This is a genomic window from Rhodopirellula sp. J20-39 (assembly GCF_057365095.1).
This window is the reverse complement of record NZ_CP195123.1, coordinates 1142916-1258258: the sequence shown is the minus strand read 5'-3', so window position 1 is coordinate 1258258 and position 115343 is coordinate 1142916. Positions and strand designations below refer to the sequence as shown.

Below are 115343 nucleotides of genomic sequence, written 5' to 3'. Positions count from 1 at the left end.
GCCACTTCGTCGATACTCGCGCGAGTTTCTTCCTTGGAAGTCGCCAGTTCTTCGTTTGCCGATTGCAACTCTTCGTTCATCGACAAAAGTTCTTCGTTCGACGACTTGAGCTCTTCGTTGGTCGCCTCCATGTCCTGCATGGTTCGCTCGAGATCGTCTCGCGTGGTTTGCAACTCCATTTCCATTTGCGTAATGATCGAGTCGGCATCATCACGATCCGGAACTTCCGCTGCCCCCACTGCTGTTCGGTCAATGGGCAAACCAACATCGTGGAAGACGACCATGAACAACTGCTCGTCTTCGCCTAACATAGGCATCGGCTGAACGGTCACCATGACTTCTTGAGTCTTGTCGCCGTCGCGGATCGACATGTTCTCATGCTGAACCTTACGCAACGTCTTGCTGGCTTCGCTGATTGCCGCGCGCAAGCCGATCCGCAAACCCTTGGCGGCCATTTTGACCACGTTATTATGAAAATCGCCACCACCAACGGACAAGTACTTATTCATGTCGGCATCAGAATTCAGAACCTGTCCGTCTGCGTCGATGACACATGACTTAGGTGCAAATTCGTCCAACAAGATACGTTGACGCATCAACGTCAAATCAGTCTCGCTGTCTGGTTGCGACGAATCCACAGCGGCCGTTGGCAGCAGTGAATTTCGCAATGGCAATCGTGCCGACGAGCCCACCGCGGTGCCCTTACGCTGCGAGATACGGTGCTTCCCGTCATGTGGCCGAAATAGCTCGCCGTGGGTAGTGATCGTTTCACTGGGCCCCAAAAACAAATAGCCTGCTGGTCGCAAGGCATAGTGGAATAGCGGAATCAATTTGTTTTGCAGATGTGATCCGAGATAGATCAGCAAATTGCGACAACAGATCAAGTCCTGGCGAGAAAACGGAGGATCACTAATCAGGTTGTGTGAAGAGAAGAGCACCAATTCGCGAATTTCTTTCGTCACATGGTAGCGCTTCCCTCGTTTGAAAAAGAACCGTTTCAATCGTTCGGGCGAAACATGTTCTTCAATGCCGAGTGGATAGACCCCGGCGCGCCCCACTTCCAAGGCACGCTCATCAATATCGGTTGCAAAGATCTGCACCTCCGGCGAAACATTCAGTCGCTCCATCGTTTCACGACACAAAATCGCCAACGTGTAAGCTTCCGATCCGTTCGCACACCCAGCGACCCAAATCCGGACACTGTCCTCACTGGAACGATTCGCAAAAATCTTAGGAAGTACCGATTCGCTCAGCACTTTGAACGCTTCTGGATCACGAAAGAAGTGGGTCACTCCGATCAACAATTCTCGAAAGAGTGCCTGTGCTTCCTCTTCATGGTTTCCCAGATGCGAGACGTAAACGCTGGCATCGCTGATCTGCAGCACCTGCATGCGTCGCTGGATACGTCGACAGAGCGTCGTGATTTTGTAGTGCTGAAAGTTGTGCTCGGTAACCTTCAATAGCGTTTCGGTAATCGCAGGAATTGCCTCGATTACTTCGTGCCGGGTCCGCTTCAAAGTCTCGTCATCGCCCACCTCAGCTAGGTGTTTGGCGTAACGTAGCAACTCGGTGCCAATTTGTGCGGGAGAGAGCACATGGTCAGCGACCCCGGTCGTCGCCGCACTTCGCGGCATGCTGTCATGCGCTGCGGTGGCTGGATCCTGGGCAAAGGTCAACCCTCCACGATCGCTAATTGCCTTCAATCCCAGCGTGCCGTCACTGCCCCCACCGGACAAGATCACACCGATACCGCGATCCGCTTGGTCTTCAGCAATAGAATGAAAAAGATGATCGATGGCTAACCATTGGCGATTCGCTTCCGCTGCCAAACTTACGCCGGAGTCTTTCGCTGCCGAATCGGTTTTTGCAGTTCGGATGAATCCGTTTTTCAACTCCAACGTCGTCTGGGGTGGACACAGATAAACAACGTTTGGCTTGAGCTTTTTACGTCCGCCAATATCCACCACGTCCATCGACGTTTTGGATTCCAGCAAGCTTCGAAGCAAGGTCCGCGAACCTGGATCCATGTGCTGAACAAAGACGACGGCGAAACCTGGCGAATCCCCTATCGCAGCAAGCAGTTCCTGGAACGCTTCCAGGCCACCAGCCGAAGCTCCTACCCCGACAACCAGGGGGCTAAGAGTCTCTTTCGCTGAGGTTTCCGACACTTTGTTCAAACGACTGGTCTCCAAGTGATACTGCTTTTTGTGTCGCAATTTCTAGCGTGAATTCTAACTCTTGGTCGCACTGACTCGTAGTGGTGCCCATTGAAATCAATTGGATACATCGTGCGACTGTGGACAAAGAAAGTCTCGTCGGGATCAATCAGAACTAGCTCGCCTCCAACGATCGGCCACGCAATAAATGGATATAACCAAGCTTTTTCATCACCGCCGGGGGCAAACGTTCGGGAAGCAATGGCTGCAACCCAAGATCGCTATTGAACTCACTGACCGCCACCACAATTTCTAAAACACTCGCGACGAGTGCATCACAATCTGAACCGGGTGACAGATCGAGCTTGGCCATCGATTGATCGTTGGCAGTCTCGGCGATTGCCATAATGTCCAAATAGGCGTTGCAGGTTTCCGCAAAGTCCTCCCAAGGATGCATCGTCGCATAGCAACTGACGTGTTGATCCGCCCACTTTTGCGGTGCCCCTTGCGCATAGTAGCGTTTCAACGCCTCGTCGTAATTGATCGCATTCGGATCACCAAATAACTGATGATACTCCGGTGCAGCAATTTGGCTAGCCAACGCCCAGTCGATGTAGTGGCCCACTTCATGTCGCATATGCCCAATCAGGGTCCGATGTGGTTCCCCCAGTTGGACCCGCAACTGTTCACGGTGCACACTGTCAGCCTCTTTTGAGTTGATCGTGATTTGCCCGGACTCATGGCCTGTCACCGTCTTTTGAAACTCGCCTTGGTCGTCTGTCGTATCATCGAGGAACCGGAACGTCAGCGGATGCGATTGTTGCAGATTGCCTACAAACGGTGGCAATGCCAAACTTTCCAATTGCAACAACAACCTCCGTTTGGCCGATTCCAATGCAGACCATCTCGCTACGTTGGCTTGCACACTAAGGTCTGGGATCGTGGTGGTGAATCCGCACCAATGACAGAATTTGGCATTTTCGGCGATGTACGAGTTACATCCGAACCTATCGCGATTTCCACACGGTTTGCGTTTCACATTGCACGCATCGCATTGGTAAAGAGAGTCAACCGCAACGAAGCTCGTAAGCGATTTGCACGCATCGCAGCGACCGAGCGCGGCTTGGCAATTCAGACAAACCGAGTTACCAAAAAAAATCCGGTTCCCACATCGACATTTCCCCGTTCTCATCTTGGGCTCTTCTCACGCTTAAGAACCAACTCGCTCGAATACGCCAACACATCAACGGCAATATCAGCGATCACGGTACGGCCCTTTGCCAACCAAGCCGCCGCAAATGACCAGACGGCGATCCATTCCATCCAGAACAAGAAGTTGTAGTCGTTGAAGGTTTGCTTCCAAGCTGGTGTGAGCCAGAAGAGGTAGCCGCCCATCGCTAGCATCGAAGCCAGAATCACTAAACCGCTTGAACGATAGATCAGTGCTCGTTCAAAGAGATGTGGCTCTTGCTCCTTCCGAGAGTCGCGTGGGAAGTGATACAGGGAATAGAACGCAAGCGTGAGAAAGAAGACGCCACCACTGAATGTATGTAAGTAGCCCGTGATCGATTTTTGCAGTAGTGGGTCGCTATTGATATCCAACGGAAACAACGCTATCCCCAACGCGGACGCACAACCTAAGTTGGCCGTCCAATTTTCAACCAAATCATAACCGCGGTAGCAAAACAGAAAAATCCCGATTGCGCACAGAGTGCCGACAAAGATGTCTCGCAGCGGGGTGTGGTAGTAGCTGCTCATGTTGTCCTGAATTTCAATCCCGAAGAGCAAGCCAACAGGACCTAGCACGATAGGCAACAACAGACCACTCACGCCAATCGCACGCCGGATACCGAGATAGGATAGAACCAGCGTGTTGGGACGGTTTAACAATCGCGGATCGGCATCTAACACATCATTCAAGATTGAAGCCCGTTATACGTTTCCTGCACAACCGCTTCACCATGCGTGCGTTCCAGACGCCGAATTGTGAAATGCGCACGAGCTAAGTCTTGGTAGTGATCAATGAAATAGCTATTGATCAAAGCACCTCCAACGGCACCGATTACTGGAATCGCTTGCGCGGCCAATTTTTCACTGACCACCAAACCAAACCGTTCCCCAATCTTGGAAACAAGCTTGACCAGCGGCGGGGCGGCGGTGTTGGACATCCCATTCTTAAGTACATACTGCGAAGCGTCGCGGATCTGCTTTGCCATTGCTGCACGGACAGCGAAATACCCCATTTCGGTGTCATCGTCCAAACTGTTTTTCTTCCCTGGGTCCAATGCGAACACCTCCAGGCAAGCCAATCGCGTATCGACCTCGCTAAGGTCTTCACCTTCACTTCGAGCGATATCGGCAACGCTGCGCAGAATCAATACTGTCGACACAGGAAGCTCTGCAGCGATCGTCGCACCACCCAGGACGCCTCCCGCCGCTCCAGATAAACCCGCTAGCAACTTATGGGTCAACAAACGAGGCTTACCTGACTTTACCGAGTCATCACCAAGAGTCCGCAATGCGACGTCCAACGCGACCGTCAATGACTTGTCGATCGCCGCATACACCGCCTTTTCCGCTACATCAGGAAGCATCCTTAACGATGCGGTCACCGGCGCACCAACCAACTCAGTCAACCGATCGGCGATCCCATGATGCTCAAGAATTCGCTTCGCCTCACGCAGCTCCTCGACCGACTCCGCAGACATACTTTGGTTGGGCAAACTCGCGTCGATCAATTCCGTCATGTCACTTTTCCAACGAACACTGCAGAAACAGCGGGATTAAAGGGTGCAGAGAACAAGCAGAGAAACGCTGCGCTTTACTTACGGCAGAGAGCGACAACAGAAATCGACAACTCAATTTCAGTTCGCAGTTTTCTGCATAGTGAAAGAGCAAGCAAAGTTTCTAACTTGCTTACTCAAAACGAAAAAACCCGGTACCGCTAATTGTGTAATACACGTAACCGGGATGTTCACTCGCTTCTTAATGCCGCGATCTCTCGCAACAGTTCGTCGATTGGCGTGCGACATGCCTGAAACGATTCGTTCGCCTGCCGATCATTCCCGCCACGTGCGGCAAGAACCACTTCTTCCAATTCAGCTACTGGAGAATCCGTCTCGAAAGTGCTTAGCATTCCCTTCAACTTGTGCGCACTCGCTGCGGCCTCTTCCATCTCGGTCTGCTGCAGTTGTTTTTCGAGTCGCTGGATTACTTCAGGAGCATCGTCGGTTACCATCGTCGCCATCGCGATTAACAATTCTTCGTCGCCCGCCAGTCTCGCCAGCGCTACTGAGAATCGCTGGACCATTTCGTCTGTCACAATAATCTCCTGTTGATATGAATTGGCGGTCTAACTGCCATACGAAACAATCAATCTTTGATCGCAACGTCGCTTTCGAGAACAATGTTGTAAGTACTAATTCGGTCTCTCAACTTGCCTCGCGTGATCCCCAGCAGTTCCGCCGCTTGGCTTTGATTGCCACTGGTTTCTTGTAGCACACGCAGCAAGACCAGCCGCTCCATGTACTCGACTGACTCAGCGTAGATGTTCGTTGATCGTTCCTGTAACAATCGTTCAACAAGAATCGCCAGGCCATCGTTGCGTGGGCCCGACGCGTCTCGCGAAACCCCATCATCATGCGCCGACGCCGCAGCTTGGATGTTCCGCGGCAAGATATCGGGACCGACAACGGGAAGCGATGAGTCAAGCACACATCGGCGAATCACAGCCCGTAGCTGACGCACATTCCCCGGCCAATCGTAGGACGTCAACAACGCCACAGTTTGTGGCGCAAGGCCCTCGAGGTTGGGTTTGTTTAGCTCCCGTTTTGCCTGAGTCAAAAAGTGCTGGATCAACAGCTTCACGTCGCCGTCCCGATCACTTAACGGTGGCAACTCAATCGTCACGCCGTTGAGCCGGTACAGCAGGTCTTCGCGGTATTCGCCGTCTTCAACCATTTGCTCCAGCGGCTGGTTGGTCGCCGCTAAGATCCGCACGTCCGTCTTCAGTTCGTTGTTACCGCCGACCCGTTCGAAACGCTGTTCTTGCAAGACACGCAAGACCTTCGCCTGAACCGTGGGTGCCATGTCGCCAATCTCATCGAGAAACAACGTGCCACCGTTACATTGCTCGAACTTACCAATCCGCCTGGATTCAGCTCCGGTAAACGCACCTTTTTCATGCCCAAACAACTCACTTTCAAGCAGGTTATCCGGAAGAGCGGCGCAGTTCACCGCTAAGAACGGGCCATCAGCTCGACGGCTGTATTGGTAAAGAGCGCGGGCGACCAACTCTTTACCTGTGCCGCTCTCGCCGCGAATCAGGACCGGCATATCTTGTTTGCTGACACGTCCGATTGCTTTGAAAACTTCTAGCATCGATTTGCTACGCCCGATGAATAACTCACTGGAGTCATCAGGCGTTTCTTCATCCGCTGAAATTGCAACTGGAACGCTACTTAGCTGACGCTGCTCGATAGCCTTCTCGACAAGGTCTCGCAGCGGATCGACAGACAGTGGCTTCGCTAGATAATCGAAAGCCCCCAACTGCATCGCTTCGATCGCCGTGTGGCTGGCCGCTTCGACGGTCATGAAAATAACCGGCAAGCGATGATCGTACTCGCGTATCTCACAATAAACAGCCAACCCGCTTCGATCAGGTAGCTGGATGTCCAGCAACACGGTATCAAAAGAACCGGATCGAATCAGCTCAAGTCCCGCTTCGGCACTTTCAGCCGTGACCACATCTGCGACGGTTGAGAGAGCTTTCTCGGCAAGTAACAGGATTGTTCGATCGTCGTCTACGACAAGAACTTTCGGCATGAAGGACTTTCGACAGCAGGCTGAGTCCGGGCGGGAGATCGACTCCGGGCCCGCATCAGTTTGGAGGATTGGTTGTGTCACAGATTCACCAGTCTCGCGATTCTTGATTGACCGGTCGTTCGCTGCGTCAGCACGAGTGGGTACAGCGTTCACATTTGCGATAGGCATTGCGTTGGAAAGCAAAACGAACAACGGCGGTATCAATACGGTCGACGAATGGTCGTCGCCCCCAATCCTTGCAGCTTTCGTGCCATTCGGACGAATGCCTAGACGCCACGTCGATTCTGACACGTAGTCCAACCAACCGATCGAGAACAAAAAACCACACGATTCACGGTGATTTCGCCCAAGCGGCAACGACATGTTGGATCATCAATCGTCGATCCCATTCGAACGGCTGCCGATGGTTTGCCCGCGACTTTGTCAGGTATTGAAGGCTCCTAAATGGCGACGCTAGGCATTGAAACTACTCAAAACTGGCCAAATTGCCGCCTCAACGGCCAGACTCAGGCGATCGGTTTTCGCCCATCCTGGCCGATCACCGACCAGCAATTAACCTATGTCGAGTGAGTTGATTTCCAGGGAATTTCCGCTTCGGCTGGTGCTTTGCTGCCCAGTTGGTCTTAATGTCCTAGGTAACGAGCCACATAGTCTCGCCGAAGCGAATTAGCTCGTCACATTACTTTTTGACCATAAATTCAGCCCGGTATAGCACCACCCGTTTCCCGTGGTTGATCTTCAAAGCCCCACCCGCTTCCCTCACCGACACTTTTCAAACCTCGAAAAATACCTTTGCCACTGACTCCTCACTACCGTTCGCTCCGGTACCGCTTACTGGGCCCCATCGTTGCGACAGCATTGTTCGCGGCAGTGATTGTGGCTTTTGCTTCCTACACGTTGGGTGATCGCTGGGCAGCGGAAGAGCGTAACAATCGCGTGGCGGCGATGCAGCGGACACTGACCGAAGCCAACTTCCCGCTCAACGCGATCGTTCTGAAGTCACTCGCCGAGTTAACTCAAACTGACCTTGTCACGCTAAGCCGTGGTGGATCCGTTCTGCATCGCACACTGGCTGTCTCGGCCAACGATCTGCAATCGGACACCGTCACGGTCGATTCGGAACGCTACGACGTCGTGCGATTTCGAGTCGACGGTGGCCCTTTACGATCTGACCGCGTGGACCAAGTTGCCGTCCTGTTCGATCAACGTCAACTTGCCGCTGACCGGCGACGGGCGGCTTGGCTTCCGCTAGTGACTGGCTTCTCAACCATCTTCGCGTTGAGCTCGATGATCTTATGGCTGACATCATGGTTGGTCCGACGCATCAGCCGATTGCAAAAACGCGTCGAGGCCGTAGCGGCGGGCGATTTTCAATCGGGGCGATCGCTGGCCTCCAACTCACTGGTTACCAATTCAACGGGTACCAATTCAACGGGCCCAACCTCACTGGCCACAATTGCTGAAGAACCAGTCGATGAAATTGGTCGGCTTGGTGTTGCCGTGGACGAAATGTCAGGCCAACTCGACCAACTCTGGAAACAGGTGAACCGACAACAGAGCCAAAAACTGCTGCATCAGATCGCTGGCGGCATGGCTCATCAATTGCGAAACAGCTTGACTGGTGCCAGGATGGCCGTCGAACTGCACGCTCAAGTTTGCCCGTCACAGCAAAACGGCACGGCTGAATCACAATCCGCCCAGGCGGATTCCCAAGAAGCCGATTCTGACGATCGGGATGCGAGGCCCAAGGATGACACACTCGACGTCGCGATCAGCCAAATTGAACAGGCGGAAGACTATGTCCATCGTCTGCTGCTGGCCGCGTCCGGTCGGGAGGCCCGCCGACAACCTGCCGAGATCCAAGCTTGCTGGGACGAGGTGCGGACCAGCCTGGCACCGATCACCCAACACTGGAATGTGAAGCTGAATTGGGTTTGGGACGAAAACATCGGTACCCAAACGATTGCTGACGGCCCTACCTGGATCGCTGCGATCACGAATCTGGTGCATAACGCGATGCAGGCGGGGGGCAATGAAGTGCGAGTCAGCGCGAAACAGCACCCCGATGGCTCTATCCGCTTTGAGATTCGTGACAATGGCCCTGGGATGGACGAACAGGTTCAGTCCGACCTCTTCGAGCCTTTCGTGACTTCCAAACCCGAGGGTCTTGGTCTAGGCCTCTCGGTGGTCCAGCGAGCGGCCGAGGCTTTGGGGGGTGAGGTAACCTGGGATCGCTGCGATGGCTGGACAGTGTTCGAGTTTTCGATCCTCAATTGACGCCGATCGGCGAGTTTCACTACCGTCGCTCGCATGTTCTGTTCCTGGATAGCGAAACGAGCGATCTGCCCCCAATCGATCCAAGTGGACCGATGCGCCGATACCGCATTCGCAAGCCAAAACACCGGGGTAGAACGCAAATCTCGCGTCGGACCATGGATACAAAACTGGGCTTGGGCAATCCTGTTGCTGGGAATCCTAAGCACCACCAATGGCTGTGCGACGGCCCGATATCTGCAAAGTCGCCCGATTCGCGACAACGCCCTGGCAAGTTCCTTGCACTTAATGCAGTGGAAAGGCCCCGAAATCAGCGAGCGGACCCAGGGCACGCTCCGCCGGTACGGACTGAGTGAAACGTACGACGCGAACTGTGACGTATGCATCAATCAGTTGCGTTCACTCAATCACCAACACCTGGATTCTGAACTGACCTATGCCGTCAGTGAACTGGCATACGTCGAAGGCAAAAAAGCCGAACGCCACGGGCAAAGCAGCGACGCGATGAACCATTACGGGATCGCGTTAACGACGAGTTACCGATACCTGTTTGGCGATCAACTCGCCGATGTTCGCAACCAATACGACCCCCAATTCCGCGCCGTTTGCGACCTCTATAACGAATCTCTCGAAGACCTTTTGCGGGTCCTCTGCAGCGAAAACCGCTTGCGTCCCGGTCAAACCTATACCATCCAAACGGCCGACCGCAAGTTTGTGATCCGTACCGAAATGCGAGGTGCGTGGAAGCCGGATGAATTTGATCGCTACGAATTCGTCAGCGACTTTGATATCAAAACCCTGCGGAACCGACACACCACATTCGGACTCGGTGTGCCGTTGGTCGCCGTTCGAAAACCACGTGGCAAGGAAGACGGTCGCGAAAAGTACTACCCCGAAGGCCTGTCGTACGCAGTGACCGCACTGCTGCGATGCTCTACCGGGACCGGTCCGGGGAACCAGCAAGTCGCAAACCACGATCTACTATCGCCGCAATCGACCACTAAGCTCGCCGCATACAACGTGCCCGGTTTGCCAGCGGCGGGATCGGGCATGTCCAACGACTCTCCCGAAGAAACGCCCATTTGTGTGCTTGAGTTCTTCGATCCGCTGCGTGCCAACCAAATCAAATTGGCGGACGATTGGGTCCCTTTGGAAACGGACCTGACAACACCACTGGCGTACTTCCTGGATTCCGACGAGTATCGCAAACGCGACCGAGCGACCGAGGGTTTGCTTGATCCGGACGACGCCCAACGAAAGCGTGGCTTGTACATGCTTGAACCTTACGATCCCAACCGAATCCCGGTCTTGATGGTGCACGGGTTGTGGTCATCGCCGTTGACGTGGATGGACATGTTCAATGACCTGCGTAGCTTTCCTGAAATCCGCCAGCGGTATCAATTTTGGTTCTACTTGTATCCATCCGGGCAACCGTTCTGGATTAGCGCAACCCAACTTCGCAGCGACCTTTTTGCGATGCGTCAAACTTTCGACGCGACCGGGCAAGATCGCGCGATCGACAACATGGTTCTGGTCGGCCATAGCATGGGTGGTCTGATCTCGCGCATGCAGACGATCGACAGTGGCGATGACTTTTGGAATCTGATCACCGATCAACCTCGCGAAAAACTGCGTGGCCCACCTCAAGACGTCAACAAGCTTGTCAGCGCGCTCGACTTCCGACCTAACAAGTCGATCAGCCGAGTGATCACGATTGGGACACCCCATCGCGGCAGCAATCTAGCGAACACAACCGTGCGTTGGCTGGCCGGCAAGGTCATTAAGCTTCCTAAGATGGCGGTCTCAACCAGCACTCGGTTGACGCGCGCCAACCCTGGCTTCTTCCGCGACACTCGATTGCTGACGGAAGCCAATGCGGTCGATTCACTGGCCCCCGATTCGCCAATCTTCCCAGTCATGCTACGCGCCAAGAAGGCGTCGCAAGTTCGTTTCCACAATATCGTCGGCGTACTCGACGACCCACCTTTGCTGGCCGGGCGTAAGCATCGCGGTGATGGTGTGGTCGAATACGCTAGCGCCAAGATGGACGACGTACAAAGTGAACTGGTGATCGATGCCAGCCATACGAACATCCACATGACCGGCAAAGCAATCTTCGAGGTCCGGCGAATTCTGCTGGAACACATCGAAGAAGTGGATTCCGAGGACCGCTTGGCCTGGGACGCGCCTACACGAACCCCACTTACCGCCGACGGCGCTGGTGGATTGATCTCGGATCCGCGTTACCGCTACGAAGCCATCAACGCCGCTCAGTCCGTCTACCAGTTGAGTGATAGTCAAGACGGGCGACTGCTGAAGTAGCGACCAGCGAAATCATCGAGGCTAAGAAAAACGCTCCCGTGATCCAGCCCAGCTTCTGAAAACGATATCATTTGAAGTCAGCGAGACTCAGGCTAACTTGAATTTGGCAGGCACGGCCACCTGGTACCAGACACGGCCACCAGTTACCTCGCTTGTTCAATTGAAAATCGGTTCGAGAATGACGCCATGATTGTCCCCAACTACTGGGCCGAAGCGACAGCGAAGTACAAGTCTGAAAAAGGCTATCGAACGCTTCGTCGATTTGGATGGTCTAACGACAGCCAAGCCGATGCCCAAACTGCGGCAGAACAACGGGCTCGTCAAGCTGCGGAGGCTGCCCAAGCGGGTCAATCGGTTCTGCGGCGGGAACCGAAGGTTCCTTACAACGGAGCCGATGGACTGCCTATCCGAGAAGAAGTGATTGATCGACAAGGCGAATCAGTACTGACCCGCAACAGTTACGGTGCCTTGTGCTTGAACACCCCCGATGTCTTGTTTGCTGACATTGATGCCGCCGAAGCTGGCGGGTGCCGGTACTATGTCGCTGTGTTCATCGTATCGTTCGTTGCCTTACTGGCCATCGCATTGCGTGCCGGTGTAGAACATCCGGTGTGGATGGTTGCTGCGGCATCGTTCCTGCTAGCGGTGATCTTGGGCGGTGTGATCCATGCGTTGCTTTTAAAGATTCGCGGTTCGGCGAAAGCACACGCTCGAAAACGCCTGGACCAATTTGTTGCCCGGCATCCAAGTTGGCGGATGCGTCTTTATGAAACGCCCAACGGTTGGCGCATTTTAGTCATGCACCAAACATTCGACCCACGCAGTGATGAGGTGCGAGAGTTCTTCACCGCGATCGGCGCCGATCCGTTGTACGTCCGAATGTGTTTCAACCAAAATTGTTTTCGTGCACGCGTTTCACCCAAGCCTTGGCGGATCGGAATGGCGAAACACATTCGTCCCCGTCCAGGAGTGTGGCCCATCCCGGCTGAGCGAATGCAGCAACGAAGAGAGTGGGTGGCCGATTACGATCAGACGCGGGCAGGGTTCGCCGCGTGTCGGTTCATCGAAGATTTGGGGAACACCCACTTCGCGGGCGGGTGCACCCAAACCGAGCAAGTGCGGCGGTGGCACGATCGCTTGAGCCAGTCCGATCACGACCTAAAAATCGCCTGACTACCCAGACGATCCTTAACCAAACATTTACATCTTCACCTGTGGCCCTGTGGCCCTGTGGCCCTGTGGCCCTGTGGCCCTGTGGCCCTGTGGCCCTGTGGCCCTGTGGCCCTACGACTAGTCGCCAATCGCCAACGTCCAAACAAGCCCCAAACCAGCGGCCCCCCCAAAAAAAAGCCACGAGTCGCATGCTGATTGGATTCAGAAGAACGGCCCGGTGAGACATTTCGCCGCATCGGATACACTGCCCGCTTTTCGCCCCTTTCAAGATTCCAATCAGCCCGCAAAGCCAAGTTCATGACGCGTCCCCGACTCAACGAAGCCCGCACCAAAATCGTCGCAACTGTCGGCCCTGCCTGCGACAGCGTGGAACGTCTGAGTGAGTTGATCGAAGCCGGCGTCGACGTCTTCCGCATCAACAGCGCTCACGGCACCATCGAACAACACGCAAAAAAGCTGGCAAACATCCGAGCCGCATCGAAACAGACCGGCTTCCCGGCAGGCGTCCTGCTCGATTTGGCCGGTCCCAAAATTCGTTTGGGACAATTGGCTGCCGAGCCCATGCAATGTTCACTCGGCCAGAAATTCACCTTCGTCCGAGGCGAGACCTCCGCGGCCGCCGACGAACTGACCAGCTCTTACGCCCGGCTGATTGACGAGTTGGACCAGGGCGACCGAGTGATGCTGGCTGACGGAACGGTGGCGTTGGAAGTGGAAAGCGTGCGTGCCGACAAGGCGGTTTGCCGCGTCGTCGCTCCCGGCGAAATTCGGTCGCGGCAAGGCATCAACCTTCCCGGTGTGAAGTTGTCAGTGTCCGCCATGCTGCCTTCGGACATCGAAAACGCGATCTGGGCCGCACAGAACGAAATCGATTTCATCAGCCTCTCGTTTGTTCGTACCTCCGAAGACGTCCGCAGCCTGAAGGATTTGCTCGGTAGCTACGAATGCCCAGCTTTGGTGATCGCCAAGATCGAAAAGCCTGAAGCACTTGAAAATCTGGAACGCATCGTCGAAGAGGCCGATGGTGTGATGGTCGCTCGCGGCGATTTGGGCGTGGAAATCGATGTCGCCGAAACGCCAGTCGCTCAGAAACGAATCATTGCCACCTGCAAGCGACACATGAAGCCCGTCATCGTGGCGACGCAAATGTTGGAATCGATGCACCATAGCTCGCGTCCGACTCGAGCGGAGGCTTCGGACGTTGCCAATGCCGTCTTAGATGGAGCCGACGCTTGCATGTTGAGTGGCGAAACTGCGATTGGCGAATACCCACGCGAGTCCGTTGCGATCATGAACCGCATCATGCGCAAGACGGAAGAAAGTGCCTTGCCAACGACACCGGCGGCGGATGGAACCATCGATTCGGCCCATCGGATGGCATACGCGGTTGCTCAAGCAGGGATGAATGTTGCCGAGGCAATTGGCAGCAAGCTGATCGCGATCGCTACCCACTCCGGTGGCACCGCTTGGGTGAAAAGCAACACGCGATCGCTAATCCCCACCGTCGCCGTCAGCGATCAAGTCGCTTCGGTTCGACGCATGAACTTGTTCTGGGGAATCGAACCGATGCTATGCGAAAACTTGGAAGACACCCATCATTTAATCGAACACGTGACACGATGGGCCCAGGCCCAAACCGAAAACGGAATCACCCTGGTCAACAGTGGTGACACCATTGTGGTCGTCAGCGGCAGCGACGTGATCGAAAACGCAGACAGCGTCCTGTCGGTCCACTCGATCCCTTAGTCGCGTTACTGATGAGCGTTGTCTCATCAATCCACGAATCGCTGTTCCCATCCGTTGCAAATGACCGAGGCCTGCGTTTGATCCTGCATGTTGATATGGACGCGTTCTACGCCTCGGTTGAACAACGCGATCGCCCCGAGTTGCAAGGTAAAGCGGTCGTTGTCGGCGGCGGGTCCCAACGAGGCGTCGTAACCGCGGCTAGCTACGAAGCGAGAAAGTATGGTGTCCATAGCGCTATGCCAGGACGCAAGGCCGCGGAACTTTGTCCCCATGCGATCTTCGTTAAGTCGCGACACGAACACTACGCCAACGTCGGCCGGCAAGTCCGTGAGATCTTTCATCGGTATACACCGGTCGTCCAACCCTTGTCGCTGGACGAAGCGTTCTTGGACGTTTCGGGCGTCATGCGACTGCACGGCGACGCCGAGACGATCGGGCACGCGATCAAGACGGCGATCCAGGACGAACTGGAATTGACCGCCAGCGTCGGTATCGCACCGCTGAAGTTCCTTGCCAAGATCGCTTCCGACTTCGACAAACCGAATGGATTCGTCGTCATCAGAACCGACGAAGTGCAAGCGTTTCTCGATCCGCTCGAAGTGTCACGTTTGTGGGGCGTTGGCAAGGTCGGCCAAGCGAAGCTGACTCGACTGGGCTACCGCCATGTTCGCGACCTCCGCCGGCAATCATGCGAAAGCATGCGAGCGCAACTGGGAGCTTGGGGTGAACATCTTTGGCGACTTGCCAACGGCATCGATGCACGCGAAGTCGTTGTGGATCATCTGGCCAAAGGCATCGGCCACGAACGAACATTCGAAACCGATCTAACCGATGCCGAATCAATCACATCCGTGATTAGCCATCTGAGCGAACAGGTCGCACGTCGACTGCGCTCGGCCAAACGGACCACGTCTAAAGTCACACTAAAATACCGCCGGGACGATTTCAAAACGTTCACCCGAGCTAGAAAGCTGAGCCAACCCACCGATTCTACCAGCGAGATCTTTCAGGTCGCGGAAATGCTTCTGCTTGAAATGCGAGAGCGACAACCGCGTGGTGTTCGCTTGGTCGGCGTTTCGCTGGGCAGCCTTAGTGAGATTGACGCTCCCCAACAACTCTCGCTTTTCGCTGAAGAAAGTGGCCAAGCTAGCGAGTCCAAACTGGATCGGCTAAGCGACCAAATCAGCGGCATGGTTGGCAAAAAGGGACTCTACCGGGCGTCCAGCCATGGCTTCCTCAACGGCAAGCAAAAGCAAGACGACAAACCCTGAGCTGCTACGCTGGCACCAACAACTTACGGCCGAAACCGCCGGGTTGCTTACTTGCCTCTTCACACAACAAGCGAATCGTTCCGTGCTGAGTCGCGTTCGCCTGTAACGACCAGAGTGCCGCACCCTTGCTAGCCAAATGAAGTTTGACTGGCTCATCCATCGCTTGCAATATTCTTGAACAAGTTGCGTTTTGATCCTTGATCGCGAGCCACAAAAATAAATCCGTATCGCCCGGCGTCATCACCTCCCACCCGGAATCTTCGGGCAGCTTGCCAATTCCGATTCCAAACTGCTGCAACTCGTTGCGTTCGGCTTCCGACAATTCGAAACCGGACGCCGATTCCGACAACTGCTGATTCAAAAAAGTTCGGGTTTGATCATCACGGTCTAGCACCGAGACAATTTTTTCGACGACTTCGGTTTTCCCCGTTACGAGAAACTCCGCCCAACATAAATCCATTTCGCCAGGTGACTGGATCGAATCGGGTAGGTACTTTGCTTCGCTAATTTCTTGCGGCGGATTCAGAATCAAATCGATCGCTTGACGCATAGGTCCAACAGCTTCGTCTTGTTCCATTCGCAGTCGAGCGTGAGCCTCGGGATAGACTTCCGCGATCCGAACAAACATCAGCATAATCGTCGGATTTTTGGTGAACAGTTGCTGACCAACCGCATACCGCAGGGCCATCCAAACCGATTCAGGATCAAAACGGCGATAGATCCCCGATGTCACCTCTGCAAACTTGATCGCATCCGCATCCGCGTCCGGTTCCGTTGCTTCGGATGCGGTTGTTGAATTGTCAGTCATATTCGTTTGGATCAAGAAGTAACATTCGGCATTAAAACCGCCGTGATCGCTATCCTAAGGCGTGACGCGTCAATCTGATATCGTGGTCATCACAGACAGATGCGACAAGACAGAAGCCAGCCGCAAGATCCCAAGCAGTGGCACCAGGATTGCAGATCCTCGCAGACAGTGGAAGAACACGAACCGCGTCCACCAACGTACCGCCAGCACTTGCCTTAAAAACGCGGTTGCGAAAATCTGAAACCCGACCGACTACCAGCCAGCCCCATCTCGACCAAGAGCCCAAACCATGAACGAAATCGAAAGCTTCCTTGCCGCCCGAACCTATGCCGTTGCCGGCGCGTCGGCTCGCACACACAAATATGGCTACAAAGTTTTCAAAGCTCTGCTCGCATCGGGCCGCGAGACCTACCCGCTGAATCCGGTCACTGAAGAGATCGAAGGTCATAAGGCATATCCGAAGATTAGCGATCTTCCCGTCGTTCCCGAATCGCTGTCGATCATCACACCGCCGGAAGTCACACGCCAAGTGGTCGCCGATGCGATTGCCGCAGGCGTGACAAACATTTGGATGCAACCCGGCGCCGAAGACGCTCAAGCAAGTGAATCTGCTCGCCAAGCTGGAATCAACGTTATTGACGACGGAGCCTGTGTCTTAGTGTTGCTAGCTCGCGAGTGAACGTCAGTGTCACCAATCAAGCCAGTTTCGCACCATTAGGGACAGATTGATCAGGCACCGCCAGGATGACGGATCCGTCTTCGCGGTAAAAACCCACGATCAGAAATTCGGACATGAACGGCCCAATTTGTTTGGCAGGAAAGTTGACGACTCCTATGATCTGTCGACCAACAAGCTCGTCTTTAGAGTAGTTCACTGTGATCTGCGCACTGGTGCGTTTGGTTCCCAGCTTAGCCCCAAAGTCGACCGTGACCTGGTAAGCCGGCTTTCTCGCCTTGGGAAAATCTTTGACCAAAGTGATTGTCCCCGCCCGCAAATCAACTTTGTCAAAATCCTGCATCGTGATGATACCGGACTCGCTGGCTCGACTGCCTAAAAGCATGCCGATCACTTCTTCAACTCGCCGCTCCCGCGTCTCCGGTCGCTTTGCCACCGCGATGCCGTGGACCACGCTGCGGCGTTTACCGGGGGTCCATTGCTGCCAAACTTCCATCGCCTCATCGTTCGATTCCAATGCGAACTGCAACTCGGTGGGGACTTCGACAAGGTTCGGGTCGGCGATGTCAAACTCCACATTGACCTGATCACCGGAGGTCACGCCACAAAGCTTTTGCAGTTTTTTTGAAACCATGAAGAACCACTGCCCCTGCATCGGCATCAACGCGCACTCTATTCTGATCCCGTTGACCTCGCCATCGATCCGCAATCGTTTCGATTGACTGAAATCCAGCTTTGCGACAATGTCGTTGGGAAGACACACCAAGTTCCCGTCAATCTTGGCGTGGAATTGGAAGGGATAGTCACTCATGGTGTGATCGTTGGTGAGTTCTTAAAATGAAGACTTGTCGTCAGTGTAGACTCACGGCCCTATTATTTCAGCCCTCTTGCCGGACGCTCTCATGGCCACTGCAAACAAGCGAATGCTTGACTTCCATACCGCCGACCAAGTCATCGCTGAAATCGAGCGGCTACGAACCGGCGGTTATACAAAACTGAAAGAATGGAACCTGACTCAAATTTGCGAACATCTGACTTTAACGACATCCGGAGGCATGGATGGTTTCGGTTTTCGGCTGCCGTGGATTCTAAGAGCAACAATCATTAAATGGATTTTCAATCGGATGCTGCGGACTCGCAAAATGTCCAGCGGCCCCACCCTCGATCGACTCAAGCCGAAAGCAGCAGGGGGCTCTGATGATGACGCAACAATCGACGAATGCATCGCGGTGATCAAGCGAGCCGATTGCTTTACCGGGTCATTGGATGACTACCCGTTTTTGAACAATTTGAAAGTCGAAGATTGGAAACAATTCATGTGGATGCATGCCGGACATCACCTCGGATTTTTGCTGCCCAATGAACCCACGAAAGACACTGGACAATCGACAGTCTGATCCATGAATCCCATGTCCTTTTGCGTTCGCAAATACGCTGCCGCTGACGCCAAAGCATGTCTGCATCTATTTCGTGACACTGTCCACCGTGTCAACATCCGAGACTACACACCGGACCAACTCAACGCGTGGGCACCGCCAAGCCTTTCCCCAACAGCTTGGGCCGAACGGTTCGCCGATCGCATCGCATTTGTTGCGTGCCAGCAAGATCGCGTTGTCGGCTTCACGGACATGACTCGCCAAGGACACCTTGACCGTCTGTTCGTTTGCGCTGATCACCAACGACAAGGAATTGCTCGCCAATTAGCCCAACAGGTACTGCAACAGTCAGCCCTACTGGGGTGCAACTGCGTGACAACCGATGCGAGCATCACGGCGAAGTCATTTTTTGAAGCAATGGGTTTTGTCGTGATCCAGCAACAAGTGGTGCAATGCCGAGGATCACAATTGACCAATTTCAGAATGCAGCGGCAGGCCTTCTAGCACAGCATCGACGGTCGCGGCTGGTTCCGTGCCCCGACTTCGCAAAGCTGCCATTGACTCCCCGGCATGCCTTGCCTATCGTTTATCGCAGAAGGACGATAAAGCCGGTGAATCGGCTTCAGTTCGCACCTTGGATGAACCGAAACTATTTTTGTTGCGGGTGATACCGCCGAACGGATCGCAAGGGCTCGCTGCCACCGAAACATCGTCATTCGCCGATGAACGTTTAACCAAAATTTCATACTGAAGGGTATTTCCAGATGAGCAAGGTAGAAATCTACGACAAAGCCATGTGTTGCTCGACCGGCGTTTGTGGACCTCAGGTCGATCCTGTCCTGCCGAAGTTTTCCGCCGACCTGGATTGGCTGAAGTCGCAAGGTCACTCCGTCGTCCGGTTCAACTTGTCGCAAGATCCCGCGGAATACGCCAAACATGACCTGGTCAAACAAATGCTTGCCAACGAAGGCGTCGATTGCCTGCCGCTCGTCATCGTCGACGATCGCATCGTCAGCCGCAGCGAGTATCCGTCCCGCGAAAACTTGGCGATGTGGACTGGCACGGCAACAAAGCCGCAAGCCGCACTTCCGATGGCCGACGGTGGTGGATGCTGCGGCGGCTCAACTGGTTGCTGCTAACTGAAACCCCTTCCTATATTGAGAGCCTTCCGATGCAATTCCTTCAATCACCTACTCGCAATCTGTTCTTCACTGGCAAAGGAGGCGTTGGTAAGACATCAATGGCATGTGCCACCGCAGTTCAGCTCGCCGATCGAGGCTTGCGGGTGCTGCTGGTTTCGACGGACCCCGCATCGAACCTCGACGAGGTTCTAGGCACTCAACTGGCCAATCAAGCCACGGCTGTCGAGTCGGTCCCAAATTTGTTCGCCATGAACATCGACCCCGAGGAAGCCGCACGCGAGTATCGCGAACGAATGGTAGGCCCTTATCGCGGCGTGTTGCCCGATACGGCTGTCGCCAGTATGGAAGAACAGTTCTCCGGTTCATGCACTTTGGAGATCGCTGCGTTCGATGAATTCGCCAAGTTGTTAGGCGACCCCGATGCGACCAGCAACTACGACCATGTCATCTTCGACACGGCTCCGACCGGCCATACCTTACGGTTGCTAACCTTGCCATCGGCTTGGTCAGGCTTTATGGACGACAGCACATCTGGAACTTCATGCCTTGGCCCACTGGCCGGGCTTCAGGCCCAACAGAAGATCTATCAGCAAACAGTTGTCGCTCTCGGTGACGCTGCAACGACCACTTTGATCCTTGTATCTCGACCTGAACCTTCGGCGTTCCGAGAAGCCCAAAGTGCCAGCGAAGAACTGCAATCACTAGGTGTCTTGAACCAGCATCTGATTGTCAATGGCGTCTTCCAGAGCCGGACGCCGGCTGATCCGATTGCAGTAGCAATGCAGCGCCGTGGTGATGCAGCCTTGAAGGCTATTCCACCAACACTTGGCAAGTTACCGCGCACTACCGTTCCGCTCGCCAACGCGGGACTGATGGGCATCGAATCATTGCGGCACGTTGGTCAAGCAACCCACGACGATCCCCTATCCGATTCCACGATTGATGACCTTCCAACGCGACCGATTGAGACGACCGATGGTCTCGGCCCCTTAATTGACGAGTTGTCCGCCACAGGACACGGCGTGGTACTCGCAATGGGCAAGGGCGGCGTTGGTAAAACCACCGTCGCGGCTGCCGTCGCTGTTGCCCTGGCTGATCGTGGGCACGAAGTCCATTTATCAACGACCGACCCGGCGGCACATGTCGCCGCCACGATCGCTGCCGATGAAATTCCTGGGTTAACTGTCGGTCGCATCGATCCCGCGAAGGAAACCGCTGACTACCGCGATGAAGTGCTGCAAACGGCTGGCAAGGACCTCGACGACGAAGGGCGGGCGTTATTAGAAGAGGACTTGCGTTCACCGTGCACCGAAGAGATCGCAGTCTTTCGAGCCTTCGCCAAAGCCGTCGCCGCCGGCACCGATCGTTTCGTCGTTTTAGACACGGCACCGACCGGCCACACAATTTTGTTGCTCGATTCGGCACTGGCATACCACCGTGAGGTGTCTCGCCAAACCAATCACATTCCAGAGTCGGTTGAGAACTTGTTGCCACGTTTGCGTGATCCCGACTTCACTCGCGTGCTTGTCGTGACGCTTCCGGAAGCCACTCCGGTTCACGAGGCGGCCAAACTACAGCAAGATCTGCGTCGGGCCGAAATTGAACCATTCGCCTGGGTCATTAATCAAAGCTTGAATCCACTCGACGTGACCGATCCAACGCTGCGGCATCGTCAGCAACATGAATTGCCATTCATCGACGAGGTGAAATCGAAGCTGGCCAAACGCGTCGCCTTGATTCCGTGGCAGGTGGCCCCACCGACCGGCGTAGCCGGTTTACGAACGTTGACCGAACGCGAATTGAATGCCAGCTAGACGCTTTCGACAATCACGCGCAACCTCATTTCAAAATCACGATCAACGCCCCGCTAACTTCTTCCAACCACGAAAGCTTGACGCCGATGAGCAAAAAAAACGTTCTCTTTCTCTGCACTGGAAACTCTTGCCGCAGCCAAATGGCTGAAGGCTGGGCACGGCATTTCTTAGGCGACAAGATCGAAGCGCACTCCGCTGGAATCGAAGCCCACGGACTGAACCCAAACGCGTTGTTGGTGATGCAAGAAGCTGGGGTGGATATCTCCGGTCATACCTCCCAACTGGCCAGTACGTTGGCTGATGTTCCTCTGGATTTGGTCGTAACCGTATGCGGACATGCGGACGAAAACTGTCCAGCCTTCTTGACCGAAGCAAAAGTAGTCCATGTCGGCTTCGACGATCCACCTAAGCTCGCCAAAGAAGCCGCTAGCGAAGAAGAAGCATTGGATAGCTATCGCCGAGTCCGTGACGAGATCCGCGATTTCGTCCGCGACCAATTGGAAAGCCACCTATAGCCAATCGGCCACACCTCGCTTGCTCGAGTTGCTACTTGGGCAAGTTTCTATCGTGAGCGGCACTGCTCGACTCTCGCCTACCGCGAGAGTCAAGCAAGCATTCGCAAACCTACTTAATGAACAGCATCTCTTGATAGGTTGGCAGCGGCCACAAATCGTCGGCGACCACGGACTCTAATTGGTCAACGTAGTTTCGGACGGCCAGCATTGATGGCAATACCGCGTCGCATCGATGCCGAGCTTCTTCCAAGGAAGTCCCCGCCGCTTCGTCTGCGATTGCATGCTCCAGCCGAACGATGCTGTCCTGCAGACCCTTTACCAACGCGGTCACACACTCCAAGGTGTCGGTATCAAAATCGACGCCGACAAGGCTAAGATTAGCACACGTTGCCGCCAGCTCGTTTTGGTAGCGAATCGCCGCTGGAAAGATCAGCTTGCGAGCAATACTGACGGCTAGGTTTGCCTCAACGTCCACCGTCAAACAGTATTGTTCAAGATAAGTTTCCAGACGGCTTTCGAGTTCACGTTCCGAGAGCACGCCGTACTTCGTAAACATCGCCTGCACTTCCGGAGTGTGCAGGTAGGGCAGTGCATCAGCGGTCGTCTTCAAATTCAGCAACCCTCGCTCGGCGGCTTCTTCATGCCACTGATCGGAGTACCCGTCACCGTTGAAAATGATCGCGGAATGTTCGTTGACAATCTCGGTTAGCAACGACTGCACGGCACCGTTAAGAAGTTCGGGATCGCCCTTGGTGGCTTCCTCAAGTTTGGTTGCACAGTAATCAATCGATTCGGCGACAATGGTGTTCATTGCAACCAGCGGTCCCGCGATCGATTGGTTTGAACCCACCGCTCGAAATTCGAATCGGTTACCAGTGAAAGCGAACGGACTGGTGCGGTTACGATCGCCTGCGTCCTTGGGGAACAGTGGCAAAACATCCACACCAACGGTCAAAGTTCCTGAGTCAATCGACGAACTCGCGCCGCCGGATTTGATTTGCTCAAAAATGTCAGTTAGCTGATCACCCAAGAAGATCGAGATGATCGCTGGCGGAGCCTCGTTGGCGCCCAACCGGTGATCATTTCCGGCTGTCGCTACAACGGCTCGCATTAAACCTTGATGCAGATGGACCGCGCGAATCACGGCGGCACAGAAGACCAAAAATTGCGCGTTGTCGTGCGGTGTGTCGCCCGGATCGAGCATATTGCCTTGCGAACTACTGCCCATCGACCAGTTCACGTGCTTACCAGACCCATTCACGCCGGCGAACGGTTTTTCATGCATCAAACACGCCATGCCGTATTTCTTTGCGACACGGTTCAGCGTCAGCATCAACAATTGCTGGTGATCGGCGGCAAGGTTCGCTGATTCGAAAACAGGCGCTATTTCAAACTGCCCAGGAGCCACTTCGTTGTGACGAGTTTTGACGGGAATACCGAGCTTAAACAGTTCTCGCTCCGCATCTAACATGAACGCGAGGACGCGTTCGGGTATTGCCCCAAAGTAATGATCGTCGAACTCTTGTCCCTTGGGTGGCTTGCAACCAAACAAGGTCCGTCCGGCGTTCAGCAAGTCCGGACGAGCAAAGTAAAAGTGACGGTCCACCAGGAAGTACTCTTGCTCAGGCCCCGCCGTCGACGCCACAAAGGCACCATCTTGGTGACCGAACAGCTTCAGAACCCTTTGAGCTTGCTTGTTCAAAGCTTGCATCGACCGCAGCACTGGCGTCTTCTTGTCCAGTGCTTCCCCCGTCCAGGAAACAAATGCGGTCGGGATACAAAGCGTTGTACCGTTGGGATTTTCCAGAATATAAGCCGGACTGGTCACGTCCCAGATCGTGTAGCCACGAGCCTGGGACGTGACACGAATACCGCCGGTAGGAAAGCTGGATCCGTCCGGCTCCCCTTGGATCAATTGCTTTCCGCTGAATTCGGAAAGAGTGCTTCCATCCGATGTCGGCGACAAAAAACTATCGTGTTTCTCGGCTGTCGCGCCGGTTAGTGGATAGAAGATGTGCGCGTAGTGCGTCGCACCTTTTTCCATCGCCCAATCCTTCATCGCCGACGCCACAATGTCGGCGACCATGGGATCCAACTTTTCGCCTGACTCAATCGTCATCATCACCGATTTATAGATCGATTTGGGCAGCCGATCTTTCATCACCGCCTTACTGAACACGTTGGTCGAGTAATAGTCTTGTGCGATTGAGTCGGCGAATTCAATCGGTGGCGAATTGACCGCATAGTTGGTTACCGCCGAGATTGCGGCCTGGCGAGCAGATCCCACCGACTTGGAATAGCCGTTGCCCGAAGCAGCGCCGGAAGGTTGGGTAGCGGATTTCGCGGGTGCGAGCGTGGTGCTCATGTGATGTCCTGGTTGGGGAAAATGGTTAACTCAAGCCGCGTTCATATCAACATTGAAATGAACGGCATTCTTAAAGGGACCATCCTTGGTCATCCAACCACACCGATCCTGCAGGAGATGAAAAGCTCATTTCCTGGTGTGCTGCACCTTTGCTTCGACGTGCTCAATCACGCCACGACCGTGATTCATTCAGATCGCATAGTTATTGCGGATCGCAACACTTGTACCGAGCGTGCCAGTGGCGAACTGCGAAACCACGGTGGGGCTGGTAACGCACCGCCGTTGCCCCTGTACAGCGATCGAACGACCATTAACAAGTTGTTTCGCTCACTAAGAAGGCGGACTCAATAAATCAGACTCAATCGCACATCTCGCCTGCTTCGCCCCCTTTGTGCCCCTCGCTTGGGCACTACTGCACGTTCACAGGGCACTTCTTGCGGAACGATCGTGAATCTGCCCGCCAAAGGAGCTGATTTAATGGTGGCACGAATTGTGCTAGTTCACTGACGCCATCACCCCATACGGCGATTCCTTTTTTCGAAACCGCCCATGCCGTTCTCCGGCCTTCCCAAAGCAACGATGCCAATCCGTCCTAATCGCACCAGGCTAACGACGAATCTGCCAGCATCCGCTTGTTCTGAACAAGAGCGTCGCGATTGCAAGTTACAACCCAAGTGAAGTCGGCAACGTGACCCACCGTGGCATCGAACTCAACTACCAACAAAGCGGAGATCGGCGAGAACCTCAAAGTGGTGCCGTTCGATATTTCATCGCCGCTCCGCCGCATCGTTACCGGCGGTGTGCTGTTCCTGCTCATCTGCGTGTTTGCCGTAACGGGCTACATGGCTGCCGGCTGGAGACTCGACGACGCCCTATACATGGTCGTGATCACGATCTTCGGAGTTGGCTACGGCGAGGTGAAGCCGATCGAGTCCGCCGGCCTGCGTGCTTTGACGATCATGGTCATCGTCGCAGGGTACGGTGCGGTGATTTACACCGTTGGCGGCTTCATGCAGATGGTGGTCGATGGCGAACTGAATCGCGCAATGGGAGCCCGACGCATGACTAAAGGCATCGAAAGATTAAGCAAACATACAATCATTTGTGGGCTAGGACGTCTGGGCACGATCCTGGCTCGCGAGCTTCATGCGGCCAACCAACCGTTCGTCGCCATCGACGCCGATCTAGAACGCCTGCAAGATGCCGAAGAACGTGGCTACCTTGTCCTGCACGGCGATGCCACCGAGGAAGAAATCCTTGAGCAAGCCGGCATCCACCGCGCCTCGACCGTCGCTGCGGTCATGTCACTCGACACCACTAATGTGTTCGTCACAATCACCGCTCGGGACATGAACCCAGACATCACTATCATCGCTCGCGGCGAGAATCCACGCACAGAAAAGAAGCTGCTCGGATGCGGGGCTAATAGCGTTGTCCTGCCCACCGCTATCGGAGCCCACAAGATTGCCCAACTGATCACGCGGCCAACCGCTGAGAGCATTCTGCAGCAAATACAAGAACAGAGCACGTTGTTAGACGACCTCGGTCACATTGGCTTACAGTTCAACGAATTTGAAGTTCACGCGGATTCGGACCTTGCAAACCAGGCGATGAGCGAGATTGAGATTCGCGGTAACCATGCATTCCTAGTCGTTGGAATTCGCCACTTTGACGGTTCCATCGAACTGAATCCATCGCCCACCTTGGTCCTAGTCCCTGGCGACGTCGTGATCGTGCTAGGTCAGCAAGATGATCTTCCCGATATTGCGAGACGCTTTTTACGGAAGCAACCCAAAATGACCTATCGCGGTGCTTCCGTCTGATCAGCGGCATGCGTCACGCCAAACGGCCAATAATGGTTTCTATTGACTCAATAGTACTTTGACCTACCTTATTGGGCGATTGGCGCATAATCAGGCCGTGAGCGGACGCGGCCTAGCGTGATGCCAATCGATTTCAATGAAAACGATAGGTCTCCTGTGCAGGCTCTCAAGTGGCTTGGTATTGAACTTGTTGAAGTCAGCTTGACCGAGAAAATAGTCTCGGCGGTTGGATCAGCTTGTGCCATTCTCTGTGTATTTCTTGTTACCCGGCAGTGCTTGCCATCGGTTGCGGCAGCCGGAGTGATCGCGTCCATGGGTGCGACGGCGGTTCTGCTTTATGCGGTCCCCCACGGTCCGCTCTCTCAGCCCTGGCCGGTAATGGCAGGCCATACAGTGTCCGCGTTCATCGGCGTTTGTTGTGCTCAATACATAGCCGATCCAACCATCGCCACTTCACTCGCCGTCGGGCTGGCGATTGGGGCAATGATCCAATTTAAATGCATCCACCCACCGGGCGGTGCGACAGCATTCACTGCCGTGATGGGCGGCCAAGCTGTTCAAGAACTGGGATTCAGTTTTGTGCTATTTCCCGTCCTACTGAACACGTCCGCTATGATCGTGCTTGCCATCGCGATTAATTTCCCGTTTCGCTGGCGCCGCTATCCGGCTACTTTCGCTCGCCGATCTCAACAGCCCGAATCTTGCACAGATGCCGTACCAAAGGAGCTTCACCAAGACGTCCTCACGGCGATCCGCTCACTGGATTCTTTCGTTGATGTTAGCGAGGACGACCTGCTCTATCTCACGCGAACGCTAGCCTCTCGTGTCGGCAATGATTCCTTGATTGATCAGGAACTGCCGGACTACGAAACGGCGATTCGGCCACGCAGTTCCGACGACCGCTGGCTACAACCAGCCGACGACGAAACTTGTCGCAACACGCCAATTGAGTAGTCGCCCGACTGGAAACGAGCTCGATAACGTCGCGGAACGATGAAAAGACCTAGCCGGCGAAGCCCTCTACTTGGAGAACAATTGGCGAGGAACTTGCTTCTTCGGATTGGTGTTCGCTGCTATTCCTCTCTCCGCAACTTCGCGCAGCCATGATGAAATACTGGAATCGCGACAACGTTAAATGCCGTTATTCGCCGAGCCAACTCAACGCCCCCCGAGCAAGACCCGCCTCCATTTTCATCACATCAATTTGGAACAATCCCGGGATAACCGACCCTGCACCGTGACAACGCGCGGTGTTCAAGCGATGTGATTCATCGTGAATCTCTCTGTTGCAGCGTCGTTCCAGACAGCTAGAATGAGATAGACGCTTTCGAAAGCCGTCGAAAACTTCCCGCCTCAACTCCACCTTCCGTCTTTGTTCCAGATCATGCTTACTTGCCAATACAATTGCCACTTGTGGCTCTGCGAACGGCAACCAAAGTAACGTCTGTGGGACCGATTGGTCTTCGCTGACGAACTGAGACAAGACTGCCTACCGTTCGTTGAAAGATCGATCATGCTTAGCCGTCGAAGACTGCTGCAAGGAATCGCAGCCAGCACTGGTGCCGCGTTTGGTGCTCCACTTGTTTCCGAACGCGTACTCGCATCACCTCTCGGAAACACGACGCCCAAGCGGATTGTGTTCTTCATGCAAAACCAGGGGTTCGACCCAAAAACCTGCATCCCCCATGGAATGACTAGCAGCGGGTCACTGGCTAAGAAGAAACTTCCTGAACCCATCAGTGCGCTGGAACCTTACAAGGAACGCCTGCACATCATCAACGGGCTACACGGCACCCACACCAGCCCGTCGCACAGTGCGTTCTTCGGTGCACTGGGTGGCTATCGCGGCAGTGACGGTGTACCGCCTAGCGCGTCCACGATTGACTACGAACTGAGCAAGGCGTTGCCACAAACTTTGCTTCCGCATCTGTGCATCGGAATGGACTCGATCGAGAACATGCGAAGCAAGCCGACCATTGCAACGCTGTCTGCAAGTGGTGCTGGCCAACCGATCTTTATGCATTCCAATCCGAACCATCTCTATCAGATGTTGTTCGGCGGCATCTCTTCCGGCGACATTCGGCTGCAACACGAAGCGCGATCCAGTGTGATGAGCCAGATCGAAATGCTAGCCGCAGCGAAGGGACAATCACTTCCCGCATCGGACGAACAGCGTTATGGCCAATACGTCCAAGGCTTTAAAGATGTCAACGGGTTGCGAACGCGTCTCGATACGGTTGCCGACCACCTTCGTCAATTCGCTCCCGTGGTAGACGAGCGGTACACCACACCGGAATTCGAAACCGACTGGCACGATTGCTTGCTCGACCTGGGCATTGCCTCCCTTACCTCCGGTGTTACCAATACTCTCACCATTGGCTCGGGGCGTGGTGAGATCTTCGGTGCTTGGAAAGGACTCGGCATTGAGCAACAGGGTCATAATCTGGGCCACATGGACCAGCCCGACAATCCGATCTGGATCAAGATTCGCCAGTACAACAGTCGCATGCTAGTGCGGATCATGGAAAAGCTGGAAAGCGTGCCCGAAGGCAGTGGCACCATGATGGACAACACGCTGATCGTTTACACCAGCAATAACGCAGATAAGCAGCACACCAATGGTGCCAACTGGCCCGTCATGCTCCTAGGCAACCTCGACGGCGCGTTCAAGTCGGGTTGCTTCACACAAATCGACGGCAAGCGACCGATCAACGCCCTCTACACATCGCTACTAAGGGCTGCCGGCCAAAACGTCGACCGATTCAACATGGACGACAAGATGGCCAAGAAGTTCGATGACAGCACCGGTCCTCTGAAGGAAGTGTTGGCATGAATTGGGAACTACGTGGTATGAAACTTCCCAATGCACCATTTTCGGCAGAACACAAACCTTCTGATCCTTCGAGCGAAATATCAATGCGCAAGTCGTTCGGGGTTAGGCATGCAGCGGAACGGCGCAAGCCCTCCGGTCTTACCCCACCGACGAACGCTCACCGCTTAGCTTCCTCAGCGACACTTTTGCAAATGGCCGCGCAAACCGGTATCGCAATCGCGATTTCACTTCTATTCCTACTCCCATCGTTGGCAATCGCCGAAACCTACACACCCGGCGAGCCAATCAATCAAGACTATGCGACTTTCGCAGAATCCTTCCTCTCCGATTACTGCATCGACTGCCATGGCCAGACAGACCCCGAAGGTAATCTGACACTCGAAGAATTGGGGCCCGTTGATGCGATTAATGCCAGTGCCTGGACAAGCATTTGGGCACAGGTCGCTCTAAAAGAAATGCCTCCTGAAGATGCGGATCTTCCGGAGGTGATCGACCGGCTGAAGTTTTCGGACTGGGTTGTTGGTGAACTAACTCGTGTCATGAAAGACAAAGGTGGCTTCCACGATCACCTCGACCCCAACAAGGGCAACTTCGTTAACCACGAATTGCTCTTCGGTTCGTTACCCGATGGCATCAAGCTCAAACCGACCTCTTCGCCAGCGCGTTTGTGGCGGGTGAGCCCGCAAGAACACATCACCCGCTTGAATGAACTGATCAACACCGAACCGGATTTTGATCCTGAAAAACCGGGACTGCGTACCCACGGCGATGTCGTCCCGACCAACCATGGCGGGGAACTGAAACTCTACTTTGGCACCGACCGGATCATTAAGTGGCAAGGCGGGACCGTCGCCTATGCGACCTCCGTCAAAAGCATCCCAGCGGTGCTTTCATCAGCCCGAAATCATGGACTCGAAAACTTCCCCGATTTCTACACCGTCAACAGCGCCGAAGCGACACAAATCATGGGCATTGCTAGCGACATCATTCGCTATATGGCCGAAGGACCGCTCAGCATCGCAAACGCCTACCAAATCACGGACGACCCTGCATCGATCGCCGATAAAATGAAGGGCGACCTTCGTGGCTTACCCACCAGCCTAGTCTACAGCACTAAAGTCGTCCGGCCATTAACGCCGGTTTACGACTTGATGCACGAAGACGGCGTCACCGATCAACGTTTGCAGGATGCGGTGGACTACCTCTTTGAAGCATTGACGTTTCGGCCGCCCAACGAGGCTGAATCGAACGCTTACCTAACTATTGTCCAGCAATCGATTGAAAAGCTCGGCAAAAAAGACGGTGCCGTCCTCGGCTTGTCAGCAATCTTTCTTGACCGTGATGCACTCTTTCGACCCGAACTAGTCAAGGAAGGCGCAGCGGACCAACACGGCCGCGTCATGCTCCAGGATTGGGAACTGGGCCTGGCCGTCAACCATGCCCTGCGGTACATCCGACCGGATGAACAACTTCAAGACGCTATTACCGAAGGCCGAATGCGCACCCGCGCTGACGTCAAACGGGAAGTCGAAAGGATGCTAGCTGACGATGCCATCCGGAAACCACGTATCCTGCGGTTTTTCCGAGATTACTTTGACTACGACCTAGGCGGCTACATCTGCAAAGACACCAAGGCGTTGAACGAAACAGGTGTCAACGGAAGGGGACAAGCTCACTACAACATCATGTTCAATGCGACAGCCAGTACCGATCGCTTGATCGAACTGATTTTGCAGAACGACAAAGACGTACTCAAAGAGCTGCTGACCACTGACAAGGTCGTCGCCACCGCAGCAGACAACGTGTACTTCGGCAAGCGACGCTCTCGCGCAGAAACAAACGCTGCGGTTGTCGCTGAGAAAAAGGCAAAGGCAGAAGCGGCCAAGAAAGCGGCTGCAAAGCTCGCCGCCTGGAAGGAAGCCAACCCAGGAAAAGAGCCTCCGGAAACCAAACAGAACAAAAAGCGATCTACTGTCAATCATGCTGTCAGCGAAGCAAACTTATCCGGGCCTGACATCTACGCTCGAGTGAGTCGCCGAAGCTTCGGCCGAGGCTCAATGAAACCCGAACGCATCCTGGCGACTGCCCCGGAAGGTGAACGACTTGGGATATTAACTCATCCCAGTTGGCTCGTTTCCCATTCCGACGCGATGGATAACCACGCGATTCGCCGCGGCCGCTGGATCCAAGAACGCCTGATCGGTGGTGGGATCCCTGACGTGCCGATCACCGTAGACGCCATGCTTCCCGACGAACCTCGCAACACGCTACGTGAACGCATGCGAGTGACCCGAGAAGACTATTGTTGGACTTGTCATCAAAAGATGGACCCGCTGGGCCTTCCGTTCGAAATGTACAACCATGCTGGTCTGTACCGAGAAACCGAACAGGAAAAACCTGTCGACACTTCAGGCGAGATCATTGATTCTGGCGATCCCGCTCTCGACGGGAAGGTTGAAAACGCTATTGAGTTGATTCAACGACTCGCTGAAAGTGAACGGGCCGAACAAGTCTTCGTCCGCCACGCTTTTCGCTTCTGGATGGGCCGCAACGAAACCCTCAACGATGCTCCCGTCTTGCAGGCCGCACACCGGGCGTATCGAGAAAACAACGGCAGCATGAAAGCGTTGCTCGTCTCTTTACTCACCTCAGACGCGTTCCTCTACCGCACCCGAAGCGAAATCTAAATCCGCTCTTCTTGGCTGGGCAAGAGCTGTCCGATTCCAGACCGACAACCAACCGCTAACAACACCACGTGCACAACTAGACCGGGTCCGGCAACACCTTTCCGGTGCGGTCGTCCACTTTGTGCAAGCGTGGTTCTTGCCCAAAAACTCGATCAGCGGGCTTGAACGAGACCAGCCAATAGGGATCGTCTGGCACATTCGCCGACACCATCGCACGCAAGATCACCGGATCATGCACGCCGTTCTCGCTGTACAACTTTTCGTAAAACTCTTTCTCACGCCGGATTCGCGGCGGGTCGAAAAACACGGCCGAACACTTCGTACCCGGTTGAATATCACCGAAGTGCTCGATGGCAATCATGATCACCGCCTTCTCGTCTAGTTCTCGGTTTATCAACTTCCCCTCCTAACGCCTGACTTGCCTGAATCTGCGCCCCCAAAATGCAACCCATGCAGGTTACCAACGAAGCCAGATCGAGCAACACCTTCGAACGTCTAGCTCGCTAGATTCGAATCGTTGCATGGATTGCCCCGAACGTTGCTCGCAAAAGGCATAGCCCACTGATACCTACGCTTGCAACACGTCCTTGATATCCAATAGATAGACTTGGCGGCCGTTATCGTGCGAACTGTCGATAGCGACTTTCGTTCCATCGCTGCTACTTCGCGGGTGAGTATCGCATCGCCATTCACCGCGATAAGCCATCGGTGCGGGAAAATGCCCCAGGTCTACTCTTCGACCGCTCGGCACATGGTACAGATAGACCGTTTGACGCGAAGTCTTTCGATCAGGATAGGTGTCGTTCAAAATCCAATCGTCATACGGTGCCGGTAAATACGTGTTGTGTCCATTTCCTGGCATCTTGTCCGCACCAACGGAAACAACCCGTTCGGATTGGTCCGTAAAGGTATAGAAACCTTTTGGGCGTCCTTCCGGCTGAGTCCACATCGTCACCCGTCGATCATCCTTCCAGATAAAGTGCGATGTGTACCCGCTGGGATCCAACACATACCGATTGCCACCATCAACGTCAGCGGTGAACATTCGCGTGACGAAACCACCTCGGTACTGCAACGTCTTTGGATCAAACTCCGGTCTATAACGGTGCAAGACAGTAAACCGCGTTCCAGACGGATTGATTAGCAAATGATTGAAGTAGTGCCAACTGTCCGCGTGGTGGTCCCCATCGGACCAAGGGATTGCGGCAACGTCGGCCAGCGATAGGATCAGCTTCGATTGGCCAGTCTCCAGATCAACTCGCCACACACCAGAATCCTTTGGCGCTCGCTCTGCCACATACGGATCCGACAATCCATCGTAACCGTACCCAGGACGTAAGTTGTCAATCCTTCGAAAATCAACGGACAGACCGAACTTGCCATCCGCCGATATCGTGTAAATCGGACGCGGCAAAGTGGTCATCACACCAGTGGTTTTGCTGTACAGGCGGCATACGAACCGATCACCCTCTCGATCGTTCCACAAGATGCGGTCGCCACTTTGCCCCACCCACTGCAACATGCATCCCTGTTGCCACCCCCAAGCTTGACTGCGACCGAGTGATGTCCAGATATCATCGTTGTGGGTGTCCACGTACCCGACCCCAATCGAATCATCGCCTGTGGGCGAACGCCCTTCAAAATCAATCTCGTTCGCCAACACGTATCGCCCCGTAAGATCAAACTCCTGTTTGTCGTAATAGCCGAACCAGTGATTCAGTGGACCACGGGTGATCGCACGAGTAGGAACGAAAGTCTCCAGCGGTCCGGCATCAACCTGTTGCGTCTTATCCGCCCACACGTTGCTTTGCCGTAGGCCTTGAACTGCCCCTGAAGACCAAGCACCGCACATCGCACCGGTAGCAATTTGCTGAAACTTTCTACGTGAAATTTGCATCTTCAATCACTTTGCATACAGAAAGGAGGGACTCGATCAAATGCCCAAGGGGCAAAAGCGAGGGTGGGGGAGGGAGGGGCAGCGATCTATGCGGTCGCTGGCGGGAAATCGCAGCGAAAATTTTGTCGGGGATTCATTGTAACCCTTCAAAGATTGATGATGTGGACATCCACCACCCCCGTTGGAACCGACGAATGCTCCCTATCGCAAGCGACTAGCGTTTAAAACAACGGATTGATACGTTTGTGGGTTGCGAGGGAAAGAGTGGTAGATTGATCCTTGGTTCCGCCAACGCACTCTGTTTCCCGTCCCTAAGTGCTCGCACCATCACCGCAACAGACCCTCGAGTCGCAGCAATCCAGGCTATCCAAATCATGAAAAAACACGAATGGCGTGAGAACACAGAAGAAGGCGATACTCGATTGGTGACAGCGACCCGGCATGCGGGCAAGTGGAAACTTCGTTCCCGTCTCAAGCAGGAAACGGAATGGACCTTGCACCCCGTCATCTCCCTAGAGGACCTCGAAACGCTGCACGAACTGATCTCCAACAAGTACCGGCGCCAACGTGCTCCCTACGATCAAGTCCTCGAAATCGAAGCTCTTATCGCGGCGGCCCAACCACCAAGCAAATAGAGTCACTTAGGTGCAAGGCACGCTTGGACCGCGATAGCGAAGCTAAATACCAAACCAGCCGGAAGGCAAGACACGCACTTCCAAATGCGTCGTCCGCCGACGGAACAACGGGCAAGTGAAAAGCGATGTCTCTGATAGGCTTTAAGAACGACTGAATCGCTTGCCCATCTATCCTGGACGATTGGCTCTGGGCGCTGCCGCCAACAAGATGACTGCGAGACTCGCACACAACCACGTCGCAGGCCGATAGGTTCCGAATTGGTCGTGTGCCACACTGAACAGATATGGGCCGATGGCGGTGCCAGCGACCATGATCGATGTCGAGAATCCGGAGATCGCACCAAGATGAGTGCGGCCAAAGAAACGCGGCCAAGTCGCCGCTGAAATGATGCCGTACATTCCCTGCATCAGCCCCATCCCCAGCACCACAAACGGAACCGCTAACTTCGCGTCCAAGAACGATAGGCTCAGCGATAGCATCAAGACACCGGTGACTTGTACCATTGCCAAATACTTCAACTTGACGAAGTCACTGAGCCAACTGCCGATAAACTCGATCACGACACTGACGCATGCCGCTGGCACAAAAACGGCAACGGCTTGACTGCGACTCATTCCGGCATCGGCAAAAAGCGAGACGACGTGGAAAGAGAACGCAGTCAACACGAGACCGGTTAACACGGCACTGAACGTAAAAACCCAGAAGCTGTACGTTCGACGTGCCTCGGAAAGCGTGAACTGTCGGCCGCTAAGCGTTTCAGCGTGCGTCTTCCGATCCGGTTTGGCGAATGGGCCATCGGGTAACAAACCATGGTCTTCTGGCCTTGCTCGCCCAAAACAGATGGCGATTAATGCAAACACCGCGACCATCATCGCGATCGTTCGCCATGCCCATGACCAACCGCCTTTTTGAATCAACCATTCGAAGAAGGGCGGCGTCACTGAAAAACCAAACGCAATGGAGATTCCAATGAATGCCAACGCCATTCCGCGTCGCTGTTCAAACCACTCCAGCACCATGTTGCGCGAAGACAATGTCAACATACCTTGCCCAAAGAATCGCATCGCGAAAAACCCCAGCGACAAGACAATGAACGAGGCATGCATGCGGTAGTGGTTCGGCAACAATGACGCCAAGGCCCCTGCGATCGTGTCTGAATAACTCATACCCGTTAACACGATTGCCAACATGACGGCGGACCCTGCGGACACCCAACGCCCACCAATGCGGTCGTACAAGTAACCCGCCCGGGTGATCAGGAACGCACTGGTGATGGTGCCAGCAAGGTAAGCAAAGCTAATCCAGCTTCGTGACAAATCATGAGCTTCGATCAAGAAGTCGGTAAACACGGACACACCGACCGTTTGCCCTGGCGCACTTGCCAGCACACCCAGCGTGCCACACACCAACACCACGGTTCCGTAAAAAACAGGCAGTCGAGTGGGGTCGAAAGGAAAGTTGGCGAACCGCGGGCGGTGGTGGACCTCTTGAGTCTCGCTGTCAGGTTTCATGCACGATGGGATAGTAGTAGAGGACGAAGTGATCATTGGAGTTCACTTCGTCCGCTAGGTCAGCGGGGATTGACAGCACGTTGCAATCATCCACTATCCCTGAGGGCAACTGACCAGTTCCTCAGACGAGGTTCCGACCTTCAGTACCGATGCGAGCAATACGACAGCGAAAGTGGTAAAGGTCAAACATCCCAAAGCAACACGCAGGCTCAGCCATTCCGCAATAAAACCAATCATCGGCGGACCGAGCAGGAAGCCGAAGTAACCGATCGTGGATACCGATGCCAAGGCAACTCCCGCAGGAATTCCTTCCAATCGACCACATGCACTGAATACAGCGGGCACGATGGTTGCAAACCCGCCCCCGATCAATGCGAAACCGGCCAACGCCGTTCCGACATGGGTGGACGTAACAACCATCACGACGCCGATCGTTGCAATGATTCCACTAAGCCGAACCTGCTTGGTTGGGCCAAGGCGGGACGATAACCCATCGCCAGCAAACCGACCGCCAGCCATCATGATTGCGAACGTGGCATAGCCAAGCGCCGCAACACCTTCGTTAACGCCAAGAACCTTATTCAGTAAGACCGCGCTCCAGTCCGCCATTGCGCCTTCACCTGCCATAATGCAAAACGCAATCACACCCAGTAAGACAACCGACAAACGTTGGTATCGCGATGCCCTCTGAAACGCACTCCGGCTGCCATCATTCACTTCATCTCCAGCAAGTTCAACTGTTCCCGCTGGCGCAGGCTCCGCATCATCCCATCCCTCTTCCGATAACAACCGAGAGATGATGGGAAGTGTCGCCAACGACAAGACCGCCGCCACAAACGTGAAATGCCAATGAACGTCCAACCCGCCGAGACTGATTAAACTGCCAACAACTGCCCCTGCTAAACCACCGACACTCCATAACGCATGGATCGATGAATTCACGGGCTTTCGCCATCGTTTTTCAACCTCAACCGCCTGAACATTCATGGAAACGTCCAACGTTCCATGGCCGGCACCAAAGACGAACAGAGCGACCAGGAGTGACGCCACACTGGGCATCAACGAAATCAGCGGTAGCCCCAACAGGTAGACGAATAAACTGATCGCCGCGACACGGCGACTGCCGTAGCGTGCACAAAGCCAGCCAGCGGTCGGCATCGCGATCAAGGCACCCAACGCCATCAACATTAATGCCGCCCCAAGGGTGGCATGCGACAACTGAAAGTGAGCCTGGATGGCCGGAATTCGAGTTGCCCAAGTTGCATACAGAAATCCGTTCAGACAGAACAAGCCACGAACAGCCCACAAAGCAACCTGCAAGGGCGAGACCGATTCATGCAACAATTTGGATCGAAAGATCAGTGTATTTTCCATAAAATATCTTCATAGCTTAGAACGTCTCTCTTCGCGTCTTGCCTCTCGACTGGAGGACATCCAAATTAGCGAAGCTCAAGAGCGATCAGAGACACAGCCCAGAGTCTGGTATCGGGACTGATTTCAGAAATAATTCCGCAACAAAGGCGTCACGAGCCCAATAGACTCGCAACGCGAAAGAACCTGCATCAGGAAAAAGCCGCCTCATGCAAGCACGGGGCGGTTTACGTCAATGACGCAACTTCCAGCGATAGACCGCTGTTTTCTGGCAAGGAAGGCAAGATCGTTAACCGATCGACCTGAGTCTTGTCCCAGCCACGCACATCCAAGTCGTGCGACTCAAAGAGCTCACGAATTTGGGATCGGTCGGTCCAACCGATTACGTCCTCTAGAATCGGAATCAACACACTGAAGGCATTGTCACTCAACACGGTACGCCGCGCAATCGGTGCGAGATGCTGATTTTCGGACACGGCGATCGTGTAACCATCACAACGATTAACGTGCAGCATTACGTGCACATCCGAACTGCCGTCGCCGACATAGACGATTCGATCCCAACTGACACCAAGCTGTTTGTGCAATTTATCTAGAGCGGTGACCTTTCCATACCCAGCCGTCAACTGACTGACCGAACTGATCTCGCCCGAGTCCGGATCAAAGTTCAAGCGAGTGCCGATGATTCGCTCTGGCGGAACGATACCGTCCAGTGCGGCACGTACGACGTCTTCCGGTGAGGCCGACACGACGTAAAAGGTAAAGCGGTGCCCGTCGATACCGCGTTGCAATAGCCCCATCAGTGGTGCGAGGTTCTTTTTCAGTCGGATACGTCGCCCGGCTTCCACAAGATGCTCTCGGCGTACCTGACGGTAATCGGGATCATGCAACAACAGATACGTCAGCTCGCCGCCTTGCTGAACGAGGTGTGAATTGGCAAGCCCATTCACCTTACGTTCAAAGTCAGGCAACCCAAGCATCTCGCTTAGCACTTCGCCCGAATCATTAAAGCTAAGCGTTTGGTCAAAATCGCTAGCTAGCAAGATATGTTTCACTCGCGTGGGTGCCATGCTCGCCAGTACGTCGTCTTGGTCGTCAAAAAGGATTGGATCTGATTTGGGGAACTTGGTTTTCATGTTCACCTCCGATAGTCGATTGTTTTCGATTTGAAAGGACCGCGACACCTTTCACCGACAAGGTGTTCGGCGCGATCAAATAGGCTTCGTGAATTCGACCACCCTTTCAATCTGCTGCGTCCTTACGTCGTCAATCCTAAGACCGACAATCGATTTGGCTATAGACAGGTTGGTGCAATTCACCACAATAGCTGTAAGCACATGCAAGCAGCCTGTAAGTGACAAGCCGTACGCTGTCTCGAACGTCATCGATGACGCCCATGCGCCAATTGGTGGCATAAGCTGTTAGTCTTTCAGCAGGGCAAACAATCGAGCGCAGTCGATTGTCATGTTCACTGTCGTTTCGATTGCAAACGTAAAAATGGCCGATCCAAGGTACCGTCAGATTGCCAACGAACTCCTCGCGGAGATTACCAGCGGGGTGTATCAGCCGACGGGGAAGTTGCCCAGTGAAACACAACTTGTAAATCGGTTTGATGTATCACGTCCGACCGCGGCACGCGCCCTTCGTGAACTGCAAGATCAAGGCCTGATCGAACGACGAGCAGGATCAGGAACCTTTGTGCGTCACAAACCGGGACGCAGTCACGAAGATCAACAAGTCATTGGAATGTTAGTTCCGGAACTTGGCTCAACGGAAGTTCTAGACGTCATTTGCGGCGATTTAGCGCGTCTTGCCCGCCTTTATGACTATGCAATGCTATGGGGAAACCAGCGGGAACATGCCGGTGATAACCCATCGACACATGAATTCGCGGACCGTGTGACCAACACAGTGGTTGGCAACTCAACTGTGAACACCAAAGACACTATTGAGATTTCGCGACGATTGTGTGAACCCTTTATTAACCGAAACGTGCATGGTGTCTTCTTTGCACCTTTCGAAAATCATATAGATAGCCATCGACTGAACCTTCAAATAACTGATCGATTACGACAGGCGGGCATCGCTGTAATCTTGATCGATCGCGATGTGCATCCTTTCCCGATGCGAAGCGAGTTCGACTTGGTTGGGATCGACAACTATGCCGCCGGATTTATGGCCGCATCACATCTATTAAAGCTTAATGCCACAAGCTTGTTATTTGTCGCTCCACCTCACTCGGCACCCACCGTCTCACAACGAATTGCGGGGGCACGAGAAGCAGTGCTATCTCGTGGTGATTCCAATCGTGCGCTACAGGTCGCTCATATCGCCCCAGATGACATAAACGAAGTCTCCAAATTCATTCGTTGCTTTGCTAGTCAGTCAAAAACCAATAACAGTGCTCGCAAGAAACTGTCCGGTCCGAAAAAGGCAAACGAGAACTCAACGGTTGCCGACAACATCGACGCTATCATTTGCTCAAATGACTTAGTGGCCGCCACGTTGATGCAAACGCTAGCCAAGGCCGGGATTGAAGTGCCAAGGGACGTACGCCTGGTCGGATTCGATGACGTGAAGCACGCACGCCTGCAGACCGTTCCGCTTACGACCATCCGTCAACCATGTCGTGACATTGCGGCCGTCGCATTTCGAGCAATGTTAGACAGCATTGAAAAAATTGCAGTGCCACCGCGTCAGTACTCTCTGCCTGCGCAACTGGTCGTTCGCGAATCATGTGGTGCTTATCTTTAGCAAACGGGTTTGAAGCTTTAGAACGCGACCTAAGTGTCAACCATTCCTCCACTTCGCAAAGCCGCGTCATGTTTCTATGGCTCCTAGTAGCCGCTCAATTCATTCTGGCGGCGACACTTGTCCTATCAACTCGTTGGAACCCAATTCCCTGGACCGCGATAACGATTGCAGTTCCTGGGATCACGCTGGCAATGAGTGCGTGGTTCACGATGGGCCTGCGCCGAGTCCGCATCCACCCCACTGCGACTTCGCGAACCAAGCTGCTAACCGGCGGTCCTTACTCCCTTGTTCGTCATCCTATGTACTCCGGCGTGCTGTGGTTCACCGCGGCATTGCTCTTCAGCGATATGGCGTGGTGGCGGTTGGCTTGCTGGCTGGTCCTGGTGATGGTGCTGCGGCTCAAAGCGAATTACGAAGAGCAGTCGATGATAGAACGCTTTGCCGATTACGCGGCGTATCAATCGCGGGTTGGGCAGCTGCTACCACGCATCAAGTGCATTTGTCGCTGATATTGCTGCATGCATGGGCAGACGCTGCCGCTGCGGCCACCGAGGGCATCGCTATGCTTTCCCAGCACGGGCCCCGCTTCCCTAGCGGCTATGACAGACGGCGAATCTAAGAATCCGTCCAGAACAACTCATTGACACCTCGCGCTATTCCGATATATTAAATAGCGATCCAAAGAGAAGACAGTGATCACAAATTGACAAATTCGAAAGTCCCACAGTCAACCAAATCCTCATTCGAAAGACTGCCCGGAACAGCTGTCATTTTTAGTGATGCAGCAGAACGCGGAAGGATACTTGTTGATCCGACGGGGCTTCCGATTGTGCGGCTCCTATTGAGTTGTCGCTACACCATCAACGAGCCGGTAGGCACCTGTGTCCCCCGGAACAGTGCCGGATCGGCTGGTTTTCGACTTATTAAGACGAAAAGGAAGGGACGACAGGTGCACGACCGCATTGATGAACTGCATTTAAGAGTAAAAGCGACAAGCCTTTTTTTGCCACAATACATCGCCCACTAGCGATATTACGAGTTTTAAGCACTTCTGCTTTCAGCACTAATCAAACTGACGGAGCAATACGATGCGAACAATTACTGTTGATCAACTGGCACACCAACAGGCGACAAGCGAACTGGACCTTATCGACGTTCGGATGCCGACCGAATACCGAGAAGTGCATGCTAATGGGGCACAAAACTTTCCTCTCGACTCATTGGATCCCCATGCGATTGAAGGCACCCGGAATGGACGGGCCGGTCAACCGCTCTACGTGATTTGCAAGAGCGGGAACCGCTCCAGTAAGGCAGTCCAGAAGTTTGTTGACGCGGGTATCGATCATGTTGTGAACGTCGAAGGTGGAACGACCGCATGGGTTCAAGCCGGATTGCCCGTCATTCGCGGCAAGAAGGCGATCTCACTGGAACGGCAAGTCCGAATCGCTGCTGGCTTTTTAACACTACTGGGAGCGATCCTCGGCTACTTCGTACACCCGTATTTCATCGCGTTGTCCGGATTCATCGGTGCGGGATTGATGTTTGCCGGCATTACCGACACCTGTGGGATGGGCATGATGCTGTCCAAGATGCCTTGGAATCAGTGCCAGGACGGAACCTCATGTTCGGTCTAGCGATTCTCTTTGGCAGCGTTGTCGGTTTTGCACTGGGTTTGACCGGTGGCGGTGGCGGAGTCTTCGCTGTGCCGCTGTTGGTTTACGGGATGGCGATTGCTCCCCGTGAAGCTGTCGGAATTTCGTTGGCTGCGGTGGGTGGCACCGCTTTGTTTGGCGTAGTCCCGCGGCTAGCCCGGAAGGAAGTGGAATTGAAGACAGGGCTGTTTTTCGCTATCGCCGGAATGCTCGGTGCTCCGATCGGATCCTATCTGTCCACATTGATTGCGGAACAGTTACTACTCGCATTGTTTGCTTTCTTGATGCTAGTTGTGGCGCAACGAATGTGGGCCAAAACGCAGAACCCCAATCTTCCAAGCGGAGTTTGCAACACCGAATCAAGGCCTGCACTGGACCGCCGAGCTTGCCAACGGGACCAAGATGGACAACTGCGTCTGACGTCCAAGTGCGCTCGCTTACTGATTCTGGTTGGCTTGATGACCGGTGTGCTATCAGGAATGTTTGGTGTGGGCGGTGGCTTTGTTATTGTGCCGGCCTTGGTACTGTTCAGTGGGATGGCGATCCATCAAGCGGTAGCGACTTCCTTGTTTGTGATCGTGCTGGTCAGCATCAGTGGCGTGGCATCACATCTTGCCAACGGAAACGAATTGTCGATCCAAACAACACTGCAATTTCTTGCCGGTGGATTCGCAGGCATGTGGTTCGGTGGCATCGTTGCGAAGCGATTGAACGGTCCCACGCTGCAAAAAACTTTTGCGATCGCCGTCGTCTTGGTTGCAGGATTTGTGATCGTCAGGTCAACGCTTTCATGACGACTAGGGGAAATGCAACAAGTACCCGCTATCCACTACATCAACCGACGTAGAAGGTCGCGACGTCCGGCAGGACCCCCGACCGCATGCCAAGCTCGAGTGTGTCCGTCTTCAACTTGTGTCAATCGCGGATCAACGACATTCAACAACATCCGATCCGTTCACTTTCCAACCCACCAAAACTTCGTTCTTAAAATTAGGGAAGCTCTCATGTTGCTCAAATACTTCTACGACGACAAACTGGCTCACGCGTCCTATATGGTCGGCTGTCAACGAGCCCGCGAGGCGATCATCGTCGATCCAGGACGTGATATTGATCAATACATCGAAATGGCCGAACGTGAAGGGGTGAAGATCACCGCTGTCGCCGAAACCCACATACATGCGGACTACGTTTCCGGCGCTCGAGAACTTGCCGATCGCGTTGGTGCTAAGCTGTTCGTGTCCGACGAGGGCCCCACCGATTGGAAGTATCAATTTCTCGATCCGTACGATCATCAACTCGTCCACGATGGTGATTACTTCATGATCGGCAAAATCAAGTTTGACGTGTTGCATACGCCGGGCCACACTCCCGAGAGCATCTCAATTGTCTTAACCGATCAAGGTGGCGGCGCAGACCAACCAATGGGGATCTTCACCGGTGACTTCATATTCGTCGGTTCAATTGGTCGCCCCGACTTGCTCGAGGAAGCCGCCGGTCTGGCCGACACTGCCGAACCAGGTGCGAGAGACTTATTTCGGTCCGCTGAGCGATTCAAGACGATGCCCGACTATTTGCAAGTCTGGCCTGCCCACGGTGCCGGAAGCGCATGCGGCAAAGGACTCGGAGCGATTCCGTCGTCGACGGTGGGGTACGAAAAACGATTCAATCCGGCACTGCAGTTCAACGACGAAGAACGATTTGTTCAATACATCTTGGCCGATCAGCCGGAAGCACCGAAATACTTCGCGGTAATGAAACGGGTGAATAAGGAAGGACCAAAGGTGTTAGGCGCCGGGCATCATCATTCGTTGCTGGATACTGCTGAGCTGCAGAACGCTTTGCAGTCCGGGACAGTCGTCGACCTGACACCATCGGGCGAGTTCGCAAACGGCCACGTTCCTGGTTCGATCAACATCCCGATTGGGATGCTAGCTACTTGGGCGGGGTGGTTAGTTGACTACGACCGGCCGACCTACATGATCTGCCAACCGAATCAGTTGGAAGAAGCTGCTCGTGTGTTACACAAGATTGGCATCGACCAAATCGCTGGCGGATTTGACTCAAATGAAGTGCACGCCGCAGGCTTGGCAACCGAAACCTACGATGCCAGCACACCGGAAGATTTGGCGACCGCCATCGATGCGGGCGAGTTCCAGCTTCTTGACGTGCGATCTAACGACGAATGGAAAGCGGGCCACATCGAACAGGCTCAGCACTGTTTCCTAGGCCGCTTGCCTTCGAACCTGGATGACCTATCCGGCAATAAGAAGATTGTCGTCCAGTGCCAGGGCGGTGCCCGCTCATCTATCGCCGCAAGCATGCTGCAAGCTGCAGGATTGAAAGACGTGGTCAACATGACTGGCGGCTACGCGGCATGGCAGTCGCAAGGGCTTCCCAATGCCTAACCGCTTCTCGATAAATACGAAATGCAGCTGCGCCGGTAGACGCTTCGTACAAAAGGCGAAGTTGGAAATACCGAGAACCATTTGCTGTCGCAGGCTAATTGGAGCACTATCCTAAGTGCAACGCATCACCGACCTTCGTGTTTTGATATCAGTTTGCTTCGGGGGTAGACCAATGACGTCTCTATTTCACAATCAATTTCTTCCCACCACCCGATCCTTCATTGCCCTCGCAATGGGATCCTCGTTGCTGCTTGCCACCGGATGCAGCCAACCTTCGCAGCTCGACGCGGAAGTCAAAAACTCAAAAGCGACTGACCAAGTGTCCGCATCAATTTTGCCAGACGAGTCGCCTTCCGAAGCTGAAAAACAAACGATGCTGGAGGCCAAGGATGCGCTGTTCCAGCGTTTGTCAGGTCGTTTGATGGAAGTCATGGGCCAGCACGGACCAGCGGCCGCAATTGCAGTGTGCCAGCAGGAAGCAACGCAAATTGCATCCGAAGTAGGGCAAGCAGCCGGGCTGAAAATTGCTCGTACTGGCGTTCGCTTGCGAAACCAGGACAACCAGCCACCTCGATGGGCAAAGCAGCTTGTCGAAGCACGTGTTGCCACCCCCACCTTTGTTAAACTGACCAATGGAAATGCCGCCGCGCTGCTACCGATCAAGCTGCAAAGCCAATGTTTAATGTGCCACGGTCCCCATGATCAAATCGCACCCGCTATCCAAGATCAACTTGCAAAGCTCTATCCAAACGACCAGGCGACTGGATTTACCGAAGGTGAACTGCGAGGATGGTTCTATGTTGAAAAACCTTCCGGTTAACTTCTCCCTATCACCAATCGAACTTTAAGCAACTCCATTGAACATCATTTGGCTGGCCGCTGGCATCTTGCTGTTGGTCGTCGGGGCAGAGTTGCTAGTCCGTGGAGCTTCGCGACTGGCGGTTTCGTTTGGAATTTCACCCTTGGTTGTCGGATTGACGGTCGTCGCCTTTGGCACAAGCGCTCCCGAATTCGCGGTTTCAGTCGCCGCCGCGTTCAATGGCGATCCTTCGATTGCCGTTGGCAATGTCTTGGGCAGCAACATCTTCAACGTGCTTGTCATTCTAGGTGCCTCGTCGCTGATTTGTCCTCTGCGAGTCAGTTCCCAATTGATTCGCTCGGAGATGCCGCTGCTCGTTCTGGCCAGCGTTGCAACTTGGTTCATGGCGTCTAACGGCATAGTGGGTCGTGGCGAAGGAAGCTTGCTCTTTCTAACACTGGTCGGCTACACCGCATGGGTAATCCGGCAAAGCCGACGTCAAACCCTTCACAACTCGGTGCCAAATACAGAGGTATCCTCCTCGTCCGAAGACCACGTAACAACGCATGCGATCTCTACGAATTGGCGAGCGTTGATAGCCCAAGTTCTGATGATCGGCGTTGGACTGTCTCTACTGATTTATGGCTCTCAATTGCTTGTCCAATCGGCGGTCGGGATTGCCACAGGTCTTGGCGTTTCGTCTGCCATGATTGGCTTGACGATTGTCGCCGCGGGCACCTCGCTTCCCGAAGTGGCGACCAGCTTGATGGCAGCCTATCGTGGTGAAAAGGATATTGCCATCGGCAACGTGATTGGTAGCAATTTGTTCAATCTGCTAGGCGTCCTGGGTGCAACGGCCATCGTTTCTCCCGTTGGCGTTCGCGTCGCGTCTGCCTTTTTGCATTTCGATTTTCCTGTGGTGGTGTTGATCGCTGTAGCTGTCCTACCAATCGCTTGGACCGGAAGGCGAGTCAGCCGAATGGAGGGCGCAGGCCTGTTGTCAGCCTATGCGATCTACTTGGGGCTGCTTATCAAGTGGACTGCCCAAGGTTGATGCAGCACGAATTCGCGACGCTTATCGGTCTAGCACGAGATCGTCGTCGCTTAGATGGACGATTGCCCCTACACTATTCGAACGATCCACAGCTGAGCTCAGCCACACTGAGCACAACCGCAACGCTCTTACCTATCCGCCTTCGCTCGAATCTCCCATGCGCAGCTTCCTTCTCACTCTTTGGCAACGAGGTTTTATCGGTACGTTCTTAACTGGGCTGTTCGCATTGCTGCCATTGGTCGTCACCTTATGGATCATGAACTGGGTAGCTGGAACGTTGCGCAGTGTGATCGGTCCGGAAAGTCTGCTAGGTCAAGGGTTACGTTCGATCGGTTTGCAGTTTGCCGCCAACCAATATGTCGCCACTGCAATCGGTTGGGTATTTGTAGCCGCAGCGATTTGGTTGGTTGGGTTACTGGTTTCGGGCACCGCCCGCTACCGATGGCAGGAATGGTTTGATGGGACGTTCCGAAAAATCCCGGTGGTGAAAAGTGTTTATGGACCGGTAAAGCAAGTCGTAGAAATGTTTTCGAAACAAGACGAGACGGCAATGTCAGGCATGAAGGTCGTGCATTGCTATCTAGGCGATAACGAATCCGCCGGTTTCCTAGGGTTGTTACCCAGTAATGACGTGTACCAATTCCAAACCAAAGCTTGCCACGTTGTTTACCTACCTTCGGCACCGATGCCAATGACCGGTTTCAACATGTTCATTCCGGTCGAGCAAGTAAAGATTGTAGAAATGGGAGTGGAAGACTTGATGCAAATCTACTTCTCACTGGGCGTTATGACCTCCACTGCCGTGCCTGCGAATGCCGTTCTCACAAAACCACCACAAGGTCAACCTCAGTAAGAGGCTGCCCTCTGTGCTACGTCGTCGCGATTGACATCTGTCATTGAGCTCACAATCGAAATTGCGTTGAACTAATTCGGGTGAGCATCAAATACCAGGAACGAAATTTGCCTTCGTGGTGCTAGCGGATCGTCCCACTCTATTTTTCATCATTCTGGCAACCTAATTTAGACGAGCTTCAGCATGACCTGGCGTGACTGGTACGACGCACTCGAGAAGCCCACTTGGACACCTGAACCATCAACCATTGGTCTGATCTGGCAACTTCTCTACCCAGTCATCTTTATTACGTTTGGCTACGTCTTCTATCAAGTAGCCCGAAGACGCATCCCATGGTCTGTAGCAATTCCGTTTGCTCTAAATTTAGCTGCCAACCTCGCCTTTACCCCGATTCAATTTGGCCTGCGTAATCTGCCACTGGCGGCATTAGACATAGCCATCGTTTGGCTCACGATCGTGTGGTCGATAAAAGCAATCTGGCCACATTACCGCTGGATTGCACTGGCACAAGTTCCTTATTGGGTGTGGGTGACCATCGCGACCGTGTTGCAATTCTCGATAACTTGGAGCAATTAGCGTCCTATCGGAAAATCTGTAATTTGACGTAGCGGACCCTGCAAGATAACACCGAATAGCATGCTCATGCTTTCAACACGTCGCCGGAAAGCCTGCCTGGCTTTTACGATATCCACTAGCCGAACAGCTACTGTTATCTAATAGATGGTTTTGGTCATTGGAATCATCGCTAACGAACCCCAAAGGTAAATCGGCCATGCGCAAACGAATGGTATTTCTTGCTATTGCGATTCCAGTCGTACTAATCAGCGCGTTTACTTGGAACCTCACCGCTCGCGCCGGATACGAATCGGCTGAGTACAAGGTCATCGAGTCAGATGGCCAATTTGAGGTTCGCGAGTACCCTGACTTGATGCTAGTTGCGACTACAACCCAAATCGAAGCTGAAGGACGCGACGGCAGCTTCATGAAGTTATTCCGCTATATCAGCGGGGCAAATGAGTCGGAACAAAAGATTTCCATGACGACTCCCGTATTTATGGAAAACGACAAGGCCGATACCCAAGTTCAAATGGGCTTTGTAATGCCGAAGGAAGTTGCTGTTGAAGGCGTTCCGCAACCCACCGGACCCGACGTGAACGTGCGTAAACGAGCGGGCGGTCGATTCGCAGTGCTGCGATTCCCTGGCCGCCTGAATGCTAAGCTAGCCAAGGCCTCAGAAACGAAACTTCGAGAATGGATGGATTCGAAGGGGTTAATTGCGGAGGACTCCGCTGGCTCAAGCGGTGTCGAGGCGGCTTCATACGATCCACCGTTCACTCCCGGCCCTCTACGTCGCAACGAAGTGTTGATCCGCTTGAAAATTCAAGAGAACACAATCAGCGAGACTCGTTGAACCGTGCTTGTTTTTAACGCCTAATTCGACACACCAACACAACGGTTAGCTGGAGGGCACGACTGGACGATCGACATCCACAAGGTCAATTTCCGCACGCGTCGGTCGGAGAGAATAACTGGCCGCAATCCTTTCCTCGCTACTTTTGGACCGCACCGATATTAGGTGCGAAAGTTCAACTCTTAAGGAAAGTCAGCAGATCGCCAAGAAGCTGTTCCCGGTGAGTGGCAAACAGCCCGTGCGGTGCTCCTTCGTATTCTTTGAGCGTTGCGTCATTGATCGCTTCCGCAGCAGGCCGACCACTAGCGTCTATCGGAACGGTCTCGTCGTCCGTACCGTGAATGACTAAGGTCGGAACAGTGATCGCTGGTAGATCCGGGCGGAAGTCGGTCGTTGCGAATGCTTTTGCACACTCAAGCGTTGCCTTCAAACTGCCTTGCATTGCGATGCGACTCATCCAACTTAAGTACTCATCACTTACCGGTTGTGAAAGAATGCCGACGCCGAAGAAACTCTGAAAGAAGGCCGCAAAAAACTGAGGACGATCAGCAAGCAAGTCTGCTGTCATTTGATCAAAAACTGACTGCTTAACGCCTTTCGGATTATCGTCTGTTTTGAGCATGTACGGGACAACCGAGGAGATGAGACCGCATTGTTTCACACCGCGGCCCGCGTGGCGTGACATGTACCGCGCTACCTCACCGCCACCCATCGAAAACCCAATAAGCGTAGCATCCTCCATCGCCTCGGTAGCTTTCATCACATCACTTAGGTCATCCGACAACGTATCGTAGTCATAGCCTGCGTAAGGTTGGTCCGACCGACCAAAGCCTCTTCGGTCGTAGGCGACTACCTTATAGCCAGCATCCGCAATCTGCATGGCGTGGTAGTCCCAGCTATCTGCCGACAAAGGCCAACCGTGGATGAGCACCACTGGTCGTCCGCTACCCCATATCTTGACGTACAAACCGTTGCCGTCGCGTGTTGGAACCATCGTCATAATCGAAGCCTAAGAAAGAGAGGGTGAGCAAGTCTCTACGAAATCCGCACGAGCGCCTTGCCGATATTGTCGCCATCAAACAAACCGATGAAGGCCTGTGGAGCATTCTCCAACCCATCCGTTATTGACTCTTCCCATTCGATCTTTCCATCACGGATCAATTGCGACATTTCAGTCACAAAGTCTTGATGGTCGTCGGAATGGTCGCGAACGATAAAGCCTTCCATGCGTAGGCGTTTGGCGATCACTTTAAACAGGTTGCGAGGAGCAGGTGTTGGTTCCGTCGCGTTGTACGTTGAAATCATTCCGCAGCACACAATTCGACCGAACTGATTCATTTGGTCAATCGCCGCCTCGAGGTGTTCGCCGCCGACATTGTCGAAATAAACGTCTATGCCATCCGGAGCTAATTTCCCGAGTTCGTCGACAAGGTTGTCGGTCGTGTGATAGTTGATCACCGCATCCACACCTGCCTTCTTCTTAAGCCATTCGATTTTCTCCGGCTTTCCCGCACTGCCAATCACCAAGCAGTCTTTTGCCTTCGCAATTTGGCATACGATTGAGCCGACGGCACCGGACGCGGCAGATACAAATACAGTGCTTCCAGATTTGAGCTCCGCGATTCGCTTGAGGCCTACCCAAGCCGTCATGCCGGTCATTCCCAACACACTGAGGTAAGATTGCAGCGGTGCCAGTTCCGGATCCAGTTTTTGCACGCCGGCACCATCTGACTTCCAAAACTCCCGCCACCCATTGTTGCCGAGTACCGAGTCACCGACCGAAAAGTCATCGTTGTTACTTTCAACAACCTCTCCAATGCAACCGCCTTCCAATGCCTTACCGATTTCGAAAGGTGGCACGTAGCTATCGCCTTCCTTCATGCGGCCTCGCATGTAAGGGTCGACCGACATCCACTGATTACGAACGAGAAACTCCCCTGTCTTCAGTGGAGCAATCTCGACAGTATTGGACGTAAAATTTTCTTGCGTTGGCTTCCCATCTGGACGTGACGCAAGTTCGATTTGTCGACTTTCGACTGCTTGTGAAGTGTTCGTGCTCATTTGTTTTCCTTTGTTCCGAGGTGAATCAATTTCTTGTTAACAAATTCGAGGATCCCCAAGTGAGAAAGTTCTCGTCCGTATCCCGAATTCTTAATTCCGCCGAAAGGTAGTTCAGCCTGCGAATTGGTGGGCTGGTTCAAAAAGACCATTCCCGTCTCGATGCGTTCAGCGACCCTGCGACCTCGCTCAACATCTTTCGTATAAACACTCCCACCGAGACCATACGACGAGTCATTTGCCAGTTCGATTGCCGCATCTTCGTCTTCGACAACGTAGACCGTCGCAACCGGACCAAAAAGTTCTTGGTCGTAGGTAGGCATATCCGAGGTCACACCGGTCAAGATCGTCGGATTGAAATAGGCACCATCACGGTCAGGCCGATCCCCGCCAAGCAAGACCGTTGCACCGGCATCGATCGATTCCTGCACCTGTTTCTGCAACTTCACCGCGGCATCTTCGGTCGACAACGGCGCCAACGTCGTACTCTCGTCCATTGGGTCGCCTAAAGTCATGCTGCCCATAGCCTCTTTGAACTGCTCTAGGAACTCATCTGCGACCGACTCGACGACGATAAAACGCTTCGAAGCAACGCAGGATTGACCCGCGTTCGCCATCCGGCCCTTCACCGCTAGCTGCACGGTTTCTTCGATATCTGCATCCTCAAGAACAATGAACGGATCGTTGCCGCCAAGTTCCAGCACGGAACGCTTCAGGTTTTTGCCGGCCAAAGCTGCAACTGCAGCCCCCGCCTTCTCGCTTCCAGTTAGCGAAACTCCTTGCACGCGAGAATCGGAAACGATCGCCTCGACGAATTCACTGGGAATGAACAGATTCGTATAAACACCATTCGGTAGACCGCAATCTTCAAAAAGCTCGCCAATTGCTTCGGCGCAACGCGGCACGTTACTGGCGTGTTTCACCATGATCGTATTGCCAGCCATGATGTTCGGTGCGGCGAACCGGGTCACCTGATAAAAGGGAAAGTTCCACGGCATTACACCCATCAACACACCAATTGGTTCGTGGTGAATGTAAGCATTCGCGTCGACCTCCGTCATGGGCTGATCCACCAGAAATTCTTCAGCGCCGTTGGCATAGAACTCGGCTATTTCAGCACAAAATTCAATCTCATCGTGACTTTCTGAAATCCGCTTCCCCATCTCCAGCGTGATCATCTCGGCGAATTCGTCTGCCCGCTCGCGCAACTGAGATGCGAACTTGAGGAGGACCTTTTTCCGATCACTGAAACTTGTCTGACGCCACGACCGGTAAGCCTTGTCCGCATTTGCAAGTCTCTCAAGCGTTTCATCCTTCGTCAGCGGCGTGAAAGTTTCGTTCGTCTGACTGGTAGCTGGATTAATACTCGTAATGGTCATATCTAGTTTCTCCATAAATGAATTTTGCGAAGCCAGCCTGAGATCCCAACGCGACGATCAATAAAACTCGCCATTAGCTCTCCGCTGGTGAAATCAGCGTGCACACTCAAGCGTGCTACGCTCTAATCAGACACCCTGCATCTTTCCGACCATCTTGCGAGTTGCAAACCGTGGCAAGAAGGACGTCCCGGTTACCATTAAGCGGTTCTTCCACCCCGGGATGACAATGTCCTCGTTGTTTCGATAGCCGTCGTAACCCGACTTTGCGACGACCTTAGCCGTCATGGTTTGCGACGAGAACATATCGAGGCTACTCATACCGGAGTCGTCCCCGAATCCGGATTCCGTCGCACCGGGCTCCAAGCATGTGATGTGCAAGCCAGTCCCAGCGACTTCTTCACGCAGTGCCTCGGTAAATGACAATACAAAAGCCTTTGACGCGTAGTACACCGCCATGTTTGGTCCCGCCTGGTAAGCGGCGATCGATCCGACGTTGAGAACTCCGCCAGTTTTCCGCTGCAGCATTCCAGGCAACAATTTGCGAGTTAGTCGAGTAAGCGATACGACGTTCACCATCAACATGCTCGTTTGGCGATCCACCGATAATTCCGCAAACTTGCCCAACATCCCGAATCCCGCATTGTTCACCAACGTGTCGACCTGAACCGATCGCTCGTGAAGGTCGCCACATAATCGGTCAACAGCATCGGGCAACGACAGGTCAGCCGGAATGACTGTGGCAGCAACACCATGCTCGCTTCTCACACTGTTCGCGAGTTCGTTCAGCTTGTCTTCGCTGCGCGCAACCAGGACGACGTCATCGCCCCCTTGGGCGAACTGCTTCGTTAACTCGAGCCCAATGCCAGATGATGCACCGGTGATTAATGTGGTAGGCATAGTATTTTCCAGTAATTCTATCGCCCTGGAAATATAAACTGCAGCAAAACAGCCAGGACAACTGCTCTGCTTCGCCCGCCAAACTTTGTCTTCGAAAACACGGTGTTTACACGAAGCCACAAGCCATATCAGCAACTTTATGTGCAACTCGATGCACCGCACCACGCTCAAACAGTTTTGAAGTCATTAAGCGACAGGCCCGCGGCGTCCCATGATCAGCCCGATCACAAACAGCACCAAAAAAACGACGAAAAGAATCTTGGCGATACTCGCGGCCGTACCCGCCACGACACCGAATCCAAGTACGCCAGCGATTAACGCGATAATCAAAAAAGTGATTGCCCAGCCCAACATAGTGATCTCCTAAGTTTGAAATGTTTATTGCGTGGAAGTGAACGTTCTCTTCAACGCGGTTCGTACAAAGGGCAGAAGCGATTGCTGTGCCAAACACCCGTCATTGATGAAGGATTGAGCCTCTTTAAGGGGACAGATTTCGCGCTGAGTCTTAAGAAGGCTCGTTAAGCACCGAGCGAAACTTAAGTGTCGGACTGAAATGGTGGCATGCGTTGTTAGACCAATTTCTAACGAAGTTCTTAAAGCGAACCGGAGATAGGTTGAGTACTGGAAGCCCACCCTCACCCGCGTGGACTGCCCATCCGGCTACGATTGGTCGATTCGCTGGCATCATGGTGTGAAATGGGCCGCGCCCTTCGGGTCAATTCAATACACCAACCCAATTTGATAGAGAGCACTCACGGATCTTAAACTCAACAACAAACTCGCAGTCATCGCGGGGTCGACATGCGGGATTGGGCGGGCAATTGCCAAAACGCTGCACGCCGAGGGTGTCCGCGTCGTCTATGGACGTAGTCAAAAGCCAGTCGACGACGCGATCGGAGTTATGGGCAACGGCAACCACCGGGGCCGCACTACGCTGTGACGGTGGACTGGTTGATGCGTACGTCTAGGCGAACAATTCTAAGAGCTCGCTGGGACTGGCTCGTGATACGCAGGCCAGTCCGTGTACCCCTCTTCGTCGAAAGAATACCAGACGTCGCGTGATGCCTCTTCCGCCATTGGCCAGTTATTAGCAAAACGCTCGACGAGGTCGGGGTTACTAATATAGGGGCGGCCGTACGAGACTAAATCGGTGCCGCCGTCGGCGATCGCTTTCGAACCAGATTCACGATCAAACCCAGCGTTCGCCATCAGCGTGCCCGAATAAACGCCACGGAAGTCTTGCATCGTCAGCGGTTCACCGAGCTCATGAAAACCAAAAGCGGTTCCGATCAGAATATGTAAGTAGGCCAAATCGAAGGAATCCAATTGCTGGGCAACGTACAAAAACTGCTCACGGAAATCCTCAGAGCCCATGTCATTAAAATCACCGTGGGGCGATATACGAACTCCGACTCGTTCGCTCGCAAACACGCTGGTCACCGCTTCGGTTATCTCACGCAAAAACTGAAATCGTTTCTCTTTGCTTCCGCCGTACCGGTCATCGCGGTGATTAGTCTTAGATTGCAAAAAAGTATCGATCAGATATCCGTTCGCAGCGTGAATCTCCACGCCATCGAATCCCGCCAACTGTGCCCGGCGGGCTGCATCTTTGTATTGGGCAACGACTCCTGGAATCTCATCTGTCTCGAGCGCTCGCGGCGTTTCATGCGGGATCTCTTCGTCGCCCGATTCGGGTGTCCGTAGAGGCCGCCCTTCGTGCTTAATCGCTGAAGGTGCAAGCGGCAGACGCCCGCCGTGGAAATCACTATGGGAAGCGCGACCGGTATGCCATAACTGACAAAACACCCGTCCGCCAGCATCATGAATCGCCTCAACAACCGGCTTCCAAGCCTCTTGCATCTCCTCTGTGTAGATCCCCGGAGCATGCAACCACCCAACTCCCATTTGCGAGGGAAACGTTCCCTCAGTGATGATCAACCCTGCAGATGACCGTTGGCTGTAATACTTCGCCATCAACTCGTTCGCCAACATCTCCTCACCTGCGCGAGCACGTGTCATGGGAGCCATGACGACACGATTAGGTAACTCTAGTTCGCCAAGGGAATACGGTTTCAATAAAGGAGTTGGAGCAGTCATTTAGATTATCATCAAAAAGCGGGCAGACCCGCATCACAATTGCAACGCAAGCCAGCCCTAAAATGAAAGGGAAACGGGTTTAAGTAATCGTCTTTTAGTAAGGCAGCTCAAACGGTTTGTTCGGCATGCTTGCCTTCTGCGATTTCTTCTATGACCTTACTGTTGAATGCGGGCAAGTCATCCGGACAGCGACTGGTGACTAAGCCATTGTCACAAACACACTCTTCATCGACCCAGTTTGCACCCGCGTTGATGAGATCCGTTTTAAGGCTTGGCCATGAAGTCATTCGCCGACCTTCGACGACACCGGCTTCGATCAGAGTCCAAGGCCCGTGACAAATAGCGGCAACCGGCTTGTGTTGCTTGAAGAAGTCACGAACGAAATCAACCGCTTCGTCGTTGACCCGTAGAGCATCCGGATTGAAAACACCACCGGGTAGCACCAATGCGTCGTAGTCAGAAGCACTGACGTCACCAACGACTTGATCGACATCAAACTTATCGCCCTTTTTTTCGTGATGCACACCCTGCACCTGCCCCGATGCAATGGAAACCAAGTGCACATCGGCGCCTGCTTCTTGGATTGCCTCCCACGGTTGAGTGAGCTCAACTTGCTCGAACCCGTCGGTAACTAAAAATGCAACTTTCTTGTTCTTTAAATTGTGTTGACCCATGATGCTTCCTAATTTTATGGAGGGAACTGAACCGACAAGATCCATCGGCATTCAGATGATTGCGATATCCAACATGACATCGCGGAAGTTTGTTTTGTCCAAACGGTACATGCGATTCGCGTGCCACTATTTCCTGGCTAACAAGAATCCCAAGCGAGACAGATACCCTGATCAGTTGGCACGTTCATCTTTTCGATGATTCAGCAGCAACTTGACGCACTCGTTTCCGAGAATCGATCCACGAACGGTCATGTCATACGAGATTTGGTTCGCGAGCTCTGTGCCGGTGACTCCCAATGATCCGTACCCGGCCTCTGCAACAGCGGCCTGCACAGCACCAAAGGCAACGTGCCGAATTCCAGCGGTCGCGATCGCCGACATACACATCAAACAGGGCTCTGCAGTCGACAGGATCCAGAACCCGTCTAGCTTGGTTTTTCCAATATTGCCGCACGCTGCAGCAATCGCATTGATCTCGGCGTGCAAGCACGGATTGCAGGTTGAAACAACTCGGTTATGCGTCAGTGAAATGCAGCCCCCACCAGCATCGAATATCCCGGCCCCAAACGGATACTCTCCATTTCGGACTCCTTGATGTGCCGTATCGAGAACTAGCTTCATCCAACGACATAGCTCACTGTCGCGAACAACCATTTTGTTAGTCATTGTGATGAATCATCCGTGAAGAATTCTGGCAAAATCAATTTTTCATCAGAGTGCTGATCTACGAAATCGTGGATTGAAGCAGCTTGGTCATCGGCCGCGTCACTCGCGGCCTTCTGCACACGACTGTCTGCTTGCCGAGTAAGAAATCGAGGCATACGTACTTGCAAATCTAACTCAACAAAAACGGAAACATCGGTCCCGCTGACACCCGGGTATGCTTCTAGAACCGAAGCATAGTACTGCAACTTACCGGAAGGGTGCTTCGACTCAGTGACAACCTTTATCCGATCATTTGCTACGTCGGCATATTGACTGAGAACTAAATCAGTCGCATCCAGTTCGGATGAATTAATACGAACGGTGATCTGTTTAGTCGCTGCGAGCGTGCTTTGGGACCGGCCAAGAATAGCATTCAATAACGGCCGACGATCTCGACTGGAATCGATATCGATGTTTTCGATACGCTCATCCAAAAGCGTCATGCCTGAACGACCTACGATCGAAGCCGTCGCGTTTTTCCGCACCAAAATTTGTCGAAACTTGACGAATTCACAGTCAATCGTGAAGGTTCGTGACTGCGATGCAGATGCAAGATGCTCAACAGAGAAAACCGACCAAGCGATTGCCCCGACGGTGACGATACAGATAAAGGCACTCGTCGTGGCAAGCAACTTGGTTTTGGTTTTCATCATGATCTTGATCGCCTTTGAGCGAGAGCATCCAATCGGACGCTTGGCCCTGGAAAGTCACTGGCGAAGAAGGTCTTATTCCAATTCGTCCGAACGTTCTTCCAAAGCATCGGCTTTGTTTTCGCCCATCTCTTCCTTGCGATCGGCTTTCGCTTCGCCTTGATCTTCAATTGCATCAGCCTTACGTTCGGCAGCATCCTGGACGTATTCCGAGGCGCCGTCGGTGCGTTCACGCAGATTCTCGGCTGCATTTTGCGAAGAGTCACGGATGCTTTCAGCTTGCTGTTGGGTCGTGTCACGGACCACGTCAGCTTCTTGTTCGAGTGCCGTTTCGTCGCATCCAACGGCTGCGAACGTACAAAGTGCCAGTGCAAGAGCGGCTAGAGTCTTCATCGGATTGTTCCTTAATAGAGTGTAGTGACCAGCGAAAGTTCGCCGGTTCGAACCTGAGGAGAAAGCAATCGCTGTGCCAAGCGTTGCGGGTCACGTATAAGCCATCTATTTCAGATACCTTCGATTGGCTCCAAAGCAGCCTGCAATCAATTCACCCTGATCGATCCGGCCTAGAAAATGACGGCTTTACCGACTCGTGATCAGTGTCTCGCGACTCCAGAGAACAAATCGAAACGTGCGATAGACCGCAAACGCCTGGCCTAACGCCGACCACTGTGGTCGATGTTGGTACCAGCGGTGGACTCTCAAGAGCATGTTGTCACGCGGGATGCGTGGCACCGAACGCGCGTGTCACCGAACGCGGGCCGGCTTTTTCAACATCGATTCTTCCAACCGGCAAGTTTGGCGTGCAACCGTTACTAAGAAACCTATGATTCCCACGTGCCCTGTCCATCACCGTGACTGTTTTGCGAGCACATCCAACTTCCTTGCTGATTAACAAACCCTAATCGCCAAATCGGGGGGATCAGCATTCGCACCTGGAGGTTACATCGGTGTCTGGGGAATATTCGGGTTATGGACTAGAATGCGGATTCTCAATTCCACCTCGAACCAATTAGTAAAATCGCTTGCTTGTTGATCGATTCGGCCGCAAACACACCAGCCTTCGCGTTAGCGTGACGGATCGATGCAATTTGCGGTGCACGTATTGCATGCCGGCGGAGACGCCGGATTATTGCGAGCGGGATTCGATCCTGACTTTTGAAGAGATCACTCGCGTTGTCAGCGTCGCCGCTGGGCTAGGCGTCGATGACGTCCGTCTGACCGGTGGTGAGCCATTGGTGAGATCGCAGCTATACAAACTTGTCGCGACGCTAAACGCAATCGACGGAGTGAACAAGGTCTCGCTGACAACCAATGGAATTCTGCTGGTTGATCAGTTGCCGCAACTTCACGCGGCAGGATTGCGAAGTGTGAACATCAGTTTGGACGCGTTGGACGAACAATCGTTTACGGATGTCACTCGACGTCCAGGACTGCAACGCGTTTTAGACGCAATCGAAGCTTGCCGATCACTCAAGCTAAAGGTGAAGGTCAACGCGATCGCAATGCGGGACTTCACCGAGCATCAAATTGCGGCATTTGGTGAGTTCGCCCGGACGACCGATATCCCTGTCCGCTTTATCGAATTCATGCCGCTGGATGCGGATGGGAACTGGGACACGTCCAGTGCATTGCCTGGGCATCGCATTTTGGAATTGTTTGCTGAACGGGTTCGGCCGCTGGTTTCCTATGGCGGTCCATCGGCTTCGCCAGCCAATGACTACCGGTTTGATGATGGCGTAGGGACGATCGGAATCATCGCGTCGGTCACCCAACCGTTTTGCAACACGTGCAATCGGTTCCGCTTAACGGCCGATGGCCAATTGCGAAGCTGTTTATTTGGTGGCGATTCAGGCGACATGCGGCAATTATTGCGTGATGGTTGCGACGATGACGCGATCGCGGCGCAAATGATCGCGGCGGTGCATGCGAAAAAACGAGGCCATGGTACAGATGACCTATCCTTTGACCGTCCTTCGCGACCGATGTATTCCATTGGTGGCTGAAGGACGCCGGGTTAGAAGCTACGCCCTGCTAATGGCTTCGCTGATACACCGCGGCCCCTGAAATGCAAATTGGACGCGACTTCAAGGCGACTTCGATTGAACCGGCATCGTAATGACCAGAGCGGCAGTTCTTTCATCGTTGCTGGTTCGTCGTTTCACATGGCATTTAAGACACTGCGAACTTAATCGAATTGCCCCCGCAAAATGGTATCGATCGGTAGCAATCTGCTCTGCGAATGGCTTCCCCGCCGCAAGTGATTTCACCGCCGCTTTCTCGAACGAAGTTTCAGCCTCGTGATCAACGTTTAAAACATCGGCATCGACGATCAACCACTTCATCTTGACGCCAAAGCTCGCCTCCATTTCGTGGAACACATCTTCTAAAGATGCGGACGGAATCGTGTGTGCGTTGTCTTCGTCAAAGAAGTCACGATGCATGACCTGAAGCGTGCCGTGTACCAACTCGTGCAACATCTTCGCTCGTAAGTGAGCTTCCGTTGCATTCGGCATGGTTGTGATCGGCACAGCTATAATTGCGGATGGGGGCTGCGAAGGTGGAGCGTTTACAACTTGCTGGTCATGTGCGACCAGCCAAGCGGAAGAAACGATCAGTGCGACGACAATGCAAACAAGTCGCTGGATCATGAACCTGTCTCCGGTCGCTCATCAACAGGTGAGTGCTCGGCACACTTTTGACAACTCAGCTTGAAACCGATCATTGAAGCTCGACCTGGTACGGTTTGCACCCAGTCACGTCTCACCAGTGGCGGATCATGACGGACGTGTTGGTTGTGTCCGCATGCAAGTTGTGCCACCCAGTGCCCGTCACCATCACAGTGATAGCCGACAATCGGCTGTTGCGGGGGATGGTCAGTAGTACTCATCAAGACATAGCCTCGCAAAGTGGAACAATGGGATTGGCCGAATTGACGAGTTCTTCAATGGTGACACCCGCAAATGCCTTCTCGGTCGCGGCATACGCTCGGTCAAGCTCCGCATGCAGAGGGCAAAGAGCGGTGTGACTTTTCAGACCGAGTGGGCACTTTGAAATTCGTTGGATGGGTTCGACGGTATTGATGACATCCAGGATGGTCAGCTTCTTAGTGGAAAGGATCAATTCGTATCCCCCGCCTGGTCCGGGGCGCGATTGCGCTATCCCAGCCGCACATAGTTCCTGCAGGACCCGAGTCAGGTAGCGACGAGGAACCTTGGTTTGCTCTGCCAACATGTCGGCCGAAACCGGATGATCCGATTGGCTCCCCATGCAGGCAACGGCGCGAAGTGCGTATTCAGCGGTCTTAGATATCATCAACGCCAGCAAACAATCGGGAACGTGGCCCTAATCTCACACCATCAACAACAAACTGCACCCGCAGGTACACGAAAACAGTCTAGCTTGAGTCCGGAGGTCAAGCAATTCGAATTCGTCTCCAGAAAGACCGGAGGTCGTGTATCTGGCAGTCCGATTCCGTCGCTCGCTCGGCTACTGGTCATTCAGAACTGGATGACGACACGACCTCTCGACTCGGCTTTCACTGGGACCGTGACTAACCTGCTCTATTAAGTAGCAGTGTGACCAACACCGAAGAGTCTTCGATCGCCTTCAGACCGTGCGGCGCAGCAGCTTCGAGGTACAACATATGACCAGCCGCCAATTCGTGCGTCGCTGCACCGACTGAGAAATGGACGAGCCCCTCGATACATTGGACGGTGATTTCGCCAGGAGCTTTGTGCTCGGCAATCACTTTGCCTGCTGGAAGCACTAATCGGATTACCTCCATGGCGTCCGTCTTCAACAATGAGCGTGTTTTAACATCACCGATCTGCGAACCAAGTGGTAGCAAACTGATGACTTCAGCGGGTTGAGCGTGATCGATGGCCATGGTCTATCTTTCGACTTTCAGTTTATTGGAAATGTGGAAACGTTTTTCGCCGCTTACGGAAACGGACTATCTGAGCTTTCAATAACAACCTAAGGGCAGCGACTTTAGCTCCTACTGTGACGGACCGACACAAAAGAGATTTTGCCCGGTGCGAATGATCAGCCGATTGCTGGCAACCGCAACGCCGTAAACCATCGGATCGCCGTAGGAAAACATTTGATGCAAACGGCTTTCTGGCATGCCAGCAAAGACCTTCTCTGGACCGGTTTTAGGTGCAGCTTGATCCGCCGGCACCGCGTTAGCTCGGCGTTGCTGTTCCGCAGCTTCGCGTGCATCGATCATGGAGTTAGCGTCATAAAGCTGGTTGCGTGCCACCTGATCGTATTCGTCACCCGGCCGGATCACGATCGTGTAACCGTTCTTTAACACGAAGTAGATTAGTCGCTCGCCGTTCGAGCAGTTCACCCCAACGGCAGATGCCCAACAGGGGTTGCCGATGCGTTTAGCAAAAACTTGTTCGCCTGTATCCTGGTTGATGCAGTACAACACGCCGACTTTATTGACGTAATAAACGTAGCCTGCGAATGCAAGCGGTGTTGAGTAATAGGAGTTAGCACGCTCGGCTCCCCAGAGAACTTCGTAGCCCGATTTGCCAGCGTCGTCAGTCAGCTTGATGCAGCAGTTGGAACCCGCTGTGGCGTCTTCATCGGTCGCGCCGCCGTACATTGTCGTAGAACCGACAAAGACTCGATCGCCTAAGATCGAAGCGGATGGAATGTGGTTCCCCTGCAATCCGTTTAGTTGCCATAGTGATCGCCCGGAGGCTGCGTCGTAAGCGTCAACCGTATCGGCTGAACTGGTGATGACTATTTCGCGGTTGTTCTGCTCGGCGATTACTGGCGAGGACCAAGACGGCACTCGATGGCCGCGATCGGTTTTCCAAGCGATTTCGCCGTCGCTTTTGTTGATCGCCACGAGATAAGACGGCCCGTGATGATCAACCAAGACGAACACTCGACTTTCCGTTTGAGCGAGTGAACTGGCGACACCGCGTTCGTTGTCAACTTCGCCATACATCCTGAAGATTGGCGTGGTCCAACGAATTTCGCCCGTATGCGACATCAAGGATACATCGCCACTGGCAAAGAATGAAAACACGCCGGTTTCGTCGACGCAGCAGGTTGGTGCGGCGCGGCTGTTGCGAAAGTAGTTTTCGACTTTGGCGGTAGCGGCCACGTGAGTCGTCCACCGTTTCTCGCCGGTTTGTAGATCGAACGCGTGCACTTGGCAATCCTGTTGAACGGGACCTTCGCTGCTGGTCACGTACACATGATCGTTCCAAACGACAGGCGACGATTGCCCGTAACCGGGAATACTCGATTGCCATGTCACACCCTCCTGAGCAGACCAATGTATTGGCAGATCCGCGGTGACCGTACTGCTGCCTGATCCTCGAAACCCGGTCCAGTTTTCCTGTCCCGCAGCGGAGATGCACGCTGCGATGGCAATCACGAAAACTCTTACAAGGCATCTCATTGGAAGCTCTCGTCCACAAATCGAGGTGAGTTCAGAATCTCCGCATCCCAAGTTCTTCAGCTCGGTGGGAGGCAATATCATTTGGACGCAACAACAGTCCGTCGCAACTATTCAATACGTGCATGAACAGGGCCGCTCACGAACGAACCTGCCCACTACGGCAGTGCAGGGGACCACGAGCATGCAAAAAGCTCGTGCACAAGAGACGATGAAAGGAACAAGGGATTGAACCGTCAAACACTTCCATCACAGTACGCCACACAAACCTACATGTCAAGGTACACTTTCCAGCCGAGGCGGATTAGCCGACACAGTTTTATAGGCTCTCGCCCTTAGGGCAGTGGTTCCGGATCATCCTAGCTTTAGAAAGCTCTCGGATTCTTCGCTGGATTCCTACTGCCCTACGCACGCTTTGCTTCAGTCATGCTGCATTAGCAAGTCGAGCGTGTACACGATCAACGAAAAAGAAGGTCACCGTCGCCCAAGAGATCCTGGGCTAGAAGGTGTTCACCGCTGCACTTACAACGGCGGTTCCAATAACCCAGCGCGGTGAAGAGACGCAGGACCTCTCCACCGCCGCTGGATGATCTAATTGCCGAATCAAAAAACCGGCAAACTTACGAGACGTGCAGACTAACCGCCGATCGCCAGTAATCGCGTGGGCGTTCCGCTGAGCGGCAATTTGGCTTGAACGGAAAAGTCGGTTGCTGACAAAATCCAGATGCTTTGATCACCAGGATTCGTAATCGCAATACGACGACCACCCGACAATAAAACAGCTTCGTGATGACCGGAATGGCCATTGATCTGGTTGCGGCCCACCGACACGGTCGTTTGGACAATCGCGTCGGTCAAATCACCGTCTCGGTTCGGGTCCAGAGCAACAACCACCAGGGTATCGGTTTCCGGTTCTTCTTCCGATTCGACAAACACGCAAGCCAGCGAATCTCCCGTTGCCGTTTTAATAGAAAACGGCGTCATTGCTGAACTACCACTAGCCACATTCAAATCAAGCTCATCAATGGTCGGCATCTTTTGGGACGCGTTGATGATGCAAAGTTTGGACTGTTCGCCTTTCCCTGCAGTGAACAACACATGATTGCCAAGATTCGAAAACGCACCTGTGCGGAGTGGCTTGTCGTCGGCATCCTGTCCCAGTGAAAGATAGTTGACCTGGATCGTTTCAGGATCAGCGATCATTTTCATGTCGGCATCGACCCAACAAACACCGTCCGACGGTGCGAGAAAGACCTTACCGCTATTAACAGTGGCTCCGTGCAACAAGCCAGTCGGGCATTGGATGGAATACTGGCGTCCCACATTGGTCCCCAATCCAACGACATCGACTCGTCCGGCGTCCTCGCCAGCAGGCGTGATCCAAGTCGAGTACGCAACTCGATCTTCTACCAACGCCAGCGTGATATGGCCATTGCCTCCGTCGAAGAATATGGCCGCTTCATCCGGAGACTTTGCTTTGCGAATGGAATTCGCCGACGTGACGGTGAAACCGTTCTTCTTGTCGTTTGCCATAACAAACGACTTACCGTACTGATAAACGTGGGCTGGATTCCCTTCCGTCTGGTCAATTTTGGAAAACGTGACCGAGGGTGGTGACTTGAACTTCCAATGCGAATGATCGCCATGCGGTTCTTCTATGACACCACTTTCGATCGCAACCCAACCGCTGCCGATCGTCCCGTCGGCATGGTCATGCACGCCAACGATGACTAATCCGTCGTCATGTTGCATTTGCACCAGAGATTGCTCGTCGGCGTCCACCTTAGGAAACCCTTCGATGGAATTGGCAACTAAATGATACCCCTCGGAATTTTTCTTCAGGTCGCCCCAATGCATAGTTGCATTGGAGTCATCTTGCCAAAACAGACGGACCAGCGTTCGCCCCTGTGCTTGAGCGGACGTTGCAACCCAAAGGGATGCGATACAGGTTACGAATGTAAATATGCTTTTCATCATGATAGTAAAGTTAGTCTTATAGTAGAAAGTTAAAGTGGTTTCACCGATCGCGGCGGCAACTCGATTTGTTGGTCAGACTGCTGCGAAAATGGCAGTAGCTCGAAGGTTGTTCCGCCACGCTTGAGGATTTGCGAATCGAGTATCCAACCGCCATCGCTAACCGATTCCAGAGAAACGAGATAACGGGACGGTTCGGGCGAAGGAAGGTTGGCCAGACGAGCTCGACCGTCGTCTTGTGTGATTGCTTGCACCAGGGTCTGGCCACCACGCTGATCGAGCAAACGAACGCTCACGTCGGCCAGCGGCTTGCCCTCATACAAGATTGAAACCGTCGCGAGTTCGCTATCGTCAAGGCTCACGTTCGAATCGCAACCTACGAAGGTCGCAATCAGTGAAACGTTCAAGCAAGCACACAGACCTAGCTTTCTTGAGCTCGATAAAATGGATTTCCAAATCATGGCAGCGATACCACCTCACGACCGTCTCTTGAAAACAACGCGTGATACAAATCGCGATCGATGGAATCAGTCAAGAAATGAATACTGCCATCGAGCATCGCATGCTGACTGCCACCGGTATGATACGACCGCGATGAGTAAAATCCGCGACCGTGAATACCGATGTCGGGGATCCTTGAGTTCGGTGTCATGTATCCATTGATGACGGTGGCGTGTGGAACGCCCCGAATCCATGACTCACCGCGGTTACCGGCATACGACGTAATCTTGGCCGGAAAAACGGTATCGAGGTCCGGGTTCTCAATAAGTGTCCCGCCATCCAAAAAACCGGGGTTCGGGGCGACGTTGCCCGATGTACCGCCCCAGTTCGCAACACGGCGATGGGGGCCGGACGGTGTCGGTTCGGTCAAACCACTTGATTGATCCCCCATGACGGTTTCAGCAAGCAAGACCGTGTTGCTCGTTCCATCCAAACAGTCACGGAATCCTGCCCAGGAATCGGTCCATACCATTCCATCGGTACGATAACGATCGTCGTAGTGCGTGTCGGTTCCACTGCCATAACTAAACATGTAGCTAAGACCGCCTGACGTACCGGACAACCCATCATTGTAGGTCGTCGCAAAATTTGGATCACCGACATCGCTGGGGCACAAAAAGGTAGGAACGACCGTTTCAATCGCTTCGCGAAGATCGGGATTGAAACGAGCCATCCAGGCCGGACCGAGCAAAAGCGGTTCGTCAAAGTCAATCAGTTCGCTCAAGCCAGCCTGTTCGATCTGAGGCAAAATTCGAGCTTGCACCGAGTAGCTGCTCGATCCCGTCATAGCAGGAATCTTCTTAAACGTATTTTCGTAGTTGTGAGTTGCCAGCGCTAGCTGTTTTAGATTGTTACTGCACGACATTCGTCGGGCAGCTTCGCGTGCGGACTGGACTGCGGGCAGCAGCAGACCGACGAGGACGCCAATGATGGCGATCACGACAAGCAGTTCGATCAGGGTGAAACCCGATGCTTGTCGTTTCTGATTAGTATTGAAATTCATGGTTCTATATAGATTGGGTAGGGCTTACTCGCAGAGGCAACTGCGTGCGGAGATAGAAGAGCCCCACGCATAACACACAAGTCCACCGACACGGTTTGGTCGGACCGAGTGTGGCTCAGACACGTGCGCATACGTGGGGCAAAATGGCCAGACGCTGATAGTCGTTGCGTAGCGGTTCCGACATGAATGGCAACATCACGCATCCCACTGAAAGTCTGGATGACCTTCTATGCGAGCGCACGACGAGGCAATTCGAACCTACCTACAGAAAACTACAGCGATTCAAGCAACGATCGCAGGAGGACCGCGTGAAGGTGGCAACAAGAGAAGGCCAGGGATTTCCTCGTGCACCGTCGGCACGTCAAGGATCTCGCCAGCGGGCTCCGAGAATGCTAGAGTCGCAAACGAGTCCACGAAGCCACAGGGTGTGGCCAGAGACTGACAAATCGAGCAAGAACCGGAATCATGCGACGTTCTTGCTCGCTGGGTTAAATCGCTTTCTGCGGAAGCTTCATCCGGATGTTCGTGATGATGTGAATGGCAACAACACGTTTGCTCGGTTGCCGAATCAGACAGCAACGATCGATCAACGACTGAAACGGAGCAGGCCGCATCATGGCACGAAGCATCACTGCATGAAGGATCTTCGCAAGTGGCAACATGCAGCCAAGCAGGCGCGTGCCCAAGTGCCAAGATGGCACAAAGCAGCGAAGTCAGTAGATGTCGGAACAATGATTCCACGAATCACCCAAACGGGAGACAGCATTCAGTTAGGAAAACGGGTCCGACCAAAGACTCAACGCCCGATACGATCGCCGTTTTCATTCGGTTCGTCAAGCGTCAAAATCGCCTCAAAAATCGAATGCGTACTCAGCCAAATTACGTCGAGCTAATGGCGTCATCTTCGACCATTCAACTTTTGTTAAGATAACCACTAAACGCACTGAACGATCCCTAATGCAGCACCAAAATCACTAACGCTCTCGACACCCCAATTCGTGGTGATTTACGACAGATGAGTTTTTTATGAAGTCCATTTTATTTGCAATCATTACGCTTATATCAGCGTGCCCGACGATTGCCGACCATATTTCGCCGTCGCACAAGCCTGAAGCCTCTAATCCGAAGAAGGCGTTTCAGCACCCAGGACTGCTTCACTCTCGTAGCGAATTGCAATTCATTGGAGAGAAGATCAGCAAAGGGCAACAGCCATGGGCGTCGGCTTGGGAACAATTGCAAACGGCTGAACAAGCTTCACTTCAATACACGCCCGTACCGTTCGCCAATGTTGTCCGTGGCGTTCGGAACAATCCGGACATCGGAAGTTCGGAGATGTCTAGCGATGCAGCGGCAGCTTACGCCCATGCCCTGCAGTGGAGCCTGACCGACAAGAAAGCACACGCGATTAAAGCGATCGAAATCCTCAACGGATGGGCCCGTACACTGCAGTCCGTCTCCGGCCACGATGCAAAACTGTTAATCGGGATGGATGGAGTCGCATTTTGCAATGCGGCTGAGCTCATTCGCCATTCCGACGCTGCATGGCAGATCGATGATCAAAAGCGATTTGAGGAAATGCTTCGTCACGTTTTCTATCCCGTCATCAAAGATTTCAACCCTACCGCGAACGGCAACTGGGATGCCTCGATGATCCAGACCATGATCGCGATGGGCGTGTATCTGGATGACCAAAGAATGTTCGATCGTGCAGTCGATTATTTCCTGCATGGGAATGGAAATGGTGCCATCGCGAACTACATCAATGCGGTGGGTCAGTGCCAGGAAAGCGGTCGAGATCAATCCCATGTACAGATGGGCCTCGGCTTTCTCGGGTGCGCGTGCGAGATGGCGTGGAAACAAGGAGTGGACCTATACAGCGCCGCCGACAATCGGCTTGCAGTTGGATTCGAGTACACAGCCAAATACAACTCGGGTGAACCGGTTCCTTATCAGCGATATCGCAGTGTTGAGGACCGATATGATTACCCCGAGATTTCTTCGAAAGGCCGAGGCCACTTCCGTCCCATCTACGAACGAATCGTCCACCACTACCGTGACCGAGCAAAATTGGAGATGCCGTTTTCGAAAACAGTGGCTGAGCAACTTCGCCCCGAGGGTTCGCATCGCCAACATATGTCGTGGGGGACGCTGACTTCGTACGGATTACCCGTGACCGAAGAATCAAATTCACACAAATCAGCATTCGGCCCACATCCACCCGCTATTCTTGGCCAAGGCGTCGCGAGCTTTACAGTTGGCTCATTACTGACGAAAGATGATTTTGACAGTTTAGAAAACTGGGATGTGCAAATCCAACAGCGATCTGGATTTCCCTCGGCAAAGGTGGTTGCCCTTGACCAATCGCTTGATTGCTTCGTACCGGGACGCGGGTGCACCGTGTGGTTTAAGCAGAAACTACCTACCCGCACAGCGATTACATACGACGTGCTCTGCCCGACGCCCGATTCAGATACCAAAGGACTACAAGCCCGCGATATCAATCAATTTTGGATGGCGACTGATCCACTTGACCGCGACCGGGGTTTATTCGACAAGAATCGATATACCGGCAAATTTTCATCCTACGACAAAATCCGAGGCTATTATGCGAGCACGGGAGGCGGCGGCCCTATAGCGAATTTAACCACTCGAATGCGGCGATACCCACGGGAGATAGCTGGTCAGCCAGCAGACCATCTGGCACTTAACGACAAAGACGGAAAACCAGACTATTTGATCACACCGGACAAAACAATGGCGGTGCAACTCGTCGCATTCGATGATCTCATCCAGTACATCGTCGACGGAAAATTGGTTTACGAAATGAAAGGCGGTGACTCCGTTCGTATCGAAAGCCACGATGCTCAAGGCACTATGACCGAGCAAGAAACAACTTACGATCTCGATCGTTTCCCCGCCTATCAGGAAGGCTATTTCGCATTCCGAATGGTCGGAACCCATCACATCTACAAAAACTTCCGGGTTTTCAACCTGGATCCAATAGACTGAGCAACTTCTATGAAACAGATCAATCACCACAGCCTGAAACATTCAATCCTGTGATGCAAGCTCCGCACACTCCTCAACGACACATTCCACCGACAGCGTCGTCGCGGCGATGGATCGGCCCTTTCTGCATTGCTGTCTTGTCTTGGTCAACAGTTGCGATCTGTCAAACGCTTACCGCACAAACAACGATCGAGGTATCGACGCTAGCGGAATTGCGAGCGGTTGTCCAAGAGAGCGATCAATCGGTCGTAATGAAACCGGGCCACTACAAGGTTACTGATCTAGACGATCGATCCAGAAACCTTCGCTGCTCGGGGTCGAATAACATCATCGACTTGTCAGATGTGCATATCACAATCCCGGTTGGAACAACCTCCCGTAGTCTTGTCACGATTTCGGGGGACAATAACGTTTTCAAAGGTGGCAGCTTCGAAGATGTCTACTCGAACGGCTTGGACGAGGTCATCGACTTCAGTGAGTACAATCGAAACCGGTCAACGTTGGCCAAAGGACTTGAGGGTAACGCTGTCCTCACGGTAACAGGGGACGACAATACGGTTGCTGACGTTGGGATGGTCATCAAAGGATCATTCCCTTATGGCTACGGAAGTCTGTACGGAATTGGTGCCGACAACGCATATGGCCTGGACAAGCGATGCGGAATTTTGTTGAAGGGCAAACGCAACGTTGTTCAAGGCTGCACTCTGCATCAGCGAGCGTTTGGCCATGGGATTTATATTCAGAGTCCAGCCGACAATACCGTCGTCAGGGATTGCTTTGTCGAAGGGGTCATGCGACCAAGCAATGATCTGTACCTAGAAACCCATCCGAAAGATCTTCCTGTTCGATCAAACTACAAAATCCCTAGTTTCCGAGCGAGCAGCGGGCAAGACCGAAGCAGATCGCGAGGTCGGCGAAGAAGTGGATACCGGGGCAACCGTATAAGCGATGGCCCACCGATTCCCAAAGACATCATGATCCCACTGTCAGAGGACGGAATCCGAGTCTATTCCGGCGGCGGAAGTGTCACCGTCGAAAACTGTACTGTCAAAAGGATGCGAGGCGGAATCCGGCTGTATCTCGCCAGCGATGCGATCGTGAAGAACAGCACGGTCATCGATTGCGGACATACTAACTTCAACATGCCGAAAAACGGCAGGGTGATCGGATCCATCGGGAATTTTGCCTACGCTCCACTGAGTGATTTTAGGTTATCCAAAGCAGCTCAAAACATTGAACTGACGATTCTGCCCTCTCCCCATGCCATTGGCACCCACAACGTAGCGGACATCCTGGGCGACGATCACACCATCGTCTTCCACCGCACTGAAGGACCTCTCGCTACTGACCTTCGTCCGATTGTGGTCACAGGTGATCACTCGACGATCCGGAACGAAACCGAATACCCGATCATTCTGCAGTCAACGACGGAAGGAAATACCGTGACGAGCTTGGGTCCTGTCACAGACCACGGCAGTGGCAACCAAGTATCCCGGATAGCGCATCCCGGTATTCAATTGTCTCCACCTGAAACCCCATCCGACTAACGCATGAGAGCTTGAGTCTTCTGCTATCGGCGAAAAAGGGGCTAGCACGCCGGACGGTGCCTTGTGTGATCCAACGCACCAAACTCATGACGATCACCGGAAAGATGACGTATCGTTTTAGCACCTGGGTCGTGAGCAACATATGAACCAGTTAGGCAAAGCCACTGAACGAGCGATGGGGATGAGCGATGCCGTTTGGGAGCGTCACACCAATCCCTGGAGCGGTTGGACTCGTGTTGCGACTTTGCCCATGATTGCCATCGCCATTTGGAGTCGCGTTTGGATCGGTTGGTGGTTGTTGCTCCCGATCGGTTTATCTGCCGCCTGGATCTGGATCAATCCGAGAATTTTCCCGCGTCCCCAGTCCGTTGACAATTGGATGTCCCAGGGCGTGCTTGGCGAACGCATCTGGCTGGCAAACGAACCCGGCATAGTAGACGCACATCACCACCGGGTCATACGAGTCCTTACCACAATTTCGGGGCTGGGAGCACTGCTGCTGATCGGCGGACTGATCTACTTGAACCTCACCGCTACACTGCTCGGGCTATCCACATCGATGCTCGGCAAACTCTGGTTCATCGACCGAATGGTATGGATCTACCGGGAGAATGCCGACGTGGCGTGACCATGGCATCGACACGAATCTATACTAAATCGTACTAAACTTGCCGCCTGCCGATATCTGAGTTGCCGTGACTGAAACAAACGATTTAGACCGAGGTCAAATCGACCGCGTCATTATGATGGCTTGGGAAGACCGCACCAGCTTCGACGCAATTCGTGACCAGTTCGGATTATCGCCTGGAGAGGTCATTAAGTTAATGCGGCGAGAGATGACGGTGAACTCCTTCAAGATGTGGCGAAAGCGAACCGATGGACGCACCACTAAGCATGAAGCCAAATTCGCCGTGACCGATGCCGGAAAACAACCACGACGTTTCCGTGCGAAATCTCAACACGGTTGAAAAAACGCCTGAACTCCTCTTAGGGCGTATTGGGTGAACCGTACTCGCTCCACCATTGTTTCGCTTCGCTACGCGTCCACGGTATCTGTTCAGCAATAACTTGCAGAGAAGCGATCAACTCGCCAATGTCGGACGCTCGTTGATTCTTGTCTTTTGCCATGCATTCGCGTACCCACTGGTCCAAACGTGGATCAATCATCTCGTCGCGGTGGGTCATGATTTCGATAGGTAGCTGAGTCATGATCAACCCGAACATGGATTGTGGGCTGCACTCAACAAACGGTGGATTGCCCGCCAGCAAATAGTAAGCGATGCAACCGATCGAATAGATATCGCTGCGTGGATCCATTAATGACGGTTCACGGAAACGCTCGGGAGCCATGTACATAGGGGTCCCGGCCCAGATCGATTCCGCCGTTTGAAACATCTCTTGATCGGGCTCGATGGGTTTCGCCAAACCGAAATCGAAAACCACGACCCAGTCGCCTACAACGGCATCAAACCGCAGCATCACGTTTTGCGGCTTCAGGTCGCGGTGCATCAACCCTTTCGAATGTGCCTCAAGGATCGACTGGCAAATTTGCTGCAAGATCCAAACCACACGCCCAGCCGGCTGAGGCCCGCTTCGTGCGACCACTTCCGCCAAAGTGATTCCTTCCAACAACTCCATCACACAAAACGCATCACCGTGCTCAGTATGCCCAAAATCATAAACCGACACGCTATGTGGACATGAAAGCGTCGCAGCTAAAAGTGCTTCCCGATCAAAACGCTGACGGTCGTCATCATCTTGGCAATCGCTTCGCAACACCTTCAATGCGATATCACGCCCCAGATCAAGATGCTCAGCCCGATAGACCACCCCCATCCCTCCGGCACCCAATTCGTCTTTGATTCGGTAGCGACCTAAAGGTGTGTTCAATGATTCCAAATGACGCATTCGAACCTGTTGCCACACCGTTATCAACGACGCCATGGCAATCCCCCACAACGACAGTTGGCTTGCCCAGGGCCACGAGTAGGTAAACGGTACCGCCAGGAAAGGCATACTCGACTTGGATGCTGCTTCGACTTTCGGATCCACCATCTGCTCAGCAATCAAGCCAACATCGAACGGGTCCAGCCACTTCCACGCACCTTGTCGGTCGTGACCGGCATACCCGGAGTACGGCTCCATGCGAAGTACGCGTTTTGTGGCGTGTCTTGCGTTTGCCGCAGCAATGGTTAGCGGAAGAACATTGTCGAGCACGCGGGATGAGCCCATGCTTTGCCGAGAAACATTAGTGGCATATTCGGCGACACGAAATTCGCCCGTCACTCTTTCGTCACTCAAGGAGTTCGGCTCCATCGGTAACCCGATGAAACGACGGGCCTCAGGACTTTCCGATTGCATGACTCCGTTACGGTTAACGAGATACAAATCTATCCCGTTTTCGCGTCCTATGCGATTGAGTGTTTTCGATACTCTGCTCCAAGATCCCGCCTTTAGCAGCATGACTGCACCGATTGGCTCGTCTTCGATGCCTTCGGATATTCCGGTCCTCGCGAGCCCGCCATGGTACACCGGCACGAGCCAACCGGTCCGTGCACGTTGGGATGGAGACCGTAAGCCAGATGTCAGCTCACGCGTGATGTAGACCGAATTTCCATCCAGACATGTTCGCAGTCGAGTGACGAAATACTGAGCCCTACTCGCTGAAAGCTGTCCTGCCTCTCGTTGGCCCCGCAATCCTTTGGAAGCAATAATCGAATTTAGTTCGCTATCCCAAATCGCTAGTTCCACCTCATCATCCTGCAACCAGGGCAAGGCAGTGATTCGTGCTGCAGTCGCGGCATCGTAGTCAATTGACTTTGATCCAGATGCCGATCCAGAGTCATCCGTCTGGATACCCTCTAGAATTTCTCGTGCAGCCGGAACGAATGCTTCTTGAATCTCGAGCTTCTCTGAATCGAGTAGCAAACGGATCTGCGACTCAGCGTGCGTGAGAGACGTCGACAAAACATGCTTTGTATAACGCTGCTGGCTTTTGTCAGCCTTTTGTCCGGCCCACCATGCTGCACACCAAATTGGCGCTATCATCGTGGTGGCCAAGGTCAGCCATAACGGCAACCAGTTCCAACGAAATCGACTCGAGCGTCTTGCGGTTATCAGCGATGGGCTGCCGTCAGCATCAACAAAACGCTCCGCAGCTTTTGCTCGCTCGGACTTACGCTTAATGGGAGTAACGTCGCTACGCGGTGCAGCGTACGTCCGTTGGGCGCCGGCAACCGTTGCAGAAGAACCGTGATTGCGACGGGCTATGGGCTTACTGGCATCACGGCTTTCGGATTTCGGATTGGGTCCTTTTGACGTCGACGCTTCTTTCGGCGTTTCCGTGCCGATCACGTCGCCTCGTGTCGTCAGGGTTTCATCGTCTGCGTTTGGGCCGCGTTCTCTTAGATGAGGCGGCAACTCCACCGGAACGGTTTCGTTGCCTTCCCTGGACGCTGCAGCGGAATCATGTTCCCGCAATAGCGAAATCACTTCCTGGACAAGCGAGGCATCTCCATCAGTTTGTTCGCGAAGAAAGGATTCCCATTGCGACGGCTGAAGCTCTTCGGCTTCCCAGAATAAATCTTGGATTCTTTGATAACGCTCGGCGTCCACGCTGACTATGTCTCTTGATTCGAAACGTCGTTTTGACCAGCTACGGGAACATCCTCGCTATCGGATTCTTCGGGATCTCGCAATTCCCGTCGCAGCCAGGCTCGAGCCATCGCCCACTCTTTTTCGACCGTTCGAAGTCCGATGTTCAATTCAGCAGCAATTTCCTTCATTGCCAGACCGCCAAAAAAACGAAGCTCCACGACCTTGGCTTGCCGCGGGCTAAGTTCAGCTAGCGTCAACAAGAGTTCGTCCAAAGCAACCACGTCATCGTCACGATCGAGCACGAAGGTGACTTCATCGTCAAGCTGCCGGCGCAACCAGCTTCCGCCTCGCTTCTGTGCTCGGGTACGGCGGGCATGATCAACCAGAACCCGCCGCATCACCGTCGCACCGATGGCAAAGAAATGCGTCTTACCCTGCCAATTAACCTCATTCTGGTCCACCATCCGCACGTACGCTTGATGGACCAACGACGCACTGCTGAGTTTTTCCTGGGCTGGCTCAGACTGCAAGAATCGGCCGGCCATCCTGCGCAAGTCCTCGTAGAGGACGGTGAAGAGCTGATCGGTCTTCTTTCCGTCGCCCTGATGGCTTGATTGCAGGATTTTGGTGACCGAATTCATTTCAATTGACTTAAACGCGAGGCGGTTTTCAGTGTCGTGGCATGGATTTGCACGATATCACCAATTCTATCAGCGTATCCCCCCGCCATGGAGATCGCCACTGGGATTCCGTGGGTTTGACACCACCGCAAGACGGTCTCGTCGCGTCTTCGCAGCCCCTCGAAGGTCAAGGCGAGCCGGCCCAAGCGGTCATGTTCGAATGGATCCGCCCCAGCCAAATAGATTGCCAAATCGTAGGGACCTCTTTTCAATATCTGGCCCAGAGCATCTTCGAGGGCCGTCAAATAGGTCTGGTCGCCCGTCCCATCGGGTAATGCAATATCAAGATTACTAGCAACTTTTCGCAGCGGAAAGTTCTTGACGCCGTGAATGGATAACGTCATGGCGGAATCATCATCGGCAAGAATCGACGCGGTACCGTTGCCTTGATGAACATCTAAATCAATCACCACCGCTCGATCGATCAGTTTGCGATCTTGCAGTACGCGAATCGCTACGGCCGCATCATTAAAAACACAATACCCTTCGCCCGCGTCGGCAAATGCATGGTGCGTGCCACCGGCCAGATTGGCAGAAACGCCGTCAGCTAAAGCAGCCTGGGATGCAGCGATCGTCGCACCGGTGCTACGTCGTGATCGCTCGACCATTTTAGGTGACCATGGGAAACCGATCCGCCGAATTTCCGCAATCAACAAGGTGCCCTGCGCTACCCGGTCAACGTAGGCCGCATCGTGGCAGAGGAATAATTGTTGGTCAGTTGCAGCGGTGGGAACCAACAATGTATCGTCGCGATGATCTGGCGATGCGACGACATGACGGCGCAGACACCGGTACTTGTCCATCGGAAAACGATGCGTTGCGGGTAAAGGCAACTCGAAATGGTCGGTATAGTAGAGTCGCAACGTCGCTGATCTCCTTAGTCGATCGGTATCCATCCACCTTAACTAGGTAGTCGCAAATGCAGGACCGTCTCAACGGCATGAACCCCTCGAAGATCGCTGAAAGCTCATTTGGCCAGGACTCGCAAGGATCGATGCCAAGCGGGTACGCCCAAAACGATTTATCTCACCTGACTTCGTTTGCGCGACCGGGCCAAGTCATCACGTTCGCGTTGGCTAACGGAATCCTTGTCATGGCTGCCATCTTCGGCTTCATGATGATGAATAACGAGCCGACTGCCAACGCCCTTATTCTACTTTCGATCGGCGGTGGCGTATCCGCGGTATCACTCGTTGTGGCGTTTTTACTGCCGAAGATGATCCGATCGCAGGCGGCTAGCCAACTACAAGCATCACCCGATGGAATCGAGCTGCGAAACGGACTTGGGCTGAACGCGCCCTCCGCTCAACAACTCCAACAATGGTCGCTATGGGAAAAGCAATTGCCCACCCCGACTGCTCTACGCAACTTCTTGAGCCAAGACCAAACCGCTACGCTCATCGGGCAAGCGATCTTAGAAGGATCCGCCGTTTTGAACTTAGTAATGGCGTTTCTGGACGGATCCTGGCTGCATTTTGCCTTTGTGCTGATCGCATTCATCGCCATCATCTCGATGCTGCCGACCGCAGGAAAATTGCATCACCGCATTCAATCCGCACTCGGTGCAGGATAAGGCATACGGCGATGCAATCACCTAAAAAGGCCAATTGGGCTCGCTACTTAACGAAAACGCGAAGCCGCTTACTCGAGTAGCTCGATGCGTTGTGCGTGAACGTCCAGTCAGCCGTTTCACCCTGGGAGTTACCGATTCCGATATCTGCGTTTGCACCGGATTTCCAGCTATTAATCGCAAACAGGGTCTTCTTCCCTTCAGTGTCATGGATCTGCATACTGCCATAGCCGTTCACCGGTGCACTGGGTGAGTCACCAAAGTCGTACTTGTTCGAAGACGCACCTTTCACCTTACCGCTGTTCGCCGGGCCGTAGTTATTTGGCCAAAACTCCAGGTTCGCGGTTTTCAATTCACTGGACACGACCTCGCCATTGGAACTGGCCTGGACGTCCACGGATTGAACATTGGTCTGAAACATGGCTTTGGATGCGAGCGTGGGAACGCCGAGCTTGCTGGCATCGTTAGTGAATGCGTCCATGGAAACGAAAATGCTTTTCGATTCCCCGTTGACAGTAACCAATTCAAGCAAGTAAGCGACGCGATTGAACTGGTCGATGGCGCTACTTTGATCAACCGAATACAAAATATTTGATCCGAGCTTTCCCAAATCCAAATCATAAACGAGCTTGTAGTCGTCCAAAGGCAATCGGTTGGCAAAGCTGGGAACTTCGCCACCGCGTACTGCCCCGACGGGAAGACCGGTGCCGCCAACCAGATTGGGTTCAGCAACTTTGTCCCAAGCGAAACGAAACGCCACCGGCTCAGCCACTTTTTCGCTGGTCAGGATGACGGTGTCGCCCTGGATGCTCGCTTCAGCGACCTGGAAACCGCCACTGGCAGGACCAATAATCTCGAAATGACTCGGTGAGTTGGCGTCTCTCGTTTCCAGACCGCCACCCGTGTTGGAAAACTTGACTACCAATCGCTTACCGTCGGTTTGAAGCGATTCAAATTGTGGACTGACAGCCACGATGTCGTCGAAACCGTAATCGTTCTTGAGTGCCAATTGCGCCAACCGCTGGCCCACGACCTGCTTATTGGTGGGGTGAATGTTTTTTACATTGCCCACATCGTTGATGACCACCATGTCGGCATTGGTGATTTCTTTTGCGGCCGCCGCTTGTGCCTCCCAAAAACGTGCCAAGATCGTGGGGTCTTCGGTGCCGTATTGATACGGAGCGATCTGTACGAAGTAGAACGGAAAATCACCTTGTCCCCACCGTTCACGCCAACCATGAACGAGCGCTCGTTTCTTGTCGCGATACAGCATTCCTTCGCCATGGTTGGATTCTCCTTGGTACCAAATGGCGCCGCGGATCGGGTAACGTTCGATCGGGTGGATCATCGCGTTGTAAAGCACCGATGGATCTTGGTGACTTTTATAGGGTGCCATTTCCGTTGGGAACGCAGGCTGCTTAGGAACGGCGGTCTGATCGGCGAGACTCTGTTTCGCTGCGTCAAGCCAAGCCTGAGTGCCGTCGACGTGCTTGGCAATTCCCGCCCGATGCTCTGGTGTATTTGGCGTTCGCAACAGAGTCGATTCATAAATCGACTTAAGCGATTCTTCTTTGGCTAAGCCTTCCAACGGGGTCCAGGGTTCGATTCGTGTTCCGCCCCAACTAGTGTTCACAAGCCCGATCGGCACATCGAGCTTTTCAAGCAGGGTTCGCCCCATGTAGTATCCGGCGGCGGTGAAACTGCCGACGGTGCTAGGCGAGCAAACCTGCCAAGATCCCTTGAAATCATCTTCAGGCAAAACGGCAAATTTCCGCGGCACAGCGATATGACGGATCAGTGGGTGATCCGCATTGGCAATCTCTTCCGTAGCGTTGTCCGACGACTGAACCGTCCAAGCCATGTTGGATTGGCCCGAACAAACCCACACTTCGCCAATTAAAACGTCTTTCAAGACAATCTGGTTGCTACCGCTGACGGTAATTTGGTGCGGCTGTTTCGAAGCCTCCAATGCGGGTAATTTTGCTTCCCATTGCCCACCTTGATCTGTGGTGGCCGAAGCACTGGATTCACCAAGGGAAACGGTGATCGCTTCCCCTGGCTCCGCCCATCCCCACACGCGGATGGGGCGTTGTTGCTGGACGACCATGTGATCCGAAAACACGCTCGGCAATCGCACTTCCGCGGCAACGTGTTGAGAGGAAAATCCGGTCACATAGAGAAAACACGATATCAACAGGGCACATAGCGTGCGACTTTGAAGCATTCTGGGAATCCTGATCATGGTGGGAACTGAAAGGGGAGGGCCGCCCAATATAACCAAAGACAAAACGCTCTGCGCGGATGCGATTTCCACAAACCTCCGTCGGATCAACGCGACGAACAATCAGGCCAGTTCCCCATCCAATTGCCCGAATACTTCCCGCGAGCACCTCGTTGATAACGAAACTTGGCTAGGGCGTTGCGTTGATTTTGGCACCCGTCAAAGGCTGAGCCTGGGCGGTGTGGATCAGATACCGTGCTTCCACGGCCGTCGCCAGACGAGGCATCCCGTCGCAAACCGCCTCAACCAAATCGGCCAATTGCTCGCGACGACCGGCGTCGGTGCAGTCCGACAGTCGGTACGGATCCGCTTCGGAAAGCCGTTTCAACAAATCGCTGACAATACGCTCGTCGGCACCCAATCCAGACTGGGTTTCAAGCGTCGGCAGGTCCACCAGCAGTTTATCGATATCTTGCAACTGGAATAGCAACGATCGAGGGTTCGATTCATCGGTGACCAGCAAGTCGATCGTCGGTGCGGGCTGCACAATGGCAAGGTACCGTGAACGATACGTCATCAGACTGTCGGTCGCATCCAAGATGGCTTCGCAAAGTTCACTCTCGTTAATGACAGGATCTGAAAGTGTGGCCAACAGCAGTTCCGCCGTTTGATGCGCCCGTTCGATACGCCGCCCCAATAAAACGAAACGCCAACCGTGCGTGCGAGTCAAACTTTCAGCGGCCAATCCGCTGAATCCGAGAAGCAACGTGATGCTTAAGTTCAATCGTTCGATCGCGGCGATCACGTTCGCACCACGCGGTCTTGCGCACAACCACTTCGGTGTGCAAACTTCGGAAAATACGATACGCGTCCAACGAAATCCGGTCACGAACGGCAGTCGCGTTTCGCAAGGCTCCTAAGGCCGCCGATTGCAAGCCACGAGTGGTGGTCGTGTCGAACACACTTGCGGGCAACATTGCGTCGAGATGAGGCAACCCGCCTTCGAGTTCAGCGATTGCGTAATCCGGCTCTAACTGTCCCATTGCGGCAAGCGCTTTGACCAACCTTGGCATCTCGGACATTTCGTCTAACTCCACTTCGCCGGCCAGTCGAGTCAGCGTGGTCCGCAACAAACGTGCGATCGATTCACAACGTTCAACGTAGCGGCCCAACCAAAACAAATGCTCTGCCACTCGACTGGGCAACTCCGCTCCGCTGCGCCGAATCTTGATGGTTTCCGAGTCTAACGAAAGCAGCGTGACCTCATGGTCAACCGGAGCTTCGCTAATCACCCAGCAATCTTGAGTTAGCTGTCCGCTGGTGGGCGACCGGCCGAGCAAATCCGACTTTGGACTGACCCGGGCGAGACCTCCCGGCAGAACCTCCACTCCGCTTGCCGACTGGAGCTGAAAAGAACGGAGCGTCAGATGCCACGGCTTCAATTTGCCATCGACCCAAACCGGCGTTTGGCTATGCGAGAGCTTCTCCTGCGCAACGAATCGATACGGTTGGCTTTTGATTTGCTGAATTAGCTTATCTCGCTGTTCGCGAGTGCGGTTGTCCGGTACCGACGGGTTCGCATCATTGATCGCATAGGCGCTTCGGATAATCAGCCGATCGATGTTGTCGAGCACTTGTTGCCGCGGACCATCGTGACCACACCAGTAAGTCGCCACACTCGGTAAAGCCAATTCTTCGCCTAGAAGTCGCTTCGCGGACGCCTGCAGGAAAGGCAGCAGAGCTGGCATTTCAGCAAGTGCGGCACCCATGGAGTTAACCACGGCAACCTGCCTTTCGCGAATCATCTGCAGCAGCCCCGTGCATCCTTCATGGGACATCGGATCCAGCTCTAGCGGATCACACTTGCGATCCGAGACATGCCGCCAGAGCACCTCGATGGGCAACAGACCGCCCAGGGTTTTCAGGTTCAGCCGCTCACCACGCACCGCCAAGTCACGACCTTGAACCAAGGTGTAGCCAAGGTATCGAGCCAAATAGGCATCTTCGAATTCGCGATAACTTCCCGGCCCTGGAGTCAACAACGCAACGCGTGGGTTGTCTCGGGATCGCGGCGCGAGCGAACGGAAGTGCCAACGCAACGATTCAAAGAAGGGAGCCAAACGCCGAACATTTGCACGGCGATGCAGATGAGGTAAAGCCCGACTTAGGACGATTCGGTTTTCCAGCAAATACCCCAGACCGCTCGGGGCACGCGTCCGATCGCCCGTCACCCACCAACGCCCCGCGTCGCCTCGTACAATGTCAAACGCAGTCACATGCAATCTTGGGTTTGCTTGATCGATAACGGCATCAACATGCATCGGCCCATCTGGCCCCGATCGAGACACGGGAGCGTGTGCACGCGTTGGCTGACCAAGTTGGTGATAGGCACGATAGAACCTTGGATTCCCCCACAACAATTCTGGGGGAATGATCCGTTCATGAACCAGATTTTGCGGCCCCAACAAATCGGCCAAGATCGTCTCGAGGATACGCACACGTTGCGCAAGACCACTGGCCAGAACCTGCCAATCTTTTTCTGAAAAAGCGATCGGTACCGTCGCCAGTTGCCACGGCCGGGACGGCTCGATCTGCAGTTTCCCACCGGTTTGATTGGCAGAAAGCCCACCTGCCGATAGCTGGTCTTCCACACCTTCACGATACGGCTGACGAGCGTCGACTTGGAACGTCAGACCGTTTTCGCGTATCAGTTGCTCGATCTGGGTAGACCGATCATCCAATCCCTGTGGACCGATTTCATTGAAAGTCTTTTCAATCGCGGACCAGTGTGGACGAATACTTCCATCGTCCGCGCGAGCCTCGTCATAGCTGCCGCTCTGCTTCTCATACTGTAGTAGTGATAGTGGCAAGGTCGGATCAGCAGCGGTCGACAAAGTAGATCTGGCTCTATGAATGCGTGGGGACCGTAAACGGCGTTACCCCCTCATCATAGCCGACGCAGGTCCATTGTGATCGGGTAGGGTTCCGATCCGGTTCGTGGAGGCAATTTCGGGACGACAATCTCACCTCCGGTCATCGTGAAGGCGTCAAATCTCGCGGCTCGACGTGACTCCGCCTCTTTGGCGTTAATCGGGAAATTGTCCGAGCAAACGCCACCCGGATGGACCGCGTGATAAGTACAGCCACCGACGCTGCGATTCGCCTTCAAATCAATCAAGTCAAACTGCAGAGGGGTGTGGATGCCGATTGTGGGATGCAAGCAGCGTGGCGGTTGCCATGCCCGGTATCGCAAACCAGCGACCGCTTGCCCCGAAACGCCGGTCTTATGTAGCGGAACACGGGTTCCGAAACAGGTAATCGCGTATCGATCGGGATCCATTCCCTCGACCAAAACTTGCAATCGTTCCAAGGAAGAGTCAACGAAACGCGACGTTCCACTTGCCCCCGGCTCCTCGCCCATCACGTACCAAGGTTCAATCGCACTTCGAATCTCGATACGCACACCGTCGACAACCAATTCGCCCATCATGGGGAAGCGGAACTCGTGGTGCGGGGCAAACCAATCTCCATCGATCTCAACACCCATCCGAGAAAGCTCGGCGGTCAAGTTCTGCATATCCTGCCAAACGAAGTAGGGAAGCAGGTATCGGTCATACAACATCGGCCCCCAATTTTTCAGCGGCTCGGTATAAGGAGTTTTCCAGAACGCAGCCACGCAAGCCCGGATCAAAACCTGTTGTGCCAAGCTCATCTGCCAGTGCGGCGGCATCTCCAACCCACGCAGCTCGACCAATCCCAACCGGCCAGTAGAACTGTCCGGCGAGTACAACTTGTCGACACAAATTTCGGCGCGGTGCGTGTTACCGGTCAAATCGACCAAGAGGTCGCGGAACAATCGGTCCACCAACCATGGCGGCACCTCTGTCCCGACCTCGGGTAATTGGGCCAATGCAATTTCCATCTCATAGACGGAGTCAGGTCGTGCTTCATCCATACGCGGCGCCTGGCTAGTAGGGCCGATGAACTTGCCACTAAAAAGGTAAGCCAAAGACGGATGGTTGTGCCAGAACCGGATCATGCTTCCCAGCACATCTGGCCGACGCAAAAACGGGCTATCGGCAGGCTTCGCACCACCTAAAACGACGTGGTTACCACCACCGGTTCCGGTGTGGTGTCCATCTAGATCAAACTTTTCGGTCCCCAGACGCGCCAATCGGGCTTCTTCATAGAGCGTCTTTGTTAGCTCGACCAATGAGCGCCAATTCGATGATGGTTGTGTGTTAACCTCGATTACACCGGGGTCGGGTGTAACCTTAAAGAACTCAACACGCTCATCAGGCGGCGGCAGATAGCCTTCGACCACGACAGGCAATTGCGTCGCTTGACAGGTCTGCTCAACGGCGGACACCAAGTCAAGGTAATCTTCCAGTCGTTGCGCCGGTGGCATAAAGACATGCAGTCGGCCAAAACGAGCCTCTACGCATAGCGCGGTGTGGACGATGTCCTCGCTGGTTGGCAACTCATCGTCGATTTCATCGTCCAACGTTTGCTGGTTGACCGGAGTGGTTGGGATATCAGTAGGCCGATCGAATCGCCCCGCCGCTCCACCGCTGGTACCACCCTGGCTGGCCGCACTGTATGCCTCATTCCCGCGAGGCATCGCTCCGTGCGAGTTCAGATAGCTGGACTGCAAAGGACCATGCGGCATCGTGGGGTCAGCCGGTGCAGTGTAGAAGGCTGCGGTGCTAAACGAGTCGGCAGGCAACCGATCCAACGGGAGTCGCAAGCCAATGGGCGATTCACCGGGAATCAGGTACAGCTTGCCACCACGGACCGGCCATGTTCCGCCAATCCAGCCCGGTTGTGCTTGCCACCAAGCGCGACGCAGCGGCAACACATATCCAACCGGAGTGCCCAACCCATTGCCAAACGTACGCATCAACATGGCGCGTTCGTTAGGATCCTTCAGCCGTGGGTCGGACGGATCAATATCCACGGGCAATCGATCTTCCTTCCACAAGTAATGGAAGATGTCCTCATGAACAGGGAAGGTCATCTTCGCGCTGATACCCAGCTCGCGCGACAACGAACGAATGAATTTCTGCGCATCCTCGTGCGTGTGACCGTAGTCCTTGCCCTCGTCGGCCAACCACTTGTCATCGTGCCAAATGGGTTCGCCATCACGACGCCATACGCAAGTCAGTGCCCAACGCGGAAGCTGTTCACCGGGGTACCACTTGCCTTGACCGTAGTGCAGCAAACTGCCCTTGGAAATCAAATCTGTCTCGGCGAGTTTTTTGCGAAAACGCTTCAACAAGACATTACTAAGAACTCGCTTTTCTTCGCCGACCGCGTCGGTATTCCATTGGGCATGATCCATGTCGTCGATTGAAACAAACGTGGGCTCGCCGCCCATTGTCAATCGCACGTCGTTTTCTTCCAAAATTTCATCGACGCGGTCCCCCGCCTCCATGATTTTTTCCCAGGTCGAGTCCACGTAAGGCTTCGTGACACGCGGGTCTTCATGAACCCGTGTGACCGTCATCTCGTGATCGAACTCAACCTCGCAAGCTTCGTGACCACCACTGATTGGAGCGGCACCGGAATAGGACGGCGTGCAAGCCAGTGGAATATGCCCTTCACCGGCAAGCAATCCACTGGTTGGGTCCAATCCAACCCAACCGGCACCCGGCAAGAACACTTCCGTCCAAGCATGCAAGTCACAGAAATCTTCCGTCGGGCCGGAAGGTCCATCCAGCGATTCTTGGTCCGCAGCTAGCTGAATCAAATACCCCGAAACGAATCGTGAAGCCAATCCCATGTGCCGAAACGCATCGACCAACATCCATGCCGAATCTCGACACGACCCGCTCGACAGAGTTAGCGTTTCCTCGGGAGTTTGCACGCCGGGCTCGAGACGGATCTTGTAGCCGATACGATTCTGAGCGGCTCGGTTGACGTCGACGCAAAAGTCGATTGTGCGATCACTCTTTTTAGGAAGCGTGCTGATCCACTCTTCCAAAGCAGGCGTCATTTCGCCGGGCTCGAGATAGGCTGCCAATTGTTTCTTGGTGTCTTCGTCATACTCGAACGGCCAGCTCTCGGCTGCTTCGTCGACGAAGAATTCGAACGGGTTGATCACCGTCATATCGGCAACCAAGTCGACCGTGACACACAAATGGTCAACCGGCTTTTCAAAGATCAAGCGAGCGATTGGATTGGCGAACGGATCTTGCTGCCAATTAACGAAGTGATCCTTTGGCGAAACCGTCAACTGGTACGACGGGATAGGCGTCCGACCGTGGTAAGCCGGACGCAGCCGAACCATCTGCGGTCCTACTGTAATGAATCGGTCGTACTTGTAAGAAGTCTTGTGATGCAGAGCAACGCGAATCGTCATGGAGAGTTTCTTTCAGGGATTAGGTTGTTTGCTGGAGGTTTCCAATTTGAGTCCGTAACGAATCACGAACTAAGTGGAGCACAGGTGTTTGGCCTGACGTCGGATCGAGGATGGGACAGTAAGGCTGGCCCAAACAAGGTGTCGTTTTCCAGCTAGGCACCGACGGAGATTTGGAAATAGTCTTCACTCATCGAACTTCCGATCTCGTTTAGTTCTTCTTGCAGTCCGTCAACGAACTCATGCATGCCGATCGCAAGGACTTCCTTGACCTCAGTTTCGGCCAATCGTTTCTGTAGCGATTCCAGCACCTTGCTTGAGTTTCGCTGCGTACCTTGGGGTGACGCCTCGTCAATTTGCTCAAGCGACCAACCGGCTGATGCGACACAGTGATGAACCGACCGAGGAAACGTTTTATTGAACAGGAAGAATCCAACCACGTTGTCCAGATCGATGGTGTGGTAATCACGGCGATAAGCTTCGAAACCGCTAATGGCCAGCAACAGCGACGACCACTGAAGATCGTCAATCGCGGTACCGACATGATCCACGCTGTAGAACAAGTTGAAATACTTCACATCCAAGATGCGAGATGTCTTGTCGGCTCGTTCCAGCATCCGGCCCACGTTAGCGAAGTGCCAAGCCGTGTCCTGCGCCATGGTGCTGGTAAGGATCCCGCTCCACTGGATCGTTTGCTCACGCACTTCATCGAAGAACTGGCTATTGCGGTCAAGCAATTCGTTCTTGGATGCTTCGTTGACAAAGTGATAAAACTCGTTGATTTGCTCGAATGCTTCGGACGATAGTTTTTCACGAACGCCGCGAGCGTTTTCACGTGCCGCTCGCAAACAAGTCAGCATCGAGTGAGGATACTCGTTATCGAAAGCCAAGAAGTTAACGACATTTTCCTGATTAGCGACGCCGTACTTTTTCTTGAACCACTCTTCATCGCCGGTGATGCGAACCAACGGGTCCCAAGGGTCCACAAGGTTTTCAGGTTGATCGAGAATCAAGTGGAGGGTCACCTCGAGAAAGCGAGCATGGTTCTCGGCTCGCTCGATCTGACGACTCATCCAGTAAACGGATTCTGCAACGCGGGAAAGCATGGAAGTTGGTTGGGTTTAAAAGGTGTAGTCTGAAAGGAAACGGACACCACAAAGCCGGGGTGCCCCAAAGACCACGATGGCACGAAACGCCATCGCGTCGCCAACAAAAAGCACTACGGCTTCGCAACGTCCTGGCCGGGACTGGCCACAACCCAGGTATCCTTGCTGCCACCACCTTGCGATGAATTGACGACCAACGACCCTTTCTTAAGAGCCACACGCGTCAATCCGCCGGGCAACACATAGACGTCGTCCATGTTGTCAGCACTGGCACAAAGAATGTACGGACGCAAGTCGACGTGACGCCCCTCGAGGGTCTCGCCAACCATCGTGGGCACGCGAGAAAGCTGCAGCGTTGGCTGGGCGACATAGTTGCGGGGATTTTCGCAGATCTTTTCAGCGAACTCTTTCCGTTCCGCTTCCGATGCATGCGGCCCAATCAAGATCCCGTAGCCGCCCGATTCACCCGCCGCTTTGACCACCAGTTCATCCAGGTGTTCAAGGACGTACTTGCGATCTTCGTCACGTTGACACAGGTAAGTCGGTACATTGTTCAAGATCGGCTCTTCACCCAGATAGAACCGAATCATTTCCGGAACGAAGGCATAGACCACCTTATCATCGGCGACCCCGGTTCCAGGTGCATTGGCCAACGCGACGTTGCCGGCGCGATAAGCACGCATCAATCCTGGGACTCCCAGCACCGAATCTTTACGAAAGACTTCCGGATCTAGGAAGATATCATCCACGCGACGATAGATCACATCAACGGGCTGCAAACCATCGGTTGTTCGCATGTAGACGCGATCGTCTTGAACGATCAGGTCGCGTCCTTCGACTAACTCGACGCCCATTTGGTGGGCGAGGAAAGAATGCTCGTAATAGGCACTGTTGTAGACCCCGGGCGTCAGCACCACGACGGTCGGGTTGGGCATGTCAGCGGGCGCCATTTGGCGAAGCATCTGATACAGACGTGCCGGATAATCACTGACCGGACGTACGCTCGAATCCGAGAACGCCACGGGAAAGTTCTTCTTCATCATCGAGCGATTCTGAAGCACGTACGACACGCCTGACGGGCAACGCAGGTTGTCTTCCAGAACGAAGACATCCCCATTGTTGTCACGCACCAAATCGGTACCGGTGATGTGACACCAGACATCTTGAGGCGGACGCAGCCCCATGCATTGCGGCAAATACTGTGGGCAAGAATCCACCACTTCGGCGGGGATCAGCCCCTCTTTGATGATCTTTCGCTCGTTATAAACGTCCGACAAGAATCGGTTCAACGCCCGGATCCGCTGCTTCAGTCCGAGTTCGACATCGGTCCAGACGGATGCCGAAAGGATTCGCGGGACGATGTCGAAAGGCATGATCTTTTCAGTGCCCTGTTCGTCACTGTAGACCGTGAACGTGATCCCCATTTGATACAGCGAACGTTCGATCGCGTTTTGGCGACGAATCAATTCGCCCACAGGCAAACGATTGATCAGGTCGACCAACGCGATCGCGTCAGGACGAGCGACTCCGTTGGCATCCACGACTTCGTCATAGAAACCTTCGGTCTGATAACCGGGCAATTTGGAAACACATTCGTTCCCAGATGGAGCTCCCGGTTCTGTATGGGCGGATTGCGACTGCGACTGCATGGTGTAGAGCCCTTGCGTATTACCGGTCCGCCTACCGGCAATGAGATAGTTGTATATTCGACGCCAGTGTATATGAATCGAATGTCTCGAACAGCGTTTAATTCATCGCATTGGCTAAGGTTTCAACCGAATCCGCAAAAGAGACCCGGTGAATAAGATATTCACAATGCGAAGCATCCACTGCTTATCAATTCGATGCGCGGAACAGGCTGACTGGTGAGCCGAGGCGGCTTCGTCCCCAAATTGGTCAGCGTTCATTGTCCTCGGTTGAATCAACGGCAAGCGATCCCCCCGCATGATATCAGTCACGCTGCAGCCTTGTGCAGCGTTTTCAGTATTGCGCGGCAATGTGCTGCAGCCCGCCATTGGATTGGCACAATGGCGTCAGACTCGCGGTGAACATAAAATACATAACAAGCCGATTGGATTTGCTGTAATTTACGTGACCAAAGTTATCCCTACGGCAGTCTAAGCCGCCCCCGTTTACGCCCAAACAAGGATCCGGAATCATGTCGATCAAGCGAGTTGGAATTCTCACCGCGGGAGGCCTAGCGCCTTGTCTTTCGTCCGCCATCGGTGCGTTGATTCAGTCCTATTCCGAGAAAGCTCCTGAGGTCGAGATCCTTTGCTACCGCTCGGGATACAAAGGCCTCTTGCTAGGCGATAGCTTCCTGGTCACTCCCGAAATGCGAAAGCAAGCCGGCGTGCTTCACGAACACGGCGGCAGCCCGATCGGCAACAGCCGCGTCAAATTGACGAACGTCGAAGATTGCGTCAAACGTCAACTTGTCCAGCCCGGACAAGATCCTCTGCAAGTGGCTGCGGAACGCCTGCAAGCGGATCAAGTGGATGTACTGCACACAATTGGTGGCGATGACACCAACACGACCGCCGCTGACCTGGCTGCGTTCTTGGCAAAGAACAACTACGAGCTAACCGTTGTCGGGCTGCCTAAGACGATTGATAATGACGTCATTCCGATTCGACAAAGCCTGGGTGCTTGGACCGCCGCGGAAGAAGGCGCGAAATTCTTCGAGAACATTGTCGGCGAGCACAACGCCAACCCTCGCATGTTGATCGTTCATGAAGTCATGGGCCGTAATTGTGGCTGGCTGACCGCCGCGACCGCCAACGCCTACCGCAAGCGACTCGATCGCCTGAACTTCGTTCCTGAAATGGGTCTCAGCCGTGAACGTAAAGAAGTCCATGCCGTCTTCGTTCCGGAAATGCACTTCGACCTGACCGAAGAAGCGGACCGATTGCGTGCGATCATGGACAAGCACGATTGCGTCAATATCTTTATCTCCGAAGGTGCGGGAGTGGACACGATCGTCCAAGAAATGGAAGCCCGCGGCGAAATCGTTCCTCGCGACGCATTCGGACACTACAAGCTCGACGCGGTTAACCCCGGGAAATGGTTCGGCAAGCAATTCGGCGAAATGCTCGGTGCCGAAAAGACGCTGGTTCAAAAGAGCGGCTACTTCAGCCGAGCGGCTCCCGCCAATTCCGACGACGTCAAACTGATTGCGAAATGTGCTGAAAAAGCCGTTGAATGTGCGATCGCTGGCGTGGGCGGAGTCATTGGCGAAGACGAGGATCAAGGTGACGAGCTACGAGCGATTGAATTTGATCGTATTCGCGGCGGGAAACCGTTCGACATCAACCTGACTTGGTTTGAAGAATTGCTTGGCGAAATCAACCAAACCAAGGGGTACGTTGTCGAAACCGAGCATGCGTGAAACTGAATCGGTATGGAACTGAACGAGGGTTTCACGTATTGATGGCGTCACCCTGTCGTCCATTCAGCTCGATTTCGGGTTGGCACGCTGTGGATTTTGCGAAAATCCCACGTGCTAACCGGGCCCACGCAAGACCCGCGATCCGTAATCAAGCTGTGCTGGAGGGCTGGCTTCCCAATTGCTGAAGAACGAGCTTCCGCAATTGCTTTCCGACGTTGCTCAACCCCGTAGTGGTCACGATGACCGATTCGCTCCATCGGCAAGATGCCCACGGTTGCACCCCAATTGAACCATCCCACAAACTGCTCAGTCAGCTTTCGTGGTGCTCGCTTGCCGGTCTGATGACTGCCGCAGCGTGCCTGGTCATTGCTCCGGCCGAGTCCGTGGCACAAAGCACCGCTTCATCCCACGTGATCTACTCGGGAAACTCTTATCCCAGTGTCGGCAGCACGGTCTATCCGAACCAAGGGATCCCACAACCGGTCGCAAGCTATCCCGCAGGCAGTCATGTCATTGGCTCAAACGGGACATTTTCCTCCAGTGGAAACCAAGCCCACAATCAAACCATGGGCTCACGAGTCTCGGGCTCGTCCGTTCACACCATTGGCACGCCCGTCGTGATCAACGGCTCGACGGTCGTCCGCGGCTCGATCGTCAACTCGGCACCGATTTCTTCGGCACCGGTTACCTCAGCATCAGCCAACTCGACATCGACGGGGATCCAAACTTCGACCAGCTTCCCCAACAGAACCTCCCAAAACCAATCGTTGGGCTGGGGATCTCCGAGCAGCCAAAGCACCACTCGCCTGATCGCGCCCCCCAAACTCTCCACCGAACGCTCCAACGCATACAGTTCGCTGTCCGGCGACACCCCGTCCAACCAAAGCTCGACTCCCCGCAACTCGTCCGGCAGCGTACCCGCTCGTTTGGTATCGCAATCATTCAATCGAGGGAACGGCCTCCACCCACAACTGCCCGACGCTCGATGGGATGACACGAGGTCGACTGACTCTAGGTCCGCTGACGGCAGGACGTTCGATTCCAGATCGGCAAATTACTCACGCTATAACGACGACCGATTTGCTGACACACGCTTCGTCGACGCTCGCTCGGACACCAACAACGTCCTCGATACCCGCTACGACAACCGCCGCCTTCGACAAACCCAAGCATACGAGTACCAAGCCATCGAACAGGCCCGCGACACCGCTGAGCGGTTTCGTGCGATTGCCCGCTCGAAAGGTTCTTCGATCCCCGATTCCATTATCTCGGACCTGGCTCTGGAAAACGCTGGCTTCGTCGACCGCTGGGTCAACCTCGCCGAATCGATCGGAACCATTGCTCGCCAAGTCGACGAAGCCAACGACAAACTGGCGTCAACTCGATACGACTACGACGACGTTAACACCAAGCTGAACCATTACGGGCTGACTCCGACGATCGGTCTTCTGTTGCGCAACAAACAAGAGCAACTGGGACGTTGGCAGGCGGAAGACTCCCAGACGCTCTTCGCCGGTCAAGAACTGGGACGCTCGCGACAAGAACAACTTGAACTTGAGATGGTTCAGCACGATGGGTCCCGGCCTCGCGAACAAAGTCAGTCGATCTTAAATGAAGTGAGCATGGACGCCACCAGCTCACAAAACCTGGCGTTCGCATCGCAGGTTCAAGATCTACTGCAACAACGACACCAATGGCTAACGGCACTTCGAGAAGGATACCGGTACTACCAACAAAAGCTGGGCGAATTGGATTCGTCGGTTAATGCACTGTCCTTGCTTAGCAGCGAGTATCACGCGTTGATCGATCGGCACGTGACCTGGATCCGCAGTGGCGATCCAGTCGACACCGATGACGTCCGACAATTGAAAAGCGGTGTGCCAGCTCTATTCAGTTCCCGGCGCAGCGGCGAATTTGGCCAATCGATCGAAGACAAATGGCGAACCAGTCCTGGTGCCGGAATCGGATTCCTGGTCTCGGCTCTCCTGATCATGCTCGCTCGCTGGTATGCAAAATCATGGCTGCTTGGCATTGGCGAAAAGAATCGCATGCGAAACGCAACCGCCGACACGCGAAAGGTGATCGCTGGGGCTCTCACGGTACTGGTCGCTTCGGCGATCCCAGCGGTTCTGTACTTACTCGCCCGTTGGCTTGGCAATGGGCTGGTTACCGAATCGACACTGCATGCTTCGAGTGGTTTCTACGCGGCTAGCTTAGTGGCCTGGATGGTCGAAGTCCCCCGCCAATTGCTTCGCAAATCAGGCTACGTCGACAAGCACGTTGACGTCGATTTACCACGTCGAGATCGAGCAACGACCTACCTAACGCTGATTGGCATGGGACTCGTACTGGCGGCTTACCTAACCACGTTGGCGGGCCTCATCGACGCGGGCATGTGGCGGGATTCAGTTGCCCGGTTTGGCTTCATGACGGCAATGTCATTAGTGGCCTGGACAGCACATCTGTCACTGCGTCCCAACGGCGGATTCTTGGAACCGTTGGTGGCCAAGTTTGGCGGTCGCGTGATCCATCGTATCCGGTTCCTGCTGTATTTTGCTGGCGTCGGGTTCCCGATCGGAATGCTAGGCTTATCCGCCCTCGGCTATGGGCTGACGGCGAACGAATTGATCCAACGGGTCATCTTCACGCTGGTCGGGCTGTGCATCGCCGCGACCTTATGGGGCGGAATCAAGATCCTGTCCGCTCGAGCTTGGTACATGTTGACCGGCTCGGCAGTGGACAACGAGAAATCGCAAACAGAGTCAGGCCGTTACGCGCGTGAATCCAGCTTTGGCTACTCCGACGATGACACAGTGCCCGTCGGACAGGTAACCGGAGTGCTGGGCGAACATTTCCTGGAACTGAAACATCACTTGGCGTTCTTGTGCCAGTGCGGATTAGTTCTCGCTGGCATCGTGGCCATCGGCTGGCTATGGATCGATGTGTTTCCCAATGCAAAGATGGGCAACCCGGTGGTCTGGACCATTCAAGATACCATCACGGAATCGTCTTTTGACACGGCTGGAAACCCCGTCACTCGGTCGGTAGCCGCCGCGACCCCGGTCACGGTGATGCACCTTGTGTTGGCCGCCACGACCTTGTTCGTCGCTTTCCAACTCGCCAAGTTGCTGCCCGCTTTGTTTGACGCTTTAGTTTTGCAGCGTGTTTCGTTCGACGAGGGGATGGAACACTTTTCGCTGGTGCTAGGGCGTTGCCTTTTGTTTGGCGTGGGGTGCTTCATCGCCTGCAAATGGATTGGCATTCGCTGGCAAGCAATCCAGTGGCTCGCAGTGGGCCTGATGATCGGCGTCGGCTTTGGATTGCAGGACATGGTCCGCAACCTGTACGGCGGCATGATTGTGTTGTTTGAAAAGCCAGCTCGCTTGGGCGACTTCATCAGTGTCGGCAAAGTGACCGGCCGAGTCGCCGCACAAAGACTTCGAACCACCGTGCTATCGGATGACGATGGCCGCGAAGTGATAGTACCGAACAAAAACTTCGTCAATGAAGACGTGACGAACTGGATGGGTGCCGGCCGACTGAATGTGATCGCGATCGAAGTCGCGGTGACACGCGACGAACGTCCGGCCGACATTTGCCGCACACTGCAAGAACTGACGATCGAGCAAGATGAGGTGCTACTGACCCCGGCTCCGCAAGCGACACTGGTTTGTGTTGGCAAACGATCGCAGCGAATCGAGCTAAGAGCCTGGATCGAAGACGATCGCGAAGTATCTCGATTCCGAGACTCACTTTTAAAGACGGTTCGTCGCTATCTCGACGACAAACATCTGTTGGCCGCCAACCAACCGACTCAGCCATCGGTGCGAGATATTATGGACGATGAACCGCTACTTTCGCGGTCTCGCCCCCGTCGCAAACGGCCCGCTTAAAATTGCGGGCTCAAGCAGTTCTGGGCCCGAAAGCTTTAAACGCTACGACGTGCAACGACGGCTGCACTTAGGTCGTCTAGCATCTGAACCGTGTCTTCCCAACCGATACAGGCATCCGTAACGCTGACGCCTTTGGTAAGCGGAGTCGCGTTCAGTTTTTGATTGCCTTCGACCAAGTTGCTTTCAATCATCACACCCATGATGCGTCGATCGCCTTCGCTGACCTGACTGCAAACGTCACGACAAACGTATCGCTGACGCTTATGTAGTTTGCGACTGTTTGCGTGCGAGCAATCGATCATCAGGTGAGGTGTGAGCTTGGCCTTTTCAAGCAACTCGGAAGCCATATCGATACTGGCCGCGTCGTAATTGGTGTACTTGCCACCCCGCATGATGACATGGCAATCGGGATTTCCGATCGTCGCAATGATTGCGGAGTTGCCATCCTTGGTCACCGACAAGAAATGGTGAGGACGTCGTGCTGAACAGATCGCATCGACCGCAATCTGGACATTGCCGCTGGTTCCGTTCTTGAAGCCAACGGGGCACGACAGCCCCGATGCCAGTTCACGGTGGGCCTGGCTTTCGGTTGTTCGGGCGCCAATGGCTCCCCAACCGACCAAGTCAGCGACATATTGCGGGCTGATCAGGTCGAGAAATTCGGTGCCGGTGGGAAGTCCCATGGCGTTGATATCACGCAACAAGCCGCGGGCAGTTCGTAAGCCACGGTTGATTTCGAAACTGTCGTCCAGACCGGGATCGTTGATAAGTCCTTTCCAGCCAACGGTGGTGCGTGGCTTCTCGAAATAGACCCGCATCACGATTTGCAGCTCGCCAGCGTGCTTGGCTTGCTCGACGACCAGCTTTTCGGCGTACTCGCGAGCCGCGTCTGGATCGTGAATCGAGCAGGGACCGACGACGACGACGAGGCGGTCATCTTTGCCGCTCAGCACATCTTGGATGCCTTTTCGACCGGCCAATACCGTTTCGGCGACAGCGGGTTCGACTGGGATTTCATCGATCAACTCACGCGGCGGCATCAGGTTTTTGATCGATCCAATCCGTAAATCGTCGGTAGCAGAGGCGTTCGTTGCGTTCGTCATGAAATCAGAAATTCGAGGTTTGGCGAGTAAGTTAGGTGCACATGTTATCCAAGGCGAGCGTTTTCTTCGATCACCAAGTCAGACAAAATTGGCCAGCGGTGGTTCGGCGTTCGCAAAACGGCCCGAATCCAGCAGGCGATTTACTAGCCAATCCGACCCAAAAACCTGGCTAGTCGCCGTCGCGGTTTCGGATTATCCCGGACCAATCTTGCCGTTCGCCGTCGCCATTTGCTACGCCGAGTGATGATGGAGTCCAATCTGCCTTGCTCTGCTTGTCAGCTTTCGCTCCCTCGTGATCCGTCCAGACGAAAGATTGAGGTCAGCGTCCGCCGACTCGGTCGTTAAGCAAGCGTTTTAGCGGCACCACGCAAGCTTTCCGGTTTTGACACATAAGATCAGTTTTTCAGTAGCAGACGAAGCTACGAGTCCGTTTGATTTCAGTGCGGAAAGAATCCTCACTTCGTCCACTACGGCCAAACCTAAAGCGACATCCAACGGCGACATCGCGAAACATTCCCTGGGACACGAAAAGGATTTCGGATGATTCATTTACGCTGGGGCGCGGCTGCGACAGCAGTGATATTCGCATACGGTCCCGTGCAAGCAGAGCAGGACTGGTCGCACCGGATGCCCCCACCCGTCATTGTGGCACCGTTGGACGATGTATCTGGGATTGGAGCATCGGGATTGAACGATGCCAGCGTCGACCAGCACCGAGTGAATCAACAAACTGGCGTGCAGCAAGTTGGCCAGCAAGAATTGGTCCAACAATCAGCTCGTGCGAACTCACCGGTTCAGCCCGCATCCCACTGGCAGCCCGCCGCAGATTGGCATTCCGTGCTGATGAGACCCATCGCGACCTCGAATTCGCGCCTAACCAACCCTCCACAATTATCGGAAGCCCCCGCGACGCCAACGCTACAGCCACTGGATCAAACCGGCCGGCCTTCTAATTCCAGCCGACCAGAACGCTCTAGGCAATCTGCAAGTTCTAGCGAACTCATCCATTCACACACTCCCGTCAATTCCGGCGGGTTGGTATGGGGCGATCCGAGCGAATGGTCGCCTTCCACCTCGGTTTCCCCTTGGGCCTCGCCACCCCATCGAACCATCGAAGCTCCAGCTGCACAGCCAAAACCCAGCTCAAATGGAGCTTCGCTTGGGAGCACTGGCGTACCGATGCACGCTGGAAACCCACACGGCTACATAGCCGACGAAACAGCGCCACCCACCGGCCAACCGACTCATCATTCCCATTTGCATCACGGATCCGTCCTTCCAGAACTGCCTGGCGTCGAAAACGATCCGAGCAGTGCCGGGCCGGGCCGCTTGGGCATGGGCACGCACTGGATCAAGAACCGACCGAAGGTGAACCCGCCCATTCCAGACGCGACCGTCGCCCCACGCTGGAAAGCACCGTATTCGTATGGGTACTTCGGCGCCGAAGGCAAACGACACTGGAATCGCCAGCATGGGTACCGCGACCGCTATTTGCAGTGGACGCTTCGCTAGCGGCTTCGCAATCCATGGCTGAGGCTTTTTGAGTAACGGTCAGCCGTTGCGTCGATTCGCTATCGGGTGGAAACTAGCGGTGCGTTTAGCTTGCGCATCCGTTTTCGCAACTTCTAGCCCCACAGCAATCGAAGCCAATATGGACACCCCCTCCGCTGATTCTCGCCCGCAACGCCCGCAAGCGGGTGGCCCACCACCGGGCGTGCGTCCGCACGCGAAACTCCCCGAACCATCGGCTATTCCTGAATGCGGATGGCATGTCGGGCATTATTTCTATCGCTTCCGTCGTGATCTGATCGAGGGGCCGCTTAGTGCGGACTTGTGTCAGCAATTCTGTGACGCGTTGGCCCCCGGCGACGACGCCATGCCGCGTCGTTTGGCATCGTACTGGATCAGTGGCCACGAAGCCGATTTCGCTGTCATGGTGATGGACCCCGATCCCGCCAAGGTGGAAGGGATCCATCAATCGCTACTAGCACCGGGCATCGGCCGCTACCTCGAAGCGAGCTGGTCGTTCATCTCGATGAGCGAAGTCAGCGAATACGTCCCTTCGGTGGAACAGTATCGCCAGCGTTTGATCAAAGAGGGCAACGAAGCGGATTCGCCGGAATTGGCAGCCAAGGTCAGTGCTTACGAGCGACGGTTACCGATGATGAACCAAAATCGGTTGGAACCGGAGTTCCCCGATTGGCCAACCGCGTGCTTCTATCCCATGAATAAAAGCCGGGTGCCGGGAGCAAACTGGTTCACCGAACCGTTCAGTGACCGCAACCAAATGATGGCAGAGCACGCACAAAGCGGCATGGCGTTCGCCGGGAAGGTCAGCCAACTGATTTCCGTAGGCGTTGGACTCGATGACTGGGAATGGATGGTGACCCTGTGGGGCCGCAATCCGCAATACTTGAAAGAAATCGTCTACAAGATGCGATTTGACGAGGCCAGTGCTAAGTACGGTCAGTTCGGCCCGTTCTATGTCGGCTATCGCTCCAACGGCGAAGAGATCCTGAAGCATTGCCGTCTGTCGGCATAGCGATAGCGTTTATTAAGCGAGAGCGTTTGTCACTCGACCAGAGCGGCCATCGTGCCGCTCCGCCGGCCAGCACGTCTATTTGCCTAGGCCCTTGCTAAGATTAGGCCAGGCCTTCTCTAAGATTCTAACCGGATCGCATCTTCGACGATCAGCGTCGCGATTCCGTTGCGGATCGGGTACAGCCGGTCGCCCTGCCGAGTGACCAAGCCCGCCTCAATAGGCTCATCGACTCGCGCGTCGACTTGATCCCGAGCCAGTCCCTGCTCGATGCTTTGATTGACACGCTGCAAGATTTCGTCGGTGGCGAGGGTGAGACCCTCACCACCCGAAGGACAGCGCAAGATAGGCAGAATATCCGGGGTGATCGTCACGTGTTTGGTCTCCGAAGGCGGTTTGTTTTCATCGCGACTCGGCTCTGACGCCGAAACCCAAAGCATTGTCTTCATCGCAAGGACTTTCGCCAAGCGGCGGTTTTTCTGCTCCGGCGGATCGTATGCTCTAGCGTTTTGGGCAGCGTCGCGATGGGTCCATTTGGCACGACAAAGGATTGTCATGCGGCATTTGATTGTCAAAGCAGGTTTGCTTTGGATTGGTTCGTTTGCGCTAACCAGTTCATTAGCGGCACAGGATTCTTCCGGATTCTACACCGATCCGGCAACGGGAATCGTCTATCGGAAAGTCACCCGGACGGTGGAACGTCCGGTCGTGGAAACCAAGATGACCCAACGCCAGCAAACGGTTTATAAACCGAAAACCGTCACGGAAACTCGTCCGACTACGCGGCGATCATACACTCCCGTGACCGAGCACCGATGGGTTCCTAAGGTGGAAGGCCGCTGGAATCCGTTTGTCCAGCCTCGCGTTGCCTACCACCACGTTCCCCAAACCTTTTGGCAAGCCCGAGATGAGGTGTTTGCGGAAACGAAAACCGAGGTCAAATGGGAACCTGAAACGCAAACCGTGAGTGTCCCCCAGCAGTCCATGCGAATCGCTCGAGAACAAAAGGTGGACTTCGAACCCGTCGGGCGGGTCGCACCACAAGCGACGCAATTGGCTTCGTCAAACGTGTCGCCTGAAATTGCCTCGCGGCTGCGTCCACTGTCCGACACAACCGCGGTTCAGCCCATGCAAAACGGCAGTTTCGCGGCAAATACCAACGGAATGCTCGCTCGGCAACACAACCGGTCCAGCTTGCAATCCGGACTTCGTGCCACGGAACTGATGCCAAGCTCGGGGACGGCCACCGTGGGGCCGGTCGCAGGTGGAACGTCAAGCGTCGCTGGATTGCCCGCACTTCGAATTTGGCGTTAGCATGCGGGGGTGATTGCCAGGAACGAATCTAGGGCCGCCGGATTAGCAGTATTTGCTTCCACGTCCGCCGGCCTTTCGCCCACACCCTGACGTCATTGACTACTGGGTTTCAACGGGGGATCACTCAACCTACCTTCTCCCGTCGTTACCATCCTGGTGGTTTCCGGTCGGCGGGGATGGGGGGTGAGAGAAGGCGGAATCGCCTTTTCACCCTCTCCTAATGATGAATCCGGTTGGGCAAGATAGACTATGAAGGCGACGTTCATTCCTGTGACAGGCTGATATCTGGTGGATCTGCAAAACTACTTTTCCGGCGACATGCCGCCGCGTGACCATTTCGTGTCGATTCTACGACACTGGGAACAGGCACGCCCGGGCGCAAATGCGTTCTCATTCACGGATGGGGAAGAGGTCGAGAAATCGCTGACCTACGCGGAACTTTGGGAAGAAGTCCGTGGGCTAGCTGGCTACCTGCAAGGTCGATGCGGCATCCGGCCTGGCGACCGCGTGCTTTTGCTCTACCCTCCCGGTCTGGACTTTGTCGTTTCGTTGTTCGCGGTATTTGCCGCGGGTGCAATTGCGGTTCCTGCTTTTCCACCACGACGAAATCGCAAGGCTTCACGGATTCGTTCCATTGTGCTGGACGCCGATGCGCGTTGGGCCCTGTCGACTCAGTCCGTCATCGAACAACTTTCCGGTCCAGAGCTTCACGAAGACTTAGTCGGTGTGCAGCTTTTGGGAACCGATTCGCTTCAACATCGCGATAGCTCTTACTGGCGCTGCCCTCGGTTGCGCAGCGATTCACTGGGCGTGTTGCAATACACTTCTGGTTCCACCGGTTCACCCAAAGGGGTGATGCTGACGCATGAAAACCTGATCGCAAACAGCCAACTGATCCTGCACGCCTTCCAACCCGAAGAAGCGATTGTCGGTGCATCGTGGTTACCGACTTACCACGACATGGGACTGATCGGCGGCGTGGTGATGCCGATGTACATGGGCAGCCCCAATGTGCTGATGAGTCCGATGGCGTTCCTGCAACGACCGGCACGTTGGCTGCAAGTCATTTCTAAACATCGTGTGACGATCAGCGGTGGACCGAATTTCGCCTATCAACTTTGCGTCGACAAGATTTCCGATAGTGAACTGGAAGGCCTGGACCTATCGACGTGGAGCGTAGCCTTCAACGGCGCCGAGCCCATTCGCTCATCAACACTCAAACAATTCACGGAGCGATTTGAGAAGGTGGGTTTTCGGCCGTCGTCGCATTTGCCGTGCTATGGGATGGCTGAAACCACCCTCATTATCACTGGCGGCCCAAAGGAGACTCGCCCCGTTCTGAAACAGTTCGAGGGTTCCGAACTGGACAAGAAGAAAGTCGTGCCGCTGGATGCGGATAGTGACTTAGCGGACGCATCGCCTCGCGAACTGACCGGTTGCGGTCGTGTCTTGCCTGGCGAGCGGATTGAGATCGTTGACCCGGATACACGTCAAATCCTGGCCCCCAATTCGATCGGTGAAATCTGGGTCCAAAGCCCTTCGGTCGGTCGTGGCTATTGGCAGCGACGCGAAGAAACCGCCAAGACGTTTTCGGCGATGACGGACGACGACCAGGGACCTTTCCTGCGCACCGGCGACCTGGGCTTCCTGCACGAAGATCAACTCTACGTGTCCGGCCGGCTGAAAGACATGATCATCGTGCGAGGCGTCAATCGCTATCCGCAAGACATCGAAGAGACCGTTGAAAACGCCAGCGACTTGGTTCAGGCCGGTAGCGTTGCTGCGTTCGCGATGACCGATAGCGATCGCGAACAACTCGTTATTGTGGCGGAAACGATTCGTCGCCGAGACATGGATTGGGACGATCACCTGCAGGCGATTCGCCGAGCCGTAACGGCGGAACATGATCTACCGCCCGATGCAATCTACCTGGTCCGCAATAGCAGCGTCCCCAAAACCAGTAGCGGTAAAATTCAACGTCACGCTTGCTTGCACGCTGTTCGCGACAACGAACTGAAGACCGTTGCCCAGTGGGTCCGTGGCGAAGAATCGTCAATGGCTTTCGGTGCGGGTGGTGGCGAAACGATGATGAAGGCCGCCGCTGGAACGGCGGGGCTAAACGTCGAAGCGGACCCGATCGTCATTGACGCGGTTGAATCCCATGTGCGCCGAATCGCGGGCGAACGGGCTGGCCAGATATCCACCGATACCAACATTGTGTTGGACCTTGGGCTCGACAGCCTCGAACGACTCGAGATCGTGCGCAATCTTGAGCGCACCTTCGGCGGTCGTTTTCCAGAACAAGTACTCGATGAAATCGAGACGATTGGACAAACCGCCGCCGCGGTCGAACGCTATTTGCCAGCCGGTACGCGGAGCCGCGCCGAAGCCTTCTTGCGTGACCCAAGCAGCCAATTGGGTGCGAGCGACGATCAAGTCGATGCCTCTGGTTTGCAAGCGGCTATTTCAGAAAATAACGGAAGCGTGTCGCATCCGATTCGCTCGACCACCGTTGCGCCCGAAGACGACGTAACCCAGTTCACCGAATACCGTCGTTTGAAAACAACGATGCGTCAAATGCAATTGACCGGGTGCCCGAACCCGTTCTTCACAGTGCATGACGGGATCGTGGGTGACACCACCGTGATCGACGGAAAAGAATACATCAGCTTTGCCAGCTACAACTACGTCGGTTTGTCGGGTCATCCGGAAGTGTCCGCTGCGGCATCCGATGCGATCCAAAAGTACGGAACCAGCGTCTCGGCGAGTCGGCTTGTCAGTGGTGAAAAGCCGATCCACGGTGAGCTGGAAAGTAGGATCGCGAACTGGGTTGGGGTGGACGCGTCGATCTTAATGGTGGGTGGGCACGCGACGAACGAAACTACGATCGGTCACTTGGTCGGTCCTGAGGATCTGATCCTGCACGACGCGTTATCGCACAACAGTATCGTCCAAGGGGCGTTGCTATCCGGTGCCAAACGACGCCCGTTCCCGCACAACGATTACGAAGCACTCGACCGCATGCTCACCACGCTTCGGCCTCAATACCGACGCACACTGGTGATCATCGAGGGCGTCTACAGCATGGACGGTGATTACGCCGACGTGCCCAAGTTCATCGAAGTCAAGAAACGTCATCGTTGCTTGCTGATGGTCGACGAGGCTCATTCGTTTGGCACGATGGGCGCGACCGGTCACGGTATGGCCGAGTTCCAAGGATTCAACGCACGTGACGTCGATATCTGGATGGGTACGCTTAGCAAGTCAGCTTCGTCATGCGGTGGCTTCATTGCCGGTAACCAAGCATTGATAGAACTGCTTCGCTACACGGCCCCCGGATTCGTATTCAGTGTTGGTATGCCGCCCGCTCAAGTGGCTGCGGCGATGGCATCACTGAAAGTCCTGGACCGAGAACCTGAACGCGTCACCCGACTGCATCAGAACAGCGAATTGTTCTTAAAACTGTGTCAGGACGCAGGCCTCGACACCGGCGATAGCGGTGGGACTCCTGTCGTTCCGGTGATTACGGGCAACTCGCTTGTAGCGTTAAGGTTAAGCAATCGACTGAAGAAGGACGCCATCAACGTCCAACCGATTTTGTATCCTGCCGTGGATGAATCCGCCGCTCGTTTGCGGTTCTTCATCACTAGCGAACATACCGAAGAACAGATTCAGTTTACGGTTGATCGAACGCGTCATCACTACAGCGAACTCTGCGAAGCGACGGCGGCATCTTTGGCGGAAACCGGCTAACTTAAAATTCAAGTTAGCAATGCATCATCAAGGGGTCAGCATGTCTTGGCTGAGCTCAACAACAAGGGTCCGCTCCGCCACGACGACGCCATCGAGAGAGGTCACTCTTGTTGCAATTTGGTAGGACCCAGGCTGGATTCCTTTAGGAACAAAGAACTGCAGTTCTCGCGAGTTCCCCGGGGCAAGCCATCGGCCATACCCATCGGCAAGTTCGATAGGGTGACCGCTTGTTGCGGCCATTTGCATCTCACCGTAGAGCGGTGCAAAACCATCGCCGCGGTTATCGATGTTCATAACGAATGCGTTGCCTTGGGGAAGATTGGCCCACTGCATTTCTCCGGCGACCAGTTCCAGTTCTGGCCGCATCTTGTGGACCAACGCCATCTCGATCGCCGAATTGGATTGATCACACAGGACATCGATCATCCCCCACTCGTATGAGTCCTCGCTTCTACCTCGAAGCATGGCTCGAATGGTTTGTGTTCGGCCCGGCCGCACCGTGAACTCTTGGCTGGAAAGCATGACTGACTTTGTTGGATTACCAGCAGCATCACGCGGGATCAGCTGCACCTTTTGAGGCTCGTCGCCGGAATTGCTGACCTGCAAAGTGGTGACTCGATGGGTGCCACCGATCCGGCCTAATTCCACTTGAGCAGGATGAATCGTGACTCCACGACCAACCCGCTTTACCCGAGCATGCATCGCTCGAAAATCAGAACTATCAACCTGAACCGGAACGGTCTGATCGACCATCGTCCGGCGACCGTTGCTGAGCTTCAAATTCAGCGCAACTGCGCCAGAATCTAGCAAGTCCTCAATCCTTCCTTCCAACCGCAACCGACTTCGGGGCATGATCCGAACAAGGTACTTGGCGTTTCCTGGTAACTCAGTTCGCGACTGCATTCCCAGCAACAACGGATCTAGCGAATCTCCATCCTCGAATGCAATCGAAGCCCGCACTTGGGACTCGAGTGCATACGCAGTCGGGTTCACCAAATAAGTTCGAACGAACGGCACCCCTTTCTTTTGAATGAGGCCGGTATCTTCGAAATACAGTTCATCCATATCGCCAGCATCTTGAGCGCCGGTCTCGATGTCGACTCGCAAAACGTACTGGGTTACAAAACGAATTGCTGCATGAGTGGAACCGTCATCGGCTTGGTCTTTTGGTGGTGCACTCATCCGGCCACTATCTTTGACCAACAGACCGAAAGAAATATAGTTGGTCTTCGTTAACGGAACGGTGACGTTTCCCTCGATGCGAAACGTTTCCCCCGGTGCCAATTTGAATTGCGTCGGACTGGTGAAGGTAACTCCGTCAATCGCATCGCTCGTTTCATCGTGAAGGATAATGCCAGACTCTTCCTGGCGAAGACTCACCGGCCGAACGTCTAAATCCATTGCCTTTCCCGTCGAAGTAAGTTCGAACGAAAATGGAAGCGTCTCGCCCCTGCGTCCTTTTAGTCGCTCAACAACAGGCTCCACTCGAAACGAAGGTTCGACGCTTCGTGTCAGCGACACACGCTTTTCATCTGAACGAATTTCGGCAGATGGTTCGGCACCTGCGGCTTCACTGCGACTGCAATGAAAGACAAAAGACGAAGTGATCGCAAATAAGAAAAGACAAGAATGGATTGTGATGTTGCGTAACATGGGAAGCAGGTAGCAAGGCGGGAGGAAGGGTAGGAAGGATTCAGCAGCGTTTAGCGAATAAGCTCGCCGTCATAGGTCGCGTGACAAACAGCAGTCTCGTCCGCTCGAACAATACGAGGCGAGATGAAGATCACCACCTCAGCATCACGCGTTTGACGCTGCGTTGTTTGAAAGAGGTAGCCCACCAATGGCAAGCCACTCAGCCCCGGAATTCGATTCACTTGATCGATGGTTTCGCGTTGAACGAGGCCGCCGATCACAATCGTCTTTCTGTCCTTAACGCTGACCGTCGTCGATACGCTGCGGCGATTGATAACCGGAAAAGGATTAACAGACAGCTCGTTGTTCGCTGTCCGAACATCCTCGCTGACTTCCGCTTTCTCGATATCAATAGTGACCACATCGCCGCGAATGTGAGGCGTGATATCCAACGTGATCCCGGCATCAACCTTTTGAATGTCCTGTTGAAAGAAAACCGCACTGGAACTTTGGCTGCCGGTCGGCTGAACGGAAAAAAATGTCTCGCGATTGATAGCGATATTCGCTTGCTCGCCGTCTTTCGCCATCACATGGGGTGACGCACGAATCGTCAAATAGCCGTGTTCGTTGAGCAATTTGATGAAGGTCGAGGTGCTACTGAAGTTTCCAAACACCTCATCCAAACCGGACTTGCTCACTTGGCCGTTCAGCGCGAGTCCCGAAGCTCCCAACGCCAACGCTTTCGCACTATCAAGTTCAACCGCGTGCTGCCAATCCAACCCAAACTGAAATCCTGAGTCAGGCGACACCACGCAGATAATGGCTTCTAAGACGACTTGCGAAACCGGCTGATCGACCGCTTCAAATCGCTCGAAAATTTCGTCGACGATCCGGGACGGTGCTTGAACGAGCAACAACTTGGCGGAATCAATGGGGGTCACATATTGAAGCAAACCTACCGGAACGGAGTCCAGCAAAGATCGGATATCCATATGCAAGGGACGAAAATTTCGTTTCACTGATACTCGCGAAAACAGCGGTGACAACGGGTCTGGCGGCGCCACCACGACTTGGCCGTCTGAAATGGAGTGAGCTAAACCCAACGGCATCAAAACCTTCTCGATTGCTTGTTCGAACGTCAGGTCGTGGCAGCTCGTATTGACGATCCCGCCCACGTTGTCATCCAAGACCAAGTCGAGGTTTGCTTCCGAAGTCAGAACGGTCAACACTTCGCGAACGTCGGTCTCAATGAACTCCTCACTGATCAGTAATCGCTTATCAATCACATCACCGTCGGCCAACGTCGCGTCGATCTTTGCGATGGTGGCCGAATCAAGCGTCAGCGGCACGATTGACTCTGCCTCAGTCGGATAGACCAATCCGTCAACAGAAGTTAGCTCCGCTTCCAAAGAATCAAATGTGACTTCGTCGACGATCGTAGGACTGCCCGAATGGTCGATCGCTTCCTGGACCAATTCATCAATCGACGTTCGGCTGGGAAGCGGACGATAAACGCACGCACTGCACAGCATCGAAGCCAATAGGAGCCAAACGGAAATGACGGGGCGAACAGACAACGGGAAAGACAACCTACGACAAACACAGCGGACATATTTTTGAAGTGAACGCATCCATACTTGGTGGCCCAGAGTATGCCTATGCGGATTAACCTGACACGCATTAATCGCACGAAACACACGTCCACCAACCGTGAACGTGTGAGGACCTACCCGAACGAACCATCAAGGCGATTCACTAAGGGGCATTAGCATTGAATCACCCAGTGACGGCCCGCTCAGATCGATCCGGTTTCGTGCCGTGATACTGCCTGGACGAAGCCACTACGACCTCGTCCAGGCGTCTCACACAGGCTGACGCGACGACACTTTGTATCGGCAATGGGGCACTTGCCGATTCCGTTGTCGCGTCTGCCAAAATTCCTCAATCTGCAATCGCAGACCGACGGACAATTAATTCGCTGTCACGGTGCCGGTTACCGTCGTTTCATAGTTTCCAGATGGAAAACTACCGTAGGTACCGGTGATGAAGTTGACCGCCAAGTTGAATGAGGCACTTGCCGTACCATTACTGGACGCAGTCACTGATGCATCGTTATCACTATTAGCGTGGTCTGTCGTGTCCAAAGCCTGGGTCACCGTCCATGCTCCAGGACCACTGGTTGTCCCGACGGCCAGACCAAGCTTCACGTCGCGTTTATAACTTGGATCATTGGCGTGAACAAAAGGTGTCGATGTCGAAAAGGCGACCGACACACCCGAAATACTGTTACCGACAACGGACCAAGTCTGAACGGGGAACGCTTGATTCGAATTGCTTTCGTCGTGGGTTAACGCTGCGTCCACGGGAGCAACGATGGAAATGTTACCGGGCACTGTAACGGTAAACTTTTGGCTGTCGGTTGTTTGGGCGTGACCTTGGCTGGCGACAAACGCACTGGCAACGAAAGCGAAAGCAAACTTGTAATTGATGAGGCGTTTCATTGGATTGACTCTTTTAGAATATGACGTGATAGCAAGATGTGAACTCAAGGTAGTTAGGCGGCTCGTCGACTAGCCGCGGTCAACCGCTTGGGCTGACACTCAAACTTAAGTTCATTTCTGAACGCGAAAATCATTTCTAAAAGAAGTCAGAGTATTCCTGACACCGATGCTCACATAACGCGTCAGGCCCGTTCCTAAGACTTACACATTGAGCACTATCTCGGTGAATTGTCAGGGCAAGACACCCTAGAAGATCAGAGTGAGCATCACGTCACGAATCTTGACGCACGATTGCAACCATATCCGCTCGATCTTTTAGGTTGAGCTTCTGGCGAAGACGACTTCGATAGGTCTCAACTGTCTTAACACTTAAGAACAAGCTGCTAGCGATCTGTTGATTCGTCATACCCGCGGCAAGACCATCAAGCACCTCGCGTTCTCGCCGTGATAGCGTTTTCAATCGATGCAACGCACTCGGTTTGGTAGAATGCGGATCATGCGCCGCTTCAACACGATGCTGATCTTGCAACTGTTCCGAAGCAACGGATTCCGCCTCAACTGGAACAGAACGCTTCTGTTGAACCAAACGGGATGTAGTTCCCCTAGTTGGATCTCGATCGTCCTCCGAATCGTTTTCCCGATTGGATTGGTCGAACCCCAGTCGACGTCCGGCATGCACCCAAACGACCATTGATTCAAGCCGTTCAGCCGAGTAGTCGCCGTCAACATAACCTTGCACACCCGCCTGCAGAGCCCATGTTTGGCAAGCATTCGAAGGACGATTCGCGAGAACAATCCACTTCAAATGACTGTTTTTTCCAACAAGAGCGTCGATTTCACGTCGATGTTCATCGATTCGAATATCGAACTGAGCCGGTAAGCCCAGGATTCCTACTTCGGCCGTCGTTGCATCCTGGTTCTGGGAGACCTCACTCCAGGATGCCCCGACTGCACACACCCGAACGAACGATGACGTTGACCAAGCGTGCTGCAGACCGACTTGAACGACGCTATTGGGATGAATGACAACAAGCGGAATTTTCGCCGAAGCTTCTGCCTCGGATTGGGTCCCTGAATGCTGTTTGGATTTACGCGGAAGATCGGCACGACTGCGTGCATTCGAGGCGTCATTGTGACCAACCGCACCTCTAAAATCAGAGGAAGGATCGTTTGAAGTAACCATAGGCAAAACAACCGAGTAACACAAAGTTTATATAATTCTGTTTGCCCCAATTCATTGTGCCCGCGTCATTATTCCTCTGCGGCAAGATCAAGTAATCAATGACGGATCACATCAAAACTTTGCTGCTAGGAATGAGCGAGTTGGTACCCGATTTCAAATTAGCTGCCAAGACGAAAGCCAACTCAACCTTGAGAGATAACGTCGCATCGGCCACTTGCGGTAGCTTCAACGCACGATGAAGTCATGAAGTCATATACCCCCAGGCTGACGATGGGTAATAGAGTCGACTACCATACCGGTCGACACGTACGATAATATTGCTTGCTTTTCGAAGTCACCTCATCCGCCAACACTCAATTATCACCCCCTCATTTGTTGCAGACTCGAAGCACTTGCTTGACGCCGAACCGTGTCTCGCCAGTGCCATGTTATTCGACGTTCTTTTTGAGCATGAATGAGATAAACCCCACAGCGAAAAGACAAGACTTGTGAATTCGCCTTCTTACCCGCTACTAGGCGTCGTACTCGCCGGCGGACGCTCATCTAGAATGGGCCGTTGTAAGGCAACGCTTACCCACGCCGATGGCACAACATTCTTGCATCATGCGATTGAACAAGTTCGCCCGCTATGCGACACCGTGGTCTGTTCGATAACCCAAAACCAAAATGACGTTGCGGAAATCGTTCCAGCGAATGTCACAATATTGCGTGACGAACGAACCAATCTTGGACCCGCTGAGGGTCTACGACAAGCATTGGAATTCGCTACCACCCATGACTGTCTCGGCGTCCTTGTCGTCCCGGTCGATGTGCCTTCGTTGAAAACCGAACAACTGCAACGGATTCAAGGATCGTTCGTACGATTCCCGGACGAAGTCTCATGCGCGGTCGCGATCGACACACCGGATAAACTAGAGCCCCTCATCGCGATCTATCCCGTTGGATTGCTAGTATCCATTGCCGCATTGGCGAATTCAAACGATCGCAGCCTGTACCGCTTCATCGAAAAACGCAATCATCACCGAGTACCGATGCCTCGGCGCACGCTCAAGAACGTCAACCACCCCGACGACTGGAACCAATAGAGCCCAATGATTCTCAGCCCTGATAGTGCGATCAAAATGCTTGCGGCGAGATTGGTTCCGCTGGCAAGCCAAACCCTTTCAACGAAATCATCCAGCCGCGACTTAATCGGACGGGTCCTAGCAACCCCCGTTCTGACGGATCGAGACAGCCCAGCGGCGGACGTTTCCGCAATGGATGGCTATGCGGTGTTCCCGGGACAAATCGAGAAACAATCGAAATGGCCAGTGATCGCTGAGTCGTCCGCTGGATCGCCGCCACCGAACCTGGATCCGCAAACGGCATCCCGACAAGGTGTGGTAAGAATCTTTACCGGTGCGATGGTTCCCGAGGGTTGTGACCGAGTTATTCAGCGGGAACACACCATTGAAGAAGTAAACACGGGCTTGGAAGGCAACTCGGGCGAAACAGACACGGTCCAGTGGACCGATGCAGCGAGAAAAATCCCAGCGGGGTCGAACATTCGTTGGCAGGGGGAAAACCAGCGAGCAGGCGGCGTCGCAGTGCCACCCGGTGGAGTCATCCTTGGACCACAATCAGCCGCGATCGCATCGGTGGGCGTCCAGTCTGTTTCGGTGCACGAATTGGTGCGCGTCGCGGTCATCACAACCGGCGACGAATTGGCATTATCTGAAGACACAAAAGAGAAATTGCCGCCTTGGATGATCCGCAACAGCAATGCCGAAGCACTCTCAGCGATTTTGCATCGTTGCCCTTACGTCGACTCCCCCTCGTTGCTGCACGGTCCTGACGATCCACAAAAATTGAAGACGACGATCCAGGACGCACTGTCGACGCATGACGTCGTCCTGCTGACCGGCGGTGTTTCCATGGGAGACCGAGACTATGTGCCGACTGTGCTGGATTCCATTGGCGCTGAAACTCTCTTTCATCGTTTACCGCTGCGGCCTGGCAAGCCCATCTTAGGCGCCATCCTAGAAACATCATCGACGTCACCGGCCAAGCTGATCATCGGCCTTCCCGGAAACCCCGTCAGTGCCACCATGGGGGCGGTCCGCTTCGCGATGCCATTGATCGCGCGACTGGGTGGCGTGACCGCTTGGCAAAAGCCTCAACCCACGGTCACACTCGCTGAACTGGGAAGCAAGACGCTGCCTATGTACTGGTTACGGGCGGTGCGGATGGTGGCCAACACAACGGACACAGCGTCTCACCACGAAGCCCATCCAGGCCTTGCTGAGCTGGTGATAGGCAAGGGCTCAGGCGACCTACTCACGCTCGCCCAAAGCGATGGTTTCATCGAGATGCCACCTCACGCCAACACTCCCGGCCCTTGGCCTTTCTTCGCGTGGCAATAAACCAAGTCAATAAAAAAAGTCACCGCTTCGGAACGCAGAGCATTCCCAAACGGTGACCTTGAACGAATCGAGTTTTCTGAGTCACCCGCAATTGGCAAAGCGAGTGACCGCGGATTCTCGCTTAACCGAACGGGTTGTACTTACCAGGGACGGGGATGGGGTACTTGCCATCTTCGCCACGGACAACAGGTGGCTCCGAATCGTAGGTGAAGTCATCGATGCCTGGTGCCAATTCACGGCCTTTTTCAAGCAAATCGTCCCACTTCACGACCTTGCCTGAATAGCAAGCTTCGCGACCCAAGATGGCACAGAACGTTGACTTCGCACCGTACTCGCCTTCGTTGTAGATCTCGCCTCGCATTAACGCTTCGATTAGGTCGTGCTGTTCTTGTTGGTGTCCGTTGGGACTTTCACCTTCGAACTTCCAGGCGTTTTCACCTGTGATGCTTCCCGACGGGTTTGCTGATCCCTTCGTACCTTGAGCGAACTCGCCCACGTGACTCCAGCCACCCTTGAGGTGTCGACCTTGGCTGAACATCTTCGAACCGTCAGCAAAGGTGTATTCACAGAAAGTGTGGTCAAAGATTTGTGACTTCGATCCGTCACCCGCTTCACGCTGTTGGTGACCACCCATGCCGTTACAGGAAACAGGGTACTCACCCTTCACCCAGCAACCGACGTCCAGGTTGTGGATGTGTTGCTCACAGATTTGGTCGCCTGAAAGCCAGTTGAAGTGGTACCAGTTGTTGACTTGGCCCTGCATCTCGGTGAAGTCAGGAGCTGGGTTGCGATACCAGATTCCGTTGCCGTTCCAGTAAACCTGTTGTGAAATCACATCGCCGATGGCACCATCGTGGATTCGTTTGATGGTTTCCATGTAACGTGGTTCGTGGCGACGTTGTAGACCGATGCCGACCATCAAGTTCTTCTTCTTGGATTCTTCCACTGCCTTCAGAACTCGCTTCACGCCAGTCGCGTCAGAGGCAACCGGTTTTTCCATGAAGATATGGCGTCCCATTTTAACCGCGTGCTCAAACTGTTGCGGCTTGAAGCCGGGCGGTGTGGCGATCACAACCAAATCACAATCGACATCAATGGCGGACTTGTATCCGTCCAAACCGCCGATGATTTCGTCTTCGGTCACACCGACCTTGTCGCCGTGACGACCAGCCAAACGACGCAACTTGCTCTTCGCAACTTCGGGGAACGCGTCAGCAACAGCAACCAACTTCACGTTGCCCTTCGTCTTCATAATGTTGTCTGCAGCACCTGCACCACGACCACCACAGCCGATGAGTGCGAAACGAATCGTGTCGTCGCTAGCGGCGTGTACGTTTGGAATGGCGGTCGCTGAAAGTGCAGTTCCGGCCAAAACGGTCGAGCCTTGCAGGAATGTACGACGGCTCGCTGCCGACTGAGGGTTTGTCGCTGGAACCACAATTTTAGAGGTAGGTTTCTGGGGCATTGAGCTATCCATGTTGCTGAAGGTCTAGGATTCGAAAGGAAGGTAGGAGACCGGCGGGAGCGGCAATCAGTAGATCCCTGCAAGGCACCAAGTGCCACGAAGATCCCCTTACGCCGCTATGGTCAAGAGCGAACAGGGCATGATTATAGCCAAAGAATTCCGTCAACGCATGATGCACGACGGACAAAACCAGGGTATCGGTCTTATCGAATTGCTAGCGAGAGGATTTTCGAGGCGATTTACAGGTCACGCGGTCGTAGAAGACTTCTCGAGCATGCTGAATCCACTCCGGAAACCTGCTCATTCGGATCCGCGAAAGTCGCACTTTAGCCGCGATTTACAGCATTTAGGCTACTAAAACCCGGGCTACGCCAACCTTGCTGCCGTTCGGCGAGCACGTTCGATGACGGCCTGCATCGCAGAATCATCGTCCGGCACGGAGAGTAACGAGATCTGGTCGACGGCTTCCCGAGCGGCTCCACGCGTGTCGGCATCGGCCGAATCCAATCGACCTAGAACCTTCACGCCCCAGTACAGTTGATCGGTTAGCAGGGCGGCGTTACCCGCCTGCGTCGCGGCACCTGTGGCTTGACCGGCCGATTCCGCAGACGAAGAACTTAGCGAGTCGATTCGATCTCGTGTCCATTGGATTAAACCACCGGCCTCGGCGGTTACCGGCTGAACCGACTCAGCAAGTGCTTCAGCGGCCCATTCGCGAATTTCCGCATTGGGATGCTGCAGGCATTTCAGACACCACACCGCGACATCTGGAACACCTTCATTGGAAGCGATCTCTTTGAGCTTTGTCAGTACGGTGGCGGCGTCCCCGTCCAGTGGATTGCTCAGCGATTCAGGTTGGTTGGGCGAGGATGGCGACATAGTGGTCTTCGGACGATGCGTGGTAGCAGGCTAGACTAGTAGATCTCAAAACGTCGATGACGTGTCATAACTGTTTTTGTCGCGACGGGAAACCATCGCTGTTCTATCCGATTCGAAAGCTTCCATGATCCCGCTGCGAGACGACATCCCCAGCCACACGACTCCGCTGGTCAACTATTTGGTGATCGCGTTGTGTTCGCTCGCGTTTCTGGCTCAACAATCGTCCGGCGATCAAAGCGAAGGCATTGTGGCGTCGTACGCCATGGTGCCGCTTCGGGTAAGCGATCCCGAAGCAACCCCAGTGATCGAAACCCAAGCCCAAGTACGGACCCAGCGTGGGATCGAAGTTGTCAACATCCGTAAGGAAATCGGTCCGTCCGCCGTGCCACCTTGGATGACGCTGATCACGTGCATGTTCTTACATGGCGGCTGGATGCACTTTTTGGGCAACATGTGGTTCTTGTACATCTTTGGCGACAACGTGGAAGATCGCTTGGGGCACTTGGGATTCGCCATGCTCTATCTGGGAACCGGAATCGTCGCGGGGCTTGCGCATTATGTAAGCGATCCGAGCAGCCCGATTCCTACCCTGGGTGCCAGTGGCGCGATCGCCGGAGTGATGGGCGCATACGCGTTTCTGTACCCGCATGCTCGTGTCCTAGCGGTTCTGCCATTGTTCGTGTTCTTCACCACGTTCGTGGTGCCCGCCCCCATCTTCTTGGGAATTTGGTTCGCGATCCAAGTCTTCAGCGGAATTGGTTCGGGCGTCGGCGGCGGAGTGGCATGGTGGGCACACGCGGGCGGATTTGCAGCGGGCATAATCGCAGCCGTCATCATTGGCAGGCTACCGGTAGGACACGGACCGGTGGTCGAACGGCGGTTCTAAGAACTCCGGCCGAGCCAAACCTCTTTCGTCCAGCCGCGCTCATTGAAACCCACTGCCCGCCTCGTAAAGCTCCCTCACTTCGTCATCGGAAAAGGCTCGACGAAAGATCGCCAGCTCATCGATCCTGCCACGCAGTTCTCGATCGTAGGTCACAAGGGGCTCGTGCTCTTGGGAACCGGCCTCATCTTTGGCTTCCAATTTAGCTTGTGTCGTTCCGAAAGCTCCAATCGTGCAGGGGCCAAATACAATGGGCGACTCGCTATCCCATGCGATCCGCCCCATGGTCTTTCCGTCAAGATAGTACGTGGCGGTCTGCTTTTTCCGATCCAACGATGCAACAAGATGGGTCCATCGCCCTAACGGAATCGAATGCTGATGCCCCGTGAAGGTATAGGCTCCAGAAATCCCTGTGCGGATGACACCATCCCGTAGAATGTTCCAGTGATGCTCGCCGGACTGCCAGTCACGCGTGTTGAAGAACACCTGCAATGGCGAATCGAAGCGATTAATTTGCAACCAGCCCGAAATCGTCAACGCATCAAACTGGCCTGGAATATCTAACTCTACCCGATCGCCTAAACGCTCCAGTAACAACGCACCCTTGCTGGGCCAACGTCCGGTCGCCCAGATACATCCTTGCACATGACCGTTAACCACGGGTGTCGACTGGCTAACATCACGCAGCATTTCAGATTGACTGGGATCGCGTTCAAAGTCGTAATACAGCAAAACCGAAGGGTCGCTTCGTCGCATTTGACTGTCGGCCAGCCAACGCTGATAACCGATCGTTCCCGCGGTCGTGAACGCCACGTCGTCGGTACGGGCCAACCGTTGAGTGCCGGTACTTGTCAGCCGAACGGCCATGTCCTCATAAAGCCGCTGCGTAGGCTGAGCCAGTGAGTGCAAATTCACTTCGCCTGCGAACACATGCAGCTCGGTCTCTTGCTGGTCATCCACATAGACGCCAAATTCGGTGCCCAAATCCTGAATGTCCGCAGTAGGCGTTTCGATCACGAACCCCAAACCGGCCTGAGGAACGATCGCACGTGCACGACCCGCATCCATCTTGATACGCGTGGCGTTGACGATCCCGAATCGCGCAGGCGACTGGATCGAAACATCCACACCGTTGACAAATTGAAGCGTGATCGCACCGCGGGTGAGTTCGTAGTCGCCTGACTGGAACAAGCTACCCGAGGGCGAATACCCAGCACGAAATTGCTGATCAAATCCGGTCACCATGCGGGCCAGGACGATTGGTTCAGGAATCGTCGACTTCTCGGCCTGGACAAACCACAATCCCGCGATGACCAGGATTGCCGCTGCCACAGCCAGTGATTGCCACGTCTTTTTCCCAATCCAAGCAGCATGCCGCGCGGTTGGACTAGGTCTCGATGTAGATGGTTTTGCTATAAAAAGTACCGATTTAGATTGGTCCGTTTCAGCTTGCGATGAAATTCTGGCCGCCTTTGGTGGTGCGTGGTTCTCTTGTTCTAGTTCAACATCGTCGTCACAACAAAAGTGCCGGAGTTCCGCATCGATGCGGGCTGCGTTACGGAAGCGTTCACGATGATGCTGGTGCTGATCCAACGCGGCGGTTAGTTCTAGCTGCTCCGCTTCGGTTAACACATCAAGAAAATACTTCTCGATCAAGTCGTCAACGTGAGAGCCGGCTGGCTGAGATGAAGTCATAGGAAGAGTTCAAGTTAAGCGTGTGGATCAAGTTCGATAGCCGCCAGTCGCCGCACGACACAGTCATGAAGCTTCACTCGCAGTCGGCCAATTCGTTTGTACAAGCTGTTCGATGAGTTTCCGCTAGCCTCGGCTAAGGCAAGCACTCCGCCTCGGGAAGTATGCGGGGCAAGCAGCAGTTGTTGTTGCTCTTTGGAAAAAGATCGCAAGCATTCCTGAATCGCCGATCGCTTCTCTTGCTGATCCAAGTCATCCGGCTGGCTGGCCTCATCCATGATTTTGGACATCAGCTCATCGTTGAGCACCCAACGTCGGCGAGCATGCCGACGGCGTGCTTTCATGATTTCGAAACGCAGGATGACTTTGGCCCAGGTCAAAAATTCATCATCCGATCGCAACTGATCGATTTTTCGCCACATCACCAAACTGGCATCCTGCAGCACATCGTCCACCAAATCCCAGTCATGCAAGAAAGCCCGAGCGATGCTGGCGAGCTCCCGCTCGTTTTTCAAGAACAACGTTAAAAAGCGACCTTCATCCATATTTCGCCAGGTTAAAATGGGTGGCATCGCACCAGTGGCACCGCGAGTATCCAGCAGAAACCACAAGCGTTTCCAGCAAAAAACTCCCGGTCGCGGACAAATCAGCCTCAAAAAACTTCTCGAATCCAAGTTAATTACAGGCATGTTTTGAAACCACCGGGAGTATGCCATATAACACCAGTCCCCAATCGCATCTCCCGGAAGATCTTTCGGAACAACGCGATTCCCCTCCCGACCGAGTCTGCCCACCAGACTGAGATTCCCCTCCTAGGTCAGCATTGATGCCGAATTTTCGTTCTTGTGATTTCCCAGGACTGAATCTGGGATATCGATTCGTTTTCACTTGTTTGAGCCTGATTTTTTGCTTGGCCGTGTCCGCCGGAACATCTTGGGCCGAAGAAAACGAGACCGTCGACTTCAGTAGTCAAGTTCGTCCCATTCTTTCGGATCGCTGTTTCCATTGCCATGGTCCCGATGCGGAAAACCAAGACTCTGCATTCCGATTGGACAGCCAAGAGCATCTGCTTGAAGACTTGGGCGGCTATGCCGGCGTGGTTCCAGGCGACCTCGATGCGAGT

At 54.0% G+C, this 115343-nt stretch carries 94 protein-coding genes and 1 pseudogene (2 of these 95 cut by a window edge); 44 read left to right on the top strand and 51 right to left on the bottom strand.

Annotated features, from left to right (window positions below):
- From ACR3ZL_RS04425 to ACR3ZL_RS04400, 6 genes are all read right to left on the bottom strand, one after another.
- Positions 1 to 2168, bottom strand: the 5' end (the start) of a protein-coding gene (locus tag ACR3ZL_RS04425) for a PAS domain S-box protein (protein ID WP_486173566.1). The gene continues 3640 nt to the left of window position 1, outside the view; only the first 2168 of its 5808 coding nucleotides appear in the window; the start codon lies at positions 2166 to 2168; its stop codon lies beyond the left edge, outside the window.
- 163 nt (positions 2169 to 2331) lie between these two features.
- On the bottom strand, positions 2332 to 3348 hold the full coding sequence (locus tag ACR3ZL_RS04420; RefSeq protein ID WP_486173237.1) for a putative zinc-binding metallopeptidase: 1017 nt from the start codon (positions 3346 to 3348) through the stop codon (positions 2332 to 2334).
- The gene (locus ACR3ZL_RS04415; protein WP_473649102.1) at positions 3345 to 4076 is read right to left on the bottom strand and encodes a hypothetical protein; all 732 of its coding nucleotides are present in this window, start codon (positions 4074 to 4076) and stop codon (positions 3345 to 3347) included. The genes ACR3ZL_RS04420 and ACR3ZL_RS04415 overlap by 4 nt, the downstream gene beginning before the upstream one ends.
- Positions 4073 to 4903: an EcsC family protein gene (locus ACR3ZL_RS04410; protein WP_473649103.1), complete on the bottom strand. Its 831-nt coding sequence runs from the start codon at positions 4901 to 4903 to the stop codon at positions 4073 to 4075. Before ACR3ZL_RS04410 ends, ACR3ZL_RS04415 begins: the two co-directional genes overlap by 4 nt.
- Positions 4904 to 5130: 227 nt before the next feature.
- Positions 5131 to 5478: an Hpt domain-containing protein gene (locus ACR3ZL_RS04405; RefSeq protein WP_473649104.1), complete on the bottom strand. Its 348-nt coding sequence runs from the start codon at positions 5476 to 5478 to the stop codon at positions 5131 to 5133.
- A gap of 50 nt (positions 5479 to 5528) precedes the next feature.
- The gene (locus ACR3ZL_RS04400) at positions 5529 to 6980 is read right to left on the bottom strand and encodes a sigma-54-dependent transcriptional regulator (protein ID WP_473649105.1); all 1452 of its coding nucleotides are present in this window, start codon (positions 6978 to 6980) and stop codon (positions 5529 to 5531) included.
- 792 nt (positions 6981 to 7772) lie between these two features.
- Here ACR3ZL_RS04400 and ACR3ZL_RS04395 point away from each other — a divergent pair.
- The 5 genes from ACR3ZL_RS04395 to dinB all read left to right on the top strand — a co-directional run bounded on the left by ACR3ZL_RS04395 (position 7773) and on the right by dinB (position 15766).
- Positions 7773 to 9257, top strand: a complete 1485-nt coding sequence (locus ACR3ZL_RS04395; protein WP_473649106.1) for an ATP-binding protein — start codon at positions 7773 to 7775, stop codon at positions 9255 to 9257.
- A 33-nt stretch (positions 9258 to 9290) separates the two neighbouring features.
- Positions 9291 to 11576 (top strand): esterase/lipase family protein, encoded by a 2286-nt coding sequence (locus tag ACR3ZL_RS04390; protein WP_486173236.1) that lies wholly within the window; start codon positions 9291 to 9293, stop codon positions 11574 to 11576.
- Positions 11577 to 11762: 186 nt separating this feature from the next.
- A complete protein-coding gene (locus tag ACR3ZL_RS04385) occupies positions 11763 to 12749 on the top strand; it encodes a hypothetical protein (protein ID WP_473649109.1) in 987 nt (328 codons plus the stop codon).
- Between the two features lie 297 nt (positions 12750 to 13046).
- Entirely contained in the window at positions 13047 to 14495 is a 1449-nt protein-coding gene (pyk, locus tag ACR3ZL_RS04380; RefSeq protein ID WP_473649110.1) for a pyruvate kinase, read from the top strand.
- Between the two features lie 11 nt (positions 14496 to 14506).
- Positions 14507 to 15766 (top strand): DNA polymerase IV, encoded by a 1260-nt coding sequence (gene dinB / locus ACR3ZL_RS04375; RefSeq protein WP_473649111.1) that lies wholly within the window; start codon positions 14507 to 14509, stop codon positions 15764 to 15766.
- 4 nt (positions 15767 to 15770) lie between these two features.
- Here the strand turns inward: dinB and ACR3ZL_RS04370 are convergent, their stop codons facing one another.
- Complete coding sequence (locus ACR3ZL_RS04370) at positions 15771 to 16574, bottom strand: hypothetical protein (RefSeq protein ID WP_473649112.1); 804 nt, start codon at positions 16572 to 16574, stop codon at positions 15771 to 15773.
- A gap of 289 nt (positions 16575 to 16863) precedes the next feature.
- Here ACR3ZL_RS04370 and ACR3ZL_RS04365 point away from each other — a divergent pair, with 289 nt between their 5' ends.
- Positions 16864 to 17253, top strand: coding sequence for a CoA-binding protein (locus ACR3ZL_RS04365; protein WP_473649113.1), 390 nt, complete (start codon positions 16864 to 16866; stop codon positions 17251 to 17253).
- Positions 17254 to 17269: 16 nt separating this feature from the next.
- Here the strand turns inward: ACR3ZL_RS04365 and ACR3ZL_RS04360 are convergent, their stop codons facing one another.
- Positions 17270 to 18061, bottom strand: a complete 792-nt coding sequence (locus tag ACR3ZL_RS04360) for a tRNA-binding protein (protein WP_486173235.1) — start codon at positions 18059 to 18061, stop codon at positions 17270 to 17272.
- 91 nt (positions 18062 to 18152) lie between these two features.
- Here ACR3ZL_RS04360 and ACR3ZL_RS04355 point away from each other — a divergent pair, with 91 nt between their 5' ends.
- The 5 genes from ACR3ZL_RS04355 to ACR3ZL_RS04335 all read left to right on the top strand — a co-directional run bounded on the left by ACR3ZL_RS04355 (position 18153) and on the right by ACR3ZL_RS04335 (position 22097).
- Positions 18153 to 18647: a DUF1569 domain-containing protein gene (locus ACR3ZL_RS04355; protein WP_473649116.1), complete on the top strand. Its 495-nt coding sequence runs from the start codon at positions 18153 to 18155 to the stop codon at positions 18645 to 18647.
- Positions 18648 to 18650: 3 nt separating this feature from the next.
- Positions 18651 to 19130 (top strand): GNAT family N-acetyltransferase, encoded by a 480-nt coding sequence (locus ACR3ZL_RS04350; RefSeq protein WP_473649117.1) that lies wholly within the window; start codon positions 18651 to 18653, stop codon positions 19128 to 19130.
- Positions 19131 to 19390: 260 nt separating this feature from the next.
- Positions 19391 to 19765 (top strand): arsenite efflux transporter metallochaperone ArsD, encoded by a 375-nt coding sequence (gene arsD / locus ACR3ZL_RS04345; RefSeq protein WP_473649119.1) that lies wholly within the window; start codon positions 19391 to 19393, stop codon positions 19763 to 19765.
- Between the two features lie 32 nt (positions 19766 to 19797).
- Positions 19798 to 21582, top strand: coding sequence for an arsenical pump-driving ATPase (gene arsA / locus ACR3ZL_RS04340; protein WP_473649120.1), 1785 nt, complete (start codon positions 19798 to 19800; stop codon positions 21580 to 21582).
- 86 nt (positions 21583 to 21668) lie between these two features.
- Positions 21669 to 22097 (top strand): arsenate reductase ArsC, encoded by a 429-nt coding sequence (locus tag ACR3ZL_RS04335; RefSeq protein ID WP_473649121.1) that lies wholly within the window; start codon positions 21669 to 21671, stop codon positions 22095 to 22097.
- A 109-nt stretch (positions 22098 to 22206) separates the two neighbouring features.
- Here the strand turns inward: ACR3ZL_RS04335 and ACR3ZL_RS04330 are convergent, their stop codons facing one another.
- The gene (locus ACR3ZL_RS04330) at positions 22207 to 24462 is read right to left on the bottom strand and encodes a glutamine synthetase III family protein (protein ID WP_473649122.1); all 2256 of its coding nucleotides are present in this window, start codon (positions 24460 to 24462) and stop codon (positions 22207 to 22209) included.
- Between the two features lie 21 nt (positions 24463 to 24483).
- On the opposite strand from ACR3ZL_RS04330, the gene ACR3ZL_RS04325 reads away from it, so the two are divergent.
- From ACR3ZL_RS04325 to ACR3ZL_RS04305, 5 genes are all read left to right on the top strand, one after another.
- Positions 24484 to 24813 (top strand): hypothetical protein, encoded by a 330-nt coding sequence (locus ACR3ZL_RS04325; RefSeq protein ID WP_473649123.1) that lies wholly within the window; start codon positions 24484 to 24486, stop codon positions 24811 to 24813.
- Between the two features lie 347 nt (positions 24814 to 25160).
- A complete protein-coding gene (locus ACR3ZL_RS04320) occupies positions 25161 to 26285 on the top strand; it encodes a potassium channel family protein (protein ID WP_473649124.1) in 1125 nt (374 codons plus the stop codon).
- A 201-nt stretch (positions 26286 to 26486) separates the two neighbouring features.
- Entirely contained in the window at positions 26487 to 27239 is a 753-nt protein-coding gene (locus ACR3ZL_RS04315; protein WP_473649125.1) for an HPP family protein, read from the top strand.
- Between the two features lie 559 nt (positions 27240 to 27798).
- Entirely contained in the window at positions 27799 to 29118 is a 1320-nt protein-coding gene (locus ACR3ZL_RS04310) for a DUF1552 domain-containing protein (protein WP_473649126.1), read from the top strand.
- A gap of 191 nt (positions 29119 to 29309) precedes the next feature.
- The gene (locus ACR3ZL_RS04305) at positions 29310 to 31805 is read left to right on the top strand and encodes a DUF1588 domain-containing protein (protein ID WP_486173234.1); all 2496 of its coding nucleotides are present in this window, start codon (positions 29310 to 29312) and stop codon (positions 31803 to 31805) included.
- Between the two features lie 76 nt (positions 31806 to 31881).
- Here the strand turns inward: ACR3ZL_RS04305 and ACR3ZL_RS04300 are convergent, their stop codons facing one another.
- Together ACR3ZL_RS04300 and ACR3ZL_RS04295 are read right to left on the bottom strand one after the other, a co-directional pair.
- A complete protein-coding gene (locus ACR3ZL_RS04300) occupies positions 31882 to 32166 on the bottom strand; it encodes a hypothetical protein (RefSeq protein ID WP_473653401.1) in 285 nt (94 codons plus the stop codon).
- A 207-nt stretch (positions 32167 to 32373) separates the two neighbouring features.
- The gene (locus ACR3ZL_RS04295; protein WP_473649128.1) at positions 32374 to 33702 is read right to left on the bottom strand and encodes a hypothetical protein; all 1329 of its coding nucleotides are present in this window, start codon (positions 33700 to 33702) and stop codon (positions 32374 to 32376) included.
- A gap of 374 nt (positions 33703 to 34076) precedes the next feature.
- Between ACR3ZL_RS04295 and ACR3ZL_RS04290 the strand changes: the two genes are divergently transcribed.
- Positions 34077 to 34337, top strand: a complete 261-nt coding sequence (locus ACR3ZL_RS04290; RefSeq protein WP_473649129.1) for a hypothetical protein — start codon at positions 34077 to 34079, stop codon at positions 34335 to 34337.
- 168 nt (positions 34338 to 34505) lie between these two features.
- Here the strand turns inward: ACR3ZL_RS04290 and ACR3ZL_RS04285 are convergent, their stop codons facing one another.
- From ACR3ZL_RS04285 to ACR3ZL_RS04275, 3 genes are all read right to left on the bottom strand, one after another.
- The gene (locus ACR3ZL_RS04285; RefSeq protein ID WP_486173565.1) at positions 34506 to 35849 is read right to left on the bottom strand and encodes an MFS transporter; all 1344 of its coding nucleotides are present in this window, start codon (positions 35847 to 35849) and stop codon (positions 34506 to 34508) included.
- Between the two features lie 93 nt (positions 35850 to 35942).
- Positions 35943 to 37223 carry an MFS transporter gene (locus ACR3ZL_RS04280; protein ID WP_473649131.1) on the bottom strand — a complete coding sequence of 427 codons (1281 nt, stop codon included), beginning with the start codon at positions 37221 to 37223 and terminating at the stop codon, positions 35943 to 35945.
- A 224-nt stretch (positions 37224 to 37447) separates the two neighbouring features.
- On the bottom strand, positions 37448 to 38356 hold the full coding sequence (locus ACR3ZL_RS04275; protein WP_473649132.1) for a haloacid dehalogenase-like hydrolase: 909 nt from the start codon (positions 38354 to 38356) through the stop codon (positions 37448 to 37450).
- 328 nt (positions 38357 to 38684) lie between these two features.
- Between ACR3ZL_RS04275 and ACR3ZL_RS04270 the strand changes: the two genes are divergently transcribed.
- From ACR3ZL_RS04270 to ACR3ZL_RS04225, 10 genes are all read left to right on the top strand, one after another.
- Entirely contained in the window at positions 38685 to 39974 is a 1290-nt protein-coding gene (locus tag ACR3ZL_RS04270; RefSeq protein WP_473649133.1) for a GntR family transcriptional regulator, read from the top strand.
- Positions 39975 to 40042: 68 nt separating this feature from the next.
- Positions 40043 to 40483, top strand: coding sequence for a methyltransferase family protein (locus ACR3ZL_RS04265; protein WP_486173233.1), 441 nt, complete (start codon positions 40043 to 40045; stop codon positions 40481 to 40483).
- Positions 40484 to 41062: 579 nt separating this feature from the next.
- Positions 41063 to 41608: a rhodanese-like domain-containing protein gene (locus ACR3ZL_RS04260; protein ID WP_473649135.1), complete on the top strand. Its 546-nt coding sequence runs from the start codon at positions 41063 to 41065 to the stop codon at positions 41606 to 41608.
- Positions 41596 to 42420, top strand: coding sequence for a sulfite exporter TauE/SafE family protein (locus ACR3ZL_RS04255; RefSeq protein WP_473649136.1), 825 nt, complete (start codon positions 41596 to 41598; stop codon positions 42418 to 42420). The genes ACR3ZL_RS04260 and ACR3ZL_RS04255 overlap by 13 nt, the downstream gene beginning before the upstream one ends.
- Positions 42421 to 42630: 210 nt before the next feature.
- Complete coding sequence (locus ACR3ZL_RS04250; protein WP_473649137.1) at positions 42631 to 44031, top strand: MBL fold metallo-hydrolase; 1401 nt, start codon at positions 42631 to 42633, stop codon at positions 44029 to 44031.
- A gap of 172 nt (positions 44032 to 44203) precedes the next feature.
- Positions 44204 to 44851, top strand: a complete 648-nt coding sequence (locus ACR3ZL_RS04245; RefSeq protein ID WP_473649138.1) for a c-type heme family protein — start codon at positions 44204 to 44206, stop codon at positions 44849 to 44851.
- A gap of 37 nt (positions 44852 to 44888) precedes the next feature.
- On the top strand, positions 44889 to 45884 hold the full coding sequence (locus ACR3ZL_RS04240) for a calcium/sodium antiporter (RefSeq protein ID WP_473649139.1): 996 nt from the start codon (positions 44889 to 44891) through the stop codon (positions 45882 to 45884).
- 157 nt (positions 45885 to 46041) lie between these two features.
- On the top strand, positions 46042 to 46737 hold the full coding sequence (locus tag ACR3ZL_RS04235) for a DUF502 domain-containing protein (protein WP_473649140.1): 696 nt from the start codon (positions 46042 to 46044) through the stop codon (positions 46735 to 46737).
- A 183-nt stretch (positions 46738 to 46920) separates the two neighbouring features.
- Positions 46921 to 47313 (top strand): TspO/MBR family protein, encoded by a 393-nt coding sequence (locus tag ACR3ZL_RS04230; protein ID WP_473649141.1) that lies wholly within the window; start codon positions 46921 to 46923, stop codon positions 47311 to 47313.
- Positions 47314 to 47521: 208 nt separating this feature from the next.
- On the top strand, positions 47522 to 48148 hold the full coding sequence (locus ACR3ZL_RS04225; RefSeq protein ID WP_473653402.1) for an SOUL family heme-binding protein: 627 nt from the start codon (positions 47522 to 47524) through the stop codon (positions 48146 to 48148).
- 175 nt (positions 48149 to 48323) lie between these two features.
- On the opposite strand, the gene ACR3ZL_RS04220 is transcribed toward ACR3ZL_RS04225, so the two are convergent.
- The 5 genes from ACR3ZL_RS04220 to ACR3ZL_RS04200 form a co-directional block, all read right to left on the bottom strand.
- Complete coding sequence (locus ACR3ZL_RS04220) at positions 48324 to 49148, bottom strand: alpha/beta fold hydrolase (protein ID WP_473649142.1); 825 nt, start codon at positions 49146 to 49148, stop codon at positions 48324 to 48326.
- A 35-nt stretch (positions 49149 to 49183) separates the two neighbouring features.
- Positions 49184 to 50209, bottom strand: coding sequence for an NADP-dependent oxidoreductase (locus tag ACR3ZL_RS04215; protein WP_473649143.1), 1026 nt, complete (start codon positions 50207 to 50209; stop codon positions 49184 to 49186).
- Positions 50206 to 51585, bottom strand: a complete 1380-nt coding sequence (locus ACR3ZL_RS04210; protein ID WP_473649144.1) for an NAD-dependent succinate-semialdehyde dehydrogenase — start codon at positions 51583 to 51585, stop codon at positions 50206 to 50208. The genes ACR3ZL_RS04215 and ACR3ZL_RS04210 overlap by 4 nt, the downstream gene beginning before the upstream one ends.
- A 126-nt stretch (positions 51586 to 51711) precedes the next feature.
- On the bottom strand, positions 51712 to 52482 hold the full coding sequence (locus tag ACR3ZL_RS04205) for an SDR family NAD(P)-dependent oxidoreductase (RefSeq protein ID WP_486173232.1): 771 nt from the start codon (positions 52480 to 52482) through the stop codon (positions 51712 to 51714).
- A gap of 186 nt (positions 52483 to 52668) precedes the next feature.
- Positions 52669 to 52836, bottom strand: a complete 168-nt coding sequence (locus tag ACR3ZL_RS04200; protein ID WP_283432996.1) for a DUF1328 domain-containing protein — start codon at positions 52834 to 52836, stop codon at positions 52669 to 52671.
- Positions 52837 to 53269: 433 nt separating this feature from the next.
- On the opposite strand from ACR3ZL_RS04200, the gene ACR3ZL_RS04195 reads away from it, so the two are divergent.
- Positions 53270 to 53422 carry a hypothetical protein gene (locus ACR3ZL_RS04195; protein WP_473653403.1) on the top strand — a complete coding sequence of 51 codons (153 nt, stop codon included), beginning with the start codon at positions 53270 to 53272 and terminating at the stop codon, positions 53420 to 53422.
- Positions 53423 to 53460: 38 nt separating this feature from the next.
- Here ACR3ZL_RS04195 and ACR3ZL_RS04190 read toward each other — a convergent pair whose 3' ends face one another.
- The 5 genes from ACR3ZL_RS04190 to ACR3ZL_RS04170 form a co-directional block, all read right to left on the bottom strand.
- On the bottom strand, positions 53461 to 54579 hold the full coding sequence (locus tag ACR3ZL_RS04190) for an alkene reductase (RefSeq protein ID WP_486173231.1): 1119 nt from the start codon (positions 54577 to 54579) through the stop codon (positions 53461 to 53463).
- 107 nt (positions 54580 to 54686) lie between these two features.
- A complete protein-coding gene (locus ACR3ZL_RS04185; protein ID WP_486173230.1) occupies positions 54687 to 55253 on the bottom strand; it encodes a type 1 glutamine amidotransferase domain-containing protein in 567 nt (188 codons plus the stop codon).
- Between the two features lie 171 nt (positions 55254 to 55424).
- Positions 55425 to 55919, bottom strand: coding sequence for a nucleoside deaminase (locus ACR3ZL_RS04180; protein ID WP_473649147.1), 495 nt, complete (start codon positions 55917 to 55919; stop codon positions 55425 to 55427).
- On the bottom strand, positions 55916 to 56611 hold the full coding sequence (locus ACR3ZL_RS04175; RefSeq protein WP_473649148.1) for a hypothetical protein: 696 nt from the start codon (positions 56609 to 56611) through the stop codon (positions 55916 to 55918). Before ACR3ZL_RS04175 ends, ACR3ZL_RS04180 begins: the two co-directional genes overlap by 4 nt.
- Before the next feature lie 72 nt (positions 56612 to 56683).
- Complete coding sequence (locus ACR3ZL_RS04170; protein WP_486173229.1) at positions 56684 to 57001, bottom strand: hypothetical protein; 318 nt, start codon at positions 56999 to 57001, stop codon at positions 56684 to 56686.
- Between the two features lie 629 nt (positions 57002 to 57630).
- On the opposite strand from ACR3ZL_RS04170, the gene moaA reads away from it, so the two are divergent.
- Positions 57631 to 58611: a GTP 3',8-cyclase MoaA gene (gene moaA / locus ACR3ZL_RS04165; RefSeq protein ID WP_473649150.1), complete on the top strand. Its 981-nt coding sequence runs from the start codon at positions 57631 to 57633 to the stop codon at positions 58609 to 58611.
- An 81-nt stretch (positions 58612 to 58692) separates the two neighbouring features.
- On the opposite strand, the gene ACR3ZL_RS04160 is transcribed toward moaA, so the two are convergent.
- The 9 genes from ACR3ZL_RS04160 to ACR3ZL_RS04120 all read right to left on the bottom strand — a co-directional run bounded on the left by ACR3ZL_RS04160 (position 58693) and on the right by ACR3ZL_RS04120 (position 66167).
- The gene (locus tag ACR3ZL_RS04160) at positions 58693 to 59256 is read right to left on the bottom strand and encodes a c-type heme family protein (RefSeq protein WP_473649152.1); all 564 of its coding nucleotides are present in this window, start codon (positions 59254 to 59256) and stop codon (positions 58693 to 58695) included.
- The gene (locus ACR3ZL_RS04155; RefSeq protein ID WP_473649153.1) at positions 59253 to 59495 is read right to left on the bottom strand and encodes a DUF3565 domain-containing protein; all 243 of its coding nucleotides are present in this window, start codon (positions 59493 to 59495) and stop codon (positions 59253 to 59255) included. The genes ACR3ZL_RS04160 and ACR3ZL_RS04155 overlap by 4 nt, the downstream gene beginning before the upstream one ends.
- Positions 59495 to 59920, bottom strand: a complete 426-nt coding sequence (locus ACR3ZL_RS04150; protein WP_473649154.1) for an RrF2 family transcriptional regulator — start codon at positions 59918 to 59920, stop codon at positions 59495 to 59497. The genes ACR3ZL_RS04155 and ACR3ZL_RS04150 overlap by 1 nt, the downstream gene beginning before the upstream one ends.
- Positions 59921 to 60158: 238 nt before the next feature.
- Entirely contained in the window at positions 60159 to 60494 is a 336-nt protein-coding gene (locus ACR3ZL_RS04145) for a cupin domain-containing protein (RefSeq protein WP_473649155.1), read from the bottom strand.
- 111 nt (positions 60495 to 60605) lie between these two features.
- Positions 60606 to 62006 carry an outer membrane protein assembly factor BamB family protein gene (locus tag ACR3ZL_RS04140; protein ID WP_473649156.1) on the bottom strand — a complete coding sequence of 467 codons (1401 nt, stop codon included), beginning with the start codon at positions 62004 to 62006 and terminating at the stop codon, positions 60606 to 60608.
- A gap of 657 nt (positions 62007 to 62663) precedes the next feature.
- On the bottom strand, positions 62664 to 64004 hold the full coding sequence (locus ACR3ZL_RS04135; RefSeq protein WP_473649157.1) for a hypothetical protein: 1341 nt from the start codon (positions 64002 to 64004) through the stop codon (positions 62664 to 62666).
- A 29-nt stretch (positions 64005 to 64033) separates the two neighbouring features.
- Positions 64034 to 64363, bottom strand: a complete 330-nt coding sequence (locus ACR3ZL_RS04130; protein ID WP_473649158.1) for a hypothetical protein — start codon at positions 64361 to 64363, stop codon at positions 64034 to 64036.
- 95 nt (positions 64364 to 64458) lie between these two features.
- On the bottom strand, positions 64459 to 65505 hold the full coding sequence (locus tag ACR3ZL_RS04125) for a DUF1559 family PulG-like putative transporter (protein WP_473649159.1): 1047 nt from the start codon (positions 65503 to 65505) through the stop codon (positions 64459 to 64461).
- 488 nt (positions 65506 to 65993) lie between these two features.
- A complete protein-coding gene (locus tag ACR3ZL_RS04120) occupies positions 65994 to 66167 on the bottom strand; it encodes a hypothetical protein (RefSeq protein ID WP_473649160.1) in 174 nt (57 codons plus the stop codon).
- A gap of 364 nt (positions 66168 to 66531) precedes the next feature.
- On the opposite strand from ACR3ZL_RS04120, the gene ACR3ZL_RS04115 reads away from it, so the two are divergent.
- From ACR3ZL_RS04115 to ACR3ZL_RS04100, 4 genes are all read left to right on the top strand, one after another.
- A complete protein-coding gene (locus ACR3ZL_RS04115) occupies positions 66532 to 68514 on the top strand; it encodes a DUF6250 domain-containing protein (RefSeq protein WP_486173228.1) in 1983 nt (660 codons plus the stop codon).
- A gap of 137 nt (positions 68515 to 68651) precedes the next feature.
- Entirely contained in the window at positions 68652 to 70061 is a 1410-nt protein-coding gene (locus ACR3ZL_RS04110) for a right-handed parallel beta-helix repeat-containing protein (RefSeq protein WP_473649162.1), read from the top strand.
- A gap of 142 nt (positions 70062 to 70203) precedes the next feature.
- The gene (locus ACR3ZL_RS04105) at positions 70204 to 70689 is read left to right on the top strand and encodes a DUF6653 family protein (protein ID WP_473649163.1); all 486 of its coding nucleotides are present in this window, start codon (positions 70204 to 70206) and stop codon (positions 70687 to 70689) included.
- Between the two features lie 67 nt (positions 70690 to 70756).
- Entirely contained in the window at positions 70757 to 71029 is a 273-nt protein-coding gene (locus ACR3ZL_RS04100; RefSeq protein ID WP_473649164.1) for a TIGR03643 family protein, read from the top strand.
- A 19-nt stretch (positions 71030 to 71048) separates the two neighbouring features.
- On the opposite strand, the gene ACR3ZL_RS04095 is transcribed toward ACR3ZL_RS04100, so the two are convergent.
- The 3 genes from ACR3ZL_RS04095 to ACR3ZL_RS04085 are packed head-to-tail and all read right to left on the bottom strand — an operon-like array spanning position 71049 to position 75201.
- Positions 71049 to 73676, bottom strand: a complete 2628-nt coding sequence (locus ACR3ZL_RS04095) for a serine/threonine-protein kinase (protein WP_473649165.1) — start codon at positions 73674 to 73676, stop codon at positions 71049 to 71051.
- Between the two features lie 5 nt (positions 73677 to 73681).
- Positions 73682 to 74299 (bottom strand): sigma-70 family RNA polymerase sigma factor, encoded by a 618-nt coding sequence (locus ACR3ZL_RS04090; RefSeq protein WP_473649166.1) that lies wholly within the window; start codon positions 74297 to 74299, stop codon positions 73682 to 73684.
- Positions 74296 to 75201, bottom strand: a complete 906-nt coding sequence (locus ACR3ZL_RS04085; protein WP_473649167.1) for a histone deacetylase family protein — start codon at positions 75199 to 75201, stop codon at positions 74296 to 74298. The genes ACR3ZL_RS04090 and ACR3ZL_RS04085 overlap by 4 nt, the downstream gene beginning before the upstream one ends.
- 77 nt (positions 75202 to 75278) lie before the next feature.
- On the opposite strand from ACR3ZL_RS04085, the gene ACR3ZL_RS04080 reads away from it, so the two are divergent.
- On the top strand, positions 75279 to 75911 hold the full coding sequence (locus ACR3ZL_RS04080; RefSeq protein WP_486173227.1) for a hypothetical protein: 633 nt from the start codon (positions 75279 to 75281) through the stop codon (positions 75909 to 75911).
- 43 nt (positions 75912 to 75954) lie between these two features.
- Here the strand turns inward: ACR3ZL_RS04080 and ACR3ZL_RS04075 are convergent, their stop codons facing one another.
- The 5 genes and pseudogenes from ACR3ZL_RS04075 to ACR3ZL_RS04055 all read right to left on the bottom strand — a co-directional run bounded on the left by ACR3ZL_RS04075 (position 75955) and on the right by ACR3ZL_RS04055 (position 87242).
- Complete coding sequence (locus tag ACR3ZL_RS04075; protein WP_473649169.1) at positions 75955 to 78132, bottom strand: sialate O-acetylesterase; 2178 nt, start codon at positions 78130 to 78132, stop codon at positions 75955 to 75957.
- Between the two features lie 187 nt (positions 78133 to 78319).
- Positions 78320 to 80999, bottom strand: a pseudogene (locus ACR3ZL_RS04070) (circularly permuted type 2 ATP-grasp protein).
- A 77-nt stretch (positions 81000 to 81076) separates the two neighbouring features.
- Positions 81077 to 84490, bottom strand: a complete 3414-nt coding sequence (locus tag ACR3ZL_RS04065; RefSeq protein ID WP_473649170.1) for a transglutaminase family protein — start codon at positions 84488 to 84490, stop codon at positions 81077 to 81079.
- Between the two features lie 152 nt (positions 84491 to 84642).
- Positions 84643 to 85593: an alpha-E domain-containing protein gene (locus ACR3ZL_RS04060; RefSeq protein ID WP_473649171.1), complete on the bottom strand. Its 951-nt coding sequence runs from the start codon at positions 85591 to 85593 to the stop codon at positions 84643 to 84645.
- Between the two features lie 113 nt (positions 85594 to 85706).
- On the bottom strand, positions 85707 to 87242 hold the full coding sequence (locus ACR3ZL_RS04055; RefSeq protein WP_473649172.1) for a circularly permuted type 2 ATP-grasp protein: 1536 nt from the start codon (positions 87240 to 87242) through the stop codon (positions 85707 to 85709).
- Positions 87243 to 87751: 509 nt separating this feature from the next.
- Between ACR3ZL_RS04055 and ACR3ZL_RS04050 the strand changes: the two genes are divergently transcribed.
- The gene (locus ACR3ZL_RS04050; RefSeq protein WP_473649173.1) at positions 87752 to 88981 is read left to right on the top strand and encodes a pyrophosphate--fructose-6-phosphate 1-phosphotransferase; all 1230 of its coding nucleotides are present in this window, start codon (positions 87752 to 87754) and stop codon (positions 88979 to 88981) included.
- A gap of 239 nt (positions 88982 to 89220) precedes the next feature.
- Positions 89221 to 92874: a mechanosensitive ion channel domain-containing protein gene (locus tag ACR3ZL_RS04045; protein WP_473649174.1), complete on the top strand. Its 3654-nt coding sequence runs from the start codon at positions 89221 to 89223 to the stop codon at positions 92872 to 92874.
- Between the two features lie 35 nt (positions 92875 to 92909).
- Here the strand turns inward: ACR3ZL_RS04045 and ACR3ZL_RS04040 are convergent, their stop codons facing one another.
- A complete protein-coding gene (locus tag ACR3ZL_RS04040; protein WP_473649175.1) occupies positions 92910 to 93977 on the bottom strand; it encodes a 3-deoxy-7-phosphoheptulonate synthase in 1068 nt (355 codons plus the stop codon).
- Positions 93978 to 94517: 540 nt separating this feature from the next.
- On the opposite strand from ACR3ZL_RS04040, the gene ACR3ZL_RS04035 reads away from it, so the two are divergent.
- Together ACR3ZL_RS04035 and hemQ are read left to right on the top strand one after the other, a co-directional pair.
- Positions 94518 to 95489 carry a hypothetical protein gene (locus tag ACR3ZL_RS04035; RefSeq protein WP_473649176.1) on the top strand — a complete coding sequence of 324 codons (972 nt, stop codon included), beginning with the start codon at positions 94518 to 94520 and terminating at the stop codon, positions 95487 to 95489.
- Between the two features lie 139 nt (positions 95490 to 95628).
- Complete coding sequence (gene hemQ / locus ACR3ZL_RS04030) at positions 95629 to 96519, top strand: hydrogen peroxide-dependent heme synthase (RefSeq protein ID WP_473649177.1); 891 nt, start codon at positions 95629 to 95631, stop codon at positions 96517 to 96519.
- 116 nt (positions 96520 to 96635) lie between these two features.
- Here hemQ and ACR3ZL_RS04025 read toward each other — a convergent pair whose 3' ends face one another.
- Entirely contained in the window at positions 96636 to 97073 is a 438-nt protein-coding gene (locus tag ACR3ZL_RS04025) for a hypothetical protein (RefSeq protein WP_486173226.1), read from the bottom strand.
- Between ACR3ZL_RS04025 and ACR3ZL_RS04020 the strand changes: the two genes are divergently transcribed.
- Both ACR3ZL_RS04020 and ACR3ZL_RS04015 read left to right on the top strand, forming a co-directional pair.
- The gene (locus ACR3ZL_RS04020) at positions 97072 to 97830 is read left to right on the top strand and encodes a hypothetical protein (protein ID WP_473649179.1); all 759 of its coding nucleotides are present in this window, start codon (positions 97072 to 97074) and stop codon (positions 97828 to 97830) included. The genes ACR3ZL_RS04025 and ACR3ZL_RS04020 overlap by 2 nt on opposite strands.
- 318 nt (positions 97831 to 98148) lie before the next feature.
- Positions 98149 to 101583 (top strand): aminotransferase class I/II-fold pyridoxal phosphate-dependent enzyme, encoded by a 3435-nt coding sequence (locus tag ACR3ZL_RS04015; RefSeq protein WP_486173564.1) that lies wholly within the window; start codon positions 98149 to 98151, stop codon positions 101581 to 101583.
- A gap of 27 nt (positions 101584 to 101610) precedes the next feature.
- Here ACR3ZL_RS04015 and ACR3ZL_RS04010 read toward each other — a convergent pair whose 3' ends face one another.
- The 4 genes from ACR3ZL_RS04010 to ACR3ZL_RS03995 all read right to left on the bottom strand — a co-directional run bounded on the left by ACR3ZL_RS04010 (position 101611) and on the right by ACR3ZL_RS03995 (position 106899).
- The gene (locus ACR3ZL_RS04010; RefSeq protein WP_486173225.1) at positions 101611 to 103236 is read right to left on the bottom strand and encodes a COG1470 family protein; all 1626 of its coding nucleotides are present in this window, start codon (positions 103234 to 103236) and stop codon (positions 101611 to 101613) included.
- Between the two features lie 50 nt (positions 103237 to 103286).
- A complete protein-coding gene (locus tag ACR3ZL_RS04005; protein ID WP_473649181.1) occupies positions 103287 to 104792 on the bottom strand; it encodes a type II secretion system protein GspD in 1506 nt (501 codons plus the stop codon).
- 393 nt (positions 104793 to 105185) lie between these two features.
- Complete coding sequence (locus tag ACR3ZL_RS04000) at positions 105186 to 105716, bottom strand: hypothetical protein (RefSeq protein ID WP_473649182.1); 531 nt, start codon at positions 105714 to 105716, stop codon at positions 105186 to 105188.
- A 271-nt stretch (positions 105717 to 105987) separates the two neighbouring features.
- Positions 105988 to 106899 carry a helix-turn-helix transcriptional regulator gene (locus ACR3ZL_RS03995; protein WP_473649183.1) on the bottom strand — a complete coding sequence of 304 codons (912 nt, stop codon included), beginning with the start codon at positions 106897 to 106899 and terminating at the stop codon, positions 105988 to 105990.
- Positions 106900 to 107387: 488 nt separating this feature from the next.
- Between ACR3ZL_RS03995 and mobA the strand changes: the two genes are divergently transcribed.
- A complete protein-coding gene (mobA, locus tag ACR3ZL_RS03990) occupies positions 107388 to 107984 on the top strand; it encodes a molybdenum cofactor guanylyltransferase (protein WP_473649184.1) in 597 nt (198 codons plus the stop codon).
- Between the two features lie 6 nt (positions 107985 to 107990).
- On the top strand, positions 107991 to 109301 hold the full coding sequence (locus tag ACR3ZL_RS03985) for a molybdopterin molybdotransferase MoeA (RefSeq protein WP_473649185.1): 1311 nt from the start codon (positions 107991 to 107993) through the stop codon (positions 109299 to 109301).
- Between the two features lie 121 nt (positions 109302 to 109422).
- Here ACR3ZL_RS03985 and ACR3ZL_RS03980 read toward each other — a convergent pair whose 3' ends face one another.
- Together ACR3ZL_RS03980 and ACR3ZL_RS03975 are read right to left on the bottom strand one after the other, a co-directional pair.
- Positions 109423 to 110766, bottom strand: coding sequence for a Gfo/Idh/MocA family protein (locus ACR3ZL_RS03980; RefSeq protein ID WP_473649186.1), 1344 nt, complete (start codon positions 110764 to 110766; stop codon positions 109423 to 109425).
- 366 nt (positions 110767 to 111132) lie between these two features.
- Positions 111133 to 111645, bottom strand: a complete 513-nt coding sequence (locus tag ACR3ZL_RS03975; protein ID WP_473649187.1) for a hypothetical protein — start codon at positions 111643 to 111645, stop codon at positions 111133 to 111135.
- 124 nt (positions 111646 to 111769) lie between these two features.
- On the opposite strand from ACR3ZL_RS03975, the gene ACR3ZL_RS03970 reads away from it, so the two are divergent.
- Positions 111770 to 112531, top strand: a complete 762-nt coding sequence (locus ACR3ZL_RS03970; RefSeq protein ID WP_473649188.1) for a rhomboid family intramembrane serine protease — start codon at positions 111770 to 111772, stop codon at positions 112529 to 112531.
- Positions 112532 to 112570: 39 nt separating this feature from the next.
- Here ACR3ZL_RS03970 and ACR3ZL_RS03965 read toward each other — a convergent pair whose 3' ends face one another.
- Positions 112571 to 114223, bottom strand: a complete 1653-nt coding sequence (locus ACR3ZL_RS03965; RefSeq protein ID WP_473649189.1) for a LamG-like jellyroll fold domain-containing protein — start codon at positions 114221 to 114223, stop codon at positions 112571 to 112573.
- A gap of 14 nt (positions 114224 to 114237) precedes the next feature.
- A complete protein-coding gene (locus ACR3ZL_RS03960) occupies positions 114238 to 114831 on the bottom strand; it encodes a sigma-70 family RNA polymerase sigma factor (RefSeq protein WP_486173224.1) in 594 nt (197 codons plus the stop codon).
- 215 nt (positions 114832 to 115046) lie between these two features.
- Here ACR3ZL_RS03960 and ACR3ZL_RS03955 point away from each other — a divergent pair, with 215 nt between their 5' ends.
- Positions 115047 to 115343 carry the 5' end (the start) of a PSD1 and planctomycete cytochrome C domain-containing protein gene (locus tag ACR3ZL_RS03955; RefSeq protein ID WP_486173223.1) on the top strand. 2886 nt of this gene lie beyond the right edge of the window, so only the first 297 of its 3183 coding nucleotides appear in the window; it begins with the start codon at positions 115047 to 115049; its stop codon lies beyond the right edge, outside the window.

Excerpts from the sequence above, each read along its gene's own strand:
- ACR3ZL_RS04420 (WP_486173237.1), bottom strand. The coding sequence starts at position 3,348 with ATGAGAACGGGGAAATGTCGATGTGGGAACCGGATTTTTTTTGGTAAC.
- ACR3ZL_RS04410 (WP_473649103.1), bottom strand. The coding sequence starts at position 4,903 with ATGACGGAATTGATCGACGCGAGTTTGCCCAACCAAAGTATGTCTGCG.
- ACR3ZL_RS04400 (WP_473649105.1), bottom strand. The coding sequence starts at position 6,980 with ATGCCGAAAGTTCTTGTCGTAGACGACGATCGAACAATCCTGTTACTT.
- ACR3ZL_RS04390 (WP_486173236.1), top strand. The coding sequence starts at position 9,291 with ATGTTCTGTTCCTGGATAGCGAAACGAGCGATCTGCCCCCAATCGATC.
- ACR3ZL_RS04385 (WP_473649109.1), top strand. The coding sequence starts at position 11,763 with ATGATTGTCCCCAACTACTGGGCCGAAGCGACAGCGAAGTACAAGTCT.
- pyk (WP_473649110.1), top strand. The coding sequence starts at position 13,047 with ATGACGCGTCCCCGACTCAACGAAGCCCGCACCAAAATCGTCGCAACT.
- dinB (WP_473649111.1), top strand. The coding sequence starts at position 14,507 with ATGAGCGTTGTCTCATCAATCCACGAATCGCTGTTCCCATCCGTTGCA.
- ACR3ZL_RS04370 (WP_473649112.1), bottom strand. The coding sequence starts at position 16,574 with ATGACTGACAATTCAACAACCGCATCCGAAGCAACGGAACCGGACGCG.
- ACR3ZL_RS04365 (WP_473649113.1), top strand. The coding sequence starts at position 16,864 with ATGAACGAAATCGAAAGCTTCCTTGCCGCCCGAACCTATGCCGTTGCC.
- ACR3ZL_RS04360 (WP_486173235.1), bottom strand. The coding sequence starts at position 18,061 with ATGAGTGACTATCCCTTCCAATTCCACGCCAAGATTGACGGGAACTTG.
- ACR3ZL_RS04355 (WP_473649116.1), top strand. The coding sequence starts at position 18,153 with ATGGCCACTGCAAACAAGCGAATGCTTGACTTCCATACCGCCGACCAA.
- ACR3ZL_RS04350 (WP_473649117.1), top strand. The coding sequence starts at position 18,651 with ATGAATCCCATGTCCTTTTGCGTTCGCAAATACGCTGCCGCTGACGCC.
- arsD (WP_473649119.1), top strand. The coding sequence starts at position 19,391 with ATGAGCAAGGTAGAAATCTACGACAAAGCCATGTGTTGCTCGACCGGC.
- arsA (WP_473649120.1), top strand. The coding sequence starts at position 19,798 with ATGCAATTCCTTCAATCACCTACTCGCAATCTGTTCTTCACTGGCAAA.
- ACR3ZL_RS04335 (WP_473649121.1), top strand. The coding sequence starts at position 21,669 with ATGAGCAAAAAAAACGTTCTCTTTCTCTGCACTGGAAACTCTTGCCGC.
- ACR3ZL_RS04330 (WP_473649122.1), bottom strand. The coding sequence starts at position 24,462 with ATGAGCACCACGCTCGCACCCGCGAAATCCGCTACCCAACCTTCCGGC.
- ACR3ZL_RS04325 (WP_473649123.1), top strand. The coding sequence starts at position 24,484 with ATGGTTAACTCAAGCCGCGTTCATATCAACATTGAAATGAACGGCATT.
- ACR3ZL_RS04310 (WP_473649126.1), top strand. The coding sequence starts at position 27,799 with ATGCTTAGCCGTCGAAGACTGCTGCAAGGAATCGCAGCCAGCACTGGT.
- ACR3ZL_RS04305 (WP_486173234.1), top strand. The coding sequence starts at position 29,310 with ATGGCCGCGCAAACCGGTATCGCAATCGCGATTTCACTTCTATTCCTA.
- ACR3ZL_RS04300 (WP_473653401.1), bottom strand. The coding sequence starts at position 32,166 with ATGATTGCCATCGAGCACTTCGGTGATATTCAACCGGGTACGAAGTGT.
- ACR3ZL_RS04295 (WP_473649128.1), bottom strand. The coding sequence starts at position 33,702 with ATGCAAATTTCACGTAGAAAGTTTCAGCAAATTGCTACCGGTGCGATG.
- ACR3ZL_RS04290 (WP_473649129.1), top strand. The coding sequence starts at position 34,077 with ATGAAAAAACACGAATGGCGTGAGAACACAGAAGAAGGCGATACTCGA.
- ACR3ZL_RS04285 (WP_486173565.1), bottom strand. The coding sequence starts at position 35,849 with ATGAAACCTGACAGCGAGACTCAAGAGGTCCACCACCGCCCGCGGTTC.
- ACR3ZL_RS04280 (WP_473649131.1), bottom strand. The coding sequence starts at position 37,223 with ATGGAAAATACACTGATCTTTCGATCCAAATTGTTGCATGAATCGGTC.
- ACR3ZL_RS04275 (WP_473649132.1), bottom strand. The coding sequence starts at position 38,356 with ATGAAAACCAAGTTCCCCAAATCAGATCCAATCCTTTTTGACGACCAA.
- ACR3ZL_RS04270 (WP_473649133.1), top strand. The coding sequence starts at position 38,685 with ATGTTCACTGTCGTTTCGATTGCAAACGTAAAAATGGCCGATCCAAGG.
- ACR3ZL_RS04265 (WP_486173233.1), top strand. The coding sequence starts at position 40,043 with ATGTTTCTATGGCTCCTAGTAGCCGCTCAATTCATTCTGGCGGCGACA.
- ACR3ZL_RS04260 (WP_473649135.1), top strand. The coding sequence starts at position 41,063 with ATGCGAACAATTACTGTTGATCAACTGGCACACCAACAGGCGACAAGC.
- ACR3ZL_RS04255 (WP_473649136.1), top strand. The coding sequence starts at position 41,596 with ATGTTCGGTCTAGCGATTCTCTTTGGCAGCGTTGTCGGTTTTGCACTG.
- ACR3ZL_RS04250 (WP_473649137.1), top strand. The coding sequence starts at position 42,631 with ATGTTGCTCAAATACTTCTACGACGACAAACTGGCTCACGCGTCCTAT.
- ACR3ZL_RS04245 (WP_473649138.1), top strand. The coding sequence starts at position 44,204 with ATGACGTCTCTATTTCACAATCAATTTCTTCCCACCACCCGATCCTTC.
- ACR3ZL_RS04235 (WP_473649140.1), top strand. The coding sequence starts at position 46,042 with ATGCGCAGCTTCCTTCTCACTCTTTGGCAACGAGGTTTTATCGGTACG.
- ACR3ZL_RS04230 (WP_473649141.1), top strand. The coding sequence starts at position 46,921 with ATGACCTGGCGTGACTGGTACGACGCACTCGAGAAGCCCACTTGGACA.
- ACR3ZL_RS04225 (WP_473653402.1), top strand. The coding sequence starts at position 47,522 with ATGGTATTTCTTGCTATTGCGATTCCAGTCGTACTAATCAGCGCGTTT.
- ACR3ZL_RS04220 (WP_473649142.1), bottom strand. The coding sequence starts at position 49,148 with ATGACGATGGTTCCAACACGCGACGGCAACGGTTTGTACGTCAAGATA.
- ACR3ZL_RS04215 (WP_473649143.1), bottom strand. The coding sequence starts at position 50,209 with ATGAGCACGAACACTTCACAAGCAGTCGAAAGTCGACAAATCGAACTT.
- ACR3ZL_RS04210 (WP_473649144.1), bottom strand. The coding sequence starts at position 51,585 with ATGACCATTACGAGTATTAATCCAGCTACCAGTCAGACGAACGAAACT.
- ACR3ZL_RS04205 (WP_486173232.1), bottom strand. The coding sequence starts at position 52,482 with ATGCCTACCACATTAATCACCGGTGCATCATCTGGCATTGGGCTCGAG.
- ACR3ZL_RS04200 (WP_283432996.1), bottom strand. The coding sequence starts at position 52,836 with ATGTTGGGCTGGGCAATCACTTTTTTGATTATCGCGTTAATCGCTGGC.
- ACR3ZL_RS04190 (WP_486173231.1), bottom strand. The coding sequence starts at position 54,579 with ATGACTGCTCCAACTCCTTTATTGAAACCGTATTCCCTTGGCGAACTA.
- ACR3ZL_RS04185 (WP_486173230.1), bottom strand. The coding sequence starts at position 55,253 with ATGGGTCAACACAATTTAAAGAACAAGAAAGTTGCATTTTTAGTTACC.
- ACR3ZL_RS04180 (WP_473649147.1), bottom strand. The coding sequence starts at position 55,919 with ATGACTAACAAAATGGTTGTTCGCGACAGTGAGCTATGTCGTTGGATG.
- ACR3ZL_RS04175 (WP_473649148.1), bottom strand. The coding sequence starts at position 56,611 with ATGATGAAAACCAAAACCAAGTTGCTTGCCACGACGAGTGCCTTTATC.
- ACR3ZL_RS04170 (WP_486173229.1), bottom strand. The coding sequence starts at position 57,001 with ATGAAGACTCTAGCCGCTCTTGCACTGGCACTTTGTACGTTCGCAGCC.
- ACR3ZL_RS04160 (WP_473649152.1), bottom strand. The coding sequence starts at position 59,256 with ATGATCCAGCGACTTGTTTGCATTGTCGTCGCACTGATCGTTTCTTCC.
- ACR3ZL_RS04155 (WP_473649153.1), bottom strand. The coding sequence starts at position 59,495 with ATGAGTACTACTGACCATCCCCCGCAACAGCCGATTGTCGGCTATCAC.
- ACR3ZL_RS04150 (WP_473649154.1), bottom strand. The coding sequence starts at position 59,920 with ATGATATCTAAGACCGCTGAATACGCACTTCGCGCCGTTGCCTGCATG.
- ACR3ZL_RS04145 (WP_473649155.1), bottom strand. The coding sequence starts at position 60,494 with ATGGCCATCGATCACGCTCAACCCGCTGAAGTCATCAGTTTGCTACCA.
- ACR3ZL_RS04135 (WP_473649157.1), bottom strand. The coding sequence starts at position 64,004 with ATGATGAAAAGCATATTTACATTCGTAACCTGTATCGCATCCCTTTGG.
- ACR3ZL_RS04125 (WP_473649159.1), bottom strand. The coding sequence starts at position 65,505 with ATGAATTTCAATACTAATCAGAAACGACAAGCATCGGGTTTCACCCTG.
- ACR3ZL_RS04120 (WP_473649160.1), bottom strand. The coding sequence starts at position 66,167 with ATGTTGCCACTTGCGAAGATCCTTCATGCAGTGATGCTTCGTGCCATG.
- ACR3ZL_RS04115 (WP_486173228.1), top strand. The coding sequence starts at position 66,532 with ATGAAGTCCATTTTATTTGCAATCATTACGCTTATATCAGCGTGCCCG.
- ACR3ZL_RS04105 (WP_473649163.1), top strand. The coding sequence starts at position 70,204 with ATGAACCAGTTAGGCAAAGCCACTGAACGAGCGATGGGGATGAGCGAT.
- ACR3ZL_RS04090 (WP_473649166.1), bottom strand. The coding sequence starts at position 74,299 with ATGAATTCGGTCACCAAAATCCTGCAATCAAGCCATCAGGGCGACGGA.
- ACR3ZL_RS04080 (WP_486173227.1), top strand. The coding sequence starts at position 75,279 with ATGAACCCCTCGAAGATCGCTGAAAGCTCATTTGGCCAGGACTCGCAA.
- ACR3ZL_RS04075 (WP_473649169.1), bottom strand. The coding sequence starts at position 78,132 with ATGCTTCAAAGTCGCACGCTATGTGCCCTGTTGATATCGTGTTTTCTC.
- ACR3ZL_RS04065 (WP_473649170.1), bottom strand. The coding sequence starts at position 84,490 with ATGACGATTCGCGTTGCTCTGCATCACAAGACTTCTTACAAGTACGAC.
- ACR3ZL_RS04060 (WP_473649171.1), bottom strand. The coding sequence starts at position 85,593 with ATGCTTTCCCGCGTTGCAGAATCCGTTTACTGGATGAGTCGTCAGATC.
- ACR3ZL_RS04055 (WP_473649172.1), bottom strand. The coding sequence starts at position 87,242 with ATGCAGTCGCAGTCGCAATCCGCCCATACAGAACCGGGAGCTCCATCT.
- ACR3ZL_RS04050 (WP_473649173.1), top strand. The coding sequence starts at position 87,752 with ATGTCGATCAAGCGAGTTGGAATTCTCACCGCGGGAGGCCTAGCGCCT.
- ACR3ZL_RS04045 (WP_473649174.1), top strand. The coding sequence starts at position 89,221 with ATGACCGATTCGCTCCATCGGCAAGATGCCCACGGTTGCACCCCAATT.
- ACR3ZL_RS04040 (WP_473649175.1), bottom strand. The coding sequence starts at position 93,977 with ATGACGAACGCAACGAACGCCTCTGCTACCGACGATTTACGGATTGGA.
- ACR3ZL_RS04035 (WP_473649176.1), top strand. The coding sequence starts at position 94,518 with ATGATTCATTTACGCTGGGGCGCGGCTGCGACAGCAGTGATATTCGCA.
- hemQ (WP_473649177.1), top strand. The coding sequence starts at position 95,629 with ATGGACACCCCCTCCGCTGATTCTCGCCCGCAACGCCCGCAAGCGGGT.
- ACR3ZL_RS04020 (WP_473649179.1), top strand. The coding sequence starts at position 97,072 with ATGCGGCATTTGATTGTCAAAGCAGGTTTGCTTTGGATTGGTTCGTTT.
- ACR3ZL_RS04025 (WP_486173226.1), bottom strand. The coding sequence starts at position 97,073 with ATGACAATCCTTTGTCGTGCCAAATGGACCCATCGCGACGCTGCCCAA.
- ACR3ZL_RS04015 (WP_486173564.1), top strand. The coding sequence starts at position 98,149 with ATGCCGCCGCGTGACCATTTCGTGTCGATTCTACGACACTGGGAACAG.
- ACR3ZL_RS04010 (WP_486173225.1), bottom strand. The coding sequence starts at position 103,236 with ATGTTACGCAACATCACAATCCATTCTTGTCTTTTCTTATTTGCGATC.
- ACR3ZL_RS04000 (WP_473649182.1), bottom strand. The coding sequence starts at position 105,716 with ATGAAACGCCTCATCAATTACAAGTTTGCTTTCGCTTTCGTTGCCAGT.
- ACR3ZL_RS03995 (WP_473649183.1), bottom strand. The coding sequence starts at position 106,899 with ATGGTTACTTCAAACGATCCTTCCTCTGATTTTAGAGGTGCGGTTGGT.
- ACR3ZL_RS03985 (WP_473649185.1), top strand. The coding sequence starts at position 107,991 with ATGATTCTCAGCCCTGATAGTGCGATCAAAATGCTTGCGGCGAGATTG.
- ACR3ZL_RS03980 (WP_473649186.1), bottom strand. The coding sequence starts at position 110,766 with ATGCCCCAGAAACCTACCTCTAAAATTGTGGTTCCAGCGACAAACCCT.
- ACR3ZL_RS03975 (WP_473649187.1), bottom strand. The coding sequence starts at position 111,645 with ATGTCGCCATCCTCGCCCAACCAACCTGAATCGCTGAGCAATCCACTG.
- ACR3ZL_RS03970 (WP_473649188.1), top strand. The coding sequence starts at position 111,770 with ATGATCCCGCTGCGAGACGACATCCCCAGCCACACGACTCCGCTGGTC.
- ACR3ZL_RS03965 (WP_473649189.1), bottom strand. The coding sequence starts at position 114,223 with ATGACTTCATCTCAGCCAGCCGGCTCTCACGTTGACGACTTGATCGAG.